Below are 115,087 nucleotides of genomic sequence, written 5' to 3'. Positions count from 1 at the left end.
TCATCCATGTCCGCCCGCACCAACACGGTGCGCTCGCCGTAGTTCGTCACCCCGTTCGCGCCGTGGATCGAACCCGCATCAGGCGCATCGCCCAGCGAGAATCCTGCAGCTCCGATTTGCTTCGCGAGCCCTTCCCAGAGGCGGGCTGGCGCCTCACCATCCAGGAGTCTCGGCGCTGGGAGTTCAGGCACCGGATCGCCCGCGGTTTGCGATGCGTCCCACACGTAGGCCGGGCGCACGCCGATCATCTTCGACCGGACCACCTCGCCAGACCGCGGCTTCTCGAACTTCTTGAGTCGCCGCCACGAGTCCACATCGGCCGGAGTGGAACTCGCGAATCGGCCAGTGACGGGAGCGAGGATCTGGTATCCGGGCTGCCCCTTCTGCACTTGGCGGCCGAGATCTTGCCACTGCTTGTACCCGGCGACGTACGACGGCACCGGCTCAGGCACCAGGCCGCGCTCGTGGGCAGCCAGGTGCTGCACCCAGATCAGCAGCGTGTTGTTGAACGAGCGACTGCGGAAGTTCGCGGCGAAGGTCAGGGCACGCTTCCAGTCGTCTCCCGAGACGAGCTGCTGAACGGCGTCAGCCAGTTTCTCGTGCACCTCATCAAGCTTTGCCTCCCGTGCGGCTTGGAGAACCTCGGTGGTAGCCATAGCTTGGCCCCCTCTCCGATGAACCGCGCGACGAGTCCGTGCGGCAGTACATCTGAGAGGTGCGCTCGACCAAGCCAAAGGGCGCGGTGAGTGCCTGTTTTTGGCATGGGAGAAGCGCATGGTGCACCTCCTCGGTGCGGAGACGTGTGCCTGCCCGACGACGCTGGTTGAGCATGCTCAAAGTTGCTGGACTTACCGTTCTAGCACCAAGTTTGAGCATGCGCAACGCTTGATTTGCGCATGCTCAAGAGGTACATTGAGCATGCGCAACAAGCCCACCGGAGTGGTGAACCATCACTCCGCACCCATCCCGAAGGGAAGGGGCATGATGTACGACACGGACGACCAGAACAAGACCGAAGCCGAGCTGCTCGAAAGACGTCTCCGGTTGCTGCTCGATGTCAAGGCTGCCGAAACCGGTGCTGAGCCATCGTTCTCCGAGATTGCCGCGTTCCTGAAAGAGCGCGGCACGAACCTGTCGCGCTCCCGCTGGACCTACATGGTGAACGGTCACCGCAAGGTCGACGACGCGGATGTGTTCGCGGGGCTCGCCGAATTCTTCGACGTCGACGTCGACTTCCTCACCGGCGACAGCGACGTCTCCACACCCGAGAAGGTCAACGCCCAGCTCGATCTCGTGCGCGCCATGCGCGCAGCGAAAGTGAGATCGTACGCGACCCGCACTCTCGGGGATCTTTCCCCGGATACCCTCGCAGCCATCACCAGGTTCTTGGATGCAGAGATGACCTAGTAGGCGAGCAACTACGGCGTCAACCCGCACAGAGTGACACCGCGGATGCTCTCAATCAGACAGTGAGCACACCGTGAATATCGAACAGACCATAGCGACCGCGGTCGTTAACTTGCAGCTGGGTGAGCGCTTTACGTTCGACGCCCTCACCGATGCGGTGGAGCGGCAACGCGGGCGCAGGATCAAGGTCGCCGAGGTTCCCGAGATCGGAGAATGCAACGGCCTGTGCGCATTGTTGCTCTTCGGCGATGAGCGAGACCTGATCCTACATGCCCAGACCGAGTCGGTGCTGCACAGTCAGCAGTTCGTGCTGCACGAGTTCGCGCACATCATCCTCGGGCACTGCGACGGCCCCGGGTGCCTACTCAACGACGGATCCCGCGACACCTTGCTCCCTGACATCCCCGCGAGCCTACGCGCGCGGGCGCTCGCACGCACAGATGTGGATACCGACGAGGAGATCGCGGCCGAGAGCCTCGCCGACCGCTTGGCCGCGGGCATTCGGGGCTCGGTGTTTGCGGAGACGAGCTACACGGAGATATTCGGATGATCCAAGGGCTTGTCGCGAGCGTCATGTGGGCGCTGGTGGCAAGCCTGCTCATCTTGCGACGCGGGCGCGCCGACCGCAGCATCACCTACGCCGCTGTCGCAATTGCTCTCGCGATGACGCTCAACGTCGACCCGGTCTACCTCGCCATTGACCCCGCGGTTGGCGGGACGAACTTGGTCACCCTGGCCGGTGACGGGCTACTCATGATCGGCCTGTTCTTCCTTGGCCGAGGCGTCATGAAGGCTGGCGAGTATCGGCCTCGCCTCGTCATGATCGCGGTCAGCCTTCCCGCTCTGCTCGTCGCTCTCGCGTGCGTCACCACGATGTTCTTCTTGGTTGACCGAAGCGACACCGCTACAACCACGACGTTCATGAGCGACCTTGGCGGACAGCTTTCGGCGGGCCTATACTCGATCACGGTGTTCAGCTACTGCGGCATCGTCGTCACAGCGATGCTCGTGCTCGCCACCCGGCAGTTCACACTCGCGGATGGAGTGTTGCGAGTACCGGCTGCGCTCCTCATGGGCGGCTCCAGTTGTGCGATCGCGCTCTGCGTCGTCGTGCTGGTCATGGACGTCGCGCATGTGTCCGGCGCGCTCGGTGTCTGGCACGCGGTCGAACCCGCGTACGGACCGCTCATGATCGCAACCTTCCTGTGCTTGTGCGCGGGATTCATCGCGCAGCCCGCCATGCGGCCGCTTCGGCAGCGTCTCCGGGCCGTGCGGACTGATGCTCTCGTCGCGCAGCTCGAACCGGTCTGGCGCGAGGCTACTCGGCTCAGGCCAGGACTCAGCGAGAGCAAGGCGACAGCCGGGATCTTCGAAGAGCCAGAAGCGGTACTGCACCGCAAGGTTGTCGAGATCCGCGACGCACTGATCGACCCTCGCGTCACCTTCACCATCGCAGCCGCTGACCACGCGTTGCTGGTGCAGGCCGAGCGCCATCTGCTCGGCGTGAAGGCACCAAATACGAAGAGCAACAAGACCGGAGCTGATGACCGCGAGACCGGACGATCATGAGCGCAAAGCGGTACATCGGCAGGTGCATCGGGATCAGCTCGGCAGTGCTCGGCGCATGCGTTGCCGCGCTCGGTTGGGGCATTGCCCGAAAGCTCACCGCGCCGGTCGGCCCTCGAACCTTCAACCTCGTCATCCGCGATATCGAAGACCGCGGAGACCGGCTCAGGATCGTTCTGGACCGTACACGCGACACCGAAGCGGTCGGCATCTACAACCTCTGGTTCGAGAATGGCGGATGGGTGCAGCTCGACGATGACGTTCAGGATCACGGCACAGACCAGGTTTCCCGGACTATCACTGGCTGTTCCGCAGGACTCACCCCTCGCGCCGGAGACCGAGTCTCGTGGAGCGGTATCTACTTCGCGACGCCAACCGACGCCGGACTCGAAGACCGCGATGTCAAGATCAGCACGGCTGGCGGGTACGCCCCTTCCTGGAAGGTCGACGGCGACCCGTCAACGTGGGCGATCCATATCCACGGCCTCGGCAGCACCCGCGCGGGTACGCTCCGGGGCGTACAAGTCGCCACGGAGCTTGGCTACACGTCGCTCGTCGTGAGCTATCGAAACGACGGCGAAGGCCCGCGCGTCGGTACCGGCCGCTCAACCCTTGGCGTCACCGAGGTCGACGACGTCGAAGCCGCGATTGGCTACGCGGTTCGCTGCGGAGCCGAACGCATCGTGCTGTTCGGCTGGTCGATGGGTGCTGCGATCGCGCTCCAGATCGCGCATCGCCCCCCGCATGGTCCACTGGTGGCCGGACTCGTGCTTGACTCGCCGGTGCTGAACTGGTCGGCAGCCATCGAGACCAACTGTCGGCGTGCGGGACTCCCCCGAAACGCTGGGGTTCTCACGACGCCATGGCTCACCAAACGGCTGCTTGCGCGCGCCCTCGGTCTCTCATCTGCCGTGCAACTCAACGAGATGAACTGGATCGAGCACGCGAGCAAGCTCTCGGTGCCAATGTTGATTCTGCATGGCTCTCGCGATGACTCCGTGCCGCTGCGAGTCTCGGAACTGCTGCGTGATCGACGCCCCGATGTCGTCACTCTCGAAGTCTTCGATGCAGGCCACACGCTCAGCTGGAACTCGCACTCTGAGCGCTGGCGTCGCAGCGTCGCAGAGTGGCTCTTTGTAGTTCAAGCTGGTTGCCGCACGCCTGGGTCGCTCCGGCTAAATGGATAGTAGGGCCTGGCTGCGCACAGTTTGACGGCGGTAGGCTCCGAACCATGGAGATCCAGACCTGGGAGGATGACGGGTACCGAACCTGTGCGTCCTGCGGTGCGGATTGCGAGCCGGAACCAATGCATCTGGACGACGGCACTGTGCGCATCGCATTTACCTGCCCGAAGTGCGGGTTGCATTCCGTAGTAGATCCGTTTTCGCACTTGCGGTGACGTGCCACCCGAGGAATGCGCTCGGGTTGTGATCCGCGCGGCGCTCTTCGTATAACAGACACGCACTCAGCCATGCCCGCGCCTGGTCGCCACTCTTCACGAGATAATCAAAGGTAGATCGCAGCGCCCGGTCGCAGCATCGCATGCTCCCGGCTGCATCATTCGATCCCGCTCGTGTCGGTGGCCACCGATACTGTGGGAGCACGGTCGAGAACGAGTATGTAAGCGCGCCTCCGGCGCAGAGGAGAAAACACAGCATGGCGAGACCCGCATCGAAGCCGAAACCAACGAAGTCGCTGGAGCAGACGCTGTGGGAAGCTGCCGACAAGCTGCGCGGGAACCAGGAGCCGAGCGAGTACAAGCACGTCGTCCTCGGGCTGGTCTTCCTCAAGTACATCTCTGATCGATTCGAGGAGCGTCGCCAGACTCTCGAGGCGGAGCTCACCGCTGACGGCATCAAGCCCGAGCGCCTCGCCTCCTTCCTTGAGGATCGTGACGAGTACGCCAGCCACAACGTCTTCTGGGTGCCCGAACTCGCCCGCTGGAGCTACATCCAGTCGGTGGCGAAGCTGCCCGATGTCGGCCAGCAGATCGACCAGGCGATGGACCTGATCGAGAAGGAGAACCCGTCCGTTCGTGGCGTCCTGCCGCGCAACTACGGGCGTGACGGCCTCGACAAGCGTCGTCTCGGCGAGCTGGTCGACCTCATCGGTTCGATCGGCTTCACCACTACCGATGACCACGGCGCGGACGACGTACTCGGCCGCGTCTACGAATACTTCCTCGGCCAGTTCGCAGGCAAGGAGACCGGCAAGGATGCTGGAGCCTTCTATACGCCCCGTTGGGTAGTCAAGCTGCTCGTTGAGATGCTTGAGCCGTACAAGGGTCGCGTCTACGATCCCGCCTGCGGCTCAGGCGGCATGTTCGTGCAGTCCGCCGACTTCGTGACGGCGCACGGTGGCAAGCGCACTGATATCTCTGTCTACGGTCAGGAGTTCACTGACACGACCTGGAAGCTCGCCAAGATGAATCTCGCGCTGCGAGGCATCGAGGCGGACCTTGGCCCGCGCTCCGACGATTCTTTCCTCGCTGACCTGCACCCGGATCTGCGCGCTGACTACATCATCGCGAACCCGCCGTTTAACGTCTCTGATTGGTGGGATGCGAAGCTCGCCGACGACCCGCGCTGGAATTACGGCACCCCGCCGCAGGGCAACGCTAACTTCGCATGGGTGCAGCACTTTATCCACCATCTCGCACCAAAGGGCACGGCGGGCTTCGTGCTCGCGAACGGATCGCTCAGCTCGAAGACTGGCGGCGAGGGTGAAATCCGTCGCAAGCTCGTTGAAGCCGGGCTGGTGGACTGTATCGTCGCGCTGCCCGACAAGCTCTTCTTTAACACCGGGATCTCGGTGTCTCTCTGGTTCGTGTCCAAGGGTCGCGACGGCAACGGCCACCGGGAACGCAAAGACGAGGTGCTCTTCATCGACGCCCGAAAACTTGGCTCGATGGTGAACCGTCGTCTGCGTGAGCTCACCGACGGCCCCGACGGAGACATACAGAAGATCGCTGGTGCGTACCATGCATGGCGCAACCGTGATGGAGGTTACGAGGATATCGCGGGCTTTGTGAAGGCAGCCTCGATTGAGGAGGTCAAGCAGAACGACTTCATCCTGAACCCCGGGCGTTATGTGGGTACGGCAGACTCTAGCGACGAGGACGAACCCGCTGAGGCGCGGCTTATGCGTCTCTCGGACGAGCTTCTTACGATCCTCGAGCGTGGCCACGATCTGGACAAACGTATTCGTCAGGGCATCGGGGGTCTTCGCGGTGGTCGCTAGATCGACGGTTGGAGACCTTGTCACGCTGCAACGGGGCAGGACTTACAAAGGGAACTTGGTAGGTGAGCCAGGCCCGGCGCTGCTCGGGTTAGGTTCAATCGTGCCAGGAGGGGGCTTCCGTGGTGATTTCAAGACCTACGGTGGTGAGTGCCCACCCGACCTGATGCTGATGCCCGGAGACTTGTTCGTTTCCCTAAAAGGGGCGACCAAGGATGGCGAGATGATTGGATCAATTGCTCGCCTGCCCGGGACTGTCGCGAGCGGACGGCTGACGCAGGACACCGTGAAGCTGGTGTTCCGTGCTCCAGACGGGGAGACCGCCCGCTATCTCTATTGGCTACTTCGTACCCCGGACTACCGCGCCTACTGTGCAGGCCGGGCAATGGGAAGCGCAGTTGTCGCCCTGAGTCGCGATGACTTTCTGAGCTATCCAGTGCCGTCGCTTACTTCGGCACGCAAGCACATCGTCGGTCTATTAGAAGATGTTGAGGACAAGCTCGAGTCCAACCGGCAGCTAGTCGAGGTACTCCCTCAGATCATCCGAGCATCGGTAGACAAGGCCGTCAACATCGACCAGCGAGTCGTGGCTGTCCTCGAGTTGGGTGCGTTCGTCAACGGTGGTGCGTACACGAAGGGCGCCAGCGGAACCGGCCGGATGGTCCTGCGGATCGCGGACCTCAACTCCGGACCGGGACCCTCTACCGTCTACAACGACATCGAGGTGCCCGAAGATAAGACCGCCCACGCGGGCGACATCTTGATGTCCTGGTCAGGCACTCTTGGCGTGTATCGATGGTTCCGCGATGAAGCCATCGTCAACCAGCACATCTTCAAAGTCATTCCAGCTAGATTCCCCGATTGGCTGGTCTTCGATCGCCTTGACGCCGTCATGCCAGTCTTCCGAGGCGTCGCCAAAGACAAGGCCACCACTATGGGGCACATCCAGCGTGGCCACCTCGAGTCCACGACCGTTGCGATCCCAACTGATGCCGCAATGGCCGCACTTGATATTCAGATGTCGATGCTTTGGGAGCGCCTCCTATTCGCCGAGCGTGAGAACGTGAAGCTACTCGATCTGCGTGATGCACTTCTGCGCCAGCTCGGATCAGAGGAGGCCGTGGCATGACGGCACTGGATACCGATTGGGCGACCACTCCGCTGAGGGCATTCATCCACGCCACGGATCAAGTGGCCTACGACAACTCCGGCGGCGGCATGGTTGTTTTGGGAAGCCATCAGCGCGTTCCCGATGCGCAGGCTGCCGAGCATGCATATGTGGCTGAACAGATCCTCGACCGCGTGCTCCCCGAATGGCGTTCAGCTGAAGGCACCAACGGTGAGGCCAAGGGTAAGGCGCGCTGGAAGCATCTGCGTGACTGGGCTGGACGAGGCATCGCCGCGCTGGAGCGAGAAACCGAACTTCGAGAGAAGCTCGGTGACACAGCGCCCCGGGTCTCAGCGGGAGACTTTCACCCGTGGATATGGGGCGGTGCGGCGTCTCTCTGGCAGTCGGCGCACTACCGCGAGGCTATCGAAGGCGCGATCAAGAAGCTGAATGCGGAGATGCAGAACAAGCTGAGACGACGCGATCTCAGCGAGTCAGACCTCTTCAATCAGGCTTTCAGCGAGCAGCCGCCGAGCGCAGACAGGCCGCGCCTGCATCGCATGACTAATGATGGCAGCGCAACCTCCAAATCGGTACAGCGAGGAGCACGGACCTTCGCGGAAGGTGTCTTCGCTGGGATTCGGAACCCGTTGGCGCATGAGTCGCATGACGAGATGAGCCAGCAGGAAGCGCTTGAGTATCTTGCGGCGCTGAGCGTTCTGGCGCGCTGGGTGGACGCTTCGACGCTGGAGGCAGCATCATGACCTCATTCAACGAGAACATCATCGAGCTCGCAGCGCTCGAGTACTTCGCCGAGCTTGGCTTCCACCGACTCCATGGACCAGATCTTGCGCCTGGAGAGCCTGGTGCTGAGCGCGAGTCATACGAGGACGTCTTCCTCTGGGGACGCCTCCGCGATGCCATTCGACGCTTCAATCCGGGTGTGTCACCGGCCGTCGCAGACGAAGCGATCAAGCGAGTGCAGCGTGCAGAGTCGCAGAGCCCGATCGATGAGAACTACCGGCTACACAAGCTCATCACTGAGGGTGTTCCGGTTGAGCACCGCGAAGCAGATGGAACGCTTCGCACCTCCCGGGTCACGTTGGTGGACTTTGAGCAGCCGTCGAACAACGACTGGGCAGCGGTCAACCAGTTCACGATCGTGGAGAACGGCAAGAACCGTCGCCCTGACGTGTTGGTGATGGTCAACGGCATGCCGCTGGCGCTGCTGGAACTGAAGAACCCCACAGCTGAGCACGCGACGTTGAAGTCGGCGTGGAACCAGGTGCAAACGTACCGAAACGACATTCCGTCGGTCTTCGTGCCCAACGCCGTGACCGTTCTCTCCGATGGCACCTCGGCGGCGATGAGTTCGTACACCGGCAGCTTCGAGCATTACGCGCCGTGGAAGACGATTGAGGGACGCGAGGTCGTAAGTAGCCTCCCTGCCCTTGAGGTACTCATCAAGGGCGTGTTCGAGCCGAAGCGATTCCTCGACCTGCTGCGGAACTTCGTGGTGTTCAGTGACGAAACCGCGACCGACCAGGCCACTGGCCAGCCGACACGCGTGCTTGTGAAGCGAGTCGCGAAGTACCACCAGTACTGGGCTGTGAACGCGGCGGTCGAGTCATCGGTGTTGGCCTCCCGGCCCGATGGCGATCGGCGCGGTGGCGTCGTCTGGCACACCCAAGGGTCGGGCAAGAGCTTTGAGATGGTGTTCTACGCCGCGAAGATTATGCGCGATCCACGCATGGCCAACCCGACGCTGGTCTTCATCACCGATCGCAACGACCTCGACGATCAGCTCTTCGGCGAGACCTTCGCACCGGCGCGGATCCTTCCAGAGACTCCCGTGCAGGCAGAGACTCGCACCGACCTGCGTGCGAAGTTGAAGCGTGTTTCGGGCGGCATCATTTTCACGACGTTGCAGAAGTTCGCGCCGGGTGAGGATGGTGACGCCGACCCGATGCTGACTGACCGCCGCAACGTCGTCGTGGTAGCGGATGAGGCTCACCGCTCGCAGTATGGCTTCAGCGAGAAGCTGGACCGACATGGTCGCCTGCGCGCAGGTCTTGCGAAGCACATGCGGGATGCCCTGCCCGGTGCCACCTATCTTGGCTTCACTGGCACGCCGATCGAGTCAAACGACAAGAGCACGCGTTCGGTATTCGGCGACTACATCGACATCTATGACCTCACTCGCGCAGTCGAAGACGGTGCGACCGTCAAGATCTTCTACGAGTCCCGGCTCGCCAAGATCGATCTCTCAGTCGAGGACTACGCGGCCCTTGACGAATTAGCTGAAGAGATCACCGAGACAGCCGAAGAAGACGCGGCGATCGCGGCGAAGTCGCGCTGGTCGCGGCTCGAAGCAATTGTCGGTGCAGACTCCCGTCTCGACATGATCGCCCGCGACGTCGTGGAGCACTGGGAGAAGCGCCGCGAGTCACTATTCGGCAAGGGCATGATCGTGGTCATGAGCCGCCGGATCGCCGTGAAGCTCTACGAGAAGATCGTCGCGCTACGCCCCGACTGGCACTCAGACGATCCGACGAAGGGCAAGATCAAGGTCGTTATGACCGGCTCGGCGGCAGATCCAGCCGAGTTCCAGCAGCACATCCACTCGAAGGACGTGCGCAAGGATCTCAAGCTCCGGGCTAAGAACCCGAACGATGAGCTCGAACTCGTGATCGTGCGAGACATGTGGCTGACTGGCTTCGACGCCCCGTCGATGCACACGATGTATGTCGACAAGACGATGCAAGGCGCCGGCCTCATGCAGGCTATCGCTCGAGTGAACCGCACCTTCCGCGACAAGCCTGGTGGCCTGATCGTCGACTACATCGGCGTCTTTGCGAACCTTCAAGCAGCGCTGATGGAGTACTCGCCATCTGACCGCGATCAGGCGGGCGTGCCGATCGACGAAATGGTGTCGATCATGCTTGAGAAGCATGACATCATCCGCGGCCTGCTGCACGGCGTGGACTACGACTCGTCGCCAGCGCTCTCGGCTTCGCAGCGCTTGGCGGAGTACGCCAAGGTGCTCGACTTCGTGATGGCAGATCCTGATCGTACGAGTCGCTTCAATGACCAGGTGCTGGCCCTTGCTAAGGCGTTTGCCTTGGCGGGTGCTCGCGATGAGGCCGGGGCGATCCGAAACGACGTGCGTCTCTTCACAGACGTACGCGCAGCCATCCTGAAGATCCAGAACCCCGACTCGGGGCGCGGGGGATCGGGTGCGGTCGAGATCGATACAGCGCTTGGCCAGCTCCTAAACGAAGCCGTCGCGGCTGACCAGGTTGTCGACATATACAAGCTTGCGGGCGTGGAGACGCCGGAACTGTCGATCCTCTCGGACGAGTTCCTTGACTCCCTCGCGGAGAAGGATAAGCCGAACCTGCAGATGGGGCTGCTGCGGCGCCTCCTCAACGACCAGATCCGCACGGTGCAACGCACCAACCTTGTGCAGGCTCGGAAGTTCTCGGAACTGCTCGATGAAGCGATCAACCGATACACGAACCGGTCGCTGACGACGGCGGAGATCATCGCGGAGCTGGTGAAGCTGGCCAAGCAGATGCGTGACGACCAGAAGCGCCACGAAGAACTGGGGCTGCGCGAGGACGAAGTCGCGTTCTACGACGCCATCGTCCAGAACGACGCCTCTGTGCTCGAACTTGGTGATGACGTACTCAAGGAGATCGCACAGAAGCTCGTGAAGGCGGTGCGTGAGTCCACGACGATCGACTGGAACCTCAAGGACTCTGTGCGAGCGACAATGCGCTCCAAGGTGCGCCGTCTGCTCGCGCGCTACGACTACCCGCCTGATGCCGAAGCGAAGGCAATCGAGCTGGTGCTCGAACAGGCGGAGCTGTTCGCAACCGGCGAGTCTGACGGTGGAGGTAGATAGAGATGACAGAGGCCCCGGAGTCCGCACTGCCGCTCTCGCTCCTTGACGCGAACCGCGACAAGTTCAACGCGCTCTTCTATGAGCCTGCGAGCACGGCACTCCAGACGAAGACCAACCTGCATCTGCATATTCTTCGTGTGCAGAACGGAGACTTCGACCTTCCGGGGCTGTATCGAGAGCTCAAGGGGAACAGCGCGGCGTACGTGTTGTCACGCCTCAACTACCAGAAGGTGCTGGACGACCCGAGCTTGATGATGGAAGTAGCGAGCAAGGTGCAGTCGCAATTCCGCAAGCCAGAGAAGACCTCCGGCGAAGGCGGAGAGGTAATCCTCTACTCGCTACTCGAAGGCCACCTCGGTGCTCCAAAGGTGCTCTCGAAGATGGAGCTTAAGACGAGTAGTCAGCACTACGTTCACGGCTCCGATGGAGTGCATCTGCTGCGTGTCGATGACACCACTTACCAGCTGATCTTCGGGGAATCGAAAATGTACGGCGATGCCGGGACGGTTGGGGCGAGCGCGAAACGAGGCATCAAAGCGGCCTTCGAATCAGTTGGCAAGGTTCATGAAGAGGGCTTCGACTTCGACACCTGGCTGGTGCAGTCTGAGCTGCTCAAAGAAGAGCTTGACGAGGCCAAGCTCGAAGCGTTGGCAGCGATTCTTCTGCCTTCGGCGGGCAACGGAAACGGTGCCATCAAGAAGCATCACGCATTCGGGATCTTCGTTGGTTACGAAATCGACGTCACCGACCTCAAGGTCGAAGACATGGAACTCGACGAGATTGAGGCTGAGCTGAAGAAGCGTGCGACCGACGCAATCGAGGGCGAGTATGAATTGATTCGTACGGAAATCTCCAACCGGGGCCTCGGTATCTATCCGTTCCACATCTATGCGATCCCGTTTGTGAAACGCGGCACGGGCGACAAAGCCCCGGGGATCGAGAAGGTTCGACTCGATCTTGCCGCTCAACTCGGAAACCACGGGGTCTCGAAATGATGACCGGCCGAATCGCCGCCGACGTGCTCGGCGACATGATCGTCGCAGACGGTGCGTACAAGCAGGATGCTACGACCCTCGAAGCGCACGTGTCCCAAGCGTTCCTCGTCGGCACGACGTCGGCCTCGCTGAATGATGATCTGGTTGACCGACTCCTTCGCTACGCAGACATCCTGTCGCACTCTACGAGTGAGCAGTATCGAGAGGCGTCGTACACACTGATCGCGCTGCTTCGTGAATACCAGGAACTTGTCGGGCTGTCTGAGCGCTCTACCAATCGTGTTGCAGCCGTGGCCGCCGCTGTACTCGTCGAGCTGGGCAACTTCCCTGGGCTGCGGACATTGGCGAACGGCTCCGAAGTAGAGTTCACGCTACCGATGTCACGTGGCATCCTGCGCGCGGCCAAGGAGGTGGTGCAGGCGACGAAGCACGGCAAGCAGACCCTCACCGACACTCAGTATCAGATCACGGAACGGATGCGAGGCGAGGATTACTTCAGCTTCTCGGGACCGACCTCGCTCGGCAAGTCATTTATCCTCAAGGACGCCATCTACGACATCGTCCGCCGCCCAGACCTGGATCAACACTGCGTCGTAGTGCTGGTGCCAACGAAGGCGCTTATCGGGCAGACGGCAGCTGATCTCCGCTCCCTACTCCAGGATGTTCCCGAGGTGAACGTCGCGACCTTCCCCTCACTGCCACGCTTCCTACGCCGCACGTATCCGCGGACAATCTTCGTCTTCACGCCAGAACGGTTGCTTCGTTACCTTGCCGACGCGAAACGTGACATCGACTATCTGATCATCGACGAAGCACAGAAGGTGATCTCGAAGAAGGATGCACGCTCGTCGATCTACTATCACGCGATCGTCGAAGTGACCCGACGGTACGCTACCAAGCTCATCTTTGCGTCCCCGAGCATCCAGAATCCGGAACTGTTCCTGGAGCTGTTTGGAAAAGCGACCAACGGAGCGCTGGCCGTCATGGAGCGTACGGTTGCTCAGCAGCGGTACTTTGTGGACCTCATCGATCGCAAGCAGTACTACCTGTCGGGCTCAGATGCGGACCAGCGTGAGATGGATCGGCCGCCAACGGCGAGGACTCCGATCGAACTTGTGACCTCGCTTAGCGGGGCTCGCAAGTCCATCGTCTACATCAACAGTTCAGCCAAGTCCGCTGACTTCGCCATCGAGCTTGCGGCGACGCTGCCTGAGGTGCAGGACGAGATGATCGACAAACTGATCAAGTTCGTGAAGGAGCATATCCACAAGGATTACTACCTCGTGAAGACGCTCAAGCACGGTGTCGCCTTCCATCACGGGAAGATGCCGCAGGAGGTGCGCGAGAAGGTTGAAGCGCTCTTCTCCGATCCGGACTCACGCCTGCAATTCGTCGTCTGTACATCGACGCTGCTGGAGGGCGTGAACCTTCCGGCGAAGAATATCTTCGTCCTCAACGACACCCACGGCCCGTCGGGTTTCGGCAAGATTGACTTCGAGAATCTCGCTGGACGAGCAGGCCGTCTCACCTACGACTTCTCGGGCAACGTGGTCTGCGTCCGTCACGAGCCAGGCGCATGGAACCAGACCACGCGTGACCTGATCCCGCGTGGAACACCAATTACGGCGGAGAGCTTTCTGGTCAACCCTGGTCGGAAGACCAAGGACTTCACCGACATCGGCAAGGTGCTCCAGGGCAAGCCACTCGCGAGCGGAACTTCGAACGATGCGAAGCGTGCCGTCGAACAGTATTCATCAATCCTGCTGCTGCACCTCCTCGGTAAGCAGCAGACGCCGTTGCGGACGTTATTCATGGAGAAGGTCACTGACGGGTCGAAGATCCTGGACAAGGCTGCCTCTGAGTTCACCGGTTCCGTCGAGGTGCTACGTCGCTCGCCGGGGATTCTGCCGAAGTACCAGAACCTTGTGTGGGACAGCTTGGTTATGGGTGTCGACGGCCCACTGATTCCTGCGGACACAGAAGAGCTCAATTATGAACTCTTCGAGCGAGTGCTCGTCCGGCTCGGCGCGCTGTACGACTGGATTACCACGGAATCGGGCGGTCTGGATCCCCTCGTGCCATCAACCGAACCAGGTTACTCAAAACGCGTCCGCTACTGGGCAATGCTCATGTCCTACTGGGTCAAGGGAGACCCGCTCGTGCTCGTGATTAAGCGCACGATCGCGTACCACGCCAAGCAGGGCACGATCACCTATCGTGACTTCAACAAGTCGCCATACCCGATTGATGAGCCGTTCGATGCGAACAGTGCGAAACACATCAACATCATCATCGAGAGCATGATGCGGGACCTTGAGACTGGTCTGAGATTCAAGATCATCAGCTACCTCGAGAATTACCACGACCTCAGTGTCCAGGCGCTCGGCGTGAACAACGCCGGGTTCAACGTGGCCAAGTTGGTTGAGTATGGCTCCAGCGACTCGAAGGTCATCAACCTTCAGGAGGTCGGCTTCTCTCGGGCAGTTGCGCTCGAACTGCTCGATAAGCACGGGAGTCTCCTCACGTTCACCGCGAACGATGAACTCGACGCCGTCGACGTTGAATCGCTGCTGTCCATCGCAGAGCTGGATGGGGACGTGCGAGATGAAGTTGAGAACATCCTTCGTAAGTCGCCACAGCAAGAGGTTCCGACATGATTCAACCGAACATGGTCTTGAAGCCAGGTGAGCGGGCGTCAATCGATCTGCCCTGGCGCGGGTCTCCCAGTGCCAACTACGAGTGGCTCAAAGAAATTTATGGCACGCGCACGCGGCCGACCTTCGACCGAGAAGCCAAGCGCTTCCTCGTGGCTCGGCCCCACGCGCAGCATGTCCTCGATGCGCTCGTTGATGAGTATGACCGGGTTCTCGTCGTGCAGTATGGTCACGCTGCAACGACTTGCGTCGAGCAGTGTTGGAACGCAAGACCTTAGACCACGGCTGACTGCGAGTGTGGATGTGCTGGTGCGAATCACGGCGCAGGCCATCCCATGGGCAAGGAAGTCAAGGGCGGGCTCTCGGTGAGGCATGAGCTGACGAAGGCGGTGTTTCTGGTCACATCAGATGGCTGGACGTTTCGTCCGCAAAGTGCTGCTTGAGAAACGAGCTCGATCACGTCAACCATCTCTTGGCCCAGTCGGTATCTGACTGACCACGCCTCTGGCAGATCGAGGATTGACCCTCGCTGATCACCTTCTTCGTGACGAAGAAGAGGTGGTCCGCGGTGACGGTTTCGATGCGCGTGATGTCAGCCGGAGACGGCTACAAGTACTTGCTGCGCACCGTAGCCGCGGGTGATGGTGACCGCTCTCTGTCGACGCCGCTCACGCGTTACTACGCCGCCGAGGGCACGCCGCCGGGCCGGTGGATGGGCGCCGGGCTCGCCGCCCTCGGAGCTGGACAGCTTACCGCTGGCAGCGGGGTCAGTGAGAAGCAGCTGCAGCTCCTGGTGGGCATGGGGCTCGATCCCATCACTGGCGATCCGCTCGGCCGCGCGTATCCCGTGTACAAGAGCGTCGCGCAGCGCGTCGAAGATCGCTCCGCAGCGCTCGACACGTCACTTAGTGTTGTTGAGCGTGCGCAAGCGATCGCCACGATCGAGACCGAGGAGGCAGCGGCGGGTACGCGTACCGCGGTCGCCGGGTTTGACTTCACGTTCTCGATCCCGAAGTCTGCAAGCGTGCTCTGGGCTGTTGCTGACGGCGGCTTCCAGTCGCTCATCGCTGATGCGCATCACGCGGCGGTTGCAGAGATGGTTGCGTACGTGGAACGCGAAGTTGCATTCACACGCACTGGCGCAAGCGCTGGCGACGGCGCGGTTGCACAGGTCGACGTTCGCGGCGTGATCGCAACCGCCTACGATCACTACGACTCGCGAGCTGGCGACCCTCACTTGCACACGCACGTCGTAATCAGCAACAAGGTGCAGACGGTGCTCGACGGCAAGTGGCGGTCGCTCGACAGCCGCCCGATGCACGCCGCAACCGTGGCGCTGTCCGAACTGCACGAGGCCGTGTTCGCCGATCACCTCACTCGCATGCTTGGCGTCGAATGGGAGATTCGCGACATGGGGCGCAACCGCAACCCAGGCTGGGCGATCACGTCCGTGCCAGAGCCGCTGATCGCTGAGTTCTCGACCCGCGCGCGGCACATCGACGAAGAGACCGACAGGCTCATCGTCGCCTACGTCGAAGCTCACGGACACAGGCCGAACCCGACGGCGATAATGAGATTGCGTGCTCAGGCGACACTCTCCACTCGCCCCGAGAAGACGCTGCACTCGCTGGCCGACCTCACCGCAGGGTGGCGCGAGCGCGCGCGTGCGATCCTCAGAGAGGATGCTGCCGTGTGGGCGCGCGAGGTTGCGATGAACGATGCACCGCTGCTGTTCCGCGCCGATGATCTGCCGCTCGACGTTATCCGCTCGCTCGGTGAGAGTGTCGTGGCATCGGTCGGCGAGAAACGCTCGACCTGGCGACGTTGGAACCTCACTGCCGAAGCTGCACGGCAGACCATGGGCTATCGATTCACGTCCATGGAGGATCGCGAAGCCGTCGTCGGTCTCGTCGTTGATGCCGCCGAGCAGGTCTCGCTTCGGCTCACTCCGTTCGAGCTGGCGTCGAGCCCGATCGAGTTTCGTCGCAGCGATGAGTCGTCGGTGTTCCGGCCCAAGAACTCGACCGTGTACTCCTCGAACCTGCTCCTCGATGCCGAGGATCGTCTGTTGGAGCGCAGTCGAGAAGTCACCGGTCCGACGGTGCCACTGGCGACGATAGAGCGATTCACGCGAAAGCCAGACCGTGAGAAGCGAATGCTCGGCGAGGACCAAGCAGAGGCGCTCGCTCGCATCGCCGTATCGGGCCGTGTTCTCGACGTGCTCGTCGGACCCGCGGGTGCCGGGAAGACCACCGCAATGCTTGCGCTGCGTCGCGCTTGGGAAGCAGAGTACGGTGCCGGATCAGTCGTCGGGCTCGCTCCGTCGGCGGGCGCAGCCGAGGTGCTCGCGGAGGATCTTGGCATCGCGACAGAGAACACAGCGAAGTGGTGGCAGAACCACATCAACACCGGCGCTTCCTTCAATGCTGGGCAGTTGGTGATCCTCGATGAAGCCTCACTCGCAGGGACGCTATCGCTCGAACGCATCACGGAGCTTGCCGCTGAGGCAGGAGCCAAGGTGCTGCTGGTCGGCGACTACGCGCAGCTCCAGGCGGTCGACGCGGGTGGTGCCTTCGGGCTCCTCGCCCACAACCGCGACGATGTACCCGAACTCGTTGACGTGCATCGCTTCACCCACGAGTGGGAGAAGACCGCGTCACTCGATCTCCGTCACGGCCACGTCGAGGCGCTCGGCGAGTACGAGCAACACGGGCGCATCGTTGACGGCGAGACGGAGGCCATGGTGGATGCCGCCTACGCTGCATGGCGTGCGGATCGCGGCGCGGGCCGATCCACGATCCTGATCTCCGACTCCAACGAGTCCGTTACAGCGCTCAACAGTCGGGCGCGCACCGACCAGATCCTCGATGGCACCGTTCACGGGCCACGTGAAGCGAGACTGCACGATGACAGCCGTGCTGCCATCGGTGACACCGTGATCACTCGGCGGAACGATCGCAGGCTACGGGCCGGTCGCGGCTGGGTGCGCAACGGCGACCGCTGGAACGTGCTCGACGTACGCACCGACGGCGCAGTCGTGGCGCGGAGGCTTGGAGCATCACGTGGATGCTCGGTCATCCTGCCCGCGTCGTACGTGGCTGAGCACGTCGAGCTGGGATACGCGGTCACCTCGTATCGTGCGCAGGGCATGACCACTGACACTGCCCACGTGCTCGTCGACCCATCGATGACGCGCGAGAACCTCTACGTCGCCATGACGCGCGGGCGCACGCTCAACCGCGCCTACGTCGCCGTCGATCGACCAGACGCTGCGCACAACGTGCCGCACCCGAGCGATAGTGGCGCCGCGAGTGGGCGCAGCGTGCTCTGCGGTGTGCTGCAGCACGTTGGGTCTGAGCCATCCGCGCACGAAGCGCTCGTGGCCGAGCAGGAGGCATGGGGCACGATCGCGCAGCTCGCCGCCGAGTACGAGACGATCGCCGCCGCCGCGCAGCGCGATCGCTGGGCCGCTCTGCTTCGCACCTCGGGTCTTACGGAATCGGATGCCTCCGCCGCGGTCGAGTCTGACGCGTTCGGCCCTCTCACAGCCGAGCTGCGACGCGCTGAGGCGAACCATCATAACGTGAATGCACTGCTCCCGCGGCTCGTGCGTGCTCGCGGGCTCGATGACGCGGAGGACGTTGCGGCAGTCCTACGCCACCGGGTCGCTGCGGCGACTGCACGGCCTGCGGGCTCTGGGCGCTCGCGCGTCTCGCCACGATTCATCGCCGGGCTGATTCCCGAAGCTTCGGGCATCATGAGCAGTGAGATGCAGCGGGCGCTGACCGAACGGCGCACTCTCATGGAGGATCGCGCCGATGCCGTGCTCGATCGGGCGCTGGCCGAAGGATCAGCGTGGGTGACCAGCCTTGGCGCTCAGCCCGCCGATCCTCAGCGTGCGGCAGCCTGGCGCCGCGCCGCCCGCGTAGTCGCCGCTTACCGCGATCGCTACCAGCTCACCGTAGATGCCGCGCTCAGTGCGCAGCCGGAATCGACCACCCAGAAGATCGACCACGCGCGCGCCGAGGCAGCGCTAAGGACGATCGTGAAGCTCGACGCGCGTCGGCAATCGGAGGCGCCGCGTCGTGCGCAGGAAACGCGCGGCGTGCGCCTGTGAGTAGCCGATTGTGAACCTCGAACTACGATCGAAGCCATGTCGGTCGAACCGCAGGATCCATCAGTCGTAACCTTCAACGCTGCTCGCGACGCATACCGTGAGGCGCGAAACGCTCAGCGTCTGAAGATCATCGATGCGCTGAAGTCCGCGGGCTTCGAGGTCAAGACGAGAGGCAACGCGGGTCGCGGTCTCAAGAAGTACACCAGCGGCTCCAGGCTGGTTCCGCCGTTCGATCTATCCGGATGGATGTGGGTCGAGGGACAGCGGGGCGAGGCGCACGTCACGGTGAACTTGCAGGTGCTCGACCAGGATCCCAACTCGTTGAACGTGCATGCGCTCATGGACAGGATCGGCGTTGCTGTATTCCGCGCCGACGACCCGATCGACGTTGACGACCCGCTGTTCGAGCGAGCGACCACGGGCCTTCAACTCCCGCTCGACGCAGAGAGCCTCGCCGCGCTGGTTGCGCTCGTCGAGGAGAAAAGCAAGGCAATGGCGTAGGCATCGCGTTGCGCCACTCGCGGATCGCGCAGGCCTGCTTCAAGGTCAGTGGTTCGCCGTAGTGTGGGAAGCAATGAACCGAAGTCAAGATCTCAGGGGGCGGTCGCGATGTCAACATCCATCGATGTCTATCCGTCTACGAGCACCGTTCCCAACCTCGGTGAGTTCGCCGCCGCAGTCCACGCGATATTGATCGAGCACCAAGACAACCCCACTGTTGTCCGCACACTCGGGAAGTTCGATGCGGCGAGCGCAGTGCCGACAGTCGAGCGTCTCACCGAAGTGGCTGGCCGCCTTCGGCCTCGCCGGACGAGTGACCCAGATGTCTCACTCGATATGGTGGGCAATGACTACGGTTGGCTCTCTGTGGACGCGATTGAGAGCGGTTTCGACTTCTACTTCTGCAGCGCGGACGACTACTTCGAAGATCTGCCGCACAGCGCAGTCGTCGACGATTATGCAGAGCGCGCAAAGCAGCTAGGTACGCTCGATGGCTTCCCGTTCGACGATGCGGCCAGCGTTGGATGGTGCTGGTACATACGGCTCCAGGCGACGCAACCGCTGCGTACGCGCCTACTCGCCGGGCTCGCGGCTGCCGCGCTCGCCAGAATCACCAACGGATTCATCCACGTCGATCCGCGATGAGGCCGGACTATCGGATGCGCTGACCCTGCACAGCCTGCGCCACTCGTATGTGACACACCTGCTCGAGTTCGGTTATGCCGAGCGGTTCGTCCAAGAACAGGTCGGGCACATGCACGCCTCCACGACGTCGATCTACGCGTCGGTGAGCTCAGACTTCAAGAACCGCTCTCTCGCTCGTGCGCTGGAGCGTCTGATGGAAGACGAGGATGACGATGATTGAACTGGCGACGACCTGGAATCTGCGCTCCGTGATGGCTTCCCGGGGCCTGTTCCAGACCTCGAAGCTCGGGCCGCTGCTCGCTGAGCGCGGCGTCGACCTGTCCCGGGAGCAGGTGTACCGCCTCGCGACGAACAAACCGCAACGGGTGCGTCTTGACGTGCTCGCGGCACTGTGCGATGCACTGGAATGCTCGCTGACCGACCTGGTCACCGTGGAACGCCGCGAACGTCCCGCCGTGCGGATCGCCGCCGGTGAAGAAGGAACACGGGCCTCGGTCGGCGACCTGCGCCCGGTGCGGGCGAGTATCCGCCGCCCCGGCTCGAACTGACCGGTCGTGGCCCTACCGCCTGAGGCCGAACAGCTCGCGCACATCATCGACATCGCGTTCTTTTCCGCGCCGGAGGTGAGCCGAGACCGGATCAGCCAGATCGTCACGAGCGTGGCGGCCAATCCGGTCGTGCTGCGAATGCTGCAACTCGAGCTGATCAAGAAGCCCGGGGTTCTCGAAGGACATCACAAAGACGTCCCCGTGACGGTGCAGAAGCTGTGCCACGCGCTCGTCGATGCCGGCGCAACGCGCGTGGTCCTACCCTCCTGTGAATCCTGCGACCGGCCCCTGCCGTTCCTCCCCACACCGTGGCCCTGGTGGGGGGCGTCTGTGCTCACGATGCGAACGGAACCGTCGAGCGACGGCCTGTGCGAACTGCGGCACCATCCGACCAGTGCAGCGCGCGATCAACGGCGAACGCTATTGCCGAGCCTGCTGGCGTCAGGACCCGCGGTCGTTCGACACCTGTTCACGATGCGGGAAGCACGCCACGATCGTCGCTCGTCGACCTCAGCTGGTCTGCGTCAGCTGCTACGAGGCACCCCATCATCCCTGCGGTCTCTGCAGCCACACCGACAGGATCGCCACCCGCCTCGACGGCGTCGTGGTCTGCCCCCGTTGCTACTACGGCATGCGCTACCCGCGACTGTGTCCATCCTGTGGACATCAGCGACTGCTGACCGCCCTCAAAGAGGGCCAGCTGTGGTGCGCCGAGTGCGCTGGATCACCCGTGACGTTCGCGTGCCCCGGATGCGGGTCCGTCACCGAGCCTCGGAAACACCGCCTGTGTGCGCGATGCCGCCGTCCGATTGTCGCCCGCTACCTCCTCACCAGCGTCGATGGCCAGATCCGTCCCGAGCTGCAACCGCTCGTCGACTACCTGGGCACGCATCATCCCTCGGCGCAGTCGCTTGAGCGGTGGATGCGCAAGAGCACTGCGGCGCAAGCGCTGCGAGAGATCACCGATGGCACGCTGTCTCTCGATCCGTATGCGCTCATCGACCGAGTTGGATCACCGCAGACAGCTTCCTTCCTGCTTTCCCTGCTCGTCGCCTCCGGCACGATCCCCAACCTCGATGCGCAGCGGGCGCGATTCGAGCACTGGTTCCGCAACTGGCTCCCCACGATCGGCACGACTGAGGAGCAACGCCTCCTCAAACGGTACGACGCTTGGGTGCTCAACAGCTCGATGCGCAGCACTCGACGCGACGCGTTCCAACGCCGCCGCTCCATGCTGCTGCAGACCGCGGCGTTCCTCGAACACATCAGAAGCAGCGGTCACACGGTCGCAACCTTCCCTCAGCGCGAGCTGGACGTCTACCTGACCGGATCCGACTATCGTCCAACTCGACCTCGCCGGACGCCAAAGACTGATTCACACGGTCGACGATTGAGTCGCCCCGGTGTGTCCGGAGGCAGAATTCCTTGGAAGGATCTGTCTCATGGCACGTCCCAGCAAATACCCGCGCGAGCTTCGTGAGCGCGCTGTCCGTATGGTCGCCGAGGTGCGGTCCGAGTATCCGAGCGAGTACGCGGCGATCACCGCGGTCGCGGGCATGCTGGGGATCGGATCGCCCGAAACGATCCGCACCTGGATTCGCCGGGTCCAGGTCGATGGCGGGCAGCGGCCCGGTGTCACGAGCGACGCGCAGGCAGAGATCAAGAAGCTGAAGCGCGAGAACGCTGAGTTGCGGCGTGCGAACGAGATATTGAAGGCGGCCTCGGCTTTCTTCGCGGCCGAACTCGACCGGCCACACCTGCGATAGTCGCCTTCATCGACGAGCACAAGGATCGCACCGATGGTGGGCTCCGGTGGGGTGTCGAGTCGATCTGTGCCATGCTCACCCAGCACGGTTGCAAGGTCGCCCCATCGAGCTACTACGACGCCCGGAGCCGGGAGCCGTCGGCGCGGGAGGTGTCGGACGAGCGGTGGAAGCCGATCATCCTGGCCACGTGGCGCAAGCAACGGCGGCTGCTCGGCGCTCGAAAGCTCTGGTTGCGGTTGCGACGTGAGGGGCATGACATCGCCCGCTGCACGGTCGAGCGGCTCATGCGGGAGCTCGGGATCGCTGGTGTCGTCCGTGGGCGGCGCAAGAACCCGGTCGACGCGGATCCGAGGGAAAGCAGGCCGGCCGACCTCGTCGACCGGCACTTCGCCCGGTTCCGCACGAATCAGCTCTGGGTGGCCGACTTCACCTACGTGTGGACGTGGTCGGGGTGGGTGTACGTCGCGTTCGTGTTCGACGCGCACTCCCGTCGCATCCTCGGCTGGCGGGCCGCGACGAGCATGACGACCCCGTTGGTGCTGGACTGCCTCGAGATGGCGCTCTGGATAAATCGGCCTGACTTTCGTTCCGTTCTTCAAGCAAGGATGGAACACGATGAACAGGAAGTATTCGCCGGAGATGCGTGAGCGGGCGTTGCGGATGCTCGCGGAGACGCGACCGTCGCACCCGAACATGATGAGCGCGGTCCGTCACGTCGCCGGGCTGCTCGGGATGAGCCCGGAGACACTGCGCCTCTGGCAGCGCCGCTTCGAGGTCGACCCGGGCGTGAAGCCCGGGCTGACGACGGATGCGGCGGCGGAGATCAAGCGGCTGCAGAAGGAGGTCTCGGAGTTGCGGAAGGCGAACGAGATCCTCAGGGCTGCGAGCATCTTTTTCGCGAAGGAGCTCGACCACCCCTCGACGAGATGATCCGGTTCGTCAACGAACATCGGGATCGTTTCGGGGTCGAGCTCATCTGCCAGGTCCTGCGACCGGCGGTGAGAGGATTCTTCACCTCACGCGGCTATCGCGCCGCGGTGGGCCGCGCGCCGTCCGCGCGGCAGCTGCAGGATGATCTGCTCGTGCCCGAGATCGCCCGGCTGCATGCGGAGAACTACGGCGTCTACGGGCGCCGGAAGATGCATGCGCTGATGCGCCGGCAAGGGTGGGACATCGGTCGCGACCAGACCGAACGCCTCATGCGCCTCGCCGGGGTTCGCGGTGTCCGCAAGTCGAAGCGCGTGTTCACGACCCGCTCCGACACGACCACAGTGCTGCCGAGTGATCTCGTGAACCGTCGCTTCACCGCACCAGCGCCGCGACGGCTCTGGGTCTGCGACGTCACCTACGTCGCCACCTGGTCCGGGTTCGCCTACGTCGCATTCGTCACCGATGTCTACTCCCGCCGCATCGTCGGCTGGAACGTTGCGGCGACGCTGCGCTCCGAGATCCTGCCGATGCAGGCCCTGGACATGGCCGCCTGGAACGCCGGTGGGCGCCTCGACGGACTCATCCATCACGCGGACCACGGGTCGAACTACACCGCGATGGTCTACACCGAGAGGATCGTCGAACTCGGCGCTGTCCCCTCGACCGGGACCGTCGGCGACAGCTTTGATAACGCGATGGCCGAGGCCGTGAACAACCTCTACAAGACCGAACTGATCCGCCAGCGCGGGCCCTGGCGCACCGTCGAGCAGGTCGAGCTCGCGACCCTCGAATGGGTGTGGTGGTGGAACAACTCCCGCCTCCACGGCGAGCTCGACATGCGAACACCCGCCGAGGTCGAACAGGCGTATTACGCTGACCAGGAATCAGCCAATCCGGCACCTGTCGGACAAGGCTCCCGATAGGAACGAAAGTCAGGCCGATTCAGGACTACGCTGGAATTGGGTGTTGGCAACCCCGCCTGCGCTGCACGGTGAAGGAGGAAAATAATGTCGAACACGCAACGCATCACGCGGCACGAGGATGGACTCGACCGGGTCGAGCTCAACCCGATCTTCTCCAGGCCGGGAGAGGCTACGATGCTGCCGAAGTTTCTCTTCCCCGAGGAGGAATCGCTGCAGGAAACCGCTTATCAGATCGTCCACGACGAGATGATGCTCGACGGGAATGCCCGACTCAATCTCGCGACTTTCGTCGGCACCTGGATGGACGATCACGCGTCTCGGCTTTATCTCGAAGCCGCCGATAAGAACATGATCGACAAGGACGAGTATCCGCAGACGGCAGCCATCGAGACGCGGTGTTGGCGTATGCTCGCCGATCTCTGGCACGCTCCGGACCCCGCCAATAGCATCGGGACATCCACGATCGGCTCGTCCGAAGCATGCATGCTAGGTGGCCTCGCCCTCAAGCGCCGCTGGCAGCATGCGCGCCGCAGTGCTGGAGAACCCACCGAGAAGCCGAACATCGTGCTCTCCAGCGCGGTGCAAGTGTGCTGGGAGAAATTTTGCAACTACTTCGAGGTCGAACCAAGGTATGTTCCCATCTCCGAGGAACATAAGGTTCTCGACGGTCACGGCCTCGAGAAGTATGTCGACGAGAACACTATCGGCGTTGTCGCGATCCTGGGCGTCACCTACACAGGGATGTACGAGCCCGTCGCGGCCATCGCCGCGGCGCTCGATCGCATCCAGGAGGCCACCGGAATCGACGTGCCCATCCACGTTGACGGCGCGTCTGGTGCCATGATCGCTCCCTTCTTGCAGCCGGATCTGGAATGGGACTTCCGTATCGAGCGCGTCGCCTCGATCAATACATCGGGACACAAGTACGGCCTCGTCTACCCGGGGCTCGGTTGGGTCGTTTGGCGGGACATCACCGCGCTCCCCGACGACCTGATCTTCCGCGTCAGCTATCTCGGCGGCAACATGCCGACATTCGCTCTGAACTTCTCCCGCCCCGGCGCGCAGGTCCTCCTGCAGTACTACCTATTCTTGCGACTGGGACGCACAGGTTTCCACGCCGTGCAGCAGTCGACCCAAGACGTTGCGCTGTACCTCTCGAGCGAGATCGCGAAGATTCCGGCCTTCGAGCTCTGGAACGACGGCTCGGACATCCCCGTATTCGCGTGGCGCCTACAAGATGGTTACACACAGAACTGGAATCTGTACCACCTGTCGGAACGGCTCCGCATGAAGGGTTGGCTCGTGCCCGCGTACCCGATGCCGGCCGACCTCGTGGACATCACCGTCCAGCGCATCGTCGTCCGCAACGGGTTCAGCCACGACCTCGCCTTCTCGTTCCTCGCAGACCTCCGGGAAGCAGTCGCCTACCTCGATGCCCTCGAAGGCCCGCTGCCCGCAGAAGGCCAACACTCCGGATTCCACCACTGACCCAGAGCACAAGGAAGGGACGAGCTGATGTCTCACCACGAGTCCGCAGGACCGGACGAGCGCGCGGACGGCACTCAGGCCCCTACGGCGGAGCACGTCAAACCTCATCCGTACGGCCGATCGGGTAACCGCCGCCCAAGAAACCACACAGGGCCGGCGATTGGCGCCCCCGCGGCAGGAGCGACGGCCTACATGTCGGTCGTGCAGCTGTCAATGCTCACGGTGGTAGTGGTGGCGTCGCTGCGATCCCTGCCCGCAATGGCCACCTATGGCCTGGGCTCCATCACGCTCTTCGTCATCCCCGCGATTCTGTTCCTCGTGCCGACCGCGCTCGTGGCAGCGGAGCTGGCAACGGGGTGGAAAGGCGGCATCTTCACCTGGGTGCGTGAGGCCTTCGGCGAACGCGCAGGGTTCGTCGCGATCTGGCTCCAGTGGATTCAGAACGTCGTGTGGTATCCCACGCAGATCGCCTTCATCGCGGCAAGCTTGTCGTTCGTCGTCGGAAAGCCCGATCTCGCACAGAGCGGGATCTACACCGCCATCGTCATCCTCGTCCTCTACTGGGGATCGACTCTCATCACTCTCGCCGGCGGCAACCTCTTCGCCAAAGTCGGCAGCTGGAGCGGGATCTTCGGCACGATCCTCCCCGCGGTTCTCCTGATCGCGCTCGGAGCGCTCTGGCTGGGCACGGGAGAACATTCCGAGACCTCACTACAGCCTTCAGCGGTCATACCGCCCTGGACCGGGATCGCCGCGATCGTCCTCGTAGTCTCGAACGTTCTCGCCTATGCAGGCATGGAAGTCAATGCGGTGCACGCGAACGATCTGAAGAACCCGGGACGCGGCTTTCCCCGATCGATAGCCTTCGCCACGATCCTCATCCTGGGTGTGTTCATCCTCCCCACAATCGCGATCGCCGTGGCCGTGCCGCAAACCGACCTCGGGGTGACCAACGGCATCAACCTGGCCTTCCAGACCTTCTTCGACCACTGGGGCATCTCGTGGGGCACACCGGTGATCTCGCTGCTCGTCGCACTCGGTGCTTTCGCCTCGGTGGTGACGTGGATTGCCGGGCCCTCACGCGGCCTGCTCGCCGCCGCGCGGACGGGACTGCTTCCGCCGTTGCTCCAGCGCCGGAACAAGGCAGGGGTGCAGGTGGGCATCCTCGCGGTGCAAGGAGTGATCGTGACGTTGCTCGCACTGCTCTTCGTCCTCGTCCCCAATGGCAACACAGCATTCGTCGCCCTGGTGGACATGGCAGCAGCGCTCTACCTCATCATGTACATGCTGATGTTCGCCGCCGCGATCCGGCTGCGCCGGACGCAACCAAGGGTTGTTCGTAGCTACCGGACGCCTGTGATGCCCCTGGTGGCAGGCTTGGGTTTCATCTCCTGCGCCGCAGCCTTCATTCTCGCCTTCATCCGCCCTACCGGGTTCTCTGGGCTCTCCGATGCCACCTACCCCCTGGTCGTCGCCGTCGTCGTGCTGCTACTGGGCGGCCCTCCGCTGGTCTTTTACGCCGTGCGCCGCCCAACCTGGGACCGACGGAGCACGGCGGAGAAATCGAGCACCGACATCGTTCTGGTGAATCCGATACGTCACGAGGACTGAACTCCTACGGGCGCCGCATGATGACATAGCCCACTGCCGACGACGGACTCCGTGTCGCGGGAGACTGTCGACGACGATTCGGGCGAGTCCTCCATATCTTGGATGCAGCATGGCGATGTCCATCCGCATACTTCCTGAGGAAAAGCGACGCGCGCGATCTCAGTATCCTCAATGTCGCGAGGACACTCGCGATCGGACCGCTCATGGCTGCCATACTGATCGACCTGTCGCGATACGCGGTGAACCTGATCTTTCGCACGGCCGTGCGGAGGCGCGATCACAGGCGCCCGGGGCGCAGACGTCACCATGCCACTCCCGCTGCACCTCGACTGCATGGCGTCCTTGACGGCGACCGGCCCGCGGGCATCGCAAGCAGCTCGGAGCCTGGCGGCTGCCTCCGGAGCAACCGCGCTGCCAGTCCCATCGGACGGCGATGCCCGGCGACGCGCTACGGAAGGTGCCTGTGCCAGCTCAGAGCGACGATGCTGAAACTGATGAGCGCAAGAACCGCGCCGATGACGAACATGACCGTGTACGGGAGCCACGCACCCACTAGCGCAAGAACGGCCGGGATGAAGAATCCGATGTAGGTCAGCGAGTAGTACACGGCCGTGAGCCCCGCGAGATCGTCGGGGCCGGCGATACGCTGAATCTCGCGGAGACCACCAACGAGCAAGAGTCCATACGCAGCCCCGAGCGCGGCAGCGGCGACGACGACCCACGCCAACGAGTCGAGACCGACCGCGACGGCCGCCAGCACCATCCCCCACGACGGTGACTGCGAGCGCCAAGCCGACACCGCGGGCCGAGCCGGGGTCATCGAAGCGGCCCGCAATCCGCTGCGCGCCGACGCCGCATCCTAGTGCGATCACACACAGGAGCCCGCTCATCGCGATCTCCAAGCCCGGAGCCTTCGACATCATCAGGCCAGGCAGTATCGCGTAGGCACTGGCCGCTGTGCCGAAGACCCAGGGCGCCATGGGCACGACGACGAAAAGGAAGCGACGATGCACAGCGGACGGAATCTTCAAGTCCTCGAGTAACGGCCGACCGTCATCACTTGTCCGCCTACTCTCCGGCACCCGCCACAGCAGCGAGAATGATGCGATGGCTAGCACGATGTGCACGAAGTATGGGCTCTGCTGCGGTGCGGGCCCGAATTGCGCGAGCGCCGCAGCAACCCCCGCGCCCAGGGCAAAGCCCGCTGTGAGGGCGAGCGCCGCGCGCCCTGCGCCGCTCCCTTCCCGGGCTCCGGTGTCGAACGGCGCCTGCGACAGCTCCTTCACCCAGGCAGTCCCCACCGCCATAACCAACCCCAGCGCCACACCCGAGAGAACTCGCCCGGCGAACAACACGGTCGGCGATGAAGCGCCCAGCGCGAGCAGAACGCTCCCAGCGACAGCGACGAGCGGAGCAGGAAGGAAGAACGGCCGGCGTCCGAATCGGTCGGAGAGAGGGCCTCCGAGGATCAGAGCGGGCACGATACCGAGAACGTACGCACCGAGCAGAACGTCGAGCACGAGAGGCGTCATCTCGTCCTCCTGTCGGTACATCACCAGCAGGGGGGGTGAATTCGTTACCACCCCACGCGACCGCGAAGAGCGCCGCGCACACGGCCATCCAGGGGCGGATGCGGTGCCGAGGACCCGCATCCGGGATCGGGAGGGAGTCCGTGATACTCATGGCAACAGCTCCCGATGTGTACGCCGGATGTGAGATTCGAGCGCGATTCGGAATGCGTCGCTATGCGCACCATCGATCAGCCGCGCGAGCTCGGTGTGGTCGTCGAGGACCCCCTCGAGGCGGTCCGCGCGCTTCCACAGCGATCGCGCCGTCATCCGCCTCTGCCGATCGCTCAACGACGCGAAAAAGTCCGATAGCAGACGGTTTCCGCCGGCATCGACGACCGCAGCGTGAAAGTCCGCGTCCAGGACCGCGAAGCCGTGAAGGTCTTCCCGCGCAGCGGCATCACGCTGCCCCCCGAGGATCGTCTGCAGTCGCTCGACAAGTTCGGAACGCAGCCGGGCATCGCCCGAGACCCGGGAGACGGCATCCGACTCGAGGAGAACGCGCGCCCGCACGATCTCCTCGCGTTCGTGTGGCCTCACCTCAACGACGAACGCACCGCGCTTGGGGTACAAACGCAACCACCCCTCGCCCTGCAGTCGCAGGAACGCCTCACGCACCGGAGTGCGACTCATACCAAGCTCGTTGGCCACCATCCCCTCGCTGATCATGCTTCCCCCCAAGTAACGCGCCATCCAAGATCTGGGCACGCAAATGGTGGTAGGCAACCTCGGACGCGGATGCATGGCTAGCGGCACCAGATTCGGTCACGCTTGCCCCCCTTGTTTCTGAATACAACATAGATACTAGTCGCATACTCTACAAAAGACAACAAGAGAATGGCGGGGTGTTTTTACGGCGCGGCCTGAGCCAGCCTGGGCACAGGTTGTGGGAGTGGACCTGCCGAAAACGATCGTTTTCGGCGAGCGAACATGACCGCCCTGATGACAGCAGCCAGAGGGAATGCAGGTTCGACATAGACGGTCTTCAGCTGCGACGAACAGGCTGCTGCAACTCCGTCACCCAATCGGATTGGTTTTCCGAGATCGCCCGGACATAGAGTTCCCGACACGGCCCTGCGTGAACAAGCCCTCTAGCAAATATCTCAGCGTGGATCGCTTGCCAGCTTTCGGCGATGTGATCCATGGAACCGAGATGGATGCCACACACGGCCGCATCAGCAGCGGGCAGGTCGACAACTTCGAAGCCATCGCGGACGGGCCCGTTGTAGGCGTAGCCGGCGATGACCTGCAGACCGGCTTCAATCGTCTCGTACTGTGCGATCGGCGTCGTCAGAGACCCGCACTCATCGCCGATGATCTCGGAAACGGCATCGAACGCGGGACCCACCACGCTTGCGACCTCAGGTTGATCTGCGACGACTACCCGGCGGGCGGCCAGGCGGACAGCGGGCAGCGACTTCTCAACGATCTCTATCTGGGACATGTGGTTCTCCTTCTCGATAAGTTGGAGCCGCCGTTCCACGTCAACGAGTCGGTCAGCAGCGATGCGGTGTTCCTGCTCGACCTCAGCGCGTCGGATACGCAGCAGAGCGGCGATGCGATTCGCGTCGACTCCGCGCTCAAGAATCGACGAGATGTCGTCGAGACCGAAGCCCAGTTGCCGCAGTGCAACGATCCGATGCAGGCGCTCAAGTTGCGAGGGATCGTAGGAACGGTAGCCGCTGCACTCGTCGACGTGAGCTGGTACGAGCAGACCAGCGGTGTCCCAATGCCGCAGCATCCGGTGGGTCACCTGGCCGACCTGCGCGAAGGCTCCTATGGATAACATGTCTCAGTTCTCTCGCCTTCCACAGTGTCAGAGTCAAGTGTCGTCCTGGATTCCGCGTCATGTCCGCCCTCTAGATACACGAGACGTCACATCGACGCCACCTGGTGCGTAACGCCAGCCGAACCGCGACGGGCGTCGCGTAGCCCATACGACACGAGGCACCCCGTCGCGCGGGCCCGCCGGAACCCCCTGCTGATTGCGGCGACCGTTTGTGGCAGCCGTCACGCCCCCTACATCCAGGCCGGCCGTAAACGATCGTTTTCGGCGGGCGTCCTCTTAGCTCGGTGAAATTTTTGCCAGCGGCTTCTGGGCACCCGCTTTCTCCGCCGCCAGATGCATCGTTCGCATGCGTGTGGAGTTTGACGCTTTGTGGCGGCGTTCTGTGATCGCACGGTGTCGCAGACAGGGCACAGTGTTGGCCTGCCCGAGGAACCATGCGGCCTTGCCGACACTCTGACACGAGGCCCAGTCGAGGTCCTCGACATCCGTGATCGTCAGACCTACCAGCGTGAGGGGCGGGAGCGTGGCGCGCTGCCCGGGGTGGACCAAGACGATCCTCGTCCGCAACATCCTTACGGAGCGGTGACACAAGTAGACGTCAGTTGGCGTGCTCGTCCGGCGCGCTGTCCTCGGGCTGGACGGTCCATACGGGAGGCTCGTCCTTACCGGTCGCTTCGTCTTGTTCTGCCTTGTCGCTGGTTCCCTGGGTGATGCCAGGTGCGTGGTGCACCGGGGCATAAATCGCGTAGAGGCGCAGCGGTTCGTCGCCAGTGTTGATCACGTCATGCCAGGTGCCGGCGGGGACCTGGACAGACCACCCATCCGAGACGTTTTGCTCGAAGTCGAGCCGGTCCTTGGCCGGGCCCATGACGGCCCTGCCCTGTCCGGCATCGAGGCGCAGGAACTGATCGGTGTTCTGGTGGACCTCCAGGCCGATGGACTCCCCGACCGGGATAGACATCAGCGTGACCTGCAAATACTTCCCGGTCCACGCCACGCTGCGGTAGTTCTCGTTCCGCCGGGTGGCCTCTTCGATGTCGAACGCGTTCGGGCGGGGCCCGATGTCGTTGATGGTCATTGTGTTCTCCTTTTGTGCTCGGACTTCGAGTCCAAGTCAGCATCATCTTTCGGGGGGAGTCAAGGGTGGGTGGGTTTCGGCGAACCTCGTGGGGGCGAGGAGAGCGAGTACGACGCCGGCCCCAGCGACGACGAGGACGCCGCTTAGTCCGGCTGCAGTGGCGCCCATGGTGGCGACCAGGGCACCGGCGAGCCCGGTGCCGATGGCGATGCCGGCCTGGTTGCCGAGCTCCATCTGCGATGAGGCGCGCCCGACCGTGCCAGCGGCATCATCGAGGACGGCGATGGAGTTGATCGTGAAACCGAGACCGGCGCCGAGCCCGGCGATGATCCAGCCCACGGCGGCGACGGGGACGGGGACGGTGGTGAGGATCACGGCACCGATCACCGTCAAACCCGCGATGACGAGAATCGCTCCGAGGCGCGCGATGCCCCCCCTTGGTCATGCCCCACTTCAGGAGCCGGGCGGGGCATAGGCGCCGGCGGTCCACCCGATGATGCCTGCGGTCAGGACGATCCCGGCGAGTGTAGCGCTGATCCTCGCACGCTGGTAAGGGCGAGCGGAATGAACAGGTCTGCGGTGAAGAACGCCATGGACAAGGCGGCTGCGAACACCACATTCGCCGGGAGCCCTCGACGCGCGGTGAGCGTCCCGGCAGGCAGAACCCGCCGGACGTGCGTGCGCGCCCTGACCTCGAGCTCGCGGAGGTTGCGGCTGACGCGTTCGATACGTAATTCAGTACAGGCGTATCGAGGTGGCTGCACCACTGGGCGCCGATTTGTGGGCGCGAAAAAGCCCCCCGACGCAGGTCGCGTCGAGGGCAGGTGAGTACGATCCGGTCGTGACTTCGTCTGATCTTCACGAGGCCTTTCCGACTGCTCGGTCTGCGGCTGAGCTGCCGATACCGGAGGGCGCCCGGAGGGTCACACGCCGACGCGCGGCGGGTGGTGAGACGGTCAGTGATGACTCAGTTATAAAGCATGCCGCCGTCGACGAGAAGCACCTGGCCGGTGACGTAGTCCGAGTCGGGGCCGGCGAAGAACGACACGACCTTCGCGACGTCCTCGGGGGTCTCGATGCGGCCGAGCGCGATGCCCTCCACGTTTTCCTTGAGGTTCTGGCCGAGTGGCTTGCCGTTGATCTTGCTGAGCTCGGCGTCGATGAGTTCCCACATGCCGGTGCCGACGATGCCGGGCGCGTAAGCGTTCACCGTGATGCCCTTCGGAGCGAGCTCCTGCGCGGCCGCCTGGGTGAAGCCGCGAACGGCGAACTTCGAGGCCGAATACGCGCTGAGGATGGGGAACCCTGGATCGACGCGATGGATGCCGCGGAGATGATCTTTCCACCGTGACCGAGCTGTTCGAACTTCGCTGCGGCCGCCTGGATGCCCCAGACCACGCTGTCGACGTTGATCCGGAAGATCTGATCGAGCTCTTCGGCGGTGATCTCGAGTACGGGCTTGATCTGGGCGATGCCGGCGTTGTTGACGATCACATCGAACCCGCCGAGCTGTTCGGCGGCTGCGTCGACAGCGGCAACGACCTGGTCGCGCTTCGACACGTCCGCAGCGACGAAGACCGCTTTTCGGCCCAGCTGCTCGATCTCGGCGACGACCGAATCACCCTTCTCGCGCTGCGGCTCGATGTCCGCGACGGCGATGTCAAAACCGTCGGCGGCGAGACGAAGCGCGATGCCGCGCCCGATCCCCTGCCCGGCTCCGGTGACCAATGCGACCTTATCCTGAATAGCCATTCTCGTACTCCTTCTCAAACGCGAACGGGCGCCCAGCAGATTCGATGTTCGCGGGCCTGGCGCGTCGTACAGTGCAGGGCCAGCAGAAGTGGCTGCCCGTCTCCCACTTCAACATGGCGAATCGATTGTATTCCCTGGCGCTCCTGACGTGCCAGGGTCACGCCATGAACGGCATGAGTTCGGGAGGCATGGTCACAAAGGGCCGCATCATATCGCGATCCTCGTGCTCGAGGATGTGGCAGTGGTACATGTAGCGGCCGCTGTAGGCGTGGAACCGGACGGCGATCTCGACGATTTCGTGGGGGTTGACGCGGACTGTGTCTTTGAGCCCGCGCTCGTTGGCGTCGATGACGTGGTCGAGCTCGTCGTCGGGGTCGCGACCGAGAGTGATCCGCGCGCTGAGGTCGAGATCGCCGATGCCGTCGTCGGGGATCTCCCAGCCGATGGGCCGGCGCGCGAGGACCTGGAAGGGATCGAGGTGGATGTGGATGGGGTGCGTGTCATCGGTGAGGTTGATGAGCTGCCAGATCTCGTACTGGCCGAGCATCGGGAAGAACGTGGCGGTGTCCTCGAAGTGGGCGGCAACCGCGCGGTAGCGCGTCGTGTGGTCGCCGTCGGTGAGGGTGATCAGCGGACCGGTCGTCTCGTCCTCGTCGTCGACAACGGCGAGCTCACGCATGGTCAGCATGTTGGGTACGTCCTCGAACTCGCGCTCGACAAGCGCGATGGCACGCCGCGGCGCCGCGTCCAGCTCCTCGGGTTTTGGCAGGGCGAAGTCGGTCGCCAGTTCGCGGGCACCGGACGGTGCGCGACCGGGCCGGGACGACACGGAAACGCATGACCTGGGGGTACGGCAGCAGCGCGTCGAGATCCGCGGCATCGGCGGCATCAGCGGCGGGAAAGGGCGCGCCATCGAACGGAGCGCCGGCGGTGTTGTAGAGCGTGAGCTCGGTGCCCGGTTGAAGGTCCGAGAAGTCGACGAGCAGGTCGGCGCGCTCGGCTGAGGCGAGGACCAGCCCGTCGGATGGCAGCGCGACGGGCTCGCGGAGTAGGCCCGAGTCGGTGCCGATCTGAGTGATGCGATCGAATTCGGGCACGCCGTCTCGCAGCAGCACGAGCCGGAAGGTGCGGGCGTTGGAGCCGTTGAGCACGCGGAAGCGGTACGTGGCGGGCTGGACGTCGAGGATAGGCCAGACTTTGCCGTTGACGACCGTGAACGGCGCGAAGGCCTCCATCACCCCAGGGTCGGTCTTGTGCACCAGCTGGCCGGTCAGCCGACCGCCCTCGTCGAGTCCGAAGTTACGGTCCTGCAGCAGCAGCGGCACCTCGTACGGTGGTCCCTCGGGCAGCCCGAGGTCACGTTCGCGCTGGTCGCGGATGATCCACAGTCCCGCCAGCCCGGCGTATACGTCGAACCGAGTGACGCCCATCACGTGGTCGTGGTACCAGAGCAGCGTCGCGCGTTGGTCCATCGGGTAGTCAAATACGGCGAGCTGGCCGGGTGCGAAGAGGTTCTCGGTCCAGCCGTCGTACACGGCCGGTGTCAGGCCACCGTGCAGGTGCACGACCGAGTGTCCCGTCAGCGCCGCGGCGTGCGGGTCCGGCGTGCCGCCGCTCAGACCGGGACTGCACTGCACAGGCACACCGTCGGCGTCGACCTCGTCGCCGGCCATCGTTACGATGACGGGCAGCCCGCCGTCAAGCTCGTTGCGCCACTCGACGCGGACCGGGTGGCCGCGCTCAGCCTCGATCGTCGGGCCTGGGAGCGTGCCGTCGTAGCCCCACACACGCGACCGGGGCAGATCGCGATGGAAGCTGTGCGAGCCGGTACGGATCCGCACCGTCAGACGGCCGTTGTGATCGCGCGCGAGCAGGCGCTCGGGCAACGGCAGAACGTCGACGAACGGCGTCAGAGGCATGCGGTGCGCGGCGGCCATGCGCTACACGCTACCAGCCCGCCCGACGTGTCGTGGGACTATGCACACACGGTATAACGGATGGAGTTCCGCGCGCAGACGCGAGCGTCGAACAGAGGTCTCGCGGATGTCGCGGGCGCGGTCTAGATTCCCGGGTATGAGCGCTGGGGAGCGGATCTACTCGGCGGTGTTGCACCGGGACAAGCGGGCCGAGCAGGAGCTCGATCCTGAGGTGCGGCGCAATCTCGCGCCCAATGGACTTCGACTGGTGGCCGCCAACGCGCTCCAGTCCTCGGGCGATCAGATCGTCAACGCCTCGACCGTGCTGCCGTGGATGTTCAACGCCCTCGGCGTTCCCGTGGCGCTGACGGGCCTACTGGTGCCGATCCGCGAGTCGCTCTCGATGCTCCCGCAGGCGTTCCTCACGCCACTCATCGTCCGTGTGCGGTTCCGCAAGTGGGTGTTCATCTCCGGCGCTCTGGTGCAGGCTGCTTCGGCGGGAGTGATCGCCGGAACCGCCGCGCTCGGGCAGGGCCTGGTCGCCGGGGTCGTGATCCTGGTCGGGCTGGCGGCGTTCGCGCTGGGGCGGTGCCTGTGCTCGATCGCCTCCAAGGACGTCCAAGGGAGGACCATACCCAAGGGCGAACGCGGGCAGATCAACGGGCTGGCGACCACGGCGTCCGGAGTGGTGGCCATCACCCTGGGCCTGGGCATCCGGATTCTCGGCGGCGAGGACTTGGCGGCCGAACAGCTCGCGTGGCTGCTGGCGGCAGGTGCCGCACTCTGGGTGCTGGTGGCGGCAGTGTACGTCGGCATTCGCGAACCATCCGAAGAACCTGTCGGCGCCGGCCGCGTCGAGAAAGATGTTGGCCCCGGGCCGAACTGGTTCGCAGAGACCATCGCACTCTTGCGCGGCGACCGCGACTTCCGCCGCTTCGTCGGGGTGCGCAGTCTCCTGCTCGTCTCCTCACTCGCCCCGCCGTTCGTGGTGGCCCTGTCCATCGCCTCCGGAGCGGGCGGACTGTCGGGGCTCGGCGGGTTCATCCTGGCCTCCGGGGTCGCCGCCCTGATCGGCGGCAGGATCTTCGGCCGATGGGCCGACCGCTCCAGCAGGAACGTGATGACGTTCGGCGCTGCCGCGGCATCCGCGATCATCGTGGCGCTCGTGGTGCTCGTCGCGCTCCCCGTCTTCGCAGGAGCATCGCTGGCAGGCAATCTGGTCTTCGTCGCCGCCTACTTCCTGCTGACGCTGACACACACGGGCGTGCGCGTCGGTCGCAAGACCTATGTGATCGACATGGCCGAGGGCGACCAGCGCACCACCTACGTGGCGGTGTCGAACACCGCCATGGGGTTCGTCCTGCTCATCGTCGGCGCGATCAGCGCGCTGCTGGCGACCCTCGCCCTGCAGTGGGCGCTGCTGTTCCTGGCCGCGATGGGCGCGGTGGGGGTGGTCGCCTCTCAACGACTACCGGATGTCTCCAGGCGCTGACAATGGATACATGGTCCACTTCTCTGATCCCCTGCTCGAAGCCATGGCGACTCGGCGCTCACTGGGCAAAGTGGGACCGGAGACGCCGACCGATGCGGAGCTCATGCACCTGCTCGGCGCAGCGACCCCGGTAGCCGACCACAAGTCCCTTCGCCCGTGGCGGCTCATCACACTCCGTGGCGAGGACCGCACCCGACTCGGCGAGGCACTGGACGCCGCCGGCAGCGTCGACCGCGAACCTGGGGAGCGCAACCCCAAGCCCTTCCGCGCGGAGCTGCTCATCGCCCTGGTCGCCAGCCCTCGAGAACACCCCGACGTGCCCGAATGGGAACAGCACGCCACCGCCGCCGGCGTCGGCCACCTGCTCCAACTGGCCCTCTGGCAGGCCGGCTGGGGCGTCAAATGGCGCACGGGACACCTGGCCAACTCGCCCGAAGTACGGGCCGCGCACGGGCTGGCCGATCACGAACTGCTGATGGGCTGGCTGTACGTCGGCAGCATCGACGACGCCCTGCGGGACCGCCTGACGAGCTCGTCGCGCCCGATCCTCGACCCCGGGCCTCACTTCGGGCAGATGCCGCAGAGCCGTGACCGGGGTATCCGTGCGCGACGCATGAGAACTCCCTGAGCCAGAACCTACAGGATCGCGACTGCACGATGACAGTGAACCGGCGGCCCGCTGAGGGGTCGTCCACCGGTACAGGTGCGGACCATCCGGGTGAACGACCAGAACCCAGCAACTACCTAAGCCTTCGATTCCCGTAAGACTGTCCCGCAAAAATGCCCGGTGAAGGTGCCCTAGACGCTACAGTCGCCGCATGCTTGTCGGATACGCCCGCGTCTCAACCTCTGGGCAGGACCTCGCCGCGCAGCGGGACGGCCTCCACTCGCTCGGCGTCGATCCCGAGAACGTGCACGTCGACCACGGCATGACCGGAACGAACCGTGAACGCCCGGGGCTCCGCGAAGCGCTTGCCGCGGTCCGCAAAGGTGACGTCCTGGTCGTCACCAAGCTCGATCGCCTCGCAAGATCACTCCCCGACGCTCGTGATATCGCCGACGAGCTGACGCGCAAGGGCGTGACGCTGAAGCTCGGAGGTTCCGTCTACGACCCAACCGATCCCGTTGGGCGACTGCTGTTCAACGTCCTCGGGATGGTCGCGGAGTTCGAAGCCGACCTCATCCGTGCCCGCACGCGCGAGGGGATGGCGATAGCGAAGGCCGCGGGCAAGCTCCGCGGAAAGAAGCCCAAGCTCTCCGTCTCGGAGGAGAAGCACCTGGTCGCGCTGCACCGTGCCGGCACGCACACCACGAGCGAAATCGCCGAGCTCTTCGGTGTCGCCCGCTCAACCGTGTACCGAGCGATCCAGCGCGGCGGAGCGAACCCACCCGCCGCCTGACGACACCGAGCGAAGCGAGAAGGACGACACCGAGCGAAGCTGCTCACATCGCTGGGCCCGAGCACGTCGCGGACAAAGGTGTCGGTGCTTCCCCGGGCTACTTCACCGCCGCACTGCACGCAGCCACCAACGTGACCCCATCGTGACGAGTGTGTCGCTGTGCGATCTGAACATCGCACAGCGACACACTCGACGAGATCGTAGTCTCAGGCGGGGAGCTTAGAGGCCAGGACGTCCAACTTCTCGATCGTGGGTTCGCTGAACAGTTTGCCGGCCAGAATCGCGGGTCACCCCCCCGCGATTGGGAGACACGCCCTAGGTGGCACTGGTCGCACAGGTCGCCTACTCGCCGCCGATTTGCTCGCAGACGGCCATGACGTCGCGATGCTCGTCCGCGAGCCCGCGAAAGCAGCAACCGTGGCTGACCGTGTCACCATTGCGGCGGGCGACATCCGGGATACGGCAGCGGTCGCCACAGCGATCAACGGTGCCGATGCCGTCGCCTCCGCGCTCGGCCCCGTCGTCAAAGACACCACTCTTCTGCGCGACACCGCGGCGATCGTGGTCCGCGCGATGGGCGATGCGCACGTGAGCCGGTACGTCGGCATTAGCGGCGCAGGTCTCACTCTTCCCGGGGATCGCAAAAGGAACCGGGACCGGATCATCTTTTGGCTACTAAACTCGCTCGGCGGCATGCTCGCGAAGGACAAGATCGCAGAGCGCGCGATCTGGCAACGCAGCGGTCTCGACTGGACGCTCGTTCGGGTCCCCGGCCTGGTCGACGGTGCTGCAAGAGAAGTCGACCACGACGCGCACCTGTCGGGGCGTCGCACCACACTCCGTCGAAGCGACCTCGCCCGATTCATTACGGAAACCGTTGCCAACGGCGATTACTCACGCAGCTCACCGTTTGTCAGCGACCGCTAGGCGCCCAGCAAGTCCGACGATCGCGACTCGTCCGGCCCGGCGCTCGGTGGCTTCAGACGGATAGCGCATCGCGTGCTGCACGCCGTCAACCCCGGACGCCGAGGGCTACCCCGCGGTGACCGGGAAACGGCTGGGCGGAGCAGCCCTCAGCGTGCGGCCGCCAGCATGAGGGGGAATCGCCCGCGGCTTGTCGCGAGCCTCCCCAGGCCCGCAACCCTGACGCCAGCATGACACCCAACCGTGCTTACGACAAGGGCTTCTGGACGCCGCCCGGACGAGCTCAGTCATCACTGTTTCAGGCCTGGGGAAACGGACACATCTATAAGATTCCCGGATCGCCCGACTCGCCATCAGACCGATGGTGCGCCGACAGATAGTGGGTCACCGTCTCCCGGGGGCCGCTCGACTATCTGTACAGCCTCGGCTTTTGTTAGATAGTTGGGATACAGCGACCGAGAGAAGCGTCCCAGGAGGGCTGCGGCCCCGTAAACGATCGTTTGCGGGGAATGGGCACCGAGTCGGCCCTGGCCGTGAGAAATACTGTTCTCGAGCGAGGCGACGCCACTTATCGCTGAGCTTGTCCTTTGATGACGCCTGCTGTTTTGCCGAGAAAGTTGGGTTTTCCGTCTGCCCCGAAGAAGGGGGAGTCGGATTGCGCGTCCCGGAACTGGGATCTGCTCTCAGACGCGCGGGCCTCGAGCGCTCCTCGGCCTGGTGGGATCATCGAGATAGAGCACTATCAAAATCGACACAGTGTTCCGGCTCATAGGAGGTCAGTGATGACTGCAAGATCGGAAGACTCTCAGCCTGGTCTTCGCCCTGACGAGCTTGGCGAGGCGGACTGCTGGGAACTACTCCGGACGACGCAACTCTGCCGGCTCGCCTTCACCGGAGCGGACGGATTTCCCGACATCCGACCGGTGAATCATCTCGCCGTCGACCGAACCATCTATATTCGGTCAGCGGTGGACTCGAAGTTCCTTGCGGTCGCTTCTCAGCCCCGAGTCGCGGTCGAGGTCGACGGTGTCGACGACGCGGATTTCTGGAGTGTGGTGGTCCGAGGAGTTGTGGAGCAGGTCACCAGCGAGGCCGAGCTGCACCGTGTGGGAGTTGAGCACTTCAAGTCGTGGACAGCGATGCCGAAGCTGTTCGTGCTGAAAGTTACCGCCAGCGAGATCACCGGCCGCCGGTTCCCGAAGGTCGCGCGCCCCACTCCCCCGGTCTACGCCGTGCCGGTCACGGAGACAGCGCGATCGCGACACCAAGAGCTCCGGGGTGAGCGGCCTGCCCCCATCCCTCACTTTCAGCCTCCGTCGCAATCGTGAGGGCATCGTCAAGAGTCACCCTGGCGCGTATGGACTTTTGGCCATAGTGGATTAGCTACAAGTCTATATCGGCGTGTTTGGCGCGTCTTTGTATCTGCACCCCAGAGGAGGTGCCGCGGCGATGCCGACCTGACAGAGTGGTGACGTCTCCCGACGGTGGGTTGCGCTTTCTCGCACTACCTCTGGGGAGTCGGTGAGCCGGGATCTGGGGATACCGGGAGCAGTTAGCGCGTGCCCTCCGCTTTGCGGAGTGAGATGTCGGGTCCCCCTCATACGCCCCCGCGCATGAGGGGGATCGACTTTCCGCGAACCCCCTCCTGAAAGGGCCCGGAGACCTCCGCGAGCGCTGTGGTCCGTGCAGGGTCTCCGGTAGTGCCCGAGGAAGCTGAGACCCCCGGTATGCCGACGATAGACGGAGCGCAGAGCGCCGGAAGGGGGTTGATCCCTCGCGGGGCATCCGCTTGCGTCTCAGGAGAGCACTCGTCGTCGCAGAGCTGGTTCCGACCATTAGCGCGCAGCCGCCGTCCCGCGTGCTACTCGATTAGCTCCCCTGAAGACCCTGTCACACCTTCACCGCGCCACTCCTGGCTGAGAATGGTCTTGCGGGACCTCGGTGATGATGGGACTCTGGCTTCCCGTCTACGGCATCGATGGGGTGGTGGCACCTTCCTGGGAACCGGAATCTTCGACGCGGTCGGGCGGTTTCTCTCTCCCCCTATAGCCTTCAGCGCCCGCCCGCGCCACCCTCCGCTCATGATCCGCAGGTGGCCGAGTGGTGTAGTAAATCCTCGGATAGTCACTAACCCTCGTCACGCTTGCGCAAGCCTCGGGAGCAGCCAGATACGTCCGCCGGGACCGGTTTACGGCGCTCGTTTCCTGGATGCCGATACCCCTGTCCCGCGCCACCACTGCCTGGTGCGTCTCGTCGAGCTGAGCATCCACCCATCGATCGACGGACTCCCGCAGCGGCCCCGTGTGCCACGGGCGGGCCGACAGGTCCTCGATCACACCGGCGAGCTCGTCGACGCTGGTTCCTCGGCCGCCTCCCCCGTCATCGTCGTACGTGCGCGATCCGTTGCCCGCATGCCCTCAGCGATGAGGGTGAGCCGATCCCCGGCCGCGATGTCGACTTCTCGGCCAGCCGTGACCCGGTTCATCTCGATTCGCTGCGCGGCCTCCGCGAACACCCGCTGCGCGGCCTCCGCGCTGGGACTGTCTTGTTCGTAATCGCTCATATCCTTGCCCCCTGTCTCCGGTCGTGCGGTTCACATTTGTTCACCACGACGGTCGGTTCCGGGTGTTCCTCGCACAACTTCGTGATCAGTCGACTGAGCGACTACTCGTGGAGCTGGACGAACAGCATGAAGAACTCCATCTCCTCGGTGCAGTCGGCGTCGCCGTGCAAGACCTACCTGTACAACGACGTCAACCTCACAGGCTCTGTCTACAAGATCAATGGCAACGCAGCATCGCTGAGCTGGATGGACAACCTCGCCTCGTCCGTCAACTTCACGGGCTGAGCAACAACACTGTGCCTCGCAGGCGGCGGCACCTCGATCAAGGTGCCGCCGCCTTTTCCGTGTAGGCATTGTTCGGGTGGCCCGCCTGAGCCACGCCGCTTTAGACCGTAAAGGGGCCGAGCATGAACTCAACGCGGCGCGTACCGAGCGTAGTTGACTGCATCCATCAGTTCTGCGTGGGTACGCAAACTGCGAGAGGAACGCAAGAACGGCCCACTTCGAACCCTTGACGCGGAGCAGTTGCGTCTCTTCTCGCAACCCGTCCCGGTCGTCCCCGACGCGACGAAACTCTGGGGCCCGGCATAGCTGCAGTTCCGAGAGACGAACGTGCGCTACGTCGTCCAGGTGACGCGATGGACAGCGGACGTTCGGCGTCAAAGTAGAAATCGACGCCGACCGGCTCCGCTCCTGGATCTGGCAGGGGGCCTGCCAGATCCAGGAAGAGCGCACGGCGGCCTGGTGAGATCCACCCGGAACGAGCGATCAGTTACTGCTGCGTGACCGGCGCCCAGGCGCCGATGCCCACCTCGCCGAGCTCGACATCCGCATCGAAGCGATCCAGACGGAAGGCATCGAGCACCGGAGACGGCCGACCCGTGACGATCTCCTCGGCAAGCAGTTCGCCGAGGATGAGGCCGAGCGTCGCGCCAGAGTGGGTGAACAGCGTGTAGAGCCCGGAGATCGCCGAGACGGCACCGACGACCGGTTCACCGTCGCCGGGGATCGGCTTCAGACCGGCGGCGACCCGCTGGACCGTGAGTCGCGGATTCCCGGCGAGAACGCGCGCACCCTCCTCGAGCAGTCCCTGCACGGAGGCATCGGGCACGGTGAGGGATCCGTCCGCGCCGAACTCGATCGACTTCTCGGCCCAGTCCGCGTCGAGCACCAGCCGACCGTCCGGCATCGGGCGCACGGCGACGCGCGGCGTGTTCAGGACGGTCCGCACGCGCGGCTCGACCGGCTCGGTCATCACGACGAACGCCGCGGGCGTGGCATCGGGAACCGTCACGCCGAGCGCCGCCAGCTGGGCAGGCACCTGCCCGCCGGTCGCGAGGACGACCCGGTCCGCCGCGAGAGCTGTGCCGTCGCCGAGAACGACGCCGACGACCGCGTCGCCGCGCACGTCGACGCGGACATCCCCCGCGTCCTCGATGACCTCGACACCGCTCGCGACCGCCTCGGCGAGAAGGGCCGCGATCAGATCGGGCAGGTTCACCCACCCTTCTCCGGGGTTGAAGATCGCACCCTCAGCGGCGACCGCGTCAGCGTCGACGTCGGGGGCGAACTCCGCGATCCTCGTCGGCTCGACCCAGACCGAGTCGTATCCGCCCGCGCGTTCGTAGGCGAAGGTGTCGCGGAAGCTCTCGTCATCCGCTCCCCACTTCAGGGCGCCGTCGAACCGCAGATAGCTGCTGCTCTCCGGATGCTGCTCCTTCCAGGTGCGGTATCGGTCGATGCCGATCAGGCGCAGGTAGCGGTACTCGGTCGAGCGGGCGCCGGAGGAGTTCAGCCAGGCGATCGACCGGCCGGATGCGCCATCGCCCGGCTTCCCGGAGGTGACGAGCGTGACCCGGGCGCCCGTGCGGGCGAGGTGGGCGGCCGTCGAGGTGCCGAGGATGCCTGCGCCGATGACGGCGACGTGCAGAGGGGGCTGGGGGGTCATCGTTGTCCTTCATTCGGAGTGGTGCGGTCGTCGACGCGGTCGTCGACGTGATCGAGGCCCATGCGCAGCGGGGTGCCGGCGTGGATCCTCTCGATCACCTCGAGCACGCTCACGGAGTCCATCGGGTCGACGGGAAGCGGTCCGCCCTGACGGATGCTGTCAGCCAACAGGCGGTAGAACGCGCCGTAGTCACCGCGGAGGGTCGGGTGCGGCGCGAGCGAGCCCTCGACCCCGAGCACGCCCCAGCGGTCTGCGGGGGTTGTGCCGTAACCCGCGTCGATCGGCGAGACGCCGCGGTCGAGTGCGGCCTCCTGTCCGTCGAGCCCGTGGCTGGTGTAGCCACCGCGAGAACCCAGAACGTGGAAACGGGGGCCGAACTGCGGGGCGAGCGAGTTCATCCACAGATGCGAGATCGTGCCGGTGGAGTGTCGGAGCGCGACGAAGGCGTCGTCGTCGGCCCGGTCTCCCGGCCGGTTCACGCCGAGCTCGGCCGTGACATCGACGATCGGGCCGAAGAGCCGCACGGCCTGATCGATCAGATGCGTGCCGAGATCGAACAGGATGCCGCCGCCGTGCTGTGCGGTCGCCTCCGCCTTCCAGGTCGCCCGCACCTCGGGCTTGTACCACTCGAACCGCGATTCGAAGCGTCGTACGGCACCGAGGCGCCCGGTCGAGACGAGTTCCTGCACCGTGAGGAAGTCGCCATCCCACCGGCGGTTCTGGAATACCGTGAGCCGACGCCCTCTCTGCTCCGCCCGTGCGATGAGCGCGCGGCCCTCGGCCGAGGTCACCGTGAAGGGCTTGTCGACGACCACGTCGAGCCCGGCGTCGAGAGCCGCGGTCGCGATCTGCGCGTGGGTCGCCGGCGGAGTGCCGATCGCGACGAGGTCGAGTTCGTCGGCGCGCGCGAGCATGTCGTCGACGGATGCCAGGACGGACGCGGCCGGGTATCTCTCCGCGGCATCCGACGCCCTGCTCGGATCGCCGGTGACGATCATGTCGAGCGAGTACGCCGGGTCCGCCGTGATCAGGGGGCTGTGGAACACCCGGCCGGAGACGCCGTACCCGACCACCGCGGTGCGGAGGGCGGGAAGCGCGGCATCGGCCATCACAGCACCTCCGAGAGGAACAGTCGCAGCCGGTCGCTCTTCGGCGCGTCGAAGATCTCGTCCGGTGTGCCCGCCTCGACGACACGGCCTTCATCCATGAAGACGACCTGGTCGGCGACCTTGCGGGCGAAGCCCATCTCGTGGGTCACGACGAGCATCGTCATCCCACGCTGAGCGAGTTCGGCCATGAGGTTCAGAACACCCTTCACGAGCTCGGGGTCGAGGGCGCTGGTGGCCTCGTCGAAGAGCATCACCTCCGGCTGCATAGCGAGCGCACGGGCGATCGCGACGCGCTGCTGCTGCCCGCCGGAGAGATCCCTCGGGCGGTGGTCGGCGCGCTCGGCGAGGCCGACCTCGGTCAGCCTGGCCAGCGCGAGCTGCTCGCCCTCCCCCTTCGACATCCGCTTGACGTTCCGCAGCGCGAGAGCCACGTTCTGCAGCGCGGTGTGGTCGGGAAAGAGGTTGAAGTGCTGGAAGACCAGGCCGACGCGCCGTCGGAGCACGTCGGGCTTGAGCGCGAGGGCGTCGTCATCGGCGAGCATCACGCGTCCGCCCTTCGGCTCGTGCAGGCGGTTCACCCCGCGCAGCAGCGTGGACTTGCCCGATCCGGACGGACCGATGATGCACGTGGTGGTACCGGGCTCGACGGTGATCGAGACATCGCGGATGACATCGATGTCGCCGTATGCCATGGCGAGGTTCTCGATCTGCAGGCGGGATCCCGCGTAGAAGTGGCCGTCGGTCACGGGGAGCGGCGATGTGTAGGTCATGTGTTCTCTCCACGGGTGAGCGCCGGGCTGAGGGTCTGTTCGGCGACCTCGTCGAGGCCGCTCTTGGGAGGCGTCGGCTTGCGACGGCCGACGCGGAAGCGATTGTCGAAGTAGTTCACGAGGTGCGTCAGCGGCACGGTGATGATCAGGTAGAAGATTCCGGCCATCACGAGCGGCGACAGGTTGCCCGTCAGGACGGCGGCATCCTGTCCGACGCGGAACAGCTCGCGTTCGCTCACGAGCAGACCGAGGAAGTACACGAGGCTGGAGTCCTTCACGATTGCGATGAACTGGTTGACCAGTGCCGGAAGCACCCGGCGGATGCCCTGCGGCACGACGACGAGGCGCATGGCGCTGCCGTAGGTCATCCCCAACGCACGGCAGGCCTCGAGTTGGCCTCGCTCGACGCTCTGGATGCCGGCGCGGAATATCTCTCCGATGTAGGCGCCCGCGATCAGGCTCAGAGCCAGGATTCCGAGCGGGTACGGGGATGGTCCGAAGATCTGGCGACTCAGCGCGGCGAAGCCCTGGCCGATCAGCAGGATGGTGAGGATCGCGGGCAGTCCGCGGAAGATGTCGGTGTAGATGCGGGCGGGAATGCGCAGCCATGCGGTGCGGGCGACGCCCATGACCGCGAGGATCATGCCGATCACGATGCCGAGCACCGTGGCGGCCACCGAGATGATCAGGGTGTTCACCAAGCCCGTTCCGAGCAGCTGCGGCATCACCTGCCACATCGCGTCGAAGTCGAGGAATGTCTGGATGATCTTGTCGAGCCAGTCCATGGGGATATCTCCTAGTCGGGGTGCGGGGCCGAGGCCCCGCACCCGGTGAGGCGGCTACTCGCCGCCGTCGCCCTCGGTCTGCTCATCGCTGGGCAGGTACTGGTCGGGCATCGGCGAGCCCGGGAACCACTTCTCGTAGAGCTCCTTCCACGTGCCGTCCTCCATGGCCTCGTGCAGCGCTTCATCGAGAGCCTTCTTGAACTCCGGCTTGTCCTTCGCGATCGCGAATCCGGCAGGTGCATCGAACGAGGGGATGTCGATGGCGTTCTCGAGTCCGTACTGCTCGGCGTACTCCTTCGCGGCCTCGAAGTCGAGGAAGTGCGCGTCGATCGAACCGCTGTTGACGGCCGAGATCGCGGAGTTGTTGTCCGGGAAGCGCACGAGTTCGGTGTCGGTGAAGTTCTTCACCGCGTAGGCCTCCTGGAGCGTACCCTGGACAACGCCGAGACGTTTGCCGGCGAGGCTGTCCTCGTCGCTGATGTCGCTGTCGGGGCTGGCCATGACGGTGAGGTATCCGGCGAGGTACCCGTCGGAGAACGCGACCGTCTCCTCGCGCTCGGCCGTGATGCCGATCGCGGCCACGCCCACATCGAACTGACCGTTGGCGACGGCGGAGAGCAGCCCGGAGAAGTCCTGGCCGGTGAACACGACCTCGTCGATGCCGATGCGGCCGGCCACGTCGGTGAAGAGCTCGACGTCGAAGCCGGTGAACTCGCCGGATTCGTCCGTGAAGGTGTAGGGCTTGGCGTCACCGAGGCTCGCGACGCGGATCTCACCGGGCGTGATCAGCCCGTACGGATTGTCCGTCGCCGTTCCGTCACCCCCGGCGTCGTTCGAGGTGGGAGAGCAGGCGGCGAGCGCGACGACCGCAGTGGCGGCCACTGCGGCGATCGCCGTGCGGCGGAGGGTGGAGCGGATGCTCATGAGGTTCCTCTCTGAACTGCGTGGTGCGTGGGGGTTGGGATGAATTGCACTGAGACCGGTCTCACTCTGCTAGATTGAGACCGGTCTCAATGCGTTTTATCGGACAGTACACGCCTCACGGCGACCCAGTCAACCGCTAGCGTCGGATCCGAGCGCTGCCCTTGGGAGAGGCACCGATGGAGGTGGCATGAAGGAATCAAGCACGAGCCACGAGGCGACCGTAAGCGATGTCGCACGACTCGCCCGTGTGTCGAAGGCCACGGCGGCACGCGCCCTGGGTGACTACGGAGCGGTCAGCGACGCCGTGCGCGACCGTGTGCAGAAAGCTGCAGACGACCTCGGCTACCGGCCCAACGCGCTGGCCCGCACTATGAGCACAGGGCGCTCACACACACTCGGCATCATAATCGGCGACATCGAAAACCCGTACTTCGCAGCGGCGACCCGGGGCGCCGCTGACGTTGCAGCCGAAGCAGGATACGACCTCATCCTCTCGAACTCCGATGAAGAGCCCGAGATCGAGGCCAAAGCGGTCGCGGTGCAACTCGCGAAGCGGGTGGACGGACTGCTGATCGCCCCCGCCTCCTCCCTCACCGCAGACAACCTCCAGCCCGTGCTCGACGCCAGGCGACCGCTCGTACTGTTCGACCGCACCGTGCCCGGGCTCGAGGTTGATGCCGTCGTCACCGATAACCGCTCCGGAGCACGCCAGCTGACCGAACTGCTGTTGCGCGCCGGGCACCGCCGCATCGCCTTCATCTCAACACTGACGCACCCGCGGGCTTTCCGCGCGGGGGAACTCCTCTCCTCATCCGCAGTCGCCGAGCGCGTCGAAGGATTCACACAAACCCTGACTGCGGCGGGCGTCCCCCGACCAGAAGACTGCGTGCATCTCAACGCGCGCCACGACGGCGTCGACACGGTAGCGTCTCGCATCCTCGGCGGCGACCACCCCGTGACCGCGATCGTTGCATCGGACAGCCTCGTCGCGCTCGCCGCCTTCCAAACCGCGCGGCGGATGGGCGTATCGATTCCGGATCAGCTCTCACTTGTCGCCTTCGACGATGCGGATTGGATGAGCGTCACAACCCCGGACATCACAGTCATGGAGCAGCCGATCAGCGAGATCGGCGCACACGCTACCCGTACGCTTCTGCGGCGTATCGCCGGCGATGGGAGAAACCCGGAAACCACCGTCCTCCCGCAGCAGCTCGTCGAACGCGGATCGGTGGCGGCTCCTCGTCGCTGATACGGAATACACGGGCAATGGCCTCGAAAGTACGGGAAGGCCGCCTGGGAACACATCGTTCGCGGATGCACACCTCTGATACGGGATGCCATCCTCTAGGAAGGAGGTTCTGGAGCACGGCATCCCGCCTTGAGGATCCCCTGCCTCAACCCCAGAACCGAACCTGCACGGGTGTCCGCGATCGTTCGGCCCGTTCAGCCTCCTCCCCAAACAGATCATCCACAAGTATCATTTGGGCCGACCATCCATGTGGACTACCCTGCGATCGCGTAGGAGGAGTCTCTTGTTCCAGCCCAGCGACTGGGCCATGTATTGCGGCTCCGACAGATCATCGATCGCGGCCATGACAACCCCGCCTGGGGATGCAGCAGCCGGGTGCCTTGAGTACGTTCGAGGACCACGACTCTGTGGCCGCCGCTGCGGCCGGGAAGCGCGCTGCCTGAGCGAGCACCTCCCCTCCTCCGGTCTGAATGTCCAACGGCGTCTTCGGGGATCGGCCGCGAGTCGGCATGCAGCCGTATCAACGTCTGTCGAGCGAAGATCAGATTCTTGCCAGGACGACCAGCTGGCCCTCATCGATGCGGAGACGCCATATTTTCTGTGGGATCTGCGCGCCCGTAGGCGTCGTATATTCCTCTACTTGAAGTCTGAATCCATTGGCGTCCACGGAGAGCACTCCGGCAGTGAGATTGTTAGCCGCAAAGATGAGTATCTCACCGGTTGTCAGTGCGACCGACTCGGGGCGCAGCCGCGCACCGGGGTAGAGATGTGATGCTGCGACAAACCATGCAGGCGTGGCAGGCCGTTCGCCGATCATAGAGCGATACTCCCGGCACCGCTTGGGGCCGAACGTCCGGTATTAACTGAGCTTGTCAGCGGGCTTCTCGCTTCGATGAGGTGACGCGTAGCGCAGAGCGTGCCGCCCATGCCTTGGAGATCGAGCGCATCGACAACCACGTGACCGCGGTCGCAGCTCTTGTCCCCTTCCCCGTCGAGGTGGAGGCCGAGATGGGCGGGCTCTTCACCCTCCAGATCCTCTTGGGAAGCCGCATCCCCGACGGCGCCCCTGACCGTGCGGGCATCAACCCTCACGTGCTGCGCGCCACCTGGTGGATCGAGACCGGCGAAGGCGAGATCTCCGAAGAGTCCGGGATCCCGGCCACCGCCGACCCCGCGCTCATCGCCTACTGGCTCACCCAGCGCGCCGAGCAGCTCGGCAGCCCCGCAGCAGCCAAGGCCCACGAACCTCTCTCCGCCTGAGCGCCCCGGGGGCCTGGCGGATCACCCCAGGCTCCCGGGTACCAACCCGTGAATGGAACAGCCATGAGCATCAGCGCATCACGCGTCGTCTACATCGGCCGGCGACTCCTCCCCGGACAGAAGATCGCCTACTGGTACCGAGAGCTCGACGCCAGCGACATCCTCGGCGCCGCCAAGGGTGCATTCCAGCCCTACCAGGCGGGTCTCCCCGTCGGCGCCATCCTCCAGATCCGTCAGCCCGCCGATGTCCCCACCAAGATCCTCATGAACGGCCCCAACGCGCCCCGCGTGGTCGGCTCCTGGCCGCACTCCGCCGACATCGAGACTTGGCGACTCGACGACCTCGCCGACGCGCAGGCCGCACGCACCGCCCAGCGCGCCCAGAACGCACTCCAGGGCATCCCCGATACCTTCGAACAGGCCCTCGACACCCTCGCCGCCCACTTCGCCCGTCTCACCGCCACGCAGAAGGCGGCACTGCTCCCCCTCGTCCAAGCCCGTATCCTCAGCCACTCCTCACGAGAAGAACCAGCGTGACCGCACCCGCCGCCGACCCGCGCATCGCCGAACTCCTCGAGGCGATCGCCGACACCGCCCCTGGGCACACGACAACCTGGATCAGCCGCGGCATCGAAGTGACCGTCTACGGCCAACGCCGCTACGAACTCCACACCCCCACCCCCTGGGCGGTCATCACCATCGCCGGGCGGATCCGCGCTATCCGCAGCTGGCAGCAGCTCCTCGACCTCGTCGACGAGCTCGCCGCGTCGACGTCGTCCGAATGAGTATCGGCGATGTCCCCGAATCCCTTTACGATCGCCACTGACGAGAGGCCCACCCGATGAGCAGCATTGATATCTCCCAGTACGTCTTCATGGCCGCGGTGATCGTGTCCCTGATCCCTGCGTTCTGCGCGATCCTGGGCGGCTGGATGCAGTCCTCCTCCGCCACGCTGCAGCCCCGCGGATCGATCGCCATGCTCATCACGATCATCGCGTTGGGTGTCACGCTCCTCGTCTCCGCGATCGGACGAGCCATCGAAGGCAGCTACCTCATCGCGGGCGCGCTCGGCCTCGGCGTCGTCCTGATGGTCCTCGCCGGAGCGATGTCACGCACCAACCTGCAGATCGTGAACCACCGCGTCGCAACCGGTGAATCCCTCGAGCTCACAACAGAGCAGCGCCGCCGCTACCGGCTGCTGGGATGGGCCATGACGGCCCTGTGCGTCGTCATCATCGCCCTCATCATCGGGACCCTGCCTTTGATCACGGCGCTGTTCGCTCACGCCGGTATAGAGATGAACCTGCTCCGGGTGAATCAGGCGGAACGTGACGCACTAACGCAGTTCGCCGAACTCTATCGAGAGACCCGTGCGCTGATGGCGTCCGGGCGTCTGGTCAACGCGGACGTGTTCGACCCAGCAGTCCGACTGTTCGGTGTGGTGAGTCCAGATCGGAGCCGTGCGCTTTTCGCTGTAGTCCAGATCGGCATGACCGCCGGACGCCCCGCGCGAGTCCAGATCCCCGGGCTCGATGAGAGCGCTGGGTATGACGTCCGTGTGCGCTCGGAGCTCGGGGTGCCGGATCGGGGCACGAGCACCGGGCCGGCCTGGTTCGACGCAGCGTTGAACGCACCGCTCCGCTTGGGGGGTTCCGTGCTCGCGCGCTCGGGACTCTCGCTTCCCCCACTGCGCCCCGAGACTGCCGCCCTGATCGAGCTGACCCGCGTGAGCGAGGAGACATCCGATGACCACTGACCTTCGTATCGGCATCGTCGGCTTCGGGCATCGAGCTCAGCTGACTGACCAGGTGCAACGTCCGGGCCGGGGCTCGTTTGTCTCGGCAGTGCTTGATACAGCCGAGCGCGGCCGAGCAGACGCTCGCGAGAGGCTGCCGAATGCCTTCGTGACCGACACGCTTGACGACTTCATCAGCGCCGGTGTGGACGCCGCGCTGGTGCTCACTCCCGATGATCAACACACCGATGTGACCGTGGCACTGCTGGAGGCGGGCGTTCCCGTGTTCTGCGAGAAGCCGTTGGCGACGAAAATCGCGGACGCGGATACCATCCTCGAAGCAGCGCACCGCACCGGAACCCGTTTGTACGTCGGCCACAACATGAGGCACATGCCGGTGATCGTGCTCATGCGACAGCTGATCCTCGACGGGCGTATCGGGGAGGTCAAGGCGATCTGGTGCCGCCATTTCGTAGGTCACGGCGGCGACTACTACTTCAAGGACTGGCACGCCGACCGCCGACGCACCACGGGCCTGCTCTTACAGAAGGGCGCGCATGACATCGACGTCCTGCACTGGCTAGGCGGCGCTCGCACGATGAGCGTGAATGCGATGGGGACGCTGGCCGTGTACGGCGACATCACAGGTCGCAGTGACCATGCCGGTGAGCGAATGCAGGACTGGTTCTGCCTCAACAACTGGCCGCCGACCGCGCAGACCGGCATGGCGCCGATCCTCGACGTTGAAGACCTCTCGCAGGTGAATATGACGTTGTCCAACGGCGTCCTCGCCTCCTACCAGCAGTGTCACTTCACGCCCGACTACTGGCGCAACTACACGGTTATCGGCACCGAGGGCCGGCTGGAGAACTTCGGAGACGAGATCGACGCAGAGGTACGCATCTGGCGTCGACGCACACACGGCGCAGGAGAGCCCGACGAGGTACACCGTGTAACCGAGCTCGCCGAGGGAGCGAGCGCGATCCACGGAGGAGCCGACGATCTCCTGATCGCTGAGTTCTTGCGATTCGTGCGGCACGGTGGTCGTACCGACACGTCTCCCGTCGCCGCAAGAGACGCGGTGGCGACGGGGATCGCGGCGACCGAGTCGATTCGATCAGGTGGTCACGTGCAGAACGTGCCGGCCCTCTCACCGGAGCTGGTCGCGTACTTCGAGGGCGGACAGAGTCGATCTACATCGGACCCGGGCATAGCCTCATGACGCAGCACGCAGCCTTACTCGATCTTGAAGCCGTCGAACGCGACGAGCCTGTGTCATGGGAGCTCGTCGACAAGCTCGGAGCGCTGATTCGCCGCACTGAAGGGGTGCCCCACCCCATCGATCCCGGGGCGTCGGGCGCCGCCGTGGCGCGTGCCCTGATCGAGCTCGTACCCGTCGCACTTGAGCGCCACCGCGAAGCCGATGTCCCCGCCGGCGTGACACGCGAGACGCTGATCGACGTCGGACGAAAGCACCGACTGTACGGCGCCGCGTCGGTTGTGCCATGGATGCTCGAGCTGATGCGAGCGGACGTGCTCAGCGCCGGGCGGCTTCAGGTCTCCATGCGCGAGAGCGAACACGGTCATCACCTGCACGTCCCTGAACTCGGACCACTGCTGCCAGCTGATGTCGATGCCGCATTGGCCCGCGCCTCTGAGCTGACCGGGAGCGCGCGGTACGCGTGTACGAGCTGGCTTCTCGACCCCCGACTGTCATCGGCGCTTGCCGGGTCGAACATCGCGGCATTCGCTGAGCGTTTCGACATCGTCTCGGGCGATGAGGAGACGCTGCTGGCCAGCGAGGAGGCCGCGAGGTTCGTTTTTCGTCGCCCGCTCGTCGAGGTCCTCGACCCCGCGTTGCCGACCAAGTCGCGGCTTGAGCGAGTGGTCGCCTCAGCGCTGCGCCGCGGTCGGAATTGGACGATGCCAACGGGAGTGCTGAAGGCCCGACACTCTCACTGACTCCACGGGGCGTCGACCGTGTGAAGACTGCCGCCCTCGGCAGACGTCTCCTTGCTCGGGACGGTGGGTTCAACCGACTCACTCGTCGGCCTTGACCTTGTTGCCCCACAAGGGGCGGATACCACTTCGAACTCGCTGGTGCCTTGGCTGGTAGTGAATCGGCCTGACTTTCGTTCCTATCGGGAGCCTTGTCCGACAGGTGCCGGATTGGCTGATTCCTGGTCAGCGTAATACGCCTGTTCGACCTCGGCGGGTGTTCGCATGTCGAGCTCGCCGTGGAGGCGGGAGTTGTTCCACCACCACACCCATTCGAGGGTCGCGAGCTCGACCTGCTCGACGGTGCGCCAGGGCCCGCGCTGGCGGATCAGTTCGGTCTTGTAGAGGTTGTTCACGGCCTCGGCCATCGCGTTATCAAAGCTGTCGCCGACGGTCCCGGTTGAGGGGACAGCGCCGAGTTCGACGATCCTCTCGGTGTAGACCATCGCGGTGTAGTTCGACCCGTGGTCCGCGTGATGGATGAGTCCGTCGAGGCGCCCACCGGCGTTCCAGGCGGCCATGTCCAGGGCCTGCATCGGCAGGATCTCGGAGCGCAGCGTCGCCGCAACGTTCCAGCCGACGATGCGGCGGGAGTAGACATCGGTGACGAATGCGACGTAGGCGAACCCGGACCAGGTGGCGACGTAGGTGACGTCGCAGACCCAGAGCCGTCGCGGCGCTGGTGCGGTGAAGCGACGGTTCACGAGATCACTCGGCAGCACTGTGGTCGTGTCGGAGCGGGTCGTGAACACGCGCTTCGACTTGCGGACACCGCGAACCCCCGGCGAGGGGCATGAGGCGTTCGGTCTGGTCGCGACCGATGTCCCAGCCTTGCCGTCGCATGAGGGCGTGCATCTTCCGGCGCCCGTAGACGCCGTAGTTCTCCGCATGCAGCCGGGCGATCTCGGGCACGAGCAGATCATCCTGCAGCTGCCGCGCGGACGGCGCGCGGCCCACCGCGGCGCGATAGCCGCGTGAGGTGAAGAATCCTCTCACCGCCGGTCGCAGGACCTGGCAGATGAGCTCGACCCCGAAACGATCCCGGTGTTCGTTGACGAACCGGATCATCTCGTCGAGGGGGTGGTCGAGCTCCTTCGCGAAAAAGATGCTCGCAGCCCTGAGGATCTCGTTCGCCTTCCGCAACTCCGAGACCTCCTTCTGCAGCCGCTTGATCTCCGCCGCCGCATCCGTCGTCAGCCCGGGCTTCACGCCCGGGTCGACCTCGAAGCGGCGCTGCCAGAGGCGCAGTGTCTCCGGGCTCATCCCGAGCAGCCCGGCGACGTGACGGACCGCGCTCATCATGTTCGGGTGCGACGGTCGCGTCTCCGCGAGCATCCGCAACGCCCGCTCACGCATCTCCGGCGAATACTTCCTGTTCATCGTGTTCCATCCTTGCTTGAAGAACGGAACGAAAGTCAGGCCGATTTACACCCAGTCCGCTGTCCGATGGGAGACTCTAGAGTTGTGAATGATCTGGCAGTTGTGCTGCGCACCTGGCGTGACAGGGTGCGACCCGCGGACGTGGGGCTTTCGGCAGGAGCCGATAGGCGGAGTCCTGGCCTTCGACGGGAGGAGCTTGCAGCGCTGTCCGGTATCTCCGTCGACTATCTGGTCCGCCTGGAGCAGGGTCGGGCCCGCAACCCCTCGCCGCAAGTGCTGGCATCACTCGCGCGGGCGTTGCGGGTCAATAGCTCCGAACGAGACATCCTGTTTCGAGCCGCGGGGATCGCTCCTCCGACGGCGGGCATCATCTCGACGCACGTGAGCCCGGGCGTGCACCGCATCCTGGACCGACTGGAAAACACTCCCGTCGCCGTGTACACAGCGTCGTGGGACTTCGTGCAGTCCAACACCACGTGGGACGCGCTCTTCGCCGGAGAGGTCGCGCGGGAGGGGCGAGAAGCCAATCTCGTATGGCGGGCCTTCACATCAAACAACATTCCCGTGATCTGGGCAGATGGCGAGGCGACGGCGTTCCAGCGAGACTTGGTGGCCGACCTGCACACGGTTGCAAGCGCCTACCCTCGCGATCCTGGCCTGGCGTCGCTCATCGCGGACCTCCGTCGTCAGAGCACATCCTTCGACACCATGTGGCGGGAGTGGGACGTGACACGACAACCCGCTCGACCAAAGCGCGTGCGATCAGCGACCGTCGGAGCGGTAACGCTCGATTGCGACATTCTGACCACGCACGACCTCGATCTTCGACTCGTCGTCTATACGGCCGCACCGGGCTCTGCGGATGCGGAGAAACTCGACCTCCTCCGCGTGGTCGGCGTCCAGGGATCGTAGGAAGGCGAGGATGCGGGTTCTGGACCGAGTTCGGGGTCGCGGGGGCGCGGTTGAGGTCCGGACCTGTCTGTCCGGGTGTTCCACTGGTAGCCCTGGTTGCGCCGGCGACGGCTGGATGGTCAGGTTGTCGCGATCGGTGGCGGTGAGCCGCCGACGTGCTCGAACAACGCGGTCCACGCCGTTTCCCATGGCCACTGATCGGGCAGGTGCAGGGTGATACGCCGCGCCGAGGACGCGATCCTGGCCGGGACGGTGACGAGTTTCCGGCGGATCGTTGCGGTGGTGGCTTTGGACAGGCCGGCCCCGGCGATGGTCGCGGCGGCACGGGTGAGGTTGAACGCGATCACCGCGAGGACGAGCCAGGCGGCGTTCGCGTTGAACACTCCGGAAGGCAGGTGGGCCAGGGCGCTGTTCTTCAAGTCGGCGTTGACCTGCTCGATGATCGCGTGACCGCGGTGGGTCTTGTCCGCGGCCACGGTGGCAAGGGTGCTGGTGGTGAAGAACGCGTGGAACCGGTGCGTGTCGAACAGGGTCGGCTGGGCCAGGTCCTTCTGGTTCAGTTCCGGGATGCGGCGCACGACCAGACGTCCGGCGATGTGCTCGGCTTTCTTCCGGGAGGTGAACGCGGTGAACGGGACCTCGGCGACCTCCGCGACGGAGATCCACCGCTTGGTGTCCTCGTCATAGATCGCGTCGGTGTACTCGATCGCCTCCCACGCGTCGTCCGGGATGGCGGTGATCGCGCGTTTGACCGCGGGGTCCATCCGGGCGGTGACAGACACGGCAGCACCGGCGCGGGTCGCCGCATCGATCGTGGCGTGCCCATAGAACGCGGAGTCCGCGCGGACCAGCACCGCCGCGCCGTGCGTGCCGGTGAGACGGCAGAGGGTGGCGAGGCTGTCACGGACCAGCCGGGCGGCGCCGCGTGGCGAGCCTGTCCCGCCGCGGCGCGACCGTTGCGCGAGGATCACCGGCGCCGACGTGGTCGTGGCCGCCGTCGCGAGGAGCGCGTTCAGGCCGCGAACACCGGAGTACCCGAACCCGGCGCCCTGCTTCTGATGCCCGTGGACCTCGATGATCGTGTCGTCAATATCGACGAACACGTACCCGTCGCCGGCCCCGCTGCCGAGCACGGGTGCCGCTTCGGAGAGGCCGGCCAGGAACCGGGACGCGACCGCGTCGAGCTGGCGGACATGCCCGAACGTGAAGGCCCGCAGGAACGAACCCAGCGTCGAGGGGGCGTACAACTTCGTGAACAGGTTGCGCATCCCGCCGTGACGCAGCAGTGCCATGTCATCGATCGAGTCCGCCCCGGCGACCATGCCGCCCACGAGCGAGGCGACTTTCTGGCCGGCGTTGGCGCCCTTGTCCGTCGGGACGCTGAGCCACCGATCGGCGAGCCGGCGAAGGCCCGCTTTCTCGGCGAGTTTCATGATCGGGACCAGGCCCGCGGCCGACACGAGATTCGGGTCATCGAATGAGACAGACACGGCGGCCGGAGCATGTTTGAATTGCATCTACGAGATGCCTTTCGAATCTGTGGGAATTGGACTCTAGACAAGATCAATTTTCCCTGATCCGATAGGCATTCTCGGCTTAACGCGCCGCGCCCTCCTCAATCCCAATCGGTGGATCGAGGTTTATCGTGCCCGAGAGCAGCGCGTCACCGGACTGGTATGTGACGGGGAGCGGTTCGCCGGTGACCGAGGATTCGTCGATGACTGCTCGCGCCGAGATGAGGGTGCCATCTACGGGTAGCACTTCGGTGGATCGCACCAGGAGTTCGTCCGCGATCACCACATCTGCGATGGGAATGCGTTCCACCTCACCGGTATGCGGGTCCACACGCTGCGCGTAGACCGGTGCCTGATTCAGCAAGGTGTCGAGTTCGCGGCTCGCCCGGCGCGCAGCGAGTGCTTCGAGCGCCTCGCCGCCGGTCAGCATCAGCGCGATGATGAGACCCGCCACATACTCACCAACCGCAAGGGTCGCGATCATCGCGATCACTGCGAGAATGTCGAGCTCCCAGTGCCCGCTCATCAGATCGCGCACCATACCAACGGCAGTGACGAAGATCACAACCTCGATGACAATGTATGCGACCACCGCGAGGGGCAGAGCCTGCCTGAGAGCCCACAGGGTTACACCGGTAGCTAGGCCGATCACGACGAAGATCATGAGCGGCCTGCTACGCAGAAACTGCAGCACCTCACGCATGGGTCGCCGCTTCGTGCCGCGCTCAAACTGAGGAACTGCCATTACCCTACGAATCCTTCTTCTTCACAAATTTGTTGAGAGCGCGCTCAATGCGTCGACGTCGGTGATCGTGACCTTGCCCCGGGGTGCTTGTGCGATCACGCCCGAGTCGCTGAGATGGCGCAGCTGCCGACTCAACGATTCCGGGGTCGTGTCCAGCAATGAGGCAATATCCTTCTTCGCCAATGGCAGCACGACCTCCGGGTGAATCCCTGATCCATGTCGCGTGGGCAAAGCCAGCAGATAGCTTGCGAGTCTGGAGGTGACATCTCCCGAGATGACAGAGGCCAATCGCGCTTCGGTCTCTCCCAGACGCCGGCTGACACTCTCCAGCATTCGCAACCCGATACTCGGGTGCTTCTCCACGAGGCGACCGAGATCAGCATGGTGGAACACGCACAATTGTGCTGGTTCGAGTGCGGTCGCTTCATGGTCAGGGCGGACACCGCTGAGAAACGCTGACTCTCCGATGAAATCCCCGGCGCCGAGCACCCGCATGATCTGCTCATGCCCGTCGGGGCTCGTTCGCGAGATTTTGACTCGGCCGGTATGCACCACCATCAGTTGCGAAATGTTCGAGCCTGCCGAGTACACTCGTTCAGTGCGATCGAGCAGTGTTGGACGTGCCACGCGTGCGACCTCGAGCTGCTGTTCGTGCGTGAGCCCGAGAAAGAGCGGAACCCGTGCCACGCAGAGTTCTTCGGAGCGAGCTGTGTCCACGGTTGGTAACGGCATAAACATAGGCCTCCTCTCCCTCACTAGTATGGCAACACGCGATATTCCGTGAGCCGTATGAGTTACGGCAGAGTGAACCACAGCTAGCGAATACTCTGAATGCTACGCGTTCGGGCGCATATGTTGGAGTGGCCTCAGATTCGTGCGGCCCTTCCCGTGTTCCTCATTCGGATGTCGTTCGCTCACTTCGCGTGCGGAGGGGTATCTTCACCTGCGGCCTCGGCGGCGTCTGCCAGTTCCTTGGTGGTGTACTCTGCATCGACCGCGTGCTCGGGTGGTGAATACACCGTGTAGAGCACCAACGGTTCGTCACCGGTGTTGCGGAAGTTGTGGCGTGTGCCTGCGGGAACGGCACACAGATCGCCGGCATCGACCGCGTGGGTGTGACCGTCGAGGTCGGCTTCTCCGGTACCGGAAACGAAGCTCAGCAGCTGGTCGGTGGTCTCGTGCACCTCGTCACCGATTTCTCCTCCCACCGGAACCGTCATTGCCACGAGCTGGGAGTGCTTTCCGGTCCAGAGCACCTTTCGGAAGCTCGCGTTCTCCTTCGCAATGTCCGCGATGATGAAGTGCTCGATGTTCCTACCTATATTGGTGTGCTTGTCGGTCATGTTGTCCTCATATTCTCTCTGAGAGTTTGTTCTGTTAGCGCTCGGCAGCTGCCTGTTAAGCCGTGCGGCTGGGTGTGCGTTCGGATTTCGGCATGGGTGTGGCACCTTGTGTGTTGCGCAGCAGTCGCATCGCATTGAGAATCACCACAAGTACTGACCCTTCGTGTACGAGCATCCCGATTGCCATGGTCACGCCTCCGGTGAAAACGCCGACCAGGAGGAGGATCACGGTGGTCAGTGCGATGATGATGTTCTGTCGCATCACGCTCACGGTGCGTTTAGCGAGTCGGATCGCCTCGGGCAGTTTCAGGAGGTTGTCTCCCATGAGGGCGATGTCTGCCGTTTCGACCGCCACGGCAGACCCGGCAGCCCCCATTGCTACCCCGATGTCTGCTGTTGCCAGCGCAGGAGCATCATTCACTCCGTCGCCGACCATCGCGACGGTGTGGCCCTCGCGTTGCATCTGGGCGACGGCCTCCAGTTTATCTTCGGGTAGCAGCGACGCATGGATCTCATCAATCCCAACAGCCCGCCCAATGGCCTCTGCCACGAGCCGAGTGTCACCGGTGAGCATCACGACCTTCTTTACCCCGGCCGCGTGCAAGCGTCGGATCATTTCGGGCGCATCCTCCCGGACGGTATCGGCAACACCGATCACACCGATCACTGCGTCGCCCACGGCGACGATCATCGGGGTCTTGCCGGCAGCGGCCAACTCATCAGCGACCGCCGCTGAACCCGCGTCGTCCGTGATGCCGTATTGCGTGAGTAGCGGCGCGTTTCCGATGAGCACCCGTTTGCCGTCGATGTCGACCACAATCCCCTTGCCGATCACCGGGGTGACGGTTCCTGGGATCCCGTCGGGTGCAACGCCTTCATCTCGTGCGGTGTCAAGGATCGGGCGGGCCAGCGGGTGCTCGGATCCAGCTTCTGCAGCGGCAGCCCAGCGCAGCACATCGCTCCGCTTCCGAGCCGGATCGAGCACGACGATATCCGTCAATTCCGGCCTGCCCTCGGTGAGGGTGCCGGTCTTATCGACCGCGACGGCCGAGATCTTCGCCGACGTCTCTAGGTACTCGCCACCCTTGATGAGGATGCCATTGCGGGCGGAGCGGCCGATTCCAGCCACGATCGCCACCGGAATCGAAATCACCAACGCGCCGGGGCAACCGATGACGAGCAGAGTCAGCGCAAGCACGACGTCGCCAGAAATGAGACCGGCAACCAAAGCAAGCACCATCACCGCGGGCGTGTACCACTTCGAGAAGCGGTCGATGAATGCCTGGGTTTTGGCCTTCGCATCCTGCGCCTCTTCGACCCGGTGGATGATGCGCGCGAGAGTCGTGTCTGCGCCGATCCCTGTTGCCAACACCTGAAGGAATCCGCTTCGCGAGATCGTGCCGGCAAACACATGATCTGATTTGGTTTTCTCTACCGGGATGGATTCGCCGGTGATCGAGGCCTCGTCGATTGCGCCGGCGCCCGATACCACCTGCCCATCGACGGGAACTTTCGCGCCGTTTTTGACCAGTACGATCTCGCCCATGCGCACCTGACTTGCGGGGATCTCGACCTGGTCACCGTCGCGAAGCACAACCGCGGTGTCGGGTGCTACCGCCACGAGAGCGGCAAGTGCCGCACGTGTCCTGTTCATCGTGCCTGCTTCGAGTGCGTGACCGATAGCGAACAAGAAGGTGACCGCGGCCGCCTCCCAGAAGTTCCCGATGATGGTCGCACCAATGGCCGCGATCGATACGAGCAGATCGATGCTGATGAACTTCACCATCAGGGCACGGAACGCTTTCACCACGATGCCGTAGCCGGCGACGATCGCCGCCGCTAGCATGAACGCATTGGCGAGCGTGAAGACATGCCCTGATCCGTGGGCGTGTTCGCCTGCGTCGATCCACCATTGCGGGCCGACGGTGATATTCCACGCCCCGCTGCATAGTTCTTCGACGCCGAATGAAGCAAGGATCAGGATGCCAGAAACAACTGGAATGAACCAGTTGCCTCGTCTCCATTTTCGGAAAGCTGTCACGCTGCCGCCGTCTTTCAAATTAGAAGGTGAGTGTCAGAATGCTGAGGCCTTGGATTTATATCCGGCCTTGTCAACGGCGGCAATCAGGTCATCGACCGACGTCGTGGCTTCGTCGTGGTCAACCTCGACGCGTCCGGACGCAAAATGGACCTTCACACTCTCGACACCGTCGAGGCGTCCGACCTGTTTCTCGATCTTGCTGACACACGAGGGGCAGGAAAATCCCTCAGCACGCAGGAGAGTGTGGGTGGTATCAGTGGTGTTGCTCATCGGGAGCCCTTTCTCGTTGCCCTACATGTGGGTGTGACCGGGATATTTTCCTGATCTATGCATTTCAGGATATGGGCGAGCTCGGGTCTTGGCCTTGATGCAGATCAAGTCACGGGTTTCTGCGCGAGCGTAATGGCGTGAGGCCGTCGCGGATCCGCGTACTGTGTCACAATTTTGAAACCTGCAGCGGTGCCGACCCCAGCCATAGCGTGTGTGGGCCACTGGTACGCGAGCGCGACGCGGTGCTGAAAAACCTCGAGTGTCTCACCTGAAAAGTACGACATCAGGAGTGTTCCGCCTGGTGCAAGAGCCTGATTCAAGACCTCGAGTGCTGCTGCCAACTCGTATGGAGTCATGTGAATCAGCGAATACCATGCCAAAATACCGGACCACTGTTCGTCCCCATCAGCGAGGTCTGCGATTGCCTGTTGCCGAAACGGAACTGACGGGTGTGCCACTCGTGCGATGTTGAGGAGTTCTGGCACCGGCTCAAGGCCCTGAACGTCAAACCCGAGACGTGCGAGATGTCCGCTCCATCGGCCTGTACCTGACCCGACATCGAGAATGCTGCCCGCGACCGACGCGGCCCAGGAATCAATAATTGTTCGATCCGGGTCCGCGTGGCCGATGTCGGTGCCGAGCACGGCAACGATGTCTGACGCGAGTGCGCCATACGCGTGCGACACCTCACTATCTGCCATACCGCCATCCTATTCGTGTGTGCATACGAGCGACTTGACGCAGGTCAAGGTGCCCGCCGCATAGGCCGCCTACAGTGACGGCATCGGCATCGGCATCGGCTTCCGCGAAGAGCGAAGCGAAAGGAATGCGAGAAGAATATGACCACACAGCACCTCGACCAGGCCACCCAGTTAGCCCCCGTTATTGGGCTCTTCGGACATCCGGTGGGGGTACGGCTCGCCGGGTGATGGTCGGCGGGTAGGGGTTGAGGTCCTCGAGGATCAGTAGCGCCAACTGCTGTTCCATCACGAGGACCTCAACGTGTTTCACCATAGTTCGGGGTGCGCTGACGCGCGCTGTGCCACCTGCCCGTGTTCCCGCTGCGACCTTCTACTCGGCCTGGACGGTGTCCACGTTGAGCACGTCGACCGCCTGGACGATCTGCTGATCGTCACCGTCTCGACACCGGCGGCACCGACCGGGTGCTCGTCGTGCGGGGTCGTCGCGACCGCGCGTGGACGTCGCTACCGTGTGCTTCACGACGTGCCCGGCGTGACGCGGGTGCGGATCGTGTGGCGGCAACGGGTCTGGCGATGCGGCGACGTGGACTGCGCGAAGAAGACGTTCGTGGAGCAGCTGCCGTCCCTTGTCGCCCAGCGTGGGTCGCTCACCCGGCGTGCGGTCGTCTGGGCGGTCGGGCAGCTGCGTCGAGAGCACGCCACGATCGAAGAACTACGTCGTCAACTCGGGACATCGTGGAAGACGGTGTGGCGGGCTGTCGAGCCCGAGCTGGTCAAGCTGGCTGAGGACGAGTCACGCTTCGAGAATGTCGCCACGCTCGGTGTCGATGAGCACATCTGGCATCACGTCGACCCCCGCAAGCGGGGATCGAAGGAGCTGACCGGGATGGTCGACCTCAGCCGCGACAGCACCGGAAAGACACGGGCCAGGCTGCTGGACCTCGTGCCCGGCAGATCGGGGAAGGCCTACGCGTCCTGGCTCGCCGACCGTGGCGACACCTTCCGCAAGAACGTGAAGGTCGCAGCGCTCGATCCGTTCGCCGGCTACAAGACCGCAATTGAAGACAAGCTCGAGGGACGCCACCGCGGTCTTAGATGCCTTCCACGTCGTCAAGCTGGGTACCGCCGCCGTCGATGAGGTCCGCCGACGTGTTCAGCAAGACACCCTCGGGCATCGCGGACGAAAGGGCGACCCGCTCTACGGGATCCAGACCATCCTCCGCGCCGGAGCCGAGAACCTCACCGACAAGCAGCGCGCCCGCCTGGTCGCCGCGATCGAGGCCGATGAAGCGCACGATGAGGTGTTCGTTGCATGGCAGTGCGCCCAGCAGCTGCGCTCCGCCTACCACGCGAAGGACCTCACCGAAGGGCGACGGATCGCCGAGAAGGTCGTCGAGTCGTTCCATACCTGTCCGATCCCCGAGATCGCCCGGCTGGGCCGCGCGCTGCGCCGCTGGCGCTCAGCGTTCCTGGCCTACTTCACCACCAGCCGGGCGAACAACGGCGGCACCGAAGCAGTGAACGGCATCATCGAACTCCACCGCCGCCTCGCCAGAGGGTTCTGCAACCGCGACAACTACAGGCTCCGCATGCTCCTCGCCGCCGGCGGCCTCACCCCATGACCCCACCGAATGTCCGAAGAGCCGCTTTAACGTGCAAAGTTCCTATAGGAACTTCCAGTTCAGCTAGCCGCAAGCGAACCGGCGGCGACGAGGGTAACGCGTACCTGTTTGCGGTCTACTCCGAGTGTGCGGGCGATCGCGCGCATCGAGACGCCACCACCGTGCAGCTTCACGGCCTCTGCTGCTTCCTCGGTAGTGAGTCCGTGCTGGCGGCGCACAACGTTGCTCCGGGTGAGATGCTTCGAGACAGTTGCGCGGTGCACACCATACTTCTGAGCCAGGTATCCGACGCTGAGACCAGCGAGGTAATCGTCCACAAGTCGATCTACTTCTGCGGGGGTGAGAAAGGTTTGAGGTTTCCCAATCCTCCTGACGCAATGGCCTCGCGTGTCCAGAATTGGGGTGCCATCGGCCCGCTGCGATACCCGGTATGTCCCTCGTTTCCAGCGAGAAATCAACGATTTCAGCCTCGGGGTGGGTTTTGAGAACTGTCTACGCAGGGACCCTCAGGAAGAAGGCCCGGGTCGAATGATCCGGGCCTTCTTCGTCCCCTCGTGAACAAGCCGGGCACGTCACCCCGAAGCTCTAGACTGACCTCGTGTCACTCGCGGTCTGGTTCTCGTTGCTGACCGCGTCCGTCGTGATCAGCCTCACGCCCGGTGCGGGCGCCATCAACACCATGTCCAACGCCATGAGCCAAGGGTGGCGGCGCTCGATCTGGGGCATCATCGGCCAGCAGATCGCTCTGGTCGTCCACGTGGCGATCGTCGCTGCCGGCGTCGGTCTCCTCGTCTCACGCTCGGAACTCCTTTTCAACGCCATCCGCTATGCCGGAGCCGCCTACCTCGTCTTTCTCGGGGTACGGCTCCTGCTCGCCCGGCCCGCTGCGGTCAACGTCGATGTCGACGCCCCGGCCCCGATCGACCTCCGTGAGAGCCACTGGTCGATGATCCGACGGGGGTTCTGGGTGAACCTCTTGAATCCCAAGGCGATCGTCTTCTTCCTGGCGTTCATCCCCCAGTTCGTGCGGCTCGATGAACCGCCACTCCCCCAGTACCTCACCTTGATCGCCACCGTGGTCGTGGTCGACGTGATCGTCATGTGGGGGTTCTTCGCTGCTGCCGCGCGGCCCTTCCGACGTCTGACGGCGTCCGCGCGTGGACAACGTGTACTCAACGTGGTCTTCGGAACGCTGTTCATCGCCGTCGCCGGTGTCCTCGTCGTCGTGCACTGAGCGGGCGCCGGGCGGCTACCGCCTCTAGGCTGGATGCGATGGAAATGAACGCCGACGCCTTCGAAGAGCTCGTGATCGACGAGCTCGACCGGCTCCCCGATGACATGGTCGAGGGGCTGGAGAACATCGTGTTCGTTGTCGAAGATCGCCCGGAGGACGGCAGCCTCGATCTTCTCGGTCTCTACGACGGTCTGGCCCTCACCGAGCGCACCCAGTACGGCATGGGCGAGCTCCCCGACCGCATCGTGGTCTACCGTGACCCGCACCTGGCACAGTGCGATTCCGAAGACGAACTCCGCGATGAGATCCACACCACACTGGTGCACGAGATCGCCCACTTCTACGGCATCGACGACGAGCAGCTGCATGAGATGGGATGGGCATGACGACACCGGCTGCGCTTCCCGAGCTCGACGAGACCACCGATCTTCGGGCCGCTCCCCTCGAGCCGTGGCAGGTCGTCGTCTGGAACGACCCGGTGAATCTCATGAGCTACGTGGTGCGCGTGTTCCGGACGTACTTCGGCTACTCGGTCGACCATGCCACCGCACTCATGCTCGCCGTCCACCACGAAGGCCATGCGGTGGTCGCGACCGGCCCCAGAGAGACGATGGAGGTCCATGCCCAGGCGATGCACGACTTCGGGCTCTGGGCGACAGTACGGAAGGCGGCATCGTGACCGCTGAGCGCATCCTTCAGGAGATGACGTTGATCGAGGCGTTCCACCTCGCGCGACTGGTGGACGACTTCGTGGAACTCGTCACCGATTCCCGGGACATCGCTGACCCCGCCGTCGATCGGCTGACTCCGACCCCGTATCCGGAGGACTCGGACGCGGCGGCGGAGTTCAGCGTCGCGACGAGAGACGATCTTCTCGACCGTCGCCTCGCCGACGCCCGCATCGTACGGTCGGCTCTCGGCACACTGCCCCCGGACTCCGACGCGCTCACGGAGGACACGGCTCTCACGACGCGAGAGGTGTTCGTGTCCATCGAGAGCGTCGACGCCTGGCTGCGCACGCTCACTGCCATCCGTCTCGTCATCGCCACCCGATTGGGCATCACCTCCGACGAGGACCCCGGCGGGGACGATCGCCACGGCATCTACGACTGGCTGGGTTATCGCCTGGATCTGCTGATCCACGCTGCGGATGAAGCGGAAGGACTTCCGATCGACTGACCGCTAGGGGATCTCGACGATACGCGTCGCGAGCGCGCGTGGGTCGTCTCGGTCGATGTGGCGTCGCTCCTGGGCCGCCCATCGGTCCCAATGTGGGCGATAGGTGTCACCATCACGGGCGAGCGCGCGCCTCTTCCGGGATTCTTCCGTCGATTCAACCCAGATCCGGACGTCGGCGAGGCCTGCGGTCGACGGCCGCAGGATCCCGCTGCCCTCGACGATCACGCCGAGAGCAGGGTCGACGGCGTGGCTCTCGGCCTCGGTCTCCGCTTCCCAATCCCAGCGCCGCCAGGTCCCCAAGTACCCCCGCCCGTGCGGGCGCAGAATCCACTCGAGAGCGCGTTCCGCGCCCTGATCGAGCCCGTCCCAGCCCGGGTAGATCGAGTCGAGCGCGACGAGCTGCACGTGGCCGAGCACAGGCCAGCGCCGCACGAGCCGCGCAGCGAGGGAAGACTTGCCGGCACCGCTGCCGCCGTCGATGAGGACGACCGGGTTGGCCGCAGCCAGTGATCGGATGTCCTGCGCGATCAGGGTCGCCGCATGCTCGAGTGCTGCCGCGACCGGGTCGTCACTTCTTGAGGGCACGGATGATACGTGCGAACGCTCGTCCGGCGACCCAGACGAACGGCACGGCCACAACGAGCAGAGTGACGATGTTGGGCTCGAAGCGCAGGCCCTCTTCACGCCGCACGTAGACACCGACCGGAACGGAAACGCCTCCGCCTCCACCGCCTTCGGCGCCGTCCCCACTCCCCCCGCCGAATCCCGAATAGGTGAACGCGACCGGCGTGATGCTCACCCCATCCACGTCCTGCGGCTCTCCATACGCGCTCTTCACGCCGAAGGACGCAGCTTGCTTTCCGAGTTCCAGTGCAATGTTCGGCATAAGCCCACGGTAGTCGAGGAACGCCGAGCGTGTGGGATCAATCCACGCCGTGCGCCTTGGGATGTTGGGCCGCGCCTCGCCCTTCACCGCGTCCGATGTGCCGCGCGCGGCTGATCGTCGTCGAGCCGAAACGAGCCATGGCTTCATCGACCGCGCCTTCGACCTTGCGCCAGTCCTCGTCGTCGTCCCAGAGTGCCATTCCCGCGCCACCGGCAGGTCGCAGATTCTCTGCCCGAACCCCCACGAGACGGACGGGGTCGCGTCGGTCGATCTGCTCGAAGAGCGTCTGTGCCGCCTCGCCGATCCGCTGTCCGACTGCCGTGGGCTCCGTCAGAGTATGGGATCTGTTCACGGTGCGGAAGTCGTCGAATCGGATCTTGATCGCGACGGTCGACGCCTCCCAGCCGGCGCGTCGAAGCCGGACCGCGACCCGGTCGGCCAGACGCAGCAGTTCGGCACGGAGGAAAGGCCGGTCCAGGATGTCCGTGTCGAAGGTCTCCTCATGGCCGATGCTCTTCTCCACTCGCTCCGTATCGACGGCTCGAGGGTCTTCTCCGCGGGCGAGTTGTCTGAGGCGGGCCCCGAGCGCGGCTCCGACGGCACGATCGATCATCTCCGTCGGCGCGTCGCGGACGTCCTGCACGGTGCGGATACCGCGTGCTTCGAGCGCCTCCGCAGCTTTCGGTCCCACTCCCCACATCGCACGTACGGGCCGAGGCGCGAGGAAGTCGAGCGTGTCGTCGCCGGCGACGATGAGCATCCCGTCGGGCTTGGCGATCGTCGAAGCCATCTTGGCGACATGCTTGGTCGCCGCGACGCCCACGCTGCACGTGATGCCGACCTCGTCGCGCACACGTTCTCGAATCAGCTCGGCGATGCGCCCCGGGCTCCCCCACAGACGCCGCACGCCCTGCACATCGAGGAAGGCCTCGTCCACGGAAAGCGGCTCGACGAGCGGCGTGAACGACTCGAAGATCGCCATGACCTGTCGGGATACCTCTTGGTAGCGCGCGAAGTGCGGCGGGACGATGCGCGCGGACGGACACAGACGCAGCGCCTGCGACACCGGCATCGCGGCGCGTACGCCGTATCGCCGGGCCTCATACGAGGCGCTCGACACGACGGAACGACCATCCGGTGCACCGATGATCAGCGGCAGACCCCGGAGCGTGGGGTCATCCAGCACCTCGACGGCCGCATAGAACGCATCCATGTCGACGTGCAGGATACGCGTGCCGGTATCCTCCGCACCCGCGTCGGAGACGATCCGCCCTCTGCCGTCACCGTGTCCCATGCGAGGATTCTCCCCCGAGCCTCAGACATGAGGCCCGGGGGCGCGCGCTACTGCGCCGCGCGCTCGAGGATGAGCTCACGGACGCGCGCGGCATCCGCCTGGCCCTTCATCGCCTTCATGACCGCTCCGATGACCGCTCCGGCCGCCTGCACCTTGCCGTCCTTGATCTTCGCCATCACGTCAGGCTGTGCCGCCAGAGCTTCGTCGATCGCCGCGATCAGCGCGCCGTCATCAGACACAACCGCGAGCCCGCGGGCATCCACGACCTCCTGCGGAGTGCCCTCACCGGCGATGACGCCTTCGAGTACCTGGCGGGCGAGCTTGTCGGTGAGCGTACCCGCGTCGACGAGCCGCTGAAGAGCAGCGACGTTCTCCGGGCTGATCAGCGCGGTGGCGTCCTGGTCCTGGGTGTTGGCGATGCGAGTGATCTCACCGGTCCACCACTTGCGTGCGGTGGCGGGTGTCGCCCCCGCGGTGATCGTCGCCTCGACGACCTCGAGCAGGCCGCCGTTGCGGACGTCCTGGAACTCCAGATCGGTGAATCCCCATTCCGTCATCAGACGACGGCGGCGAGCCACCGGCTGCTCGGGAAGAGCCGCACGCAGCTCCTCGATCAGCTCGGCGGCCGGTTCCACGGGCAGCAGGTCAGGCTCCGGGAAGTACCGGTAATCATCGGCGTCCGACTTCGGGCGCCCCGGAGAGGTGGTCCCGGTGTCCTCGTGCCAGTGACGCGTCTCCTGGGTGATCGTGCCGCCGTCGGCGAGGATCTGCGCCTGGCGCTGGATCTCGTACCGCACGGCCCGCTCCACGGAGCGCATCGAGTTGACGTTCTTCGTCTCGGTGCGAGTGCCGAGCTCGTCGGTGCCACGTCGACGCAATGAGACGTTCGCGTCGCAACGCAGGTTGCCCCGCTCCAGTCGCGCTTCGGAGATGCCGAGGCCACGCACGATGTCGCGGATCGCCTGCACGTAGGCCTTGGCGACCTCCGGTGCACGGTGCTCGGTGTCGTAGATGATGTTCGTCACGATCTCGACCAGCGGGACACCCGCCCGGTTGTAGTCGACCAGCGAGTACTCGGCCCCCTGGATGCGTCCGGTCGCCCCACCCATGTGAGTGAGCTTGCCGGCGTCCTCCTCCATGTGCGCGCGCTCGATCGGGATCGTGATGAGCGTGCCGTCCTCGAGCTCGACCTCGACCGACCCGTCATAGGCGATCGGCTCGTCGTACTGCGAGATCTGGTAGTTCTTGCCGAGATCCGGGTAGAAGTAGTTCTTGCGGGCGAACCGGCTCGACTCCGCGATCGAGCAGCCGAGGGCGAGACCCAGGCTGATCGAGGAACGGATCGCCGTCTCGTTCACGACCGGCAGCGAGCCGGGGAGACCGAGATCCACGGGAGCGATGAGAGTGTTCGGTTCCGCGGCGTGGTAGGCCTCGTTGGCCGGGTTGGGCGCGTCGGAGAACATCTTCGTGTTCGTGTTGAGTTCGACGTGCACCTCGAAACCGAGGACCGGCTCGAACAGCTCGAGCGCCTTGTCGAAGTCCATGAGCTTGGCGGCGGCCATCAGCGGGTCCCTCCTGCGAGCTGGGGTGCGCGAGTGAGCAACGGAGCGCCCCACGAATCGACGAGCAACGTCTCCAACGCGGCGCCGACGCGATACAGGCGCGCGTCCTCACGCGCAGGAGCGATGAACTGGATGCCGACGGGCAGCCCGTCCTCGTCGGCGAGACCGCTCGGGATCGAGATGCCGGGGACGCCGGCGAGGTTGACCGGAATCGTGGTGATGTCGTTGAGGTACATCTGCAGCGGATCGTCGACCTTCTCGCCGATCTTGAACGCCGTGGTCGGAGCCGAGGGCGTCGCGATCACGTCCACCTCCGCAAAGGCGTTCGCGAAGTCCTGCTGGATGAGCGTGCGGACCTTCTGCGCACTCCCGTAGTAGGCGTCGTAGTATCCGGCGGAGAGCGCGTACGTGCCGAGGATGATGCGGCGCTTCACCTCGTCGCCGAAACCGGCATCGCGCGTCGCGGACATCACATCCTCGACCGTGGGCGTGCCGTCGGGAGTCACGCGCAGGCCGAAGCGCACGGAGTCGAACTTCGCCAGGTTGCTCGATGCCTCCGCCGGCAGGATGAGGTAATAAGCGGCCACGCCGTACTCGAAGTGCGGAGCACCGATCTCGACGATCTCCGCTCCCTGAGCCTCCATCATCGCGAGTGCGCTGCGGAACGACGCTGCCACACCGGGCTGGAATCCACTGTCGGGCAGTTCACGGATGACGCCGACCTTGAGTCCCTTGAGGACGTCCCCTCGCGCGCCTTCGCGCGCCGCCTCGGCGAACGACGGCCATTCGTCACGCAGGGAGGTGGAATCCTTCGGGTCGTGCCCGGCGATCACATCGTGCAGCAGCCCCGAGTCGAGGACCGTTCTCGAGACCGGACCGACCTGGTCGAGGCTGGATGCGAGAGCGATCGCGCCGTAGCGGCTCACGCCGCCGTAGGTCGGCTTGACGCCCACGGTGCCGGTGACGTGCGCGGGCTGCCGGATCGAGCCACCGGTGTCCGAGCCCAGGGCCAGCGGTGCTTCGAAAGCCGCCACCGCCGCGGCCGAGCCGCCGCCCGAGCCGCCCGGGATGCGGTCGAGGTCCCACGGATTGCGAGTGGGGCCGTATGCCGAGTGCTCGGTGGACGATCCCATCGCGAACTCGTCCATGTTGGTCTTGCCCAGCGGCACCAGTCCCGCCGCCCGCGAACGGGCGACGACGGTCGCGTCGTACGGCGAGCGGTATCCCTCGAGGATGCGCGAACCACTGGTGGTGGGCTGATCGGTCGTGACCAGTACATCCTTGATGGCCAGCGGCACACCGGCCAGCGGGCCGAGCTTCTCACCCGCGGCACGACGGGCATCGATCGCCGCCGCGGCCTCGAGGGCACCCTCGTTGACATGCAGGAACGCGTGGACGTCGCCGTCGACCGCGGTGATGCGATCGAGATGGGCCTGCGTCGCTTCGACGCTCGACACCTCGCCCGCGACCAGCTTCGCGGCGAGATCGGCCGCGTTCAGTCCGATGATGTCGCTCACTGCTCTTCTCCCAGGATCGCGGTGACGCGGAAACGGCCGTCGGCAGCGTCCGGCGCATTCTGCAGTACCTGCTCGTGCGTGAGCGTCTGTCCGACGACGTCGGGACGGAACACGTTGCTCAGCGGGATCGGGTGGCTCGTCGCGACGATGTCAGCGGTGGCGACCTCCGACACCTTGGCGATGTTGTCGACGATGGCGTCGAGCTGGCCCGTGAGCCGCGTCACCTCGTCGTCGTTCAGCTGGATGCGCGCGAGCACGCCGAGATGGCGTACAAGATCAGGGGTGATTTCAGACACCCCTTCAGTCTAGTTGGCGCGTTCCCCGGTCCTCCGTCCCGACGAGCGACTCGACATATGCTGGGCGGGTGAGCACGTTCCAGCCCCCTCGCCCGTGGATCGCCAGCTACGCCGCAGGCGTCCCGGAAGACCTGCCTCCCGTCGACGGATCTCTCGTGGACATCGTCACCGCGTCGGCCCGCGACTACCCGGACGCGCCCGCCCTCCAGTTCTTCGGGCGGGAAACGACATATGCGCAGCTGCAGACCGCGATCGACCGCGCAGCGACGGGACTGCGCGACCTGGGCGTCCGCGCCGGCGACCCGGTCGCGATCGTGCTGCCCAACTGCCCGCAGCACATCATCGCGTTCTACGCCGTCCTCCGTCTCGGTGCTGTGGTCGTCGAACACAACCCCCTCTACACGCCACGAGAGTTGCGCAAGCAGTTCGAGGACCACGGTGCGAAGCACGCGATCGTGTGGAACAAGGTCGTCTCCACCGTGCAGGAGTTCCCCGCGGATCTTGCCGTGACGAACCTCATCGCCGTTGACGTGACGAGGGCCATGCCGTTCCTCACCCGTGTCGCTCTGCGACTTCCCGTGGCGAAGGCCCGCGAATCCCGTGCAGCGTTGACCGAGAAGGTCCGCGGGGCGGTCGCCTGGGAGACGTTGCTCGCGGCGGCTCCGATCCCGGAATCGCATCCGAGACCGGGAACCGACGACCTCGCGATCATCCAGTACACGTCCGGAACCACCGGAACGCCGAAGGGCGCAGCCCTCACCCATCGCAACCTGCTCGCGAACGCCGCCCAGGCGCAAGCCTGGGTACCGTCGATCGAACGGGGGAACGGCTGCGTCGTCTACGCCGTGCTGCCGATGTTCCACGCCTACGGCCTCACCCTGTGTCTCACGTTCGCGATGTCGATGGGTGCACGACTCGTTCTCTTCCCGAAGTTCGATCCCGACCTCGTCCTCGACGTCGTCAAGAAGCACCCCGCGACCTTCCTGCCGCTCGTGCCGCCGATCGCCGACCGTTTTCTCGCTGCGGCAAAGGCGAAGGACGTGTCGCTCGACGGCATAGAGGTCGCGATCTCCGGCGCGATGGCACTGCCGCATGAGCTGGTGGTCCCCTTCGAAGAGGCGACCCACGGCTACCTCGTCGAGGGCTACGGGCTCAGCGAGTGCTCGCCCGTCCTCATGGCGAACCCGGTCGCCGACAACCGTGTGCCCGGCACCGTCGGGCTCCCCCTTCCGGGGACGGAGTGTCGCGTCGTCGACCCGGAGAACCCCCGCCGCGACGTCGAGGCCGGGGCGGCCGGCGAACTCGTCGTGCGCGGGCCGCAGGTCTTCTCGGGCTACTACGGCAAGCCCGAGGAGACCGAAGCCGTCTTCGTCGACGGCTGGTACCGCACGGGCGACATCGTCACGATCGACGACGCCGGCTTCGTACGGATCGTCGATCGGATCAAGGAACTCATCATCACGGGTGGCTTCAACGTCGCTCCCACCGAGGTCGAGAACGTCCTGCGCCAGCACCCGAAGGTCGCCGATGCAGCGGTCGTCGGTCTGCCCAGCGAGCATTCGGGCGAAGAGGTCGTCGCTGCGATCGTCGTGGACCCCGGAACCGATATCGATGTCGAAGAGATCCGTGACTTCGCGCGCAGCATCTTGACCCCGTACAAGGTGCCCCGTCGCGTCTTCGTGGTCGACGAACTGCCCAAGTCCCTGATCGGAAAGGTGCTACGACGCCAGGTGAAGGAGCGGCTGATCTCACTGACCACCGGCGTCTGAGGCCGCCCTCACAGGCGCCGAGCATCGCGGCGCGCTACCCTTGGGAAGTGACCCCTGAAGATGCAGTGCTGACCGACGCCCCCGAGGACTCCCCCGCGACCCCCGGATTCGAGGAGCTCGGCATCACCGGGCCCGTCCTCAAAGCCATCAAAGATCTCGGCTATGAGACCCCGTCGCCCATCCAGGCGGCCACCATTCCCACGCTCCTGGCCGGACGCGATGTCGTCGGGATGGCGCAGACCGGAACCGGAAAGACCGCGGCCTTCGCGCTTCCCGTCCTCGAGCGCCTCGACGTCTCGCAGAAGACCCCGCAAGCACTCGTGCTCGCGCCCACCCGCGAACTCGCGCTCCAGGTCTGCGAGGCCTTCGAGTCCTACGCCTCCAAGATGAAGGGCGTCCACGTCCTCCCCGTCTACGGCGGACAGGGCTACGGTGTTCAGCTGTCGGCGCTGCGTCGCGGCGTCCACGTCATCGTCGGCACGCCCGGCCGCATCATGGACCACCTCGCGAAGGGTACTCTCGACCTGTCCCAGCTCCAGTACCTCGTGCTCGACGAAGCCGACGAGATGCTGAAGATGGGCTTCGCCGAAGACGTGGAGCAGATCCTCGCGCAGACTCCCGAAGAGAAGCAGGTCGCCCTGTTCTCGGCGACGATGCCCCCGCAGATCCGCCGCCTCGCGCAGAAGTATCTGCGTGAGCCGGAAGAGATCAGCATCAAGTCCAAGACCGCCACCGGCACCAACATCACCCAGCGTTACCTCGTGGTGTCTTATGCGCAGAAGGTCGACGCTCTCACCCGGATCCTCGAAGTCGAGAACTTCGACGGGATGATCGTCTTCGTCCGCACCAAGAACGAGACCGAGACGCTCGCCGAGAAGCTACGCGCTCGCGGCTACTCCGCGGCAGCGATCAACGGCGATGTCCCCCAGGTGCAGCGTGAGCGCAGCGTGAACCAGCTCAAGGACGGCAAGCTCGACATCCTCGTCGCCACCGACGTGGCTGCGCGCGGGCTCGACGTCGAGCGCATCAGCCATGTCGTGAACTTCGACATCCCCACCGACACCGAGTCGTACGTGCACCGCATCGGTCGCACGGGTCGGGCGGGACGCTCGGGCGACGCCATCAGCTTCATCACACCGCGTGAGCGCTACCTGCTCAAGCACATCGAGAAGGCGACCCGTCAGCAGCCGACCCAGATGCAGCTGCCGAGCACGGAGGACGTGAACACCACGCGTCTGAACCGCTTCGACGACGCGATCACCACCGCGCTCTCGGAGACCGGACGTATCGAGGCGTTCCGCGACATCGTCGCCCACTACGTCCGCCACCACGATGTGCCGGAGGGAGACGTGGCCGCCGCCCTGGCCGTCGTCGCTCAGGGCGACAAGCCACTGCTCCTGGACCCCGCGAACGATCCTCTCTCGAAGGCGGTCGAGGCCGACAACCGTCCGCCTCGGGAACGCAGCGCCCGCGACTCACGTGAGCCGCGCACCGAACGCCGCAGCCGCGGGGACTATGCGGCGTACCGCATCGAGGTCGGACGCCGTCACCGTGTCGAACCCCGCCAGATCGTCGGCGCCCTCGCGAACGAAGGCGGGCTGGGTCGAGATGATTTCGGAGCCATCAACATCCGCCCCGACTTCTCGATCGTCGAGCTGCCTTCCAATCTCGACCCCGCCGTCCTGGAGAAGCTCCGCGACACGCGTATCTCCGGTCGCCTGATCGAGATCAAGCCCGATCGTGGCCCCGGGGGCGCTCGGCGCACTGCTCCGCGCGACGGTGGCAAGTTCGAACGACGCGACCGCGACGACCGTCCGGCACGCGACAACCGCGACGAGAAGCCGTACCGCAAACCCCGTCACAAGAGCTGACGCGTCGTCGCCCGTTCGAGGACGCCGATCGCGGTGACGGCTTTCTCGTCGGAATGGATCTCGGCATAGGCGACGCGAGAGTGGTCATCGAGGACGGTATGGACGAACGCGGTGCCGAGGCGGGGTTCTGACCGACTGTTGCGCTGCCCCGTTCGGCGGGCGGTGGCCTGACGGTTCCAGTCGCCTTGCTGTTTGCCGACGAAGCGCCATCCGCCGCCGTCGGGGATGTTGCCGAACTTCGTGACATCAACGTGGATCAGCGACCCCGGACGGTCATGCTCTTAACGTCGCAAGGGTTCGCCCGTCACCCGGTCGATACGGGAGAGGCGATTCACGCGGCTCGACCGATCCTTCATCCCCGTCGCGCCCTCGGCGCGATACCGGTCTGCCCATTTGCGGGCGGTGACCGGCGACACCGTGAACAGCTTCGCGACGTGGCGGACGGGATGCTTGCCGTCGACGATCATGCGTGCGAGTCGAAGCCGAGTGCGTGGCGTAAGAACAGCGTTGACGTGGGACATGAGGAACAACTCCAAGAGACAGCGCGCGGTCGGCGATGCAGAATCACGTCCAACCCGCGCAGAGACAGGGTTCAGAGCGGGCCGAGCACGCGTTTGGGGTCGGCATCGAGTGCGAGGGTCTCGAGCACCTCGAGGAGTTGCCGTTCCTCGTAACGGAAGTGGCTCTCCATGATCGCGGCGATCCCTTCCAGGTGCCGGGCGAGCTCGACCGGTGTTGCCGATGCGTCCACCGACGACTGCAACCCGCTCACAAGGTGAGCGATCATCGAGTGATCCTGCTGCAGATACCGCAACGTGTCCCGCAGTTCCGGGTGCGCGGCCGCGATCGCGGGGAACAGCTCGCGATCCTCGCCCTCGTGATGTCCGGTCAGTGCCGTGCAGAACCCATGGCAGAACAACAGCAGCTCACGCCCCGCGACCTCGGGAGATCGTCCCTGTGCGGCGGAGTCCTGCGCGACCCGCAGCGCCTGACGGAGCCGGTCATGCACCTGCCGCAGTTCGGCTGCCCAGGCGACCAAGCGCGCGCGCTCCCCCTCGAATGGCGGGACGGACGGCGAGCTGAGTCGCTGCAGTATCACCACGGGAATCACCCGCGACGTGCTCGCCTGATAGTCACCGAATTCCGGATCCTGCTCGACGACCTGCGCGAACAGCCGGTCGCGCTCTATGCCTGACGGAATCGACGCGAGTGCGTCGAATGACTCCGCTCCGACTTTGACGCTCACCTGGGGACGCGCGCGGACGTTCGCAAGCCATGCGGGGTGCCGTGGCCCGCCCATCGCCGATGCGACGACGGCGCGCATCCCGTTCAGCTCGAAGTACGCCAACGGTGTCGTGCGGCGGATGCCCGTGCGCGCGCCGGTCGTGGTGAGCAGAGCGAGGGTGAACCCCTCGAACTTGCCGCCGACGCGGCCGGCGTTCGCACGGAACTCGTCGATGACACCGCGATTGAACGCGTTGACAGCAGTGCTGTCGGTTTCGCCGTTCCGGGCTCCTGGCCCGGTGTTCTCGCCCTCAGTCACGAGAGGGCGAAGGGGTCGACATCATCTGTCGTCCTCCTTCATATCCCACGCCTCCATGCCTGACACGGACTGCCAACGACACGCGACGTTGGCATCAAGCTAACACCATCTGACGATGTCACCAAGGTCGCGAGGGACGGATCGACTCAAGGGAACAGCCTCCCTGGACATCACAGCTAACCCGTTCCGCGCGCAAGCTGCGCCGCCACGTCGATCAACCGTTCCGGATGCTCGAGCAGTGCACGCTGTTCGGGGTGCGCGATGAGATGGGCGATCAGGCGGTGCGCCCCCGCGACGCTCGGAGCCCAGTATCCGCCGACATGATGGCGACTCAACAGCACGGTGGTGTTCTCACCATCGACCGTGAGGGTCGCGGTACCGTCCTCAGGTTCGACTCCGGGGTCGCTCAGCATCGCCGCGGTCACGGCACCGAGCACCAGCGTGCCGACCAGACCCGGCAGACGAAACCTGGTGGTCGGCACGTCGAGCACGACCCGTTCGACGCTCGCCCACGGCAGGATGCTTCGGCTCTCGACACCCGCCCGGATCATCACCGCCTCCGGCGTCAGCCGAAGATGATGGCGGCCGGGATCGCCGACGGCCAGCGCATCCGGGACGACGATCAGCGGACCGTACCGCTTCACGAACCCTCGCTTGCGGGAGGAAGCGCCTCCCGCCCTTCCGTCACCAGCACGTGGAACTGGGCTGCGTCGAGAATCCGGAGTCCGAGCTCTTCGGCCTTCGCCAGCTTCGACCCGGCACCCGGCCCGGCAGCGACGAAGTCCGTCTTCTTCGAGACGCTGGATGCCGCCTTGCCCCCCGCCTTGATGATGGCCTCCTGAGCGCCCTCCCGGGTGTATCCGTCGAGCGAGCCGGTGGCGACGATGGTCAGGCCTTCCAGGACGCCGCCGGCGGGAACCGCACCACCCGGACCGGGGTGACCGGGCGTCGACCACTGCACACCGGCGTCCGCCCACTGCTGCACGATCTCCTGGTGCCAGTCGATCTCGAACCAGTCGAGGACCGAATCCGCGATGATCCCCCCGACCCCCTCCACGGCGGCGAGCTCGTCGCGCGTCGCAGCGCGGATCGCGTCGAGAGAACCGAACCACTGGGCGAGTGCGCGCGCCGCGACCGGCCCGACGTGACGGATGTTCAGCGACACGAGCAGACGCCACAAGTCCTTCGTCTTCGCCTTTTCGAGCTCAGCGAGGAGCGTCAACGCCTGCGAGGAGGGCTGCGGCCCCTCGAGACCGGACTTCCTCTCAGCCGGGGTCGGATTCCTGCGGAAGGGCGCACGCGTCTTGACGACCCCGTCGTCATCCTCCTTCGGAAGCCCGGTCTCGGCATCGCGCACGAAGAGTTCGATCGGCACGAGTTGTTCGAGGGTGAGGGCGAACAGGCCCGCCTCCGTCTCGAGAGGCGGGATCGCCGGTGAGGTCGGCTGCGTCAACGCGGCTGCGGTGACCTCACCGAGAGCTTCGACATCGAGTGCCCCGCGTGAGCCGATGTGCTCGACGCGACCGCGGACCTGTGCGGGGCAGGAACGGGCGTTCGGGCACCTCAGGTCGATGTCGCCCTCCTTCATCGCCCGAAGAGGTGTGCCGCACTCGGGGCATTCGACGGGCATCACGAACTCGCGCTCCGTGCCGTCTCGTCTCTCGACCACGGGTCCGAGGACCTCGGGGATGACATCACCGGCTTTGCGCAGCACGACGGTATCGCCGATCAGCACGCCCTTGGCTTTGACCACGTCCTTGTTGTGCAGCGTGGCCTGACGCACCACGGAACCGGCGACGTGCGCCGGCGCCATGACGGCGAAGGGGGTCGCACGACCTGTACGACCGACCGAGACCACGATGTCGAGCAGCGTGGTCTGCACCTCTTCCGGCGGGTACTTGTAGGCGATCGCCCACCTCGGCGCACGACTCGTGGCTCCGAGTTCAGCGTGCAGCTCGAGCTCGTCGACCTTGACCACGATGCCGTCGAGCTCATGCTCGATGTCGTGCCGATGCTCGCCGAAGTACTCGACGAACGCGACGACGTCGTCGATCGTGCCGCAGACCTTCGTGTGCGGGCTCGTCGGCAGGCCCCATCCGGCGAGCACTTCGTACACCTCGCTCTGCGCTGCGACGGGAGGATTCGTCCACGCGCCGACACCGTGCACGTAGAGCGACAGGGACTCGATGCGTAGAAGTCCCGCTTCGAGCTCGAGCCCGTTCTTCTTGTCGATCTGCTGACGGAGCCCTCCACTGGCCGCGTTCCGTGGATTCGCGAAGGACGGGAAGCGTCGCGCGGCGGCGGTGCGCGCCTTCTCTTCGTCGAAGGGCTTCTTGACCCCGCTCCGCGCTTCCCACTTCGCGAGAGCATCGGCGTAGGCGCGATCGCGGTAGCTCGCCTGCGCGGCATTGAGGCGTTCGAAGGCCGCGACCGGGATGAACACCTCACCGCGCACCTCGACGATCTCGGGGTGTCCCTCGCCGCTCAGACGATACGGGATCTCCGGGAGACGCAGGGCGTTCTCGGTGACGACCTCCCCCACTCGTCCATCACCACGCGTCGCCGCGGAGGTCAGGACTCCGTTCTCGTACCGGAGGTTGATCGCGAGGCCATCGATCTTCAGTTCGGTGAGCCATGCGACGCGACGGCCGGCCGCGGCTTCGGTCTTCGCCGCCCAGTCCCTCAGCTCGTCGACGGAGAACACGTTGTCGAGGCTGAGCATGCGCTCGGCGTGCTCGATGGTCGCGAGGCCTGTGGCCTCGGCGGCGCCGACCATCTGCGTGGGCGAGTCCTGCCCCTGAAGCTCGGGATGAAGCCTCTCGAGTTCTTCGAGCCGGTGCATCCACCCGTCATACGTGAAATCGTCGACGAGCGAGGTGTCTCGGCCGTAGTAGGCCTCTTTCGCATCGAGAATGCGGGTGGTCAGCTCCTCGGCTTCGGTTCGGGCGTCTTCCAGCGAGATGTTCTCCGGCACCTCGACAGTCTATGAGTGGGCACCGACACCGGAAACGTCTACGCGCCGACCGGAACGGCCGAGACCGTGGTGTCGATCGTGAACTGTCCGAGAACGCGGGTGCCGACATACAGCACCGCCGTCTGCCCCGGCGCCACCCCGTCGAGCGGAACGTCCGGGACGACGCGGACGCCGGTGTCCGAAACCGTGGCCCGCGCAGGGACCGGTTCCGCGTGAGCGCGGATCTGGACGTGGCATTCGAACGCGGATTCGGTGGGTGCGGCGCCCGCCCAGCTGAAGCGCTCCCCCGCGATCTCCGCGATCGCCAACGCTTCCTTCGGACCGACGACGACCGTGTTCGACACCGGCCGGACCTCGAGGACGAACCGAGGCTTGCCGTCCGGGGCGGGGATGCCGAGCTTGAGTCCGCGACGCTGTCCTACCGTGAATGCGTGGGCGCCCTCGTGCGATCCGACGACCTCACCACTGCGATCGACGATCTCGCCCGTGGCGGTGCCGACCTTCTCCGCCAGCCAGCCGCGGGTGTCGCCGTCGGGGATGAAGCAGATGTCATGGCTGTCAGGCTTCTGCGCGACGCTCAGCCCACGCGACTCCGCCTCCGCGCGCACGATCGCCTTCGACGGCGTCGTGCCGAGCGGGAAGTATGTGTGAGCGAGTTGCTCGGAGGTCAAGACGCCCAGCACATACGACTGATCCTTGGCGTTGTCCGAGGCACGGTGCAGCTCCAGCCCCTGCTCGCCGTCGATGAGTGTGGCGTAGTGGCCCGTGCACACGGCGTCGAACCCGAGCTCGATGGCTCTTTCCAGAAGCGCGGCGAACTTGATCTTCTCGTTGCAACGCATGCAGGGGTTGGGCGTGCGGCCCGCCTGATACTCCGCGATGAAGTCCTCGATCACGTCGTCGCGGAAGCGCTCCGAGAAGTCCCAGACGTAGAAGGGGATGCCGAGCACGTCGGCGGCCCGGCGTGCATCGAGAGCGTCTTCGATCGTGCAGCATCCACGGCTACCGGTTCGCAGCGTGCCCCCGGCGCGGGAGAGAGCCAGATGCACACCGACGACGTCGTGTCCCGCCTCCACAGCCCTGGCGGCTGCAACGGCGGAATCGACTCCACCGCTCATCGCCGCAAGTATCCGCATGAGAACAGTCTACGAGCGTGTGCCTGTGCCGGCGCCGGATGCGCGGGCATAGGCATCGGCGATGACGGCGAGTACCGCATCGACATCCGCGGCCGTCGACGTGCGCCCCAGGGAGAACCGCAGCACACTGCGCGCCTCCCGCTCGCTCCGCCCCATCGCCATCACGACGTGTGAGGGCTCGGCCACCCCTGCCTGACACGCGGATCCTGTGGATGCGGCGACCCCGGCCACGTCGAGAAGGAACAGCAGGCTCTCCCCCACGGCACCGGGGAAGAGCACGTGCGCGTTGCCGGGCAGACGCTCGATCGGGTCGCCGAGGAGCACGGCGGAGGGCACAGCGGAGCGGATTCCCGTGATGAGGCGGTCGCGGAGACCGGCCAATCGTGCTGCCTCCTGTTCGCGCTCGGTCTCGGCGAGTTCGACCGCGGTGGCGAACGCCGCAGCTCCGGGGACGTCTTGCGTCCCGGCCCGGAGCCCGCGTTGCTGGGCACCACCGCGCAACAGTGCCGTGATCCGTGCGGTGCGGGCAGCGACGAGGACTCCGACTCCCACCGGCGCGCCGATCTTGTGGCCGGCCAGGCTCATCGCCACGAGTCCGACACCGTCGGCGGCGTCGCCACGCATCGCGCGGAACGACACCGGAACATGGCCGAGCGCGGCCACGGCGTCGAGGTGCAGCGGCACGCGGGCGATCGCCGCATGGCGGGCCAGCATCGCGGCCGGGTTGATCGTGCCCGCTTCGTTGTTCGCGACGAGGGCCGTCGCGAGGGCGGCACCGGGAAGGCGTGCGGCGAAGTCCTCGGGGTCTATCCGCGCATGGGCGGTGACCGGCACCCGACGCAGCTCGGCGCCGTCGTCGAGGAGAGCGGAGACGGTGTCCATCGTGGCGTGGTGCTCCGCCTCCGGCATCACGACCGCCGCTGTCCCGGTCGGGCGGGATCGCCACATCCCCTGCAGCGCCAGATTGATCGATTCGGTACCACCCGAAGTGAACACGATCTCGATGGGATCGGCGCCCAACACCGCGGCGACACGCTCGCGCGACTCCTCGAGCAGACGCCGGGCGTCCTGTCCTGCCCCATGTGTCGACGACGCGTTGCCCACGGTCTCGGAGGCATCCAGCCACGCGGCGCGCGCCTCCGGTCGCAGAGGCGTGGTCGCCGCATGATCGAGATAGTGCCGCATCCCTCGATTCTCTCGCGAATCGGCCTCGGTCGGGGCGTGTGGGCGTGGAACCCGGTACGCCCGGAGATGAGACGGCGACACATCGCCTCTAGTGTGTACTCATGCCCGTGTCCCCTGCCCTCGCCGTGCCCGGCGGCTCCACTCTCGACCACCTCGGTGTCCGTCTCCATGACGGCGTCGGCACGCTGCGCGTCTGGTCGCAGAACGCCTCCTCCGTCGAGCTCGTGGTGTTCGACGCCACCGACCTCGACTGGGCGACGGATGAGCTGGAACTCGAGCGCCGCCCCGGCGGTGTCTGGGAGATCACGACGGAGCTGTTGCAGCCCGGCGTGCGGTACGCCATCCGGGTCGGAGGGCCGCACGGGCCCGGGAACACCTTCAACCCGGAGACCCTCCTCCTCGACCCCTACGCCCGCGGCCTCGCTCAGGGCGACGGCTACGAGGAGTGGCGCTCGGTCGTGATCGTCGACGGCTTCGACTGGGGCGACTCGCAGAAGCCCCGGGTGCCCCTGGATCGCACGGTCATCTACGAGGGCCACCTCAAAGGGCTCACCAAGCGTCACCCCGACGTTCCTCCTGCTCTGCACGGCACCTACGCCGGTCTCGCGCACCCCGCGATGATCGAGTACTTCCACTCGCTCGGGATCACGTCGATCGAGCTTCTGCCCGTGCATGCCTTCGTGCCGGAGCCCCGCCTGCTCGAGCGTGGCCTCACCAATTACTGGGGCTACAACACCCTGAACTTCTTCACCCCGCACACGGCCTATGCCACCGAGGAGGCCCGCAAGGAGGGCCCCGAGGCCGTGCTCGCCGAGTTCAAGGGCATGGTCAGGCTGCTGCATGAAGCCGGTCTCGAGGTGATCCTCGACGTCGTCTACAACCACACGTCGGAAGAAGGCATCGGCGGCCCCCGTTCGAGCCTGCGCGGCATCGACAACGCCTCCTACTACCGACAGGACGAGTCCGGGGTCTACATCGACACCACGGGGTGCGGGAACACTCTGAACACGGCCACCGACGCCGGTGCGAGGCTCGTTCTCGATTCCCTCCGCTACTGGGCGCAGGAGATGCAGATCGACGGCTTCCGCTTCGACCTCGCGACCGCGATCGCGCGGGACGGCACGCACACCTATACGCCCGACCATCCGCTCCTCGCAGCCATCGCGAACGACCCGATTCTGGCGGACACCAAACTCATCGCCGAGCCGTGGGACGTCGGACTCGGCGGCTGGCAGACGGGCAACTTCCCGACCGGCTGGCAGGAATGGAACGACCGCTACCGCGACCGCGTGCGCAACTTCTGGCTGAGCGACATCGACTACGCGCGTCGAGCCTCAGCACCGGTGGGGATCGGCGGGTTCGCGACGCGGCTCGCCGGCTCCTCGAACACGTTCAGCGAGGAGCGCGGTCCCCTCGCCAGCGTGAACTTCATCACCGCGCACGACGGTTTCACCCTGCACGACCTCGTCTCCTATGACGTGAAGCACAACGAGGCCAACGGGGAGCACAACCGCGACGGCGCCGACATGAACCGCGCGTTCAACCACGGGATCGAAGGCCCGACGGACGACCCGACGATCCTGGCCGCACGGCGCAAGGCCATGCGCAACCTCCTGGGGACGCTCCTGCTGTCCGCGGGCGTGCCGATGCTCACGGCCGGCGACGAGGTCGGACGCACACAGCGCGGCAACAACAACGCCTACGCGCAGGACTCCGCCCTCACGTGGCTCGGGTGGGAGTTCGAACCGTGGCAGGAGGATCTGCGCGCGCATGTCTCCCGCCTGACCCGGCTGCGGCAGGAGAACCCCGCGCTCCGTCCCAGTCGCTATGCCCGACTGGGTGAACACATCCCGAACGCCTCCGTCATGGACTGGTACGACCAGAACGGCGAGACGATGGAGCAGAGCCAATGGGCGGATCGCGGCAACCGCACCCTGCAGTACGTCGCGGCATCCACTCCTGACGCCGAGGCGTACAACCGCATCCTGCTCATCGTGCACGGAACCGAGTCACCGATCGACGTGCGTCTCCCGGAGGAGATCGAGGATGCGACGCGCTTCGTCTCGTTGTGGTCGAGTGCGCAGGAGCGTCCCTCCGACGACGAGGAGGTCTTCGCCCCCGGAGACGTCCTGCCCGTATCGGGCACGTCGATGAGGCTGTTCCGGGTCGAATGACACCCGGCTCCGACGCACCTCACGGCGCGCTACCCGCGATCACGTCCGCGCGGTAGATTCGGGATGTGGCTGCACGTGCTGGTACTCGGTCCTCGGCTCTCCGGAGCCCCGCTCAGATCCCGGCGCGCGCGCCCGGGCACGTAGACCTCCCCGGTGCGTTGCGTACGACCCGGCTCCCGCTGCTCGACCCCTCGCCCGCAGTCCCCGGTGGTTTTCCCGCCAAGGCCTTCGTCGGCGAAGTCGTCCCCTTCCACGTGGTGTCCTTCCGCGAGGGCCACGACATCATCGGTGTGCATCTCCGCCTCACGTCGCCCTCCGGAGAAGAGACGCTCCACAGACTCTCCCCTCGTCACGACGGCACCGACACCTGGTCGGCAGACGTCGCGCTCGACGAGCAGGGCACCTGGCACTACCGCTTCGAGGCGTTCGCCGATGACTTCGCGACCTGGGCCCACGCGGCAGCGTTGAAGGTCGCCGCGGGCGTCGACGTCCCCGTGATGGCGGCCCTGGGCGCCGAACTGCTCGCGCGCGCCGCCACGGAGAAGGACCGCCCGGCCGCGCAGCGACGACGGCTGCTCACAGACGCCGAGTCACTGCGGAGCGGCGACGGCGCGGTGACCGCGGCCCTCGCCGCGGACCCCCAGCTGACGGAGATCTTCCGCGCCCGGCCTGTCACGGCGATCCGCTCCGCCACCCCCGAGCAGAGTCTCGTCGTCGATCGGCCGGCCGCAGGAGTCGGTGCCTGGTACGAGTTCTTCCCGCGCTCCGAAGGCGCCAAGCGGTTGAAGGACGGGACGGTACGGAGCGGGACGTTCCGCACAGCGACGAAGCGCCTCCCGGAAGTCGCGGCGATGGGCTTCGACGTGGTCTACCTCGTACCGATCCACCCGATCGGCATCACGAACCGGAAGGGACGCAACAACACCCTCACGGCGGAGCAGGGCGACCCGGGATCGCCGTATGCCATCGGTGCGGAAGAGGGCGGCCACGACGCGATCCACCCCGACCTCGGCACTCTCGCGGACTTCCGGGCCTTCGTCCGCGCCGCGCGGAAGGAGGGCCTCGAGATCGCGCTCGACCTCGCGCTGCAGGCCTCCCCCGATCACCCCTGGGTCAGGGAGCACCCGGAGTGGTTCACCACGCTGCCCGACGGCAGCATCGCGTACGCGGAGAACCCGCCGAAGAAGTACCAGGACATCTACCCGCTCAACTTCGACAACGACCCTGCGGGGATCTCGGCGGAGATGCTCCGGGTGGTTCAGCACTGGGTCGCGCAGGGGGTGAAGATCTTCCGGGTCGACAACCCGCACACCAAGCCTCTGCAGTTCTGGGAGTGGCTGATCGCGGAGGTCAACGCGGTCGACCCTGACGTGATCTTCCTCGCGGAGGCGTTCACCCGTCCCGCGGTGATGCGCGCCCTCGCCGCTGTGGGGTTCCAGCAGAGCTACAGCTACTTCACCTGGCGGAACACGAAAGCGGAGCTCGAGGAGTTCCTCACCTCGGTCTCACACGAGACCGCCGACTACATGCGCCCGAACCTCTTCGTGAACACCCATGACATCCTGACCGAGTATCTGCAGTTCGGCGGTCGGGCCGCCTACCGGGTCCGTGCCTGCATCGCGGCCACGGCAGGACCGGTCTACGGCGTCTACGCCGGCTACGAGCTCTTCGAGAACGTCGCCCGCCCGGGTTCCGAGGAGAACATCGACAACGAGAAGTACGAGTACAAGTTCCGCGACTGGAACGGGGCCGAGGCTCGCGGGGAGTCGCTCGCGCCGTTGCTGCGCAGGCTCAACGAGATCCGCGCCGCCCACCCGGCGCTGCGTCAGCTCCGCAACTTCTCGACCCACTGGAGCGATGACGACGCCGTCCTCGTCTACAGCAAGCACCTCGCGGCGCCGTTCACCGGGAGCGGGCACGCGGACACGATCATCGTGGTCGCCAACGTCGACCCGCATTCGGTGCGGGAGACCACCGTCCACCTCGACACGACCCGGTGGGGTGTTCCCCTCGGCCACCCGTTCGAGGTCGAGGACCTCCTCACCGGCGCGATCTGGACCTGGAGCGACCACAACTACGTACGACTCGACGCCTTCGCCGAGCCGGTCCACATCCTGAAGGTGAGGGAGCGATCATGAGCTACGCGGAAGACGTCGCCGCATCCACCGAATGGGAGGCGGTCTCGTCGGCCACCCACCATGATCCGCATTCCGTGCTCGGTGCACATGCCCACCAGGACGCCGCCGACCGGACGGTGACCGTCATCCGCGTCCGACGCCCTCTCGCGTCGGAGGTCGCCGCCGTCTTCGATGATGGAACCAGACTCGAACTCTCCCACGCCGCGCACGGCATCTGGGAGGGGCAGCACGTCGGTCCCCCTCTCCCCTACCGGGTCGCGACGCGCTACGCCGATCACGCGGAAACCGTCGTGGGCGATCCTTATCGGCACCGTCCCACCCTCGGCGACCTCGACCTGCATCTGATCGCCGAGGGGCGTCACGAACGCCTCTGGGAGGCGCTGGGGGCGCACCCCCGGACCTCGGAGGGCGAGCCGGGCGTCTCCTTCGCCGTCTGGGCGCCCAACGCCACCGCGTTGCGCGTGGTGGGTGACCACAACGACTGGAACGGCGAAGCCCACGCGATGCGTTCGATGGGGGTGAGTGGAGTCTGGGAGCTCTTCATCCCGGACCTGTCGGTCGGCACCCGGTACAAGTACCAGATCCGTACGCGTGACGGGGCATGGATCCTCAAGGCCGACCCCATGGCGCTCGCCGCCGAAGTTCCTCCGGACACGGCCTCCGTGGTGACTTCCTCGTCCTATGCCTGGTCCGACGGTGCGTGGATGACCCGGCGTGCGGCAACGCATGCCGTCGCGCAGCCACTCTCGATCTACGAGCTCCACGTCGGGTCCTGGCGTTCCGGACTCGGGTATCGCGAGCTCGCGGGTCCGCTGATCGACCATGTGACGGCGGCAGGGTTCACCCATGTCGAGTTCATGCCTCTGGCCGAGCATCCGTTCGGCGGCTCGTGGGGCTACCAGGTGAGCGGGTACTACGCGCCGACGAGCCGGTTCGGCAGCCCCGACGATCTGCGCTACCTGATCGATCGTCTGCATCAGGCCGGTATCGGCGTCATCATGGACTGGGTGCCGGGGCACTTCCCGAAGGACGCCTTCGCCCTCGCCCGCTTCGACGGTCAGCCGCTGTACGAGCACCCCGACCCGCGCCGCGGCGAACACCAGGACTGGGGCACGCTCATCTTCGACTACGGACGCCCCGAGGTCCGAGGATTCCTGGTAGCCAACGCGCTCTACTGGCTCAGGGAATTCCATGTCGACGGGTTGCGGGTCGACGCGGTCGCTTCGATGCTCTACCTCGACTACTCCCGCGAGGCCGGCCAATGGGAGCCCAACATCCACGGCGGACGCGAGAACCTCGAAGCGATCCGGTTCCTGCAGGAGGTCAACGCCACCGCCTACCGCCTGCATCCGGGGATCATGATGATCGCCGAGGAATCCACGAGCTTCCCGGGCGTCACCGCCCCCACCGATCACGCGGGGCTCGGGTTCGGCTTCAAGTGGAACATGGGGTGGATGAACGACTCGCTCCAGTACATCTCACGTGATCCCATGTACCGCTCGCATCATGAGGGCGAGATGACGTTCTCGTTCGTCTATGCCTTCGGCGAGAACTACCTGCTGCCGATCAGCCACGACGAGGTCGTGCACGGCAAGGGGAGCCTGCTCACGAAGATGCCGGGCGATCACTGGCACAAGCTCGCCAACACCCGCGCGTACCTCGCGTACATGTGGGGGCACCCGGGCAAGAAGCTCCTGTTCATGGGACAGGAGTTCGGTCAGCTCGCCGAGTGGTCGGAGAGTCGCGAACTCGATTGGTGGCTTCTCGACCAACCCTCGCATCTGCAGTTGCAGGATTTCGTGGGCGCGATGAACCGGACCTATCGCGCACAGGCACCGCTCTGGGCGCGGGACAACGACGGGTCGTCCTTCCATCGACTCGGTGCGCCGAACTGGGATCCGTCCGTGATCGCGTTCGAGCGGCGCGACGACCACGGAGGACGCTTGGTCGTCGTCAGCAACTTCGCGGGCGTCGAGCACGCCGGCTATCGCCTCGAGCTCCCCCGGGAAGGGGTGTGGCAGGAGGTTCTCAATACAGACGCCGCCGAGTACGGCGGCCGAGGCTCGGGAAACCTCGGCATGGTCTTCGCGAGCGCGGATGAGGGCGCCGCTCCCACCGCGGTGGTGACACTCCCCGCGCTCTCGACGCTCTGGCTGCGCCATCAGCCCGAGCCGCACGTGCCCACCGTGAGTCACGGGTGACAGTGCACCCGACCGGTTCCCGTCTTCCCTAGAAGAGCAGCGAAGAGAGCCGGTTGCGGGCGGAGACGACGCGCGGGTCGGCTGCCCCGATGAGTCCGAACAACTCGACCAGGCGCTCCCTGACAGGAGTGCGCTCATCGGAGGGCAGCTGCGCGAAGAGGTCGAGCAGTCGACCGAACGCATCGTCGACGTGACCTCCCGAAAGGTCGAGATCCGCGACATCGAACTGCGCCTGGACATCGAGCGGACGCTCGGCGGCCGCCGCACGGGCCGCCTGGAGATCGAGCCCCTGGACGCGATCGAGAAGGCGCACCTGTCCCAGTCCGGCGAGGGCTTCCTCGTCACGCGGGTTCTCGGCGAGTGCCTTCTCGTACGCGCGGATCGCGGCGGCGTAGTCCCCGACCTCGATCGCGGCGAAGGCCTCGGCGTGCAGCGGCGGAAGCTCCGGCTCCTCCGGTGCACTCGGTGCGTCAGCAGCCGCCGTCTCCTCGACCGCGAGAGTGCCGGTGACACCGTTCTGTGCGGCGACCTGCAAGAGCTGGGCAAAGACCTCTCGCACCTGCTGCTCCGGCACCGCACCGGTGAACATCGGCACGGGCTGGCCGGCGATCAACGCGACCACCATCGGGATCGACTGCGCCCGGAAGCTCTGCGCGAGCTGCGGGTTCGCATCGACATCGACCTTCGCCAACAGGACGCGACCGCCGAGTTCGCGGGTCACCTTCTCGATGATCGGGCTGAGCTGCTTGCACGGACCGCACCACTCCGCCCACAGGTCGACGACGACCGGAACCGTGCGCGAGAGCTCGAGGATCTGGCCGAACGTCTCATCAGTGGCGTCGACCACGACATCGACGACGCCGGGCGTGGCCGTGCTCTCGGACGGCGACGCCGGCCGGTTGCGGAGGCTCGAAAGGTCCACCGCGCCACGCAGCGCGGCCGGGGAGATTTCACTCACTTGATCACCTTCACGGAGAGGAGGTCCTGGTGGACTGCCAGGAGTCGGATCTGTTCCGTCGATCCCTGTGCGGGGACCGAGAAGAACAGCTGGAACTCGTACGTCGTCTCGACGCCCTTCGCGGACTCGGTCGCCCCCGTCAGCGCCTTCGCCTCGGCGTTGTCACCGAATCGGATCACCACATCCGACGACGTCGGAGTCACGGTCTCCTTGTCGGTGAGAGACACGGCGACGATCGCACCACTATCGAGAGTGGTCATCGAAATGGGCTCGGCGGTCGTCGGGGACATGTCGAAGGCTGCCTTCGACGTCTCTGACGCCCCCTTGTCGGCGAGGTTCTTCACGACGGCCTGCCTGCTGTCGGTGATCGAGCTCGCGAGATTCAACGCGAGGTCGTCGAAGAGACCGTAGTACTCGCTCTTCTCCCCGGCATCGACGACATCGGCGAAAGCCGGAGCGAGCTCAGCCGGTGGAAGCGTCAGGAAGGCGGAGTCGGACGGCACGAGGGAGGTGCCGAGCCAGGTGGCTGCGACGTCGGGGAACACAGCGTCCGCCGACATCTCCGCCATGTTGCTGATCCGGTAGTTCGACCACGGATCCGCCTGCGTCATCATGAGGAGGACCGGGGGCACGGTGTCGTCACCGGTGCTCTTCGACAGCATGAGGACCGTGCGGGGCCAGCGGTCGGTGGCCTCGGGGAGCACCACCTCGAAGTCGTCGGTCGGGATGGCTGCGGGTAGCGCCATGTCCGCGATCTTCGACCGCAATGCATACTCCGTGGTCCGCGCGGCGAGTGCGGGGCCGTCGAGACGAGTGGTCGCGAGGTCGAGGTCGAGCGCGGAGTCCGCTTCGGCGACGGTCTCGGACGCGGACTGCAGGATGCGCTTGGCCTGCGACTCCGTCACAGCGGGCGGCTTCTGGTTCTCGGGGGCGATCACCGTCGGGCTCGGCGACGGAGACGCCGAAGCGCCGTCGAACTGGGGCCAGGAGTCCGCCGAGCATCCGGCAGCGAGGACGGCCGTCAGACCGAGTGCCGGGAGTGCCAGCATCCGACGCCGCCGCATCGGGCGCGCCGCTCGCATGGCGTTCTTCGAGTCGGTTCCCTTGTGATCGTCCACGATCTCCGCATCTTCGGTCCCGTCGTCCGATGCTCCGTCGACGGAAGTCTGAGATTCCGATGTATCGTTCCCGGCTTCGAGTGCTGCGCGCTCCGCGGGCGGAAGCGCGGCGACGTCGATCGGCTCGGTCGCCGGAAGCGGGCCGGGACCCTTGCGACGAGGGCCGCGTCCTCGCCGCTGATGGCGGATCCCCAGCACGTACAGGATGAGTCCGATCAGCAGCACGATGCCACCGGCGACCATCAGCGGCCCTGCCAGAGGCGTCTTCGTGTCCAACGGCCAGGAGACCGTGATCTGGTCGGGCGCGTCGAGCGTGCCGTCGTAGGCGATCAACGTGCTCGTTCCCTCGGGCAACTGGATCTTGTCGACGGTGAGGAGGTTCTCATCCTCGAAGGAGTCCAGCCACAGGTCAGACCCTCGCGGGTCGCGGCCTGCGGGTTCCTCGGTCGCCCCGTCGCCCGCGTCCTCACCGGCGTCCGTCGAATCCGGGTCTTCGGGTGCCGTGACGTGCTCGACCGACAACTCGCCCTCGTCGTCCACCGTCACCCGGTTGTAGTCGGAGTCAGCCAGCCAGGCCTCCATGTCGGCGGTCCGACCGTAACTGCTGAAGATGTCTCCCTGGCCGCGGACGATCAGCTTCTGCGCACCCGGGTTCGTCCGCAGGACGTCGCCATCCAGCAGCACGAACGGTGCGGGCTCATCGATCTCGACCTGCGTCTGCTGCGAGTCGGGCCCCATGAATATGGTGCGCTGGGCGATCCCCGCCCCGATCAGCACCGCGGCCAGCACGAAGGCCACCACGGCCCATACGAAACGCACGAATAGTCTCCTCACGCATCACCGGCATCTGCCCGCGACGCAACACTCGACATTTCAGACTAGCGAAATCAGCTGTGTGTTGCCCACGAGGAGGTGCAGTGCGGGCAGGAAACGGCACGTCGCCCGCTGCTCGAGGCTCCCGCTCGGTAGCCTTGCTGCAGCCGTTTCGAGGAGTCCACAGATGAAGATCCACAATCCCTTCCGCACCGCGCTGGTGGCGACGCTCGGAGTGGGGTTGGGGATCCTGCTGATCAGCAGCGTGCAGACGCTCTCCACGGTGCTCCTGTACGTCGGCACCGCCCTCTTCCTCAGCCTGGGCCTGGATCCGCTGGTCTCGTTCCTCGAACGCCGCAAACTCCCCCGGTGGCTCGCCGTGCTGGTGACCATCGTCGCTGTCCTCGCCGTGTTCAGTGGGATCGTCCTGATCATCCTCCCGGTGCTGGTGGACCAGATCTCTCAGCTCATCGCACAGATCTCGGCGATCGTCTCACGCGGGAACCTGATCCCCGATCTCAAGGAGTGGATGCAGGCCACGTTCCCCAACCTGCTCGTCGATGACGTCTTCACCTACGTGACGGAATGGCTCACGACGAACCTGGCCGAGATCGGCGGCTCGATCGGTCAAGGGGTCCTCGTCGCGAGCGGCGCCGTCCTCAGTGGACTCTTCGGGGCGTTCATCGTGCTCATCCTGACGATCTACCTGACCGCGTCGACCCCCTCCCTCAAGCGCGCCGTCTACCAGCTCGCCCCGGCCTCGAAGCGCGATCGGTTCATCGACCTCTCCGAGCAGATCACCGACTCGGTCGGCTACTACGTGATGGGCCAGGTCTCCCAGGGTGTGCTCAACGGCGTCCTCAGCGCCATCTTCCTCTCCATCATCAATGCGCCGTTCCCCACGGTCCTCGCGATCATCGCGTTCTTCTTCTCGCTGATCCCGCTCGTCGGCACCCTGACGGGCTCGACGATCATCGTGCTCGTATGTCTCATCCCCGGACTCGGCTCGCCGGGAATCGCGATCGCCGCTGCCATCTACTACTTGATCTACATGCAGATCGAGGCGTACGTGATCTCCCCGCGCATCATGAGTCGTGCGGTCTCCGTTCCGGGCGCCGTCGTGGTCGTCGCCGCACTCGCCGGAGGAAGCCTGCTCGGGCTGCTGGGGGCGCTCATCGCGATCCCCGTCGCCGCGAGCATCCTGATCATCTACCGTCAGGTGCTCATCCCCCGCATGAACGAGCTCTGAGGCGAGGCGGAGGGCTCAGTCGGCCTCGGGCCAGTGCGTCGCCAGCGGGAGCGCCGACGGGTTCACCGCCGCCACGATCTCGGTGAGCACACGCCGGGTCTGCGTCTCCCCGACCCACAGATGCTTGCCGCCGTCCACGGCGATCAGATTCGCGTGCGGGATCGACGCGAACCGTTCACGTGCCTCGTCCGGACGCAGGTAGTCGTCGAGTTCCGGCACCAGGATCACCACGGGCACGTCGACCGCACCCCAGGCAGCGACTTCCGCGTCCGTCGCGCGGTGCAAGGGCGGGGAGAGCAGGATGATGCCGGCGATGTCATGGTCGCGACCGTACTTGAGGGCGAGCTCCGTACCGAACGACCATCCGACGAGCCAGGGATTCGGCAAGGCGCGGTCACGGACGAAGTCCATCGCCGCCGCCACGTCGAACTGCTCGGCGGCACCGCCGTCGAACGCGCCATCGCTGGTCCCGCGCGGCGATGTCGTTCCGCGGGTGTTGAAGCGCAGGACCGCGAGGTCGGCGAGAGCCGGCAGGCGGGCCGCTGACTTACGGATGATGTGGGAGTCCATGAAGCCGCCCGCGGTGGGCAACGGGTGCAGCGTCACGAGCGTCGCCACCGGTGCGGTCTCCTGCGGCACGGCGAGCTCGCCGACGAGCGTGAGCCCGTCCGCGGTCGTCAGCTCGATGTCCTCGCGCTGCGCCGGAAGCTCCAACGGTCCTCGGATCTCCATGCTCACGCCATCCTCCAGCAGTGTGTGTGCCAATGTCTACGCGCGGCGAGGTCCGCCGCGTCGCCCAGCACTCCGTCGGCACGCCAGGTCACGAGGTGCGCCGTGCCAATCACGATCTGTCCGCCGCAGCCCGGGCACACATACGCCTTCTGTGCCTGCACGGCAGAGACCGGCTGCACGGTCCACTCCGTGCCGCGGCGCGTCTCGGTGCGCTTCCAGCCGGCGAGCAACCTGTCGAACGCGTCCTCGGGTTCCGGGCGCGCCGGAGGGCGTCTGCGTGAGCGTGGCATGGCGCCTGCTCACCACCAGTGGTTGTTGGTCCAGAAGTTGTAGGCACCGGCCCAGCTGCCGTACCGTCCCGTGGCGTACCCCGTCGCCCACCGCAGGTTGTCGACCGGGTTGTAGCCGTTGCCCGGCACCTTGCTGCAGGGCAGTGCCTGAACCAGGCCGCACGCGCCCGACGACTGATTCGTGGCGTTGGGATTCCAACCGCTCTCACGCGAGACGATGTAGTCGACGTACTGCCAGTCGCTCTGGGCGATCCCGGCGGCAGCCATCCACTCGGCGGGTGCTCCGCCTCCCGAGTACGGGGGCAGCGACGATCCGCCGGACGACTCGCCGTTCGAGCTGGACGCGACCGTGGGAGCGGGCTTCGGCTTGGGCTTCGGCTTCACGTACACCTCGAAGGTGCCGCGCTCGATCGGCGTGATCGCGGCACCGCTCACGGTGACCGCGAGGTTCTGGGTATCGGCGAGAGCCAACGAGTAAGCCGAGTCGGGCGAGTCGGTCGGGGTGGGGTCCGCCAGCGCCACTCCGGTCGGTGCGACGAGTGCTCCGGCGAATCCGACCACAGCGAGGGCGCTGAAGACACTCACCACACCGCGTCGACGCGACCAACGGCGAGCACCCGGGCGCGAGGCTTTCACCCTGGCCGCGGGCACCGGCGAGGAGTCGCTTCGTTCGAGGTTCATGTCGTTTCGGGAGTTCACGATGAAGGACAGTCTACGCAAAGGCGCCTGAATCGACCATCAGGAACGTCAGCGGACGGCGAGAATGACGTCGATCGTCGCGTCGAGGAGAGCATCGACCTGCTCTTCGCGGTAGCCACCGCGCTGCATCCGGAAGGCTGCCGAGCGGAGTTGTTCCGCGGTGAGCGCATCGCCGTCACGCAGATAGCGCACGATCCTCGTCGACACGTGGTCGACCTCGTCGATGCGATACCCGAAGGTCAGCACGCCGGTGCGAGCGAAACGATGACGACGGGGTCTGGCGAGGTGGTCGAGGATCACCTGCGCATCGGCTCTCGCCTGATCGACCCAGGCGCCGGCTCCCTGCGTGCGCACGACGCGCTCGCGCTCCCGAGCGGCGAACGCGTCTTCCACGCGACCGAGAGCCGCATCGACGTCAGCGACCACGTAGCCGCCCTTCACGAGCGGGAACGAGGCGATGCGGACGTCTTCCGCACTCAGCTCGTCACCCCCGGACTCGAAGGCACGACGAGCAGAGGCGAGAAAGGTGTCGACCGCCGCGCGATGGTAGCCGCGCTCACGCCCGGTCGTCAGCGCGAACGCCGGCGGTGTCGTCGTCGCCTGTTCTTCGAGCTGTTCGTCACTCATCACATGACCACCCAGGGAGAAAGGAGGAAATACAGGCAGAGCGCGGGAATGGTCGACGGCAGGATGCTGTCCAGCCGATCGAGCAGTCCGCCGTGACCGGGGAGCCAGGAGCTCATGTCCTTGATACCGAGGTCACGCTTGAGCATGGACTCGCCGAGATCACCGAGCGTCGCGGAGAGGAGGATGGATGCGCCGAAGATCAGGCCCGCCCACCAGGGCAGCTCCAGCAGGAAGATCGCGAGCAGCACCCCTGCGATCAGGGACGCGGCGACGGCGCCACCGAACCCTTCCCACGTCTTCTTCGGACTGATCTTCGGGGCCATCGGATGACGCCCGAACGCCAGCCCCGCGGCATAAGCCCCCGTGTCGGCGGCCACGGCGATGGCGATGAAGCTGAGCACCCACCACTGACCGCCCTCCTGCTCCAGCAGGATGAGAGCGACGCCGGCGAGGAACGGCACGTAGATCTGCACGAATCCGCTGATCACGGCATCGGTCAGCACGTCACCGTAGGTACGACCGTCTTTCACCACCATCTGCGCGATCAGGCGCCAGACGACCACGAAGGCGACCGCGACGAACAGCATCACCCAGCACAGCCAGGGTTCGGCGAAGTACGCGGAGAGAACCAGGAACGCCGCGGCGATCAGCTGGGGCACGACGTCGATCCGTCTGCCGGACGCCCGCAGCGCGCGGGAGAGCTCGTACACGCCCAACAGCGCGGCGGCGAGAGCGAACGGCACGAAGAGCGCCTTGATGAACAGCAAGGATGCGAGCAGAGCAGCGCCGAACGCAAGGCCGATCAGGATCGCGAGGATGAGGTCGCGGCCTGTGCGCTGCTTGATCCGCTCGTTGGCCTGATCGAGCTGATCCCGTGCGTGTGAGACGTGGCTGCCGAGCTCATCCCGTGCGGCTCGCCACTGTTCACGGATCGCGTTGTGGTCAGCTGTGTCCAGCGGCCCGAGGGGGACCTGCGACGTGTTCTCCGGGGTCACCGGGAGCGGCGGACGCGGCGGAATCGCGTCCGCGTCGAAGGACGGAAACGCCGCGTCCACGAGCGGGATGCCGTCGGCCGGCGCACCACCACGCGCATCCCGGCGCGTCGGTGGCGTGCCGTCATCGGCATCTCGCGTTTCGTCAGACATCCCGACTACACCTCGAGGAGTTCGGCCTCTTTGCGCTTCAGCGCGTCGTCGATGAGTTCGACGTGCTGACGCGTCAGACCGTCGAGCTCCTTCTCCCCGCGGGCGATCTCGTCCTCTCCGAGTTCGCTCTTGAGCGCGTCCAGCTCGTCCTTCGCCTTACGACGGATACCGCGGACATGCACCTTGGCGTCTTCAGCCTTGGTCTTGACCAGCTTGACGTACTCCTTGCGGCGCTCAGCCGTGAGCTCGGGCATCGTGACGCGGACGAGGTTGCCGTCGTTGGTGGGATTGACGCCGAGGTTGGGCATGTCCCGGATGGCCTGCTCGATGGCCTTGAGCGCCGACTTGTCGTACGGCGTGATGATGAGGGTGCGCGCCTCCTGGTTCGCCAGCGATGCGAGCTGCGCGATGGGGGTCGGCGTGCCGTAGTAGTCCACGAGGACCTTCTGGAACATCTGCGGGTTCGCACGACCGGTGCGCACCGTGGAGAAGTCCTCCTTGGCAGCTTCGACCGCCCGGTTCATACGAGTGGTGGTTTCAGCGAGGACGTCCGCGATCACGGTGACTCCTATCGTCGGGGTGTTCTGGAAATTCTATCGGGCGGAGGCGGCTCCGCCGTGTCACACGCTCACGCGGTGACGAGGGTGCCGATGGCCTCGCCCAGCAGGGCGCGCGTCACGTTGCCCGCAGGCTCCATCCCGAACACACGCATGTCCATGCTGTTGTCCATGCACAGGCTGAATGCGGTCGAGTCGACGACCTTGAGCCCGCGCTGGAGTGCGTCACGGTAGGTGACCTGTTCGATGCGCTCGGCGTCCGCGTGCTTGTGGGGATCGGCGGTGTAGATCGCGTCCACCCCGTTCTTGGCGACGAGCACCTCATCGGCTCCGATCTCGAGTGCGCGCTGGGCCGCCACGGTATCGGTGGAGAAGTACGGGAGACCAGCGCCAGCACCGAAGATGACGACCCGCCCCTTCTCGAGGTGGCGCTCCGCGCGACGAGGGATGTAGGGCTCGGCGACCTGGGTCATCGAGATCGCCGACTGCACGCGGGTAGCGGCTCCGGCCTGCTCGAGGAAGTCCTGGAGGGCGAGGGCGTTCATCACGGTGCCCAGCATTCCCATGTAGTCGGCACGTCCGCGGTCCATGCCGCGCTGGCTGAGCTCGGCGCCGCGGAAGAAGTTGCCGCCGCCGACGACGATCGCGACCTCCACCCGGTCGACGGCCGCGGCGATGTCCCGGGCGATCTGGGACACCACGTCGGGGCTGACACCCAGCTGTCCCGCTCCGAAGGCCTCGCCGGAGAGTTTGAGAAGGACGCGACGGCGTCCGGTACGTTCAGTCATGGGTGGGTGTCCTCTCGTCCCGATTCAAGATAGTGCCTCGTGGGCATGAAGAAGGGGTTCGGATCATGATGATCCGAACCCCTTCGACGTCGCTACGCGCCGACCTTGAAGCGCGCGAAGTCTGTCACGGTGATACCGGCGTCCTTCGCCACCTGGGCGACAGAGAGCTTGTTGTCCTTCGCGTAGTCCTGCTCGAGCAGGGCGACCTGCTTGATGAAGGCGGACACGCGACCCTCGACGATCTTCGGCAGAGCCGCTTCCGGCTTGCCCTCGTTGCGGGAGATCTCGGTGACGATCTCACGCTCCTTGTCGACGGCGTCCGCCGGCACGTCCTCGCGGGACAGGTACGACGGGTTGGCGAACGAGATGTGCTGCGCGATGCTGCGCGCGGTCTCGGCGTTGTCGCCCGAATACGCGACGACGACACCGATCTGCGGCGGCAGGTCCTTGCTGGTGCGGTGCAGGTAGACCTCGACCTTGTCGCCCGAGATCGTGCGCACGCGACGCAGTTCGACCTTCTCGCCGATGATCGCGGCTTCCTCGGAGATCAGCTGCTCGACGCTCTTGTCGCCCGCGGGGGCGGCGAGAGCTGCCTCGATCGAGTCCGCCTTGACCGCAGCGGCCGCATCGGCGACCTTGTCGGCCAGCGTGATGAAACGCTCGTTCTTGGCGACGAAGTCAGTCTCGCAGGCGAGCTCGAGCAGGGTGACGGCACCGTCCTGCTCACGAGCGACGATCAGTCCCTCGCTCGTGGAACGGTCAGCACGCTTCGCGTTGCCCTTCGCACCCTTGAGGCGCAGGATCTCGGTGGCCTTCGCGACGTCTCCGTCGGCCTCCTCGAGCGCCTTCTTGGTGTCGACCATGCCCGTGCCGAGCTGCTCGCGCAGCGCCTTGAGGTCAGCGATGGTGAAGTTGGCCATGTGTGGTGGCTCCTTGCTTCGTTAGGTAGGTGTGTACGAGGGATTACTTGGCGTCTGCGGCCTCGGCGGCGGCGACCTCAGCGGTCTCCTCACCGGAAGCAGCGGCGATCGCCTCGTCGTGAGCCTCGGCACCGGCCTCGTCGGCTGCGGTCTCGTCGGCAGCGGGGGTCTCGACGACAGCGGCCTCGTCGGCAGCGGTCACGACCTCAGCGGCGTCAGCGGACTCCTGAACCTCCTGGGCGGGAGCTTCGAGGAGCTCCTTCTCCCAGTCGGCGAGCGGCTCAGCGTCACCCGTCTCCGGGTTGTGCTTCTGCTGCAGGCCCTCGGCCGCGGCGTCGGCGATGATGCGGGTCAGCAGCGAGACGGAACGGATCGCGTCGTCGTTGCCGGGGATCGGGTACTGGAAGTCGTCCGGGTCCGCGTTGGTGTCGAGGATGCCGATCACCGGGATGCCGAGCTTCTTGGCCTCGTCGATCGCGAGGTGCTCGCGCTTGGCGTCGATGACCCACAGAGCCGAAGGCGTCTTGGTGAGGTTGCGGATACCACCGAGCGACTTGTGCAGCTTGTCGAGCTCGCGCTTCTTGAGCAGGAGCTCCTTCTTGGTGAAGCCGCTGTTCGCCGGCGTCTCGTAGTCGAGCTCCTCGAGCTCCTTCATGCGTGCGAGACGCTTCGAGATCGTGGAGAAGTTCGTGAGGAGTCCACCGAGCCAGCGCTGGTTGACGAAGGGCTGGCCCACGCGGGTCGCCTGCTCGGCGAGGATCTCCTGCGCCTGCTTCTTCGTGCCGACGAAGAGGATGGTGCCACCGTGGGCGACCGTCTCCTTGACGAAGTCGTAGGCCTTGTCGATGTAGCCGAGCGACTGCTGAAGATCGATGATGTGGATGCCGCTGCGCTCCGTGAGGATGAAGCGCTTGACCTTCGGGTTCCACCGACGGGTCTGGTGTCCGAAGTGCACGCCGCTGTCGAGCAGCTGGCGGATGGTGACCACAGCCATGGTCGTCTCCTGGTTCTGGCACATTTCTGTACCGTTGAGGTTGTCAAGCCGATCGGATGACCGGACTTCCTGGTGCCCGGCACGCACCCTCCCCCTCGGAAGAAGGACCTGTGGGTGTCGATGCCGCGATGAGATCGCTCTGGGCACGCGTAGTCACCCCGATATCGAGGTGCTCCTCCAGCATACAGGATGCCGCGGCCTCACTGCCTCTGCACCGAGGCGGTCCCCGCTGAGTTGATCACCGTCGCCATCCTCACCGCAGGAACGCCGATCACGGACCGGAATCACGCGACAGGATCCCCGCATGAGCCTTCACTCTCGCACCAGGTCCGGCTCCGTGATCGGACTCCTCCTTCTCGTCCTGCTCGCAACGCTGGGCTCGTTCGGCACTGCGGAAGCCGCGGACCTCCCTCGATGGCGATGGCCCCTCCTGGGCACGCGGGCCGTGGTCGAGCCCTTTCGCGCTCCTGCGCACGAATACGGCGCAGGGCATCGAGGCGTCGACCTGGTCTCGTCCGTCGGGGCGATCGCGGTCGCTCCGGCAGACGGGGTCATCGCGTTCCGCGGAACCGTCGTCGATCGCCCGCTGTTGACGATCACGCATGCCGACGGTCTCGTGACGACGTTCGAACCCCTGCGCTCGACGCTCGATCCTGGGGATGCGGTGTCGGCCGGCCAGGAGATCGGCGCGGTCGATGTCGGCGGGCACACGCCGTCGGGGGCCCTCCACATCGGTGTGAGACGGGATGGCGCCTACATCAACCCGCTCCTGCTCTTCGGTGATATCCCGCGGTCGATCCTGCTCCCCTGCTGCGCGCCGCTCTGACGCGCGGAGACGATCACCTCCGTGAGCGACGATCACGCACGCGGGTGGGCGAGCCGATAGGTGGCCGTCAGACGCTCCGCAGAGACGTGCGTGTAGATCTGCGTGGTGCCGAGGCTCGCGTGACCGAGGATCTCTTGCACGGCGCGCAGATCCGCACCGCCATCGAGGAGGTGCGTCGCGGCCGTGTGACGGAGCGCGTGGGGTCCTATGGTCTCGGCACCGACGATCGGCGCCAGCACGCGTGCGACGAGCTCGTACACCGTCCGCGGTCCGACCCGAGCGCCCCGACTCCCCAGCATCACCGCGGGACTGAAGGTGCGTGCTCTGGCGACCAGGACGGGTCGCCCGCGTCGGAGGTAGGCGTCCAACGCGTCCCGCGCGGGAGCGCCGAAGGGGACGACTCGTTCCTTCGCCCCTTTGCCGAGCACCCGCGCCGTCGCTCGGTCGAGATCGAGGTCGTCGATGTCGAGCCCGCACAGCTCGGAGACCCGCATACCCGACCCGTAGAGGAGCTCGAGGATCGCGTGATCTCGCAAGTCGACCGGGTCCCCTGCGGCGGCATCGTCACGATACTCATCGAGCAACGCGGTCATCGCCTCCCGCGACGCAACGGTCGGGAGAGTGCGCCCCCTCTTCGGGGTGACCAGACGAAGGCTCGGATCCTGAGAGACGAGCTCCTGTTCGTGCGCCCACCGGAAGAACGACCGTGCTGCCGCAGAACGCCGCGCGAGGGTCGAGCGCGCATCGCCGCGCTGCGTCGCGTACCAGAGCCAGTCCCGGAGCGCGTCGAGGTCGACGTCTTCGAGCTGGACACTGCCCGTGGACGCGGCGAGGTCCCGAAGGTCGGAGCGGTAGGCCTTCACGGTCGCCGGCGACAGCCGACGCACCCGTTCCAGGTGATCGACGAACGCCTCGGCGGCGGCCGTGAGTTCCATACCTCCCACTCTGCCCCGGTCGGGGGACCGTGATCCGGAGCCTCGCCGCGGTGTCGGCCTGACCGTCACCCGCCTCGCGGGCGTGGTGCCCGACGCCAGCCCGTTCCGTCGGCATCGACATCGCCCTCCAGGTGCAACAGCCCGAGAAGAGACCTCACCCGCTCGGCAGACAGGCCGGAGCGCCGGGCGATCTCATCGACGGAGAGCACCGACCGCGTGGTCAGCGCATCGAGCACGCGCGTCCTGTTCGGATCCTCGAGTGCACCGGCTGTCGGCACGCCATCGAGTTGCCCCCACAGCTCCCGCACCTCCGCTGCCGAAGTGACGCACTGCGCGTCGTACTCGCGCAACAGACGATGGCACCCCGCGGACGACGCCGAGGTCACCGGCCCCGGTACGGCACCGAGCGGACGACCGAGTGTCGCGGCGTGACCCGCGGTGTTCAGAGAGCCGCTGCGCCACCCGGCCTCGACGACGACCGTCGCCTGTCCGAGTGCGGCGATGAGGCGGTTCCGTGCGAGGAAGCGCCACTTCGTCGGGGCGGTGCCGCATGGCGGCTCGCTCACCACGGCCCCGTGCTCAGAGATCTGCTGCAGCAATCGCTGATGACCGACCGGATACGCGCGGTCCACTCCCCCGGCGAGGAACGCGATGGTCGCCCCACCGACGCCGAGCGCCGCCCGATGCACCGCCCCATCGATGCCGTAGGCACCGCCGGACACCACCACGGCCCCTGTCGAGGCGAGATCACCGGCCAGCTCAGCGGCCACCTGCTCCCCGTAACCGCTCGAGGCGCGGGCGCCGACCATGGACACACGCGGGGACGCTGTGAGCAGTTCCACGCGCCCGCGCACCCAGAGCGCGCTCGGCGCGTGGGGTCCGAGATCGTCGAGGGCATCCGGCCACTGCGGATCACCGGGGATCACCAACCGCGCGCCGATCTCGAGTGCTCCGAGAAAGGCCGATCGCACGGCCTCCTGCTGCAGCCGAGGACGCCATCGCGCTTGGGCTTCCCGAAGGGCGCGGAAGCCTACCTCGCCGGTGTCATCGGTGAACGGCGACCTGCTTCGACCTCCCGCTGCCACGGAGAGGGCTTCCACCGCTCCGAGGGCGCCGATCAGTGCGCCGGCGACCGCATCTCCCGGTTCGGCGATCACCGTCCAGGCCGCTCGCGCCACGCAATCCGCCACCGCTTCACCCCCGTGGATGCGGCGGGCGGCAGCCATCAGTTCGGTGTCCCCCAGCAGTAGCCGCATCATCTCGGCAATCCTCTCCGCAGGTGCAACGCACGCCCGATCTCCTCGACACCGGGTTGTTCGATCTCGGCCAGGTCCGCCATCGTCCACGCCACTCTCAGCACTCGGTCGTATCCCCTCAGGGTGAGCAGACCGCGCTCCAGCGCCCGGTCGAGCGGAGATCGCGTGGCCGCCGGAAGGCGCTGAGTGCCCTGACGCAGCCAGGTCCCCGGTACATCCGCATTGCGTCTCCACGGACTGCTCCGCCACCGATGTGCGGCCCGCTCCCTGGCGGCTTGCACCCGGACCCGCGCCTGCGCCGTCGTCGTCTCCCCGCCGGCCTCACCCATCGCCCGGGATGCCGCGACACGACTGACCTGGAGATCGATGTCGACGCGGTCACGTAGTGGACCGGACAATCGCGTGGAGTACCGACGAATCGACATCGGCGGACAGATGCACTCGGCCCCTCTCACGCCGTAGTTGCCGCACGGACACGGGTTCATCGCGAGCAGGAGCTGGAACTTCGCCGGGAACCGCGCCGTGAAGCCCGCGCGGTGGACCTCGATCGCGCCTGACTCCAGCGGCTGGCGCAGGGCGTCGAGCGCCACCCGCGAGAACTCCGCCGCCTCATCGAGGAAGAGCACCCCGCCGTGCGCTCTCGCGATCGCCCCGGGTCGTGCCGTCCGCGACCCGCCGCCGACCAGAGCAGCGACCGATGCGCTGTGGTGCGGCGCCTCCAGCGGCGGCACGCGATCGAGTGCGGCGACGGCTTCGCCGCTGAGCGATCGGATGGACGCAACCTCGAGTGCTTCCTGTTCGTCGAGCAGCGGCATGATCCCGGGCAACCTCCGAGCGAGCATCGTCTTGCCTGCTCCCGGAGGACCACTCAGCAGCATGTGGTGTCCGCCGGCCGCCGCCACCAGGAGCGCCTCCACCGCCTCACCCTGACCGACGACGTCGCACAGATCGAGTCTCGGGTGATCGGCCACCGGCACCGACGCCGATTCGACGACGTCGACGTCCGGCACCTCGACGTCGGCGCCGTGCCAGACCGCGACCTCTGCGAGTGAGCCCGCAGCGCGCACCTCGACCCCCGGCACGAGCCTCGCCTCCGACTCGTTGCCGCGCGGGACGATCACGGTGTCGAACCCCGCGCGTGCGGCGGCGAAGACCGCGGGAAGGACGCCCGGGACGGGGCGGATCCGCCCGTCGAGTCCGAGTTCGCCGATGTGAACCGTTGCCGCGATCGACCGCGACCCGATCGCCCCTCCTGCCGCCAGCGCCGCCATGGCGATGCCGAGGTCGAAACCTGCGCCGTGCTTGGGAAGACTCGCCGGGGAGAGGTTCACGGTGAGCCGGCGTCGAGGGAGATCGAGACCCGCGTTCTTGCAAGCGTTGTGGACCCGCTGCACGGCCTCGCCGAGGGACTTGTCCGGCAACCCGATGATGCGGAATTCGGGCGTCTGATTCGACAGGTCGGCCTCGACTTCGACGAGATGCCCGTCGACACCGGTGAGCGCCACCGCCCAGGTACGCGCGGTGCTCATCCGATGTCCACGAGATGCTCGAGCGTCCCGCGTGCCGGGTCGGCTCCCACGATCCCGATGACTTCGAGTCGCACGGCCCTCCCCCGTGCCGCCTCGGGATTCTCGCGGGCCCAGGCGTGCGCGAGTTGCCACAGTCGACGGCGCTTCCGCACATCGATCGCTTCGAACGGGTGCCCGAACGCGACCGTTCGCCGCGTCTTCACCTCCACGATCGCCACGTGCTCTCCGAGCGTGGCGACGATGTCGATCTCTCCCTGCGCACACCGCCAGTTCCTCGCGAGAACGGTGTAGCCGTTCCCCGTCAGGTGCTGCGCGGCGCGCTCTTCTCCGGCTCTGCCGAGTTCATCCTTCGCTGCCATGGACTCAGCATCACGCGGCGCTCACGTCGCACGGCTCGATTCGACGTCGTCGGCGCGGATCCTGGGGAGAACTCACCCGTGGGGTGGAGTGTGGAGAGAGTTACTCACCGTCGAGCGACAGCTCCTGCGGGAGCTCGAACTCCCGACGCTGCAGTTCCTCGACGTTCACGTCCTTGAAGGTGAGGACTCGCACGGCCTTCACGAACCGGTCGGCACGATAGATGTCCCACACCCACACGTCCGTCATTGAAATCTCGAAGTAGAAGTCGTGCTCGCTGTCGCGACGCACGACGTTGACCTCGTTCGCCAGATAGAAGCGGCGCTCGGTCTCGACGACGTACTGGAACTGCGAGACCACGTCCCGGTACTCCCGGAACAAGGCCAGCTCGAGTTCGCGGTCGTAGTCGTCGAAGGCTTCCTCATCCATGATGAGTCCATCCTAGAGTCGCAGGCCGCTGGGCGCGGCATCGCACCGCTCAGAACAGCGTGGGTACGTCCGCAATCGCCCACGAGGCCCGATGGAACGGGGACAGTCCGTGGCTGCGGATGGCCTCGCGGTGCTCGGGGCTCGCATACCCCTTGTTCCGGTTCCACTGGTACGCGGAATGAGTCTCATGAAGCTCGGCCATGTACCCGTCGCGGGCGACCTTCGCGATCACGGACGCGGCGGACACCGACGCGCAGTCACGGTCGGCCTTGATCACCGGCCGGACATGCAGCGGTACGGGATGGATCCTCGAGACGTAGTCATGGTTGCCGTCGAGCAGGATGAGCGCGTCTTCGACGGTCGCCCCCTGATCGGCGATCGACTGCACCGCCCGCGAGGCGGCGAGACCGAGGGCGGACATGATGCCGATGTCATCGACTTCCTGCGCGGTCGCCCATCCGACCGCTGATGCCTGCACCCACGCGGCCGCTCGCTCCGCAACCTCCGGACGCCTTCTCTCGGTCACGAGCTTCGAATCGCGAAGCCCCTCGGGGACACGCCGACGAGCACCTGCGGCATCCATCATGGCGGCGCCGACGGCGACCGGCCCCGCGAGTGCGCCCCGACCGACCTCATCGAGCGAGATGATCAGCTCGCACTCCCTCAGGAGCCGGCGCTCGAGAGTCAGTTTCGGGGTGATGACGGTCATTCGGGATCCGGAACCCCGGTGAAGATGTCGTGATGCCCGTCGATGGGTCCGATCCGGTTCAACGGCCACGTGGTCAGGAATGCCTTGCCCACGATGTTCTCCATGGGCACGAAGCCTCCGCTGGGAAGGTCCTGATGCGCACGGGCGTCGCGGGAACGATCACGATTGTCGCCGAGCAGCCAGACCGAATCCTCCGGCACCACGACATCGAACGGCTCATTGGAGGCGGCGGTGTCGCCGTCGGGCAGGTTGAGGTAGCTCAATTCGTCGATCGGAGCACCGTTGATCGTGATCTGACCCAGTGCGTTGCAGCAGACGACGTGATCTCCCGGAAGGCCGATCAACCGCTTCACGAGATGGTCCTGCGAGTCGGTCGCGGAGATGCCGACGAAGTTCAGCACCCAGTCGACCGCCTGGACGAGAGGGGGCTGAGCAGGCGTCTGCGGCTGGGGATCGAGCCACCCGCCCGGGTCCTTGAACACGACGACGTCACCGCGTTCGTACGCCGCCCACCGCGGGGTGAGCTCATCGACGAGGATCCGGTCCTTCACGAGGAGCGTCCGCTCCATCGACGCCGAGGGGATGTAGAAAGAACGCACGACGAACGTCTTGACCACGAACGACACCAGTGCGGCGATGACGATGATCACCAGGACGTCGCGGAGGAAGACCAGGAACCCGCGGCGACGTCTGGCCGTGCGCGCGGACGAGGATTCAGTCATCAGGTTCCTTCACGATCATGCACCGTCGTGCGGCGACGCTATCTAGGTTCGCACACCGGGGAGAGAACGAAGCACCCCGGGACATCGTGTCCCGGGGTGCTGTGGAGATGCTGCGACTCAGCGGTCGCGCTTCTCCTTGATCTTCGCCTTCTTGCCACGCAGCTGGCGGAGGTAGTAGAGCTTCGCGCGACGCACGTCACCGCGGGTGACGACCTCGATGTGGTCGATCACCGGGGAGTGCACCGGGAAGGTACGCTCGACGCCGACCTGGAAGCTGATCTTGCGAACCGTGAAGGTCTCGCGCACGCTGTCGCCCTGGCGGCCGATGACGACGCCCTGGAAGACCTGGATACGGGAGCGGTTGCCCTCGGTGATGTTGACGTGCACCTTGACGGTGTCACCGGGGAAGAAGTCCGGAATGTCCGAACGGAGGGAAGCCGCGTCGACGGCGTCGAGGATCTGCATGATCGTCTCTCTCTGCACCCGCCACAAGTCGCATGCATGTATTCAAAGGAACAAGAAAAGGGATGAACTGTACGGAGCTGATGCGTCCGCGGGCTCCCCTGTGGCAGAGCCGGTCACAGCACAAACATTCATTCTGCCATGGAAGGCGTGCTCGGCCAAAACCGCGACGTCAGTCGCGGCCGTCGGTCTCCCGCACCACGATGACCTCGTGCGCTCTGGTCGGAGGGGCCTGCTCGTCGGCGGTCGGGATCGTCGACCAGGTGATGGTCTCGCGCAGCCGAGAGCCACTCCCCCTGGCCTCCTGCCACAACTGCCACACCTGGAGCCAGACGAGCGCGATGCCGACGACGATCGCGCCGGTGAGCACCCACGGGAACACCCCGTCGATGAAGAAACCGACCGCGATCGTCAGACCGTGCCAGAGCGTGAAGCCGGCCACATCCCACCAGGAGACCGCGCGCTCGATGCGAACGGAGGGACGCGAGCGCGTGAGGAGCGTCAACAGGAGCTGTCCGAGGAACACGGACGGCATCGCGATGAGCAACACCCAGAGGATCGCCCAGCCGCCCTGGAAGACTCCCCACCCGATCAGAAGCCACAGTGGCAGCAGGAACGCCGCCGGAAGAAGCCAGCGGAAGAACGCCCGTCGCAACCACATGCTCAGATCGTACGACGGGACACGTGCCCGTGACCCGATGTTCGCTGAGAGCGGTCGGAGATCCCGGGGCGTCGGATCAGGGAGAATGGAGATGACGAGAGGACAACCGATGATCGAACTGCGCACCCCTGCCGAGATCGACGAGATGCGCGCCGCAGGACGCTTCGTCGCCGAGACGCTGGCGACGTTGCGCGATGAGACCAAGGTCGGGACGAATCTCCTCTCGATCGACCGTCGCGCGCACGACATGATCCGCAAGGCAGGCGCGGAGTCCTGCTACATCGACTACCACCCGTCCTTCGGCGCGAGCCCGTTCGGCAAGGTCATCTGCACCTCGGTCAACGACGCCGTGCTGCACGGACTCCCCCACGACTACGCCCTGCGCGACGGCGACCTCGTGACGCTCGACTTCGCGGTGGCCGTCGACGGCTGGGTCGCCGACTCCGCCGTCTCCTTCGTCGTGGGCGCCGCGCGCGACGAGGATCTGCGCCTCATCGACACGACGGAGCGCGCACTGGCAGCAGCCATCGAGACCGCCACCGTCGGCAATCGCATCGGCGACATCTCGGCGGCCGTGGCGGCCGTCGCACACGGCGAGGGGTACTCGATCAACACCGACTTCGGTGGACACGGCGTCGGTCGCACCATGCACGGGGATCCGCATGTGCCGAACGATGGTCGCGCAGGGCGCGGCTTCCCCCTGCGCGCAGGACTCGTCCTCGCCTTGGAACCCTGGTTCCTCGCGACGACCGACGAGTTGGTGACCGACCCGGACGGATGGACCCTGCGCAGCGCGGACGGGTCCCGAGGTGCGCACTCCGAGCACACCATCGCGGTGACCGAGGACGGACCGATCGTGCTGACGGACAGGTCTTTCCTCGGCGTCGACTGACCGGGAGCCCGTGTGCCATCCTGAGTCCATGATTCCGCAGGATCGTCACGTCCCCGAGCGTCTCTTCCTCGCTCGGCACGGGCGGACGACCTGGAATCTCGAGCACCGGCTGCAGGGACAACGGGATTCGCCGTTGACGGATGAAGGGGTGGCGCAGGCGCACGCCGTCGCCGAGCGCCTCCGGGACGCCGGAGTCCTGACAGTGTGCACGAGCCCGTTGGGACGAGCCACGCAGACCGCGGCCATCATCGCGGAGCGGATCGGCGCCGAGATGATCGAGGTCCCCGAACTCGCGGAGATCGACCACGGCGAACTCGCGGGGATGACCTGGGACGAGATCGACGAGCTCTATCCCACGCTCCGGGAGGAGCGGGCTGCGAACCGCTACGGATGGGCGTTCCCCGGTGGGGAGAGCTACGCTCAGGCGCGCGTGCGCGCCCGAAAGGCGCTCAGCTCATGCGGGTGGGCTGCCACCGGCGCGCCGCTGCTGGTGAGCCACGAGATGATCGGACGGATGCTGCGCGCGGAGTTGCGAGGACTCGACCCGACGAACGCGCTGGCACTGCGACATCCTCACGGCGTCGTCTTCGAGATCACCCGATCCTCGGAAGGCATCCTCTGACCGGGATCGCCGTCAGGATGCCGAGGTCTCGTCGCGTGGCAGGAGGTCGGGTCGACGCCGGCGCGTGCGCTCCCACTGCTGCTCGCGACGCCAGGTCGCGATGGCGGCATGATTACCGCTCAGCAGGACATCGGGCACCGATCGTTCACGCCATGACGCCGGCTTCGTGTACGACGGGTACTCCAGCAGGCCGTCCTCGTGCGACTCCTCGACGAGACTCTCCGGATTGCCGACCACTCCGGGGATGAGTCGTCCGACCGCCTCGATCATCGCCATCACGGCGACCTCTCCCCCGTTCAGCACGTAATCGCCGAGGCTGATCAGGCGCACCTCGCCGAGGTCCGCGGCGTACTCGAAGACGCGCTCGTCGATGCCTTCATAGCGCCCGCACCCGAACACGAGATGCTGACGCGTCGAGAGCTGTCTGGCCGTCTTCTGTGTGAACACCTCGCCGGCAGGAGACGGGAAGATGATGGTGGGGCGCTCATCGACGTGCGATGCCGACGCAGCGGTCAGCTCATCGAGTGCGAGCCCCCACGGTTCGGGCTTCATCACCATGCCGGCGCCGCCGCCGTACGGCGTGTCATCGACGGTACGGTGCCGATCCGAAGTCCAGTCCCGCAGATCCCGAACACGGAGGTCGATGAGGCCGGACGCCTGAGCCTTGCCGAGCAGGGAGAGCGTCAGTCCGTCGAAATACGACGGGAAGATGGAGACGACATCGATGCGCACGGGTGAACCGTATCAGCGGTCACTCGGCCGCTTCGGCGCCCGAGTCCGCCTGCGGATCGGTGTCGGCGGCGTCGGGAAGCTCCTCGAAGAGCCCCGCAGGAGGAGTCACGACGACACGCCCTGCGGCAACGTCGACGGTCGGCACGATCGCCGAGACGAAAGGCACCATGACCTCGCTCTCACCGGCCTTGACGATGAGGAGATCCTGGGCGGGAAAGTGCTCGACACGGACGACCCGACCGATGACGGCGTCATCACGGACGACATCGAGCCCCACGAGCTGATGGTCGAACCACGCGTCGTCCTCGACCTCGTCGACGTTCTGGTCGATCCAGAGGATCGCCTTGACGAGGTTCTCGGCCGCGTCACGGTCGTCGACGTCTTCGAAGAAGACGACCGGGTTGCCGTTCATCACTCGATACTCACGTACGGTGATGTCCTTGCCGTGCCACGGAGACGCCTCAGGCACCTGCAACGTGAAACCGGCACCGGGGACGAATCGCCCCTCGGGGTTGTCGGTGTAGAGCTCGAGCTTGAGCCCACCCTTCAGGCCGTGCGCCTTGACGAGACGTCCGACGCGCAGCTGGTTCTTGCCCTGATTGCGGTCCTTCGACACCACGTCAGTCGTCCGCGACATCGACGCGGACCCGACGCCCGTCAGCAAGAGCGCTGACCAGCGTGCGAAGGGCCTTCGCAGTGCGGCCGCCGCGCCCGATCACGCGTCCACGGTCGTCGGGGTGCACGCGCACCTCGAGGAGATCGCCTCGCGGCGATGTGGATTCGTTGATACGGACATCCTCCGGGTGATCGACGATCCCCTTGACGATGTGTTCGAGCGCGGCGGCGAGCACGACGGATTACTCCGCGTCTGCGGCGGGAGCCTCAGCGGCCTCCGCGTCGGCGGCGGCGGGAGCCTCCTCAGCGGGAGCCTCCGCCTTCTTCTCGGCCTTGGGCTTGACGACGGACTTCTTGGACGCGTCGACCTCGAAGGGAGCCTTCGGCTCGGCGACCTTGAGCGTGGACTTCGCGTCCTTGTCGCCCTTGAACTTGCCCCAGTCGCCCGTGATCTTGAGGATGGCGGCGACCTGCTCGGTCGGCTGCGCGCCGACGGAGAGCCAGTACTGCGCACGCTCGGAGTCGACCTCGATGAACGAGGGCTCCTCGGTGGGGTGGTACTTGCCGATCTCCTCGATCACGCGACCATCGCGCTTGGTCTTCGAGTCGGCGACGACGATGCGGTAGTACGGCGCACGGATCTTGCCCAGGCGCTTGAGACGAATCTTGACAGCCACGATTCTCCTGAATTGTGTGGAAGGAAACGAACTGATCGCCTGGAGAGTGGGGTGCACACCCGGCGGAAGCTCAAAATGAGTGGTACCTGCTGGATAGAGGGTCGAGCAGGTGGTCCAGCCCTCTATTCTGCCAGATGCACGCGCCTGGCGCGAAACGCGATGAAACTGCTGTTGCCGTGTCGCGTCGCGCCCGTGCCAGACTGTGCGGGTGAAACTCGAGTTCGCCTCTTCGGCCCGCTCCACCGTCGGCCTCGAATGGGAGATCATGCTGGCGGACCCCACCAGCGGTGACCTGGTCGGGCGCGCCCCGGAACTGCTCGCCGCGCTGGAGACGGAGAGCGCGGACGAGCGCCACACGGTCACGGGTGAGCTTCTCACCAACACGATCGAGGTGACGAGTGGAATCGGCGACTCCGTGGCGCACGCCGTCGACGACATCGCCAACGCGATCACCTCCGTGCGTTCGGCGACGGACCCCGCCGGGATCGAGCTGCTGTCCGCCGGAAGCCACCCGTTCGCCCAGTGGTTCGATCAGCAGGTGTCGGACAAGTCGCGGTATCACACCCTGATCGAGCGCACTCAGTGGTGGGGACGCAACATGATGATCTGGGGCATCCACGTGCACATCGGAGTCGAAGACCACCGCAAGGTCTTCCCCCTCATCAACGCACTCGCCGGCTACCTCCCCCACCTGCAGGCCCTGGCGGCGTCGAGCCCGTTCTGGGCCGGCGAACGCACGGGCTACGCGTCGAACCGTGCTCTGGTCTTCCAGCAGCTGCCCACAGCAGGACTCCCGTGGCCGCTGCACGACTGGTCGCAGTACGAGTCGTACCTCGAGGACATGGTCCGGACCGGCGTGATGGAAGATGCCACCGAGGTGCGCTGGGACATCCGCCCCGCCCCACGCTGGGGCACGATCGAGGTACGCGCCTGCGACGGCCTGTCCACCCTCCCGGAGCTGGCGTCCGTCGCCGCACTCGTGCAGGTGCTCGTCGAGCACTTCTCGCGGCAACTCGACGAGGGCAGGGCTCTCCCTGAACTTCCCGCCTGGTTCCACCGCGAGAACAAGTGGCGGGCGGCACGATACGGACTCGACGCCCGCGTCATCGTCGACGCCGCAGGCACCCAGCGCCCCGTACGGGAGCACCTGACCGAGACGCTCGAGTCGCTCGCCCCCGTCGCGGTGGAGTTGGGGTGCGGACGCGAGTTCGGCGGCGTGGGGACGATCCTGGAGGGCGGCGCCAGCTACGCGCGGCAGCTCGCCGTCGCCGATGCCGCGGGCGGCGATCTCACCGCCGTGGTGCAGCACCTGATCCGCGAGTTCCGTTCCGGTCCGGAGTCGTCGACCGACGAGGACTGACACTCCCGGCGCTGTTCAGTCCTCCACGAGACGGCGTGCGAGACCTTCGTCGAGGACCACGTCGGTGATGAGTCCGGCCGCCAGAGCAGCCCGGAGACTCACCAACTTCGGGATACCGGAGACAACGCAGACCCGGCGAGGGACACGGCGCAGACGATCGAGCCCGGGGCCGGTCGCCCTCGCGTTGACGCGGATGTCCCGCCAGGAACCATCTGATCGGAAGAAGACCGTCGCGACATCGCCGATCGCGTGGTCCTCGCGCAGGCTGCGGTAGTCGTCACGCCCGAGGTAGCCGCCGACGTAGACCCGGCTCGGCACCTCCGCCGCAGGAGAGCCCAGGCTGAAGACGGCGACGTCCATCTTGGCCTGAAGGTCGAGCACACGCCGCGTGCTCCGCTCCCTCCACATCGCCTCCCGGGTCGCCGGGTCATCGAAGAAAGCGGGGACGGGGAACTGCTGCACCTGCGCGCCGAAGGCACTGCCGAACCGCTGCAGGATGTCGCTGGAGTATTCGACGCCGGTCGTCTGGGTGTTCCCGGCACCGTTGAGCTGCACGAACGTGGTGTTGTGCGTCTCCTTCTGTGTCAGTCCACGGCTCACCGCACTGATCGTCGAGCCCCACGCGACTCCGATGACCATGTTCGAATCGACGAACTGCGATAGCAGACGACCCGCCGTGAGCGCCACACGCTCGAGACGTTCGACTTCGCTGAGGATCTCCGGCATCGGCACCACGTGCGCAGCCACACGGTGCCGGTCACGGATGCGCTGCTCGAGCATCCCGAGACGTTCCAACGGCGAATTGATGCGGATGTCGACCAGGCCGCTTTCCCTGGCGAAGCTCAACAGGCGAGACACGGAGGATCGGGAGGTGCCGAGTTCCTGCGCGATGACTTCCATCGTCTTGTCCTGCATGTAGTAGAGCTGCGCGGCGGTGAGCGCCGCGATCAGCTTGCTGTCGCGCGTTTCCGCGGCCTGACCGACCATCGTGACCTCCTCACCCCCGATCCTTGCACATATGTGCAGTGGGCTTGCGCGAGATGCCACACAGGTCGATGCTGGTTGGCAAGTAAGGAAGAGAGGGTCGACGATGATCGATTCCACACACTCGTCTGCGGAGCGCGCAGAGGTCAGCACCGTCCGTGAGTCCGGACGTACGAGCGTCCTCGTCATCGGTGGCGGGATCAACGGAATCTCCACGTTCCGTGATCTGGCACTGCAGGGAGTGGACGTCGTCCTCGTCGAGCGCGGCGACTTCGCCTCCGGCGCGTCCTCCGCATCGAGCCACATGATCCACGGTGGGATCCGGTACCTCGAAAACGGTGAGTTCCGCCTCGTGCGCGAGTCCGTCGAAGAGCGCAACGGCCTGCTCAAGATCGCCCCGCACTACGTCAAGCCGCTGCAGACGACGATCCCGATCTACTCCACCTTCTCCGGCATCCTCTCCGCTCCCCTGCGGTTCCTCACGCACAAGAGCGGCAAGCCGCAGGAGCGCGGCGCCTTCCTCATCAAGGTCGGCCTCACGATCTATGACACGTTCTCGCGCGACGGCGGAATGGTCCCGCGGCACCGCTTCCTCGGTCGGAAGAAGTCGTTGGCCGAACTGCCTTCGCTCGACCCGCGGATCAAGTACACGGCGACGTACTACGACGCCTCCATGCATGACCCGGAGCGTCTCGCTCTCGACGTGCTCCAGGACGGACGCGCAGCTCACCCGGGCGCGCATGCGCTCAACTACGTCGAAGCGATCGCCCGCGACGGCGACAAGGTGATCCTCCGCGACCGCGAGAGCGGAACCGAGTTCTCCGTGCAAGCCGATGTCGTGGTGAACGCCTCGGGCCCCTGGACGGACTTGACGAACGATGCGCTCGGCGAGGACACGAAGTACATGGGCGGCACCAAGGGGTCGCACATCGTGCTCGACCACCCCGAGCTGCTCGAGGCCACGCAGGGCCGTGAGATCTTCTTCGAGCACTCCGACGGCCGTATCGTCCTGATCTACCCGCTCAAGGGGCGGGTCCTGGTCGGCACGACCGACATCGACGCCGACCCGCGCGAAGTGCCGGTGTGCACCGAGGAGGAGGTCGACTACTTCTTCGACCTGATCCACCACGTCTTCCCGACGATCCCGGTGGCGCGTGACCAGATCGTCTACAAGTTCTCGGGTATCCGCCCGCTGCCGCGTCATGAGGACACGGCACCGGGCTTCGTCTCCCGCGACTACCGCATCGAAGTCGACCAGAAGGGCGCGGTACCGCTCGTG

General features: G+C 65.5%; 110 protein-coding genes and 5 pseudogenes (2 of these 115 running past the window's edge). 52 read left to right on the top strand and 63 right to left on the bottom strand.

The window, feature by feature from the left end; genetic code table 11:
* Window positions 1–656: the 5' portion of an ArdC-like ssDNA-binding domain-containing protein gene (locus FGL91_RS13560; RefSeq protein ID WP_227991630.1), read on the bottom strand. It extends 445 nt beyond the left edge of the window; the window shows 656 of its 1,101 coding nt (coding positions 1–656); it begins with the start codon at window positions 654–656; the stop codon falls past the left edge of the window.
* A 118-nt stretch (window positions 657–774) separates the two neighbouring features.
* Here FGL91_RS13560 and FGL91_RS13555 point away from each other — a divergent pair, with 118 nt between their 5' ends.
* The 16 genes and pseudogenes from FGL91_RS13555 (at window position 775) to FGL91_RS13485 (ending at window position 20,685) form a co-directional block, all read left to right on the top strand.
* Window positions 775–1,407 (top strand): hypothetical protein, encoded by a 633-nt coding sequence (locus FGL91_RS13555; protein ID WP_227991628.1) that lies wholly within the window; start codon window positions 775–777, stop codon window positions 1,405–1,407.
* 73 nt (window positions 1,408–1,480) lie between these two features.
* The gene (locus FGL91_RS13550) at window positions 1,481–1,957 is read left to right on the top strand and encodes a hypothetical protein (protein WP_153244072.1); all 477 of its coding nucleotides are present in this window, start codon (window positions 1,481–1,483) and stop codon (window positions 1,955–1,957) included.
* A complete protein-coding gene (locus tag FGL91_RS13545) occupies window positions 1,954–2,976 on the top strand; it encodes a hypothetical protein (RefSeq protein ID WP_153244071.1) in 1,023 nt (340 codons plus the stop codon). Before FGL91_RS13550 ends, FGL91_RS13545 begins: the two co-directional genes overlap by 4 nt.
* Window positions 2,973–4,160: an alpha/beta hydrolase family protein gene (locus tag FGL91_RS13540; RefSeq protein WP_153244070.1), complete on the top strand. Its 1,188-nt coding sequence runs from the start codon at window positions 2,973–2,975 to the stop codon at window positions 4,158–4,160. The genes FGL91_RS13545 and FGL91_RS13540 overlap by 4 nt, the downstream gene beginning before the upstream one ends.
* 469 nt (window positions 4,161–4,629) lie before the next feature.
* Complete coding sequence (locus FGL91_RS13535; RefSeq protein ID WP_153244069.1) at window positions 4,630–6,213, top strand: type I restriction-modification system subunit M; 1,584 nt, start codon at window positions 4,630–4,632, stop codon at window positions 6,211–6,213.
* The gene (locus FGL91_RS13530; RefSeq protein ID WP_153244068.1) at window positions 6,152–7,339 is read left to right on the top strand and encodes a hypothetical protein; all 1,188 of its coding nucleotides are present in this window, start codon (window positions 6,152–6,154) and stop codon (window positions 7,337–7,339) included. The genes FGL91_RS13535 and FGL91_RS13530 overlap by 62 nt, the downstream gene beginning before the upstream one ends.
* Window positions 7,336–8,082 (top strand): TIGR02391 family protein, encoded by a 747-nt coding sequence (locus FGL91_RS13525; protein WP_153244067.1) that lies wholly within the window; start codon window positions 7,336–7,338, stop codon window positions 8,080–8,082. The genes FGL91_RS13530 and FGL91_RS13525 overlap by 4 nt, the downstream gene beginning before the upstream one ends.
* Window positions 8,079–11,225, top strand: coding sequence for a type I restriction endonuclease subunit R (locus tag FGL91_RS13520; protein WP_153244066.1), 3,147 nt, complete (start codon window positions 8,079–8,081; stop codon window positions 11,223–11,225). The genes FGL91_RS13525 and FGL91_RS13520 overlap by 4 nt, the downstream gene beginning before the upstream one ends.
* Before the next feature lie 2 nt (window positions 11,226–11,227).
* A complete protein-coding gene (locus FGL91_RS13515; RefSeq protein ID WP_153244065.1) occupies window positions 11,228–12,220 on the top strand; it encodes a DUF1837 domain-containing protein in 993 nt (330 codons plus the stop codon).
* Entirely contained in the window at window positions 12,217–14,877 is a 2,661-nt protein-coding gene (locus FGL91_RS13510; protein WP_153244064.1) for a DEAD/DEAH box helicase, read from the top strand. Before FGL91_RS13515 ends, FGL91_RS13510 begins: the two co-directional genes overlap by 4 nt.
* Window positions 14,874–15,152: a hypothetical protein gene (locus tag FGL91_RS13505; RefSeq protein WP_153244063.1), complete on the top strand. Its 279-nt coding sequence runs from the start codon at window positions 14,874–14,876 to the stop codon at window positions 15,150–15,152. The genes FGL91_RS13510 and FGL91_RS13505 overlap by 4 nt, the downstream gene beginning before the upstream one ends.
* A gap of 302 nt (window positions 15,153–15,454) precedes the next feature.
* A complete protein-coding gene (mobF, locus tag FGL91_RS13500; protein ID WP_153244744.1) occupies window positions 15,455–18,991 on the top strand; it encodes a MobF family relaxase in 3,537 nt (1,178 codons plus the stop codon).
* 36 nt (window positions 18,992–19,027) lie between these two features.
* Window positions 19,028–19,492: a hypothetical protein gene (locus tag FGL91_RS13495; protein ID WP_153244062.1), complete on the top strand. Its 465-nt coding sequence runs from the start codon at window positions 19,028–19,030 to the stop codon at window positions 19,490–19,492.
* A gap of 108 nt (window positions 19,493–19,600) precedes the next feature.
* Window positions 19,601–20,137, top strand: coding sequence for a hypothetical protein (locus FGL91_RS18940; RefSeq protein ID WP_194239381.1), 537 nt, complete (start codon window positions 19,601–19,603; stop codon window positions 20,135–20,137).
* A pseudogene (locus FGL91_RS13490) lies at window positions 20,127–20,357 on the top strand (tyrosine-type recombinase/integrase); the annotation flags it as partial. The gene FGL91_RS18940 and the pseudogene FGL91_RS13490, both read left to right, overlap by 11 nt.
* Window positions 20,350–20,685 carry a helix-turn-helix domain-containing protein gene (locus tag FGL91_RS13485; protein WP_153244061.1) on the top strand — a complete coding sequence of 112 codons (336 nt, stop codon included), beginning with the start codon at window positions 20,350–20,352 and terminating at the stop codon, window positions 20,683–20,685. The pseudogene FGL91_RS13490 and the gene FGL91_RS13485, both read left to right, overlap by 8 nt.
* Window positions 20,686–20,697: 12 nt before the next feature.
* Here the strand turns inward: FGL91_RS13485 and FGL91_RS13480 are convergent, their stop codons facing one another.
* A complete protein-coding gene (locus FGL91_RS13480) occupies window positions 20,698–20,910 on the bottom strand; it encodes a hypothetical protein (RefSeq protein WP_153244060.1) in 213 nt (70 codons plus the stop codon).
* Between the two features lie 169 nt (window positions 20,911–21,079).
* On the opposite strand from FGL91_RS13480, the gene FGL91_RS13475 reads away from it, so the two are divergent.
* The 6 genes from FGL91_RS13475 (at window position 21,080) to FGL91_RS13450 (ending at window position 27,403) form a co-directional block, all read left to right on the top strand.
* Window positions 21,080–22,165: a hypothetical protein gene (locus FGL91_RS13475; RefSeq protein ID WP_153244059.1), complete on the top strand. Its 1,086-nt coding sequence runs from the start codon at window positions 21,080–21,082 to the stop codon at window positions 22,163–22,165.
* A 13-nt stretch (window positions 22,166–22,178) separates the two neighbouring features.
* Window positions 22,179–22,451, top strand: a complete 273-nt coding sequence (locus FGL91_RS13470) for a transposase (protein WP_265491353.1) — start codon at window positions 22,179–22,181, stop codon at window positions 22,449–22,451.
* Window positions 22,394–23,098: an IS3 family transposase gene (locus tag FGL91_RS13465; RefSeq protein ID WP_153244057.1), complete on the top strand. Its 705-nt coding sequence runs from the start codon at window positions 22,394–22,396 to the stop codon at window positions 23,096–23,098. The genes FGL91_RS13470 and FGL91_RS13465 overlap by 58 nt, the downstream gene beginning before the upstream one ends.
* Window positions 23,067–24,304, top strand: a protein-coding gene (locus tag FGL91_RS13460) for an IS3 family transposase (RefSeq protein WP_153244056.1) whose coding sequence is annotated in 2 segments (ribosomal slippage) — window positions 23,067–23,352 and window positions 23,352–24,304 — 1,239 coding nt in all. Because the reading frame shifts where the segments join, the coding sequence is not laid out codon by codon here. The genes FGL91_RS13465 and FGL91_RS13460 overlap by 32 nt, the downstream gene beginning before the upstream one ends.
* A gap of 84 nt (window positions 24,305–24,388) precedes the next feature.
* Window positions 24,389–25,792 (top strand): glutamate decarboxylase, encoded by a 1,404-nt coding sequence (locus tag FGL91_RS13455; protein WP_153244055.1) that lies wholly within the window; start codon window positions 24,389–24,391, stop codon window positions 25,790–25,792.
* 192 nt (window positions 25,793–25,984) lie between these two features.
* Entirely contained in the window at window positions 25,985–27,403 is a 1,419-nt protein-coding gene (locus FGL91_RS13450; protein WP_194239223.1) for an APC family permease, read from the top strand.
* 448 nt (window positions 27,404–27,851) lie between these two features.
* On the opposite strand, the gene FGL91_RS19120 is transcribed toward FGL91_RS13450, so the two are convergent.
* The 9 genes and pseudogenes from FGL91_RS19120 to FGL91_RS13410 all read right to left on the bottom strand — a co-directional run bounded on the left by FGL91_RS19120 (window position 27,852) and on the right by FGL91_RS13410 (window position 35,527).
* Window positions 27,852–28,223, bottom strand: a complete 372-nt coding sequence (locus FGL91_RS19120; RefSeq protein WP_227992093.1) for a hypothetical protein — start codon at window positions 28,221–28,223, stop codon at window positions 27,852–27,854.
* Window positions 28,224–28,275: 52 nt separating this feature from the next.
* Window positions 28,276–28,935, bottom strand: a pseudogene (locus FGL91_RS19115) (MFS transporter); the annotation flags it as partial.
* A gap of 147 nt (window positions 28,936–29,082) precedes the next feature.
* Entirely contained in the window at window positions 29,083–29,697 is a 615-nt protein-coding gene (locus tag FGL91_RS13440; protein ID WP_194239222.1) for a GntR family transcriptional regulator, read from the bottom strand.
* A 259-nt stretch (window positions 29,698–29,956) separates the two neighbouring features.
* Window positions 29,957–30,712, bottom strand: a complete 756-nt coding sequence (locus FGL91_RS13435) for a MerR family transcriptional regulator (RefSeq protein ID WP_265491520.1) — start codon at window positions 30,710–30,712, stop codon at window positions 29,957–29,959.
* A gap of 646 nt (window positions 30,713–31,358) precedes the next feature.
* The gene (locus FGL91_RS13430) at window positions 31,359–31,838 is read right to left on the bottom strand and encodes a cupin domain-containing protein (protein WP_153244051.1); all 480 of its coding nucleotides are present in this window, start codon (window positions 31,836–31,838) and stop codon (window positions 31,359–31,361) included.
* Window positions 31,839–31,880: 42 nt separating this feature from the next.
* Window positions 31,881–32,213: a hypothetical protein gene (locus FGL91_RS13425; protein WP_153244050.1), complete on the bottom strand. Its 333-nt coding sequence runs from the start codon at window positions 32,211–32,213 to the stop codon at window positions 31,881–31,883.
* 592 nt (window positions 32,214–32,805) lie between these two features.
* Window positions 32,806–33,590 (bottom strand): annotated as a pseudogene (locus FGL91_RS13420) (acetoin reductase).
* A 157-nt stretch (window positions 33,591–33,747) separates the two neighbouring features.
* On the bottom strand, window positions 33,748–34,269 hold the full coding sequence (locus tag FGL91_RS13415) for a multicopper oxidase domain-containing protein (protein WP_227991626.1): 522 nt from the start codon (window positions 34,267–34,269) through the stop codon (window positions 33,748–33,750).
* A complete protein-coding gene (locus FGL91_RS13410) occupies window positions 34,262–35,527 on the bottom strand; it encodes a multicopper oxidase family protein (protein WP_153244048.1) in 1,266 nt (421 codons plus the stop codon). Before FGL91_RS13410 ends, FGL91_RS13415 begins: the two co-directional genes overlap by 8 nt.
* A gap of 136 nt (window positions 35,528–35,663) precedes the next feature.
* Between FGL91_RS13410 and FGL91_RS13405 the strand changes: the two genes are divergently transcribed.
* From FGL91_RS13405 to FGL91_RS13380, 5 genes are all read left to right on the top strand, one after another.
* Window positions 35,664–36,998 carry an MFS transporter gene (locus FGL91_RS13405; protein ID WP_153244047.1) on the top strand — a complete coding sequence of 445 codons (1,335 nt, stop codon included), beginning with the start codon at window positions 35,664–35,666 and terminating at the stop codon, window positions 36,996–36,998.
* Between the two features lie 10 nt (window positions 36,999–37,008).
* Window positions 37,009–37,626: a nitroreductase family protein gene (locus FGL91_RS13400; protein WP_153244046.1), complete on the top strand. Its 618-nt coding sequence runs from the start codon at window positions 37,009–37,011 to the stop codon at window positions 37,624–37,626.
* 190 nt (window positions 37,627–37,816) lie between these two features.
* Window positions 37,817–38,398, top strand: coding sequence for a recombinase family protein (locus tag FGL91_RS13395; protein ID WP_153244045.1), 582 nt, complete (start codon window positions 37,817–37,819; stop codon window positions 38,396–38,398).
* A gap of 249 nt (window positions 38,399–38,647) precedes the next feature.
* Window positions 38,648–39,325, top strand: coding sequence for an NAD(P)-dependent oxidoreductase (locus tag FGL91_RS13385; protein ID WP_194239220.1), 678 nt, complete (start codon window positions 38,648–38,650; stop codon window positions 39,323–39,325).
* 779 nt (window positions 39,326–40,104) lie between these two features.
* Entirely contained in the window at window positions 40,105–40,650 is a 546-nt protein-coding gene (locus FGL91_RS13380) for a pyridoxamine 5'-phosphate oxidase family protein (RefSeq protein WP_193762660.1), read from the top strand.
* A gap of 1,004 nt (window positions 40,651–41,654) precedes the next feature.
* Here FGL91_RS13380 and FGL91_RS13375 read toward each other — a convergent pair.
* Window positions 41,655–41,885 (bottom strand): hypothetical protein, encoded by a 231-nt coding sequence (locus FGL91_RS13375; protein ID WP_153244042.1) that lies wholly within the window; start codon window positions 41,883–41,885, stop codon window positions 41,655–41,657.
* Window positions 41,886–42,011: 126 nt separating this feature from the next.
* Between FGL91_RS13375 and FGL91_RS13370 the strand changes: the two genes are divergently transcribed.
* Window positions 42,012–42,170, top strand: a complete 159-nt coding sequence (locus FGL91_RS13370) for a hypothetical protein (protein WP_153244041.1) — start codon at window positions 42,012–42,014, stop codon at window positions 42,168–42,170.
* Between the two features lie 487 nt (window positions 42,171–42,657).
* On the opposite strand, the gene FGL91_RS13365 is transcribed toward FGL91_RS13370, so the two are convergent.
* The 5 genes from FGL91_RS13365 to FGL91_RS13345 are packed head-to-tail and all read right to left on the bottom strand — an operon-like array spanning window position 42,658 to window position 47,421.
* The gene (locus tag FGL91_RS13365) at window positions 42,658–43,833 is read right to left on the bottom strand and encodes an NAD(P)/FAD-dependent oxidoreductase (RefSeq protein WP_153244040.1); all 1,176 of its coding nucleotides are present in this window, start codon (window positions 43,831–43,833) and stop codon (window positions 42,658–42,660) included.
* Window positions 43,830–44,942 (bottom strand): Gfo/Idh/MocA family oxidoreductase, encoded by a 1,113-nt coding sequence (locus FGL91_RS13360; RefSeq protein WP_153244039.1) that lies wholly within the window; start codon window positions 44,940–44,942, stop codon window positions 43,830–43,832. The genes FGL91_RS13365 and FGL91_RS13360 overlap by 4 nt, the downstream gene beginning before the upstream one ends.
* Window positions 44,942–45,712: an amino acid ABC transporter ATP-binding protein gene (locus FGL91_RS13355; protein ID WP_153244038.1), complete on the bottom strand. Its 771-nt coding sequence runs from the start codon at window positions 45,710–45,712 to the stop codon at window positions 44,942–44,944. Before FGL91_RS13355 ends, FGL91_RS13360 begins: the two co-directional genes overlap by 1 nt.
* Window positions 45,709–46,497, bottom strand: a complete 789-nt coding sequence (locus FGL91_RS13350; protein WP_153244037.1) for an amino acid ABC transporter permease — start codon at window positions 46,495–46,497, stop codon at window positions 45,709–45,711. The genes FGL91_RS13355 and FGL91_RS13350 overlap by 4 nt, the downstream gene beginning before the upstream one ends.
* 54 nt (window positions 46,498–46,551) lie before the next feature.
* A complete protein-coding gene (locus FGL91_RS13345) occupies window positions 46,552–47,421 on the bottom strand; it encodes an ABC transporter substrate-binding protein (RefSeq protein WP_153244036.1) in 870 nt (289 codons plus the stop codon).
* A gap of 187 nt (window positions 47,422–47,608) precedes the next feature.
* Here FGL91_RS13345 and FGL91_RS13340 point away from each other — a divergent pair, with 187 nt between their 5' ends.
* Entirely contained in the window at window positions 47,609–48,670 is a 1,062-nt protein-coding gene (locus tag FGL91_RS13340) for a LacI family DNA-binding transcriptional regulator (protein ID WP_153244035.1), read from the top strand.
* Window positions 48,671–49,211: 541 nt separating this feature from the next.
* Here FGL91_RS13340 and FGL91_RS13335 read toward each other — a convergent pair.
* Window positions 49,212–49,487 (bottom strand): hypothetical protein, encoded by a 276-nt coding sequence (locus tag FGL91_RS13335; RefSeq protein ID WP_153244034.1) that lies wholly within the window; start codon window positions 49,485–49,487, stop codon window positions 49,212–49,214.
* A gap of 80 nt (window positions 49,488–49,567) precedes the next feature.
* On the opposite strand from FGL91_RS13335, the gene FGL91_RS13330 reads away from it, so the two are divergent.
* The 6 genes from FGL91_RS13330 to FGL91_RS13305 all read left to right on the top strand — a co-directional run bounded on the left by FGL91_RS13330 (window position 49,568) and on the right by FGL91_RS13305 (window position 53,627).
* A complete protein-coding gene (locus FGL91_RS13330) occupies window positions 49,568–49,930 on the top strand; it encodes a hypothetical protein (RefSeq protein ID WP_153244033.1) in 363 nt (120 codons plus the stop codon).
* Between the two features lie 63 nt (window positions 49,931–49,993).
* On the top strand, window positions 49,994–50,467 hold the full coding sequence (locus FGL91_RS13325) for a hypothetical protein (protein ID WP_153244032.1): 474 nt from the start codon (window positions 49,994–49,996) through the stop codon (window positions 50,465–50,467).
* Complete coding sequence (locus FGL91_RS13320; protein ID WP_153244031.1) at window positions 50,464–50,715, top strand: hypothetical protein; 252 nt, start codon at window positions 50,464–50,466, stop codon at window positions 50,713–50,715. Before FGL91_RS13325 ends, FGL91_RS13320 begins: the two co-directional genes overlap by 4 nt.
* A gap of 56 nt (window positions 50,716–50,771) precedes the next feature.
* On the top strand, window positions 50,772–51,686 hold the full coding sequence (locus FGL91_RS13315; protein WP_153244030.1) for a GH36 C-terminal domain-containing protein: 915 nt from the start codon (window positions 50,772–50,774) through the stop codon (window positions 51,684–51,686).
* Window positions 51,676–52,887, top strand: a complete 1,212-nt coding sequence (locus FGL91_RS13310; protein WP_153244029.1) for a Gfo/Idh/MocA family protein — start codon at window positions 51,676–51,678, stop codon at window positions 52,885–52,887. The genes FGL91_RS13315 and FGL91_RS13310 overlap by 11 nt, the downstream gene beginning before the upstream one ends.
* On the top strand, window positions 52,884–53,627 hold the full coding sequence (locus FGL91_RS13305; protein WP_153244028.1) for an acyltransferase domain-containing protein: 744 nt from the start codon (window positions 52,884–52,886) through the stop codon (window positions 53,625–53,627). The genes FGL91_RS13310 and FGL91_RS13305 overlap by 4 nt, the downstream gene beginning before the upstream one ends.
* Before the next feature lie 176 nt (window positions 53,628–53,803).
* Here the strand turns inward: FGL91_RS13305 and FGL91_RS13300 are convergent.
* Window positions 53,804–55,043, bottom strand: a protein-coding gene (locus tag FGL91_RS13300; protein WP_153244027.1) for an IS3 family transposase whose coding sequence is annotated in 2 segments (ribosomal slippage) — window positions 53,804–54,445 and window positions 54,447–55,043 — 1,239 coding nt in all. Because the reading frame shifts where the segments join, the coding sequence is not laid out codon by codon here.
* Between the two features lie 84 nt (window positions 55,044–55,127).
* Between FGL91_RS13300 and FGL91_RS13295 the strand changes: the two genes are divergently transcribed.
* Window positions 55,128–55,955, top strand: coding sequence for a helix-turn-helix domain-containing protein (locus FGL91_RS13295; protein ID WP_153244026.1), 828 nt, complete (start codon window positions 55,128–55,130; stop codon window positions 55,953–55,955).
* Between the two features lie 119 nt (window positions 55,956–56,074).
* Here the strand turns inward: FGL91_RS13295 and FGL91_RS13290 are convergent, their stop codons facing one another.
* The 7 genes from FGL91_RS13290 to FGL91_RS13260 form a co-directional block, all read right to left on the bottom strand.
* Window positions 56,075–57,472, bottom strand: coding sequence for an IS1380 family transposase (locus FGL91_RS13290; protein WP_153244025.1), 1,398 nt, complete (start codon window positions 57,470–57,472; stop codon window positions 56,075–56,077).
* Window positions 57,473–57,551: 79 nt separating this feature from the next.
* On the bottom strand, window positions 57,552–58,172 hold the full coding sequence (locus tag FGL91_RS13285; protein WP_153244024.1) for a hypothetical protein: 621 nt from the start codon (window positions 58,170–58,172) through the stop codon (window positions 57,552–57,554).
* 63 nt (window positions 58,173–58,235) lie between these two features.
* Entirely contained in the window at window positions 58,236–58,901 is a 666-nt protein-coding gene (locus FGL91_RS13280; protein ID WP_227991621.1) for a Crp/Fnr family transcriptional regulator, read from the bottom strand.
* A gap of 227 nt (window positions 58,902–59,128) precedes the next feature.
* Window positions 59,129–59,557, bottom strand: a complete 429-nt coding sequence (locus tag FGL91_RS13275; RefSeq protein ID WP_153244022.1) for a cupin domain-containing protein — start codon at window positions 59,555–59,557, stop codon at window positions 59,129–59,131.
* A gap of 55 nt (window positions 59,558–59,612) precedes the next feature.
* On the bottom strand, window positions 59,613–61,598 hold the full coding sequence (locus FGL91_RS13270; protein ID WP_153244021.1) for a heavy metal translocating P-type ATPase: 1,986 nt from the start codon (window positions 61,596–61,598) through the stop codon (window positions 59,613–59,615).
* 33 nt (window positions 61,599–61,631) lie between these two features.
* A complete protein-coding gene (locus tag FGL91_RS13265) occupies window positions 61,632–61,868 on the bottom strand; it encodes a heavy-metal-associated domain-containing protein (RefSeq protein WP_153244020.1) in 237 nt (78 codons plus the stop codon).
* Window positions 61,869–61,972: 104 nt separating this feature from the next.
* The gene (locus tag FGL91_RS13260; protein ID WP_153244019.1) at window positions 61,973–62,569 is read right to left on the bottom strand and encodes a class I SAM-dependent methyltransferase; all 597 of its coding nucleotides are present in this window, start codon (window positions 62,567–62,569) and stop codon (window positions 61,973–61,975) included.
* Window positions 62,570–62,948: 379 nt separating this feature from the next.
* Between FGL91_RS13260 and FGL91_RS13255 the strand changes: the two are divergent.
* The 5 genes and pseudogenes from FGL91_RS13255 to FGL91_RS13230 all read left to right on the top strand — a co-directional run bounded on the left by FGL91_RS13255 (window position 62,949) and on the right by FGL91_RS13230 (window position 66,604).
* Window positions 62,949–64,191 (top strand): annotated as a pseudogene (locus FGL91_RS13255) (ISL3 family transposase).
* 598 nt (window positions 64,192–64,789) lie between these two features.
* Window positions 64,790–65,425 carry a LysE family transporter gene (locus FGL91_RS13245; RefSeq protein WP_047523325.1) on the top strand — a complete coding sequence of 212 codons (636 nt, stop codon included), beginning with the start codon at window positions 64,790–64,792 and terminating at the stop codon, window positions 65,423–65,425.
* A 38-nt stretch (window positions 65,426–65,463) separates the two neighbouring features.
* Window positions 65,464–65,811 (top strand): metallopeptidase family protein, encoded by a 348-nt coding sequence (locus FGL91_RS13240; RefSeq protein ID WP_047523326.1) that lies wholly within the window; start codon window positions 65,464–65,466, stop codon window positions 65,809–65,811.
* Complete coding sequence (clpS, locus tag FGL91_RS13235) at window positions 65,808–66,104, top strand: ATP-dependent Clp protease adapter ClpS (RefSeq protein ID WP_194239217.1); 297 nt, start codon at window positions 65,808–65,810, stop codon at window positions 66,102–66,104. The genes FGL91_RS13240 and clpS overlap by 4 nt, the downstream gene beginning before the upstream one ends.
* On the top strand, window positions 66,101–66,604 hold the full coding sequence (locus tag FGL91_RS13230; RefSeq protein ID WP_131490974.1) for a DUF2017 family protein: 504 nt from the start codon (window positions 66,101–66,103) through the stop codon (window positions 66,602–66,604). Before clpS ends, FGL91_RS13230 begins: the two co-directional genes overlap by 4 nt.
* Window positions 66,605–66,607: 3 nt before the next feature.
* Here the strand turns inward: FGL91_RS13230 and FGL91_RS13225 are convergent, their stop codons facing one another.
* From FGL91_RS13225 to gatC, 6 genes are read right to left on the bottom strand one after another with little or no spacing between them, the layout of a single operon-like run.
* Window positions 66,608–67,189, bottom strand: a complete 582-nt coding sequence (locus tag FGL91_RS13225) for a hypothetical protein (RefSeq protein WP_131490973.1) — start codon at window positions 67,187–67,189, stop codon at window positions 66,608–66,610.
* On the bottom strand, window positions 67,173–67,490 hold the full coding sequence (locus tag FGL91_RS13220) for a hypothetical protein (protein WP_047523330.1): 318 nt from the start codon (window positions 67,488–67,490) through the stop codon (window positions 67,173–67,175). The genes FGL91_RS13225 and FGL91_RS13220 overlap by 17 nt, the downstream gene beginning before the upstream one ends.
* A gap of 37 nt (window positions 67,491–67,527) precedes the next feature.
* The gene (gene dinB, locus FGL91_RS13215) at window positions 67,528–68,784 is read right to left on the bottom strand and encodes a DNA polymerase IV (RefSeq protein WP_153244018.1); all 1,257 of its coding nucleotides are present in this window, start codon (window positions 68,782–68,784) and stop codon (window positions 67,528–67,530) included.
* Window positions 68,785–68,831: 47 nt separating this feature from the next.
* A complete protein-coding gene (gene gatB, locus FGL91_RS13210; protein ID WP_153244017.1) occupies window positions 68,832–70,346 on the bottom strand; it encodes an Asp-tRNA(Asn)/Glu-tRNA(Gln) amidotransferase subunit GatB in 1,515 nt (504 codons plus the stop codon).
* Window positions 70,346–71,863, bottom strand: a complete 1,518-nt coding sequence (gene gatA / locus FGL91_RS13205) for an Asp-tRNA(Asn)/Glu-tRNA(Gln) amidotransferase subunit GatA (protein WP_153244016.1) — start codon at window positions 71,861–71,863, stop codon at window positions 70,346–70,348. Before gatA ends, gatB begins: the two co-directional genes overlap by 1 nt.
* Window positions 71,860–72,159 (bottom strand): Asp-tRNA(Asn)/Glu-tRNA(Gln) amidotransferase subunit GatC, encoded by a 300-nt coding sequence (gatC, locus tag FGL91_RS13200; RefSeq protein WP_047523335.1) that lies wholly within the window; start codon window positions 72,157–72,159, stop codon window positions 71,860–71,862. Before gatC ends, gatA begins: the two co-directional genes overlap by 4 nt.
* 68 nt (window positions 72,160–72,227) lie before the next feature.
* On the opposite strand from gatC, the gene FGL91_RS13195 reads away from it, so the two are divergent.
* Entirely contained in the window at window positions 72,228–73,928 is a 1,701-nt protein-coding gene (locus FGL91_RS13195; protein WP_153244015.1) for a long-chain-fatty-acid--CoA ligase, read from the top strand.
* Between the two features lie 47 nt (window positions 73,929–73,975).
* Window positions 73,976–75,799, top strand: a complete 1,824-nt coding sequence (locus FGL91_RS13190) for a DEAD/DEAH box helicase (protein ID WP_372492636.1) — start codon at window positions 73,976–73,978, stop codon at window positions 75,797–75,799.
* An 8-nt stretch (window positions 75,800–75,807) separates the two neighbouring features.
* Here the strand turns inward: FGL91_RS13190 and FGL91_RS13185 are convergent.
* From FGL91_RS13185 to FGL91_RS13160, 6 genes and pseudogenes are all read right to left on the bottom strand, one after another.
* Window positions 75,808–76,320: pseudogene (locus FGL91_RS13185) on the bottom strand (helix-turn-helix domain-containing protein); the annotation flags it as partial.
* 71 nt (window positions 76,321–76,391) lie between these two features.
* Window positions 76,392–77,342 (bottom strand): nitroreductase/quinone reductase family protein, encoded by a 951-nt coding sequence (locus FGL91_RS13180; RefSeq protein WP_131490968.1) that lies wholly within the window; start codon window positions 77,340–77,342, stop codon window positions 76,392–76,394.
* Between the two features lie 176 nt (window positions 77,343–77,518).
* Window positions 77,519–77,986: a hypothetical protein gene (locus FGL91_RS13175; RefSeq protein WP_131490967.1), complete on the bottom strand. Its 468-nt coding sequence runs from the start codon at window positions 77,984–77,986 to the stop codon at window positions 77,519–77,521.
* Window positions 77,983–80,316 (bottom strand): NAD-dependent DNA ligase LigA, encoded by a 2,334-nt coding sequence (ligA, locus tag FGL91_RS13170; protein WP_153244014.1) that lies wholly within the window; start codon window positions 80,314–80,316, stop codon window positions 77,983–77,985. Before ligA ends, FGL91_RS13175 begins: the two co-directional genes overlap by 4 nt.
* A 38-nt stretch (window positions 80,317–80,354) precedes the next feature.
* Entirely contained in the window at window positions 80,355–81,452 is a 1,098-nt protein-coding gene (mnmA, locus tag FGL91_RS13165; protein WP_131490965.1) for a tRNA 2-thiouridine(34) synthase MnmA, read from the bottom strand.
* Between the two features lie 9 nt (window positions 81,453–81,461).
* Window positions 81,462–82,637 (bottom strand): cysteine desulfurase family protein, encoded by a 1,176-nt coding sequence (locus tag FGL91_RS13160; RefSeq protein WP_153244013.1) that lies wholly within the window; start codon window positions 82,635–82,637, stop codon window positions 81,462–81,464.
* Window positions 82,638–82,738: 101 nt separating this feature from the next.
* On the opposite strand from FGL91_RS13160, the gene glgX reads away from it, so the two are divergent.
* From glgX to glgB, 3 genes are all read left to right on the top strand, one after another.
* Window positions 82,739–84,811, top strand: coding sequence for a glycogen debranching protein GlgX (gene glgX / locus FGL91_RS13155; RefSeq protein WP_153244012.1), 2,073 nt, complete (start codon window positions 82,739–82,741; stop codon window positions 84,809–84,811).
* Between the two features lie 65 nt (window positions 84,812–84,876).
* Window positions 84,877–86,949, top strand: coding sequence for an alpha-1,4-glucan--maltose-1-phosphate maltosyltransferase (locus FGL91_RS13150; protein WP_194239216.1), 2,073 nt, complete (start codon window positions 84,877–84,879; stop codon window positions 86,947–86,949).
* Window positions 86,946–89,150 carry a 1,4-alpha-glucan branching protein GlgB gene (glgB, locus tag FGL91_RS13145; RefSeq protein WP_153244011.1) on the top strand — a complete coding sequence of 735 codons (2,205 nt, stop codon included), beginning with the start codon at window positions 86,946–86,948 and terminating at the stop codon, window positions 89,148–89,150. The genes FGL91_RS13150 and glgB overlap by 4 nt, the downstream gene beginning before the upstream one ends.
* 28 nt (window positions 89,151–89,178) lie before the next feature.
* Here glgB and FGL91_RS13140 read toward each other — a convergent pair whose 3' ends face one another.
* Both FGL91_RS13140 and FGL91_RS13135 read right to left on the bottom strand, forming a co-directional pair.
* A complete protein-coding gene (locus FGL91_RS13140) occupies window positions 89,179–90,108 on the bottom strand; it encodes a tetratricopeptide repeat protein (RefSeq protein WP_131490961.1) in 930 nt (309 codons plus the stop codon).
* Window positions 90,105–92,045, bottom strand: a complete 1,941-nt coding sequence (locus FGL91_RS13135) for a glycosyl transferase (RefSeq protein WP_131490960.1) — start codon at window positions 92,043–92,045, stop codon at window positions 90,105–90,107. The genes FGL91_RS13140 and FGL91_RS13135 overlap by 4 nt, the downstream gene beginning before the upstream one ends.
* A gap of 181 nt (window positions 92,046–92,226) precedes the next feature.
* Here FGL91_RS13135 and FGL91_RS13130 point away from each other — a divergent pair, with 181 nt between their 5' ends.
* A complete protein-coding gene (locus tag FGL91_RS13130) occupies window positions 92,227–93,288 on the top strand; it encodes an AI-2E family transporter (RefSeq protein ID WP_047523349.1) in 1,062 nt (353 codons plus the stop codon).
* 15 nt (window positions 93,289–93,303) lie between these two features.
* Here FGL91_RS13130 and FGL91_RS13125 read toward each other — a convergent pair whose 3' ends face one another.
* The 9 genes from FGL91_RS13125 to rpsB all read right to left on the bottom strand — a co-directional run bounded on the left by FGL91_RS13125 (window position 93,304) and on the right by rpsB (window position 100,040).
* Window positions 93,304–94,020 carry an alpha/beta hydrolase gene (locus FGL91_RS13125; RefSeq protein ID WP_047523351.1) on the bottom strand — a complete coding sequence of 239 codons (717 nt, stop codon included), beginning with the start codon at window positions 94,018–94,020 and terminating at the stop codon, window positions 93,304–93,306.
* A gap of 2 nt (window positions 94,021–94,022) precedes the next feature.
* Complete coding sequence (locus FGL91_RS13120) at window positions 94,023–94,310, bottom strand: hypothetical protein (RefSeq protein WP_153244010.1); 288 nt, start codon at window positions 94,308–94,310, stop codon at window positions 94,023–94,025.
* Window positions 94,311–94,319: 9 nt separating this feature from the next.
* Window positions 94,320–95,009, bottom strand: a complete 690-nt coding sequence (locus FGL91_RS13115) for a transglycosylase SLT domain-containing protein (RefSeq protein WP_227991617.1) — start codon at window positions 95,007–95,009, stop codon at window positions 94,320–94,322.
* Window positions 95,010–95,057: 48 nt separating this feature from the next.
* Window positions 95,058–95,636, bottom strand: coding sequence for a DivIVA domain-containing protein (locus tag FGL91_RS13110; protein ID WP_153244009.1), 579 nt, complete (start codon window positions 95,634–95,636; stop codon window positions 95,058–95,060).
* Window positions 95,636–96,781, bottom strand: coding sequence for a phosphatidate cytidylyltransferase (locus FGL91_RS13105; protein WP_153244008.1), 1,146 nt, complete (start codon window positions 96,779–96,781; stop codon window positions 95,636–95,638). The genes FGL91_RS13110 and FGL91_RS13105 overlap by 1 nt, the downstream gene beginning before the upstream one ends.
* Window positions 96,782–96,786: 5 nt before the next feature.
* Entirely contained in the window at window positions 96,787–97,341 is a 555-nt protein-coding gene (gene frr, locus FGL91_RS13100) for a ribosome recycling factor (protein ID WP_047523362.1), read from the bottom strand.
* Window positions 97,342–97,409: 68 nt separating this feature from the next.
* Window positions 97,410–98,126 carry a UMP kinase gene (pyrH, locus tag FGL91_RS13095; protein ID WP_047523364.1) on the bottom strand — a complete coding sequence of 239 codons (717 nt, stop codon included), beginning with the start codon at window positions 98,124–98,126 and terminating at the stop codon, window positions 97,410–97,412.
* Window positions 98,127–98,218: 92 nt separating this feature from the next.
* Entirely contained in the window at window positions 98,219–99,046 is an 828-nt protein-coding gene (tsf, locus tag FGL91_RS13090) for a translation elongation factor Ts (RefSeq protein ID WP_047523367.1), read from the bottom strand.
* A 43-nt stretch (window positions 99,047–99,089) separates the two neighbouring features.
* Window positions 99,090–100,040: a 30S ribosomal protein S2 gene (gene rpsB, locus FGL91_RS13085; RefSeq protein WP_047523368.1), complete on the bottom strand. Its 951-nt coding sequence runs from the start codon at window positions 100,038–100,040 to the stop codon at window positions 99,090–99,092.
* 304 nt (window positions 100,041–100,344) lie between these two features.
* On the opposite strand from rpsB, the gene FGL91_RS13080 reads away from it, so the two are divergent.
* Entirely contained in the window at window positions 100,345–100,866 is a 522-nt protein-coding gene (locus FGL91_RS13080; protein ID WP_134353659.1) for a murein hydrolase activator EnvC family protein, read from the top strand.
* 32 nt (window positions 100,867–100,898) lie between these two features.
* On the opposite strand, the gene FGL91_RS13075 is transcribed toward FGL91_RS13080, so the two are convergent.
* The 9 genes from FGL91_RS13075 to FGL91_RS13035 all read right to left on the bottom strand — a co-directional run bounded on the left by FGL91_RS13075 (window position 100,899) and on the right by FGL91_RS13035 (window position 107,926).
* Window positions 100,899–101,801: a tyrosine recombinase XerC gene (locus FGL91_RS13075; RefSeq protein WP_153244007.1), complete on the bottom strand. Its 903-nt coding sequence runs from the start codon at window positions 101,799–101,801 to the stop codon at window positions 100,899–100,901.
* A 65-nt stretch (window positions 101,802–101,866) separates the two neighbouring features.
* Entirely contained in the window at window positions 101,867–103,060 is a 1,194-nt protein-coding gene (gene dprA / locus FGL91_RS13070; protein WP_153244006.1) for a DNA-processing protein DprA, read from the bottom strand.
* The gene (locus FGL91_RS13065) at window positions 103,057–104,586 is read right to left on the bottom strand and encodes a YifB family Mg chelatase-like AAA ATPase (RefSeq protein ID WP_153244005.1); all 1,530 of its coding nucleotides are present in this window, start codon (window positions 104,584–104,586) and stop codon (window positions 103,057–103,059) included. Before FGL91_RS13065 ends, dprA begins: the two co-directional genes overlap by 4 nt.
* Entirely contained in the window at window positions 104,583–104,945 is a 363-nt protein-coding gene (locus tag FGL91_RS13060; protein ID WP_131490949.1) for a YraN family protein, read from the bottom strand. Before FGL91_RS13060 ends, FGL91_RS13065 begins: the two co-directional genes overlap by 4 nt.
* Before the next feature lie 100 nt (window positions 104,946–105,045).
* A complete protein-coding gene (locus tag FGL91_RS13055; RefSeq protein WP_047523373.1) occupies window positions 105,046–105,372 on the bottom strand; it encodes a DUF2469 family protein in 327 nt (108 codons plus the stop codon).
* A gap of 49 nt (window positions 105,373–105,421) precedes the next feature.
* Complete coding sequence (locus FGL91_RS13050) at window positions 105,422–106,081, bottom strand: ribonuclease HII (protein WP_153244004.1); 660 nt, start codon at window positions 106,079–106,081, stop codon at window positions 105,422–105,424.
* Complete coding sequence (gene lepB / locus FGL91_RS13045) at window positions 106,078–106,803, bottom strand: signal peptidase I (RefSeq protein ID WP_047523375.1); 726 nt, start codon at window positions 106,801–106,803, stop codon at window positions 106,078–106,080. Before lepB ends, FGL91_RS13050 begins: the two co-directional genes overlap by 4 nt.
* Before the next feature lie 117 nt (window positions 106,804–106,920).
* Window positions 106,921–107,268, bottom strand: a complete 348-nt coding sequence (gene rplS, locus FGL91_RS13040) for a 50S ribosomal protein L19 (protein ID WP_045265383.1) — start codon at window positions 107,266–107,268, stop codon at window positions 106,921–106,923.
* Window positions 107,269–107,437: 169 nt separating this feature from the next.
* Window positions 107,438–107,926: a hypothetical protein gene (locus tag FGL91_RS13035; protein WP_047523376.1), complete on the bottom strand. Its 489-nt coding sequence runs from the start codon at window positions 107,924–107,926 to the stop codon at window positions 107,438–107,440.
* Between the two features lie 109 nt (window positions 107,927–108,035).
* Here FGL91_RS13035 and map point away from each other — a divergent pair, with 109 nt between their 5' ends.
* Window positions 108,036–108,818 carry a type I methionyl aminopeptidase gene (map, locus tag FGL91_RS13030; protein WP_131490947.1) on the top strand — a complete coding sequence of 261 codons (783 nt, stop codon included), beginning with the start codon at window positions 108,036–108,038 and terminating at the stop codon, window positions 108,816–108,818.
* Window positions 108,819–108,846: 28 nt separating this feature from the next.
* Window positions 108,847–109,440: a histidine phosphatase family protein gene (locus FGL91_RS13025; protein WP_131490946.1), complete on the top strand. Its 594-nt coding sequence runs from the start codon at window positions 108,847–108,849 to the stop codon at window positions 109,438–109,440.
* A 12-nt stretch (window positions 109,441–109,452) separates the two neighbouring features.
* Here FGL91_RS13025 and trmD read toward each other — a convergent pair whose 3' ends face one another.
* Genes trmD through rpsP form a run of 4 tightly spaced genes read right to left on the bottom strand, consistent with a single transcriptional unit; the run spans window position 109,453 to window position 111,464 of the window.
* A complete protein-coding gene (gene trmD, locus FGL91_RS13020) occupies window positions 109,453–110,172 on the bottom strand; it encodes a tRNA (guanosine(37)-N1)-methyltransferase TrmD (protein ID WP_153244003.1) in 720 nt (239 codons plus the stop codon).
* Between the two features lie 19 nt (window positions 110,173–110,191).
* Entirely contained in the window at window positions 110,192–110,809 is a 618-nt protein-coding gene (rimM, locus tag FGL91_RS13015) for a ribosome maturation factor RimM (RefSeq protein ID WP_153244002.1), read from the bottom strand.
* Entirely contained in the window at window positions 110,793–111,023 is a 231-nt protein-coding gene (locus tag FGL91_RS13010) for an RNA-binding protein (RefSeq protein ID WP_017830729.1), read from the bottom strand. Before FGL91_RS13010 ends, rimM begins: the two co-directional genes overlap by 17 nt.
* 6 nt (window positions 111,024–111,029) lie before the next feature.
* Window positions 111,030–111,464, bottom strand: coding sequence for a 30S ribosomal protein S16 (rpsP, locus tag FGL91_RS13005; protein ID WP_047523381.1), 435 nt, complete (start codon window positions 111,462–111,464; stop codon window positions 111,030–111,032).
* Window positions 111,465–111,672: 208 nt separating this feature from the next.
* Between rpsP and FGL91_RS13000 the strand changes: the two genes are divergently transcribed.
* Window positions 111,673–112,824 carry a glutamate--cysteine ligase gene (locus FGL91_RS13000; protein WP_131490942.1) on the top strand — a complete coding sequence of 384 codons (1,152 nt, stop codon included), beginning with the start codon at window positions 111,673–111,675 and terminating at the stop codon, window positions 112,822–112,824.
* Window positions 112,825–112,839: 15 nt separating this feature from the next.
* On the opposite strand, the gene FGL91_RS12995 is transcribed toward FGL91_RS13000, so the two are convergent.
* On the bottom strand, window positions 112,840–113,811 hold the full coding sequence (locus FGL91_RS12995; RefSeq protein WP_047523383.1) for a sugar-binding transcriptional regulator: 972 nt from the start codon (window positions 113,809–113,811) through the stop codon (window positions 112,840–112,842).
* A gap of 103 nt (window positions 113,812–113,914) precedes the next feature.
* Between FGL91_RS12995 and FGL91_RS12990 the strand changes: the two genes are divergently transcribed.
* Window positions 113,915–115,087 carry the 5' portion of a glycerol-3-phosphate dehydrogenase/oxidase gene (locus FGL91_RS12990; protein ID WP_153244001.1) on the top strand. 537 nt of this gene lie beyond the right edge of the window, so the window shows 1,173 of its 1,710 coding nt (coding positions 1–1,173); its start codon is at window positions 113,915–113,917; its stop codon lies beyond the right edge, outside the window.

Origin of the sequence: Microbacterium sp. CBA3102, from assembly GCF_007954505.1 — a bacterium.
Classification (GTDB): Bacteria; Actinomycetota; Actinomycetes; order Actinomycetales; family Microbacteriaceae; genus Microbacterium; species Microbacterium aurugineum.
The sequence above is the reverse complement of the archived record's forward strand: the minus strand, read 5'-3'. Positions and strand labels throughout refer to the sequence as shown.

Excerpts from the sequence above, each read along its gene's own strand:
- FGL91_RS13335 (WP_153244034.1), bottom strand. The coding sequence starts at position 49,487 with ATGATCGGCGAACGGCCTGCCACGCCTGCATGGTTTGTCGCAGCATCA.
- FGL91_RS13535 (WP_153244069.1), top strand. The coding sequence starts at position 4,630 with ATGGCGAGACCCGCATCGAAGCCGAAACCAACGAAGTCGCTGGAGCAG.
- FGL91_RS13495 (WP_153244062.1), top strand. The coding sequence starts at position 19,028 with ATGTCGGTCGAACCGCAGGATCCATCAGTCGTAACCTTCAACGCTGCT.
- FGL91_RS13060 (WP_131490949.1), bottom strand. The coding sequence starts at position 104,945 with ATGGCAGCGAAGGATGAACTCGGCAGAGCCGGAGAAGAGCGCGCCGCG.
- FGL91_RS13470 (WP_265491353.1), top strand. The coding sequence starts at position 22,179 with ATGGTCGCCGAGGTGCGGTCCGAGTATCCGAGCGAGTACGCGGCGATC.
- FGL91_RS13345 (WP_153244036.1), bottom strand. The coding sequence starts at position 47,421 with ATGAGCATCCGCTCCACCCTCCGCCGCACGGCGATCGCCGCAGTGGCC.
- FGL91_RS13305 (WP_153244028.1), top strand. The coding sequence starts at position 52,884 with ATGACGCAGCACGCAGCCTTACTCGATCTTGAAGCCGTCGAACGCGAC.
- FGL91_RS13540 (WP_153244070.1), top strand. The coding sequence starts at position 2,973 with ATGAGCGCAAAGCGGTACATCGGCAGGTGCATCGGGATCAGCTCGGCA.
- FGL91_RS13370 (WP_153244041.1), top strand. The coding sequence starts at position 42,012 with ATGAAGAACTCCATCTCCTCGGTGCAGTCGGCGTCGCCGTGCAAGACC.
- FGL91_RS13130 (WP_047523349.1), top strand. The coding sequence starts at position 92,227 with ATGAAGATCCACAATCCCTTCCGCACCGCGCTGGTGGCGACGCTCGGA.
- FGL91_RS13025 (WP_131490946.1), top strand. The coding sequence starts at position 108,847 with ATGATTCCGCAGGATCGTCACGTCCCCGAGCGTCTCTTCCTCGCTCGG.
- FGL91_RS13310 (WP_153244029.1), top strand. The coding sequence starts at position 51,676 with ATGACCACTGACCTTCGTATCGGCATCGTCGGCTTCGGGCATCGAGCT.
- FGL91_RS13400 (WP_153244046.1), top strand. The coding sequence starts at position 37,009 with ATGGTCCACTTCTCTGATCCCCTGCTCGAAGCCATGGCGACTCGGCGC.
- FGL91_RS13055 (WP_047523373.1), bottom strand. The coding sequence starts at position 105,372 with ATGGATGAGGAAGCCTTCGACGACTACGACCGCGAACTCGAGCTGGCC.
- tsf (WP_047523367.1), bottom strand. The coding sequence starts at position 99,046 with ATGGCCAACTTCACCATCGCTGACCTCAAGGCGCTGCGCGAGCAGCTC.
- FGL91_RS13365 (WP_153244040.1), bottom strand. The coding sequence starts at position 43,833 with ATGACCCCCCAGCCCCCTCTGCACGTCGCCGTCATCGGCGCAGGCATC.
- FGL91_RS13160 (WP_153244013.1), bottom strand. The coding sequence starts at position 82,637 with ATGCGGCACTATCTCGATCATGCGGCGACCACGCCTCTGCGACCGGAG.
- mobF (WP_153244744.1), top strand. The coding sequence starts at position 15,455 with ATGCGCGTGATGTCAGCCGGAGACGGCTACAAGTACTTGCTGCGCACC.
- FGL91_RS13395 (WP_153244045.1), top strand. The coding sequence starts at position 37,817 with ATGCTTGTCGGATACGCCCGCGTCTCAACCTCTGGGCAGGACCTCGCC.
- clpS (WP_194239217.1), top strand. The coding sequence starts at position 65,808 with ATGACGACACCGGCTGCGCTTCCCGAGCTCGACGAGACCACCGATCTT.
- FGL91_RS13035 (WP_047523376.1), bottom strand. The coding sequence starts at position 107,926 with ATGTGGTTGCGACGGGCGTTCTTCCGCTGGCTTCTTCCGGCGGCGTTC.
- FGL91_RS13065 (WP_153244005.1), bottom strand. The coding sequence starts at position 104,586 with ATGAGCACCGCGCGTACCTGGGCGGTGGCGCTCACCGGTGTCGACGGG.
- FGL91_RS13315 (WP_153244030.1), top strand. The coding sequence starts at position 50,772 with ATGAGCAGCATTGATATCTCCCAGTACGTCTTCATGGCCGCGGTGATC.
- FGL91_RS13240 (WP_047523326.1), top strand. The coding sequence starts at position 65,464 with ATGGAAATGAACGCCGACGCCTTCGAAGAGCTCGTGATCGACGAGCTC.
- FGL91_RS13220 (WP_047523330.1), bottom strand. The coding sequence starts at position 67,490 with ATGCCGAACATTGCACTGGAACTCGGAAAGCAAGCTGCGTCCTTCGGC.
- FGL91_RS13260 (WP_153244019.1), bottom strand. The coding sequence starts at position 62,569 with ATGGCAGATAGTGAGGTGTCGCACGCGTATGGCGCACTCGCGTCAGAC.
- gatB (WP_153244017.1), bottom strand. The coding sequence starts at position 70,346 with ATGGCCGCCGCCAAGCTCATGGACTTCGACAAGGCGCTCGAGCTGTTC.
- FGL91_RS13375 (WP_153244042.1), bottom strand. The coding sequence starts at position 41,885 with ATGAGCGATTACGAACAAGACAGTCCCAGCGCGGAGGCCGCGCAGCGG.
- FGL91_RS13450 (WP_194239223.1), top strand. The coding sequence starts at position 25,985 with ATGTCGGTCGTGCAGCTGTCAATGCTCACGGTGGTAGTGGTGGCGTCG.
- FGL91_RS13555 (WP_227991628.1), top strand. The coding sequence starts at position 775 with ATGGTGCACCTCCTCGGTGCGGAGACGTGTGCCTGCCCGACGACGCTG.
- FGL91_RS13435 (WP_265491520.1), bottom strand. The coding sequence starts at position 30,712 with ATGCTGCGGCATTGGGACACCGCTGGTCTGCTCGTACCAGCTCACGTC.
- FGL91_RS13080 (WP_134353659.1), top strand. The coding sequence starts at position 100,345 with ATGAGCCTTCACTCTCGCACCAGGTCCGGCTCCGTGATCGGACTCCTC.
- glgX (WP_153244012.1), top strand. The coding sequence starts at position 82,739 with ATGCCCGTGTCCCCTGCCCTCGCCGTGCCCGGCGGCTCCACTCTCGAC.
- FGL91_RS13545 (WP_153244071.1), top strand. The coding sequence starts at position 1,954 with ATGATCCAAGGGCTTGTCGCGAGCGTCATGTGGGCGCTGGTGGCAAGC.
- FGL91_RS18940 (WP_194239381.1), top strand. The coding sequence starts at position 19,601 with ATGTCAACATCCATCGATGTCTATCCGTCTACGAGCACCGTTCCCAAC.
- FGL91_RS13520 (WP_153244066.1), top strand. The coding sequence starts at position 8,079 with ATGACCTCATTCAACGAGAACATCATCGAGCTCGCAGCGCTCGAGTAC.
- FGL91_RS13120 (WP_153244010.1), bottom strand. The coding sequence starts at position 94,310 with ATGCCACGCTCACGCAGACGCCCTCCGGCGCGCCCGGAACCCGAGGAC.
- FGL91_RS13360 (WP_153244039.1), bottom strand. The coding sequence starts at position 44,942 with ATGGCCGATGCCGCGCTTCCCGCCCTCCGCACCGCGGTGGTCGGGTAC.
- FGL91_RS13290 (WP_153244025.1), bottom strand. The coding sequence starts at position 57,472 with ATGCAATTCAAACATGCTCCGGCCGCCGTGTCTGTCTCATTCGATGAC.
- FGL91_RS12995 (WP_047523383.1), bottom strand. The coding sequence starts at position 113,811 with ATGGTCGGTCAGGCCGCGGAAACGCGCGACAGCAAGCTGATCGCGGCG.
- FGL91_RS13050 (WP_153244004.1), bottom strand. The coding sequence starts at position 106,081 with ATGACCGTCATCACCCCGAAACTGACTCTCGAGCGCCGGCTCCTGAGG.
- dinB (WP_153244018.1), bottom strand. The coding sequence starts at position 68,784 with ATGGGACACGGTGACGGCAGAGGGCGGATCGTCTCCGACGCGGGTGCG.
- FGL91_RS13510 (WP_153244064.1), top strand. The coding sequence starts at position 12,217 with ATGATGACCGGCCGAATCGCCGCCGACGTGCTCGGCGACATGATCGTC.
- FGL91_RS13125 (WP_047523351.1), bottom strand. The coding sequence starts at position 94,020 with ATGGAGATCCGAGGACCGTTGGAGCTTCCGGCGCAGCGCGAGGACATC.
- map (WP_131490947.1), top strand. The coding sequence starts at position 108,036 with ATGATCGAACTGCGCACCCCTGCCGAGATCGACGAGATGCGCGCCGCA.
- FGL91_RS13430 (WP_153244051.1), bottom strand. The coding sequence starts at position 31,838 with ATGACCATCAACGACATCGGGCCCCGCCCGAACGCGTTCGACATCGAA.
- FGL91_RS13355 (WP_153244038.1), bottom strand. The coding sequence starts at position 45,712 with ATGACCTACACATCGCCGCTCCCCGTGACCGACGGCCACTTCTACGCG.
- FGL91_RS13525 (WP_153244067.1), top strand. The coding sequence starts at position 7,336 with ATGACGGCACTGGATACCGATTGGGCGACCACTCCGCTGAGGGCATTC.
- dprA (WP_153244006.1), bottom strand. The coding sequence starts at position 103,060 with ATGATGCGGCTACTGCTGGGGGACACCGAACTGATGGCTGCCGCCCGC.
- FGL91_RS13410 (WP_153244048.1), bottom strand. The coding sequence starts at position 35,527 with ATGGCCGCCGCGCACCGCATGCCTCTGACGCCGTTCGTCGACGTTCTG.
- pyrH (WP_047523364.1), bottom strand. The coding sequence starts at position 98,126 with ATGACTGAACGTACCGGACGCCGTCGCGTCCTTCTCAAACTCTCCGGC.
- FGL91_RS13340 (WP_153244035.1), top strand. The coding sequence starts at position 47,609 with ATGAAGGAATCAAGCACGAGCCACGAGGCGACCGTAAGCGATGTCGCA.
- FGL91_RS13325 (WP_153244032.1), top strand. The coding sequence starts at position 49,994 with ATGAGCATCAGCGCATCACGCGTCGTCTACATCGGCCGGCGACTCCTC.
- FGL91_RS13075 (WP_153244007.1), bottom strand. The coding sequence starts at position 101,801 with ATGGAACTCACGGCCGCCGCCGAGGCGTTCGTCGATCACCTGGAACGG.
- rpsB (WP_047523368.1), bottom strand. The coding sequence starts at position 100,040 with ATGGCTGTGGTCACCATCCGCCAGCTGCTCGACAGCGGCGTGCACTTC.
- FGL91_RS13265 (WP_153244020.1), bottom strand. The coding sequence starts at position 61,868 with ATGAGCAACACCACTGATACCACCCACACTCTCCTGCGTGCTGAGGGA.
- FGL91_RS13515 (WP_153244065.1), top strand. The coding sequence starts at position 11,228 with ATGACAGAGGCCCCGGAGTCCGCACTGCCGCTCTCGCTCCTTGACGCG.
- FGL91_RS19120 (WP_227992093.1), bottom strand. The coding sequence starts at position 28,223 with ATGACCCCGGCTCGGCCCGCGGTGTCGGCTTGGCGCTCGCAGTCACCG.
- FGL91_RS13405 (WP_153244047.1), top strand. The coding sequence starts at position 35,664 with ATGAGCGCTGGGGAGCGGATCTACTCGGCGGTGTTGCACCGGGACAAG.
- glgB (WP_153244011.1), top strand. The coding sequence starts at position 86,946 with ATGAGCTACGCGGAAGACGTCGCCGCATCCACCGAATGGGAGGCGGTC.
- FGL91_RS13485 (WP_153244061.1), top strand. The coding sequence starts at position 20,350 with ATGATTGAACTGGCGACGACCTGGAATCTGCGCTCCGTGATGGCTTCC.
- mnmA (WP_131490965.1), bottom strand. The coding sequence starts at position 81,452 with ATGCGGATACTTGCGGCGATGAGCGGTGGAGTCGATTCCGCCGTTGCA.
- rimM (WP_153244002.1), bottom strand. The coding sequence starts at position 110,809 with ATGTCGCGGACGACTGACGTGGTGTCGAAGGACCGCAATCAGGGCAAG.
- FGL91_RS13110 (WP_153244009.1), bottom strand. The coding sequence starts at position 95,636 with ATGAGTGACGAACAGCTCGAAGAACAGGCGACGACGACACCGCCGGCG.
- lepB (WP_047523375.1), bottom strand. The coding sequence starts at position 106,803 with ATGACTGAATCCTCGTCCGCGCGCACGGCCAGACGTCGCCGCGGGTTC.
- FGL91_RS13505 (WP_153244063.1), top strand. The coding sequence starts at position 14,874 with ATGATTCAACCGAACATGGTCTTGAAGCCAGGTGAGCGGGCGTCAATC.
- FGL91_RS13285 (WP_153244024.1), bottom strand. The coding sequence starts at position 58,172 with ATGCGTGAGGTGCTGCAGTTTCTGCGTAGCAGGCCGCTCATGATCTTC.
- rplS (WP_045265383.1), bottom strand. The coding sequence starts at position 107,268 with ATGCAGATCCTCGACGCCGTCGACGCGGCTTCCCTCCGTTCGGACATT.
- FGL91_RS13380 (WP_193762660.1), top strand. The coding sequence starts at position 40,105 with ATGACTGCAAGATCGGAAGACTCTCAGCCTGGTCTTCGCCCTGACGAG.
- FGL91_RS13455 (WP_153244055.1), top strand. The coding sequence starts at position 24,389 with ATGTCGAACACGCAACGCATCACGCGGCACGAGGATGGACTCGACCGG.
- FGL91_RS13415 (WP_227991626.1), bottom strand. The coding sequence starts at position 34,269 with ATGCGTGAGCTCGCCGTTGTCGACGACGAGGACGAGACGACCGGTCCG.
- FGL91_RS13105 (WP_153244008.1), bottom strand. The coding sequence starts at position 96,781 with ATGTCTGACGAAACGCGAGATGCCGATGACGGCACGCCACCGACGCGC.
- FGL91_RS13275 (WP_153244022.1), bottom strand. The coding sequence starts at position 59,557 with ATGACCGACAAGCACACCAATATAGGTAGGAACATCGAGCACTTCATC.
- FGL91_RS13350 (WP_153244037.1), bottom strand. The coding sequence starts at position 46,497 with ATGGACTGGCTCGACAAGATCATCCAGACATTCCTCGACTTCGACGCG.